This is a genomic window from Rhizobium sp. 862_C5_N1_2 (assembly GCF_051811205.1).
Lineage (GTDB): Bacteria > Pseudomonadota > Alphaproteobacteria > Rhizobiales > Rhizobiaceae > Rhizobium > Rhizobium leguminosarum.
This window is the reverse complement of sequence record NZ_JBPWPT010000001.1, coordinates 1,347,047-1,462,389: the sequence shown is the minus strand read 5'-3', so window position 1 is coordinate 1,462,389 and position 115,343 is coordinate 1,347,047. Positions and strand designations below refer to the sequence as shown.

The following is a 115,343-nucleotide window of genomic DNA, read 5'->3' as shown; positions in this document are numbered from 1 at the left end:
CGGTGAATTGCACAAACTCGGCTTCTCCACCATCGGCCTCGATTCGGAAGGACCGGCGCCGCTCGAAGGCACCTTCTCCGGCGAGAAAGTGGCGCTGGTGCTTGGCTCGGAGGGCAAGGGGCTTCGGCAGAAGACGCGGGAAACCGTCAACGCACTTGCCCGTCTCGACATGCCGGGCGCGATCAAATCTCTCAACGTCTCCAATGCGGCGGCGATCGCACTTTACGCGGCGCGGCTCCACCTGAAGGCATAGGCCGGCCCAAGCAAGGGCAGCCGGTCGGGTCCATCCATCGGCCCGCGCCGTGTCGCCTGCATAGGCCACTTCGACGGGATAGGCGATCATCCGTGACATGCCGGCGTCGCGCGTCTTTTCTGACGCGCTATCGATTCGGATTTAAGGAGTTATGCAGGAGCTCGATCCGGCGCGACAAACGGAACCGGACACGCACAACGCTCGTGCAACGCCCGACCGATGCCAGAAAAATCCACTTTTGCCTTGGAATGACGCCCCGGGGCACTATGATCGGGCAATGATCGGTCGTAGCGACCGGCTCAGAAGCAAGAAGGAACGATCCCTATCATGGCCATTCGACCGCTGATTTTCGGTATCCTCTTCATCGCGGTCTTCGTCGTGATTATCATCAGCATCATCTGGGTGGACACGTCGCACCCCATCCACCAGCCCGATCCTCTGTCGCCGACGGCGCCCGGCCCGGCAACGCCGGGACAGGTGCAATAATACTGGCAGGAACGCCGGCGGCGATCATGCGTTAATCCCGGAATCGAACGAGGATTGAACGCTTATGCGCATAATGATCGCCGTCGTCGCCTTCATGGTCGCCTCTGTGCTTAGCATCGCAATGATGTCGCCCTCCGGCGCCGGACAGACCGGCAATGGCGATCGGATCGAGGCGAGCGTCAACGAACCCGTCACTCATTAAAATAACGGCCCGGGTGATCCGGGCCGTTATTGTCAGCTGCGGTAGAGCCAGAACGGCATACCGCGATCGCGATCACGCCACTCGCGGCGCTCCTGCCAACGCTCGGCACGCCACCGCCGCCAGTGACGGCGATCATCGCGCCAGTCGGACCGGCGCCAATCGCGCTCATCGCGCCAGCCACGGTCGTCGCGGTCGCGATCACCTCGCCAGCCATCACGAATTTGAACGATATCGCCCTGCGCCGTCACCGCCGGCCGCTCGGCCGGCATGGCGGCAGCCGGTGCGACGGACGCGAAAGCCGCACCGACGGAAATGGTTGCGGCGAGAAAGAGATGTGCGAGCTTCATGGCTGTTTCCTCATTGCTGATGAGGCGAAGATAAGCGGTCGCGGCTGAATTGGCGGTGAAGCAGCCCTTCAGACGCGGTTCATCAAGCGATACGTGCCATCTGAAAAGCCGGTGCGATTGAGCGAGGCAGCCGTGAACCCAGGCTCTGTTTAGAAAGACGGTATCGTGGGGAAAGATGGAGCAGCTAACCGGAGCATTCTCGAACCAGTCCGCCTTCGCTTAGTTGCTCTCTTCGGCTCGCCGAGCCGAAGCTCACAGAGCGTAGGCTGGTGCCCCCGCCAGGGTTCGAACCCGGGACCCCCTGATTACAAATCAGGTGCTCTACCAACTGAGCTACAAGGGCAATAGTTGCCCAACTAGCAGATTCTGTGATTCTGTAAAGGGAAAATCCGTGCCTGCGCGGACAGTTCGGCTGCAGCTCAAAACGCTTCGCGATAGAAAACGTCCTTGTCGCGCAAGGCCTTTATCCTTTAGCTAGGGCAGCATCATAAAGGGCATTGCATGGGCCGTTCATTTCAGACGCTTTCCTTTCTCGCCTCACCAACGACGGAGGCGCTTGCCGCGCGCGAGGAGTTGATTCGCATCTATGGCGACGTCCCGGCCGACGAAGCCGACGTCATTGTCGCACTCGGCGGCGACGGTTTCATGCTGCAGACGCTGCACAACACCATGAACTCCGGCAAGCTGGTTTACGGTATGAATCGCGGCTCGGTCGGCTTCCTGATGAACGACTATCGCACCGACAAGCTTCAGGAGCGCATCTGCGTCGCCGTCGAAAACGTCTTCCGGCCATTGCAGATGACGACGGCCAACGCCGACGGCACCAACTCGACGGCGCTCGCCATCAACGAGGTCTATCTTTTTCGCCAGTCCTATCAGGCCGCCAATCTAAGGGTTATGGTGGATGGGCGCGTCCGTCTGGAAGAACTGATCTGCGACGGGCTGATGGTGGCGACACCTGCCGGATCGACGGCGTATAATCTTTCCGCCCATGGCCCGATCCTGCCGCTCGAGGCGCCGCTGCTCGCCATGACGCCGGTCAGCGCTTTCAGGCCTCGGCGCTGGAGGGGCGCTCTGCTTCCGAACAAGGTGACCGTCGATATCGACATTCTCGAGCCGGAGAAGCGACCGGTGAACGCAGTGGCCGACAATACCGAGGTCAAGTCGGTGCTGCATATTCGCATTGCCCAGTCGGAGCATGTGACGGCGCGCATCCTTTCTGATCCCGACCGCTCTTGGTCCGACCGGATTCTAGCCGAGCAGTTCAAGGATTGAGACGATGGCAATGCGACGGATATTGATGACCAGCCTCCTGCTTGCGGGATGGAGCATTGCAGCGGAGGCCGGCCCGGCGCAGGATGCCCTCCTGCCGGCATCGGTGATTTTCGCGACCAGTACCGGCTACTGGGAGGACGATGGCAACGCACCGGCGGTCGAGCGAGTGCCGACGAGCGCCGAGAGCGTCGCCAATCCCGAGGGAAAGGCCGCGCAGCGCCACGGCTACTACAAGCTCTTTGCCGTCCGCCAGCCGGACAGGACCTCGAAGATCTATCTGCAGCAGATTGCCCAGACCGAGACCGGCCCGGCGATCGCCTCGACCATCGAGCTGCAGGAGTTCAGCGACCTGAAGCCTTACGTTACCGATATACGCCCCGAGAATTCGAACGGCATCATCAAGGAACCGGGGCTCTTCGCCACGGTCTATCTGAAGACCGACCCCGCCGCGGAGCCGGATGGCTGGACCGTGCTGATCGACGAATTCGGCGACATCACCGTGGAGAAGGCGACGAATTGAACGGCGAGGAAGCGTTCAGAGAGGCATCCGAGAGATGAAACTGGGCTTTCGCGACGGCGTCCTCAACGACGAGAAAAGGTCGAACTGGGACGCAGCCGGCCCTAGACCCATCCGTTGGTCCCTCTGGTATCCCGCTGCCGATGACGCGCGGGAAAGCGATGTACCGGAAAGAAGCTGGTTCCAGAGGGCGGCCGTCGCCCGCGATGCGCCCATCCGGCCGGAGGCCGGGCCCTATCCCCTCGTGCTGTTGTCGCATGGTACCGGCGGATCCGCGGCAGGGCTGGAGTGGCTGGCGCGACGCCTGGTCGATCGCGGGTTTGCAGCACTCGGCGTCAGTCATCACGGCAATACCGGCATCGAGCCCTATCGCGCTGAAGGCTTTGCCTGCCTTTGGGAGCGGGCGCCTGACCTAAGCTACATGCTCGACCACCGCGATGCATGGCTCAGCGATCTCTCAGACCATATTGATGCGAACAGTGTCTTCGCAGCGGGATTTTCGGCCGGGGCCTATAGCGTGATGCTGCTTCTTGGGGCTGTTGCCCAGTTCTCGCAGTTCGAACCATCGAGGATGAAGCCTGGTGGCGCGCGCGGACCAAGGGAATTTCCCGACCTTGCAGACCATATCCCGGCATTGCTGCGCACCAGCGATGTGTTTCGCGATTCATGGTCCCGGATGTCGAAGTCCTATCGAGACGACAGAATTAAGGCCGCGCTCGTTTGCGCGCCGGGTCGGTCCGTTCTCGGTTTCAGCGAGGAAAGCCTGAAAGCTGTCGATGCGCCTGCCCTCATCCTGGTCGGTAATGCCGACAGGGCGGCCCCGGCCGAAGAATGTTCATCATGGCTACATGCGCGGCTCCGGCGCAGCGCCCTTAAAATCTTCGGCGGCGGCCTTGGACATTATGTCTTCGTGCCAGAGGGCACGGCGCTCGGCCTTGCCTTTGCGGCAGAACTCTTTACCGATCCCCCGGGCATCGAGCGCGCGGCTATTCATGAAGAGATTGCCGATCTGTCGGCAGCGCTGTTTCAAGACAGCGACATCAGCGCGATGGCCTGAGCAAAACAAAAGCCCCGTCTCCGGGGCTTTTGTTATCTCAATCCATCGATAATCCGATCAGTCGACATCCTCGACGACCGCGTCGGCGGCGCCGCTGATGCGGTGGGCAAGCGCTGCTTCCATGAACTCGTTCAGGTCGCCGTCGAGAACGTCTTCCGGCGCGCTGCTGGCGACACCAGTGCGCAGGTCCTTGACCAGCTGGTAGGGCTGCAGCACGTAGGAGCGGATCTGATGACCCCAGCCGATCTCCGTCTTAGAAGCGGCTTCGGCGCTGGCAGCGTCCTCGCGCTTCTTCAGTTCCGCTTCGTACATGCGGGCGCGCAGCATGTCCCAGGCCTTGGCACGGTTCTTGTGCTGCGAACGCTCCTGCTGGCACTGCACGACGATACCGGTCGGAATATGCGTAATACGCACGGCCGAGTCGGTGGTGTTGACGTGCTGGCCGCCGGCGCCCGACGAACGGTAGGTATCGATGCGGCAGTCGCTTTCGTTGATCTCGATCTGGATCGAGTCGTCGACAACCGGATAGACCCAGATCGACGAAAAGGAGGTGTGGCGACGCGCATTGCTGTCGTAGGGCGAGATGCGCACCAGGCGGTGCACGCCCGACTCCGTTTTCAGCCAGCCATAGGCATTGTGGCCCTTGACGAGCAGGGTCGCGGACTTGATGCCAGCCTCTTCGCCGTCATGAACTTCGAGAAGCTCGACCTTGAAACGCTGGCGTTCAGCCCAGCGGGTGTACATGCGCAGAAGCATGTTCGCCCAGTCCTGGCTTTCGGTGCCGCCGGCGCCGGAATGGACTTCGAGATAAGTGTCGTTGCCATCGGCTTCGCCGGAGAGCATGGCTTCCACCTGGCGGCGTGCAGCCTCGGCCTTCAAGGCCTTCAGCGTGTCCTCGGCTTCCTTGACGACGCTCTGGTCGCCCTCTTCCTCGCCAAGCTCGATCAGCTCGATATTGTCGTTCAGCTGCTGTTCGAGCTGCTTGACACCGTTAATGCCGTCATCCAGCTGCTGGCGCTCGCGCATCAGCTTCTGCGCTTCGGAAGCGTCGTTCCAGAGGTTCGGATCCTCTGCCTTGTTGTTCAACCAGTCCAGCCGTCTTATCGCCTGGTCCCAGTCAAAGATGCCTCCTCAGCAGGGTGATAGCCTGCTTGGTTTCATCGACCACGTTTTCGATTTCCGCTCGCATTTTCCTGCTTCTCTGTCGGTCTTATTCAGGTGCTGGTGACATAGAGACGCCCGCCGCGGATGTAAAGGGCCGCGGCGGGCGTGCAAAATTCAGGCCTCGGTCAGAACAGGCCGGGCGTGCCGGTCTGGACGGCCTGGTTCGCCTGCGGCGAGGTCTTCAGGATCTCTTCCGGCGCCATGGTGCTGTCCATGCCGATCACGGAGAAGCTGTCGGCCGGGCCGGTGCCGGGCTTGAAGGCCTCGACGATGGTGTTCGGATCGCCGTCGCCAGCCGCCATGCCGGTTTTGCGGTCGATCGAAATCAGGTTCATGCCTGATGGAATGACGAACTTCGATTCCGGCGTGTCCTTGACGGCAGCCTGCATGAATTCGTTGAAGATCGGGGCGGACAAGACGCCACCGGTGCCGCCGCGGCCGAGCGGGGCCGGCGTATCGAAGCCCATATAGAGGCCTGCAACCAGATCCGGCGTGAAGCCGACGAACCAGGCATCCTTCTCGTCGTTGGTGGTGCCGGTCTTTCCGGCGACGTCGCGACCGCCGAGATCAATCTTGCCGGCAGCGGTGCCGCGCTGGATGACGCCCTGCATCATCGAGGTGATCTGGTAGGCGGTCATCGGGTCGAGAACGGTTTCCCGATTGTCGACGACATTCGGCTCTTCCTGGTTCTGCCAGTCGCCGGCATTGCAGCCCTCGCACACACGCTCCTCATGTTTGAAGATCGTCTTGCCGTAGCGGTCCTGGATGCGGTCGATCAATGTCGGCTTGATCTGCTTGCCGCCATTGGCGATGACCGAATAGGCCGAGACCATGCGCAGCACAGTCGTGTCGCCGGCGCCGAGCGACATGGAAAGAACCGGCAGCATGTGATCGTAGATGCCGAAGCGCTCGGCATATTCGGCGACGATGTTCATGCCGAGATCGTTGGCGAGGCGCACCGTCATCAGATTGCGCGAATGCTCGATGCCCGAACGCAGCGTCGACGGGCCGCCGGATTCGCCGCCGTAGTTTTCCGGCCTCCAGACCTGGCCACCCGAGACGATTTCGATCGGCGCATCCATGATGACGGAGGCCGGCGTATAACCATTGTCCATTGCCGCGGCGTAGACGAAGGGCTTGAACGAGGAGCCTGGCTGGCGCATCGCCTGGGTGGCGCGGTTGAATTCGGACTGGGCGTAGGAGAAACCGCCGACCATGGCGAGCACGCGGCCGGTCTTCGGGTCCATCGCGACCAGTCCACCCTGGACTTTCGGCGGCTGCTGCAGGCGGTAGGAAGTCGACGCGTCGTCGCCGAGCTTTGCGACATAAACGACGTCACCGGGCGCTACGGCTCCGACCGGCGATTTCGTGGTCTTGCGGGCGCCGTCGGCCGAACGGAAGGCCCATTGCATGTTCTTGGCGTCGATGGTGCCGCGTTGACGGTCGGCCGCAACCTTGCCGCTTCCATCCTTGGCCGGCTGCAGGCCGATGTCGACGGTCGAGTCGGACACGGCGAGCACGACCGCGAGCCGCCATTCCGGAACGTCGGACAGGGTGGGAATATCGGCAAGAGCCTTGCCCCAGTCACCGCTTGCATCGATCTGCTTGATCGGGCCATGGAAACCGCGGCGCTCATCATAGGTGACCAGACCGTCCTGCAGGGCCTTGCGGGCAGCAAGCTGCATCTGGGGGTCGAGCGACGTGCGCACCGAAAGGCCGCCCTCATAGAGGACCTTTTCGCCGTATTGGTCGATCAGCTGACGACGTACTGCTTCGGCGAAATAATCCGAAGCGAAGAGCGAGGGGCCGGTGGTGCGGGCGGTGACGCCGAGCGGCTGCTTCTTGGCTTCCTCGCCGTCGCTCTGGCTGACATAGCCGTTCTCAACCATACGGTCGATCACCCAGTTGCGGCGCTCGAGTGCAGCCTCGGGATGGCGGAACGGATGATAATTGGCAGGCCCCTTCGGCAGCGATGCCAGATAGGCGGCTTCGGCGACGGTCAGTTCGGTGACAGATTTGTTGAAATAGGTGAGTGCTGCGCCGGCGATGCCATAGGAATTCAGACCGAAGAAGATCTCGTTCAGGTAGAGTTCGAGGATCTTGTCCTTGCTGTAGGCCTGCTCGATACGGAAGGAAAGGATCGCTTCCTTGATCTTGCGGTCGATGGTCTGGTCCGAGCTCAGAAGGAAATTCTTGGCCACCTGCTGGGTGATTGTGGAGGCACCGACCGGGCGGCGGCCGGAACCGAAATTCTGCAGGTTAACGAGAATTGCGCGGCCGAGGCCGGTGAGATCAACGCCCGGATGATTGTAGAAATTCTTGTCTTCGGCCGACAGGAAAGCGGCCTTCACGCGGTCGGGAATGGCCTGGATCGGCAGGAAGAGACGCTTTTCCTTGGCGTATTCGGCCATTAGAGCGCCGTTTCCGGCATGGACGCGGGTCGTCACCGGCGGCGCATAGCTGTTCAGAACGGCATAGTCCGGAAGATCCTTCGCGACATTGGCGAGATAGATGGCAATACCCGCCGCCGCGACCAGAAACAGGACGCAGGCCATTCCGAAGAAATATCCAAAAAGTCTAACCATATTTCAGCTACCGGTCTTTTCGATCTTCAATCGGCGCAGCCGCAACGATTGTACAGATCAAGGCAATTTGCACGTTGCGCGGCTTACTCCATGAGCGTTACCGCCACAAGCCGATTCCGCGCTCAAGGCTTACGAAACATAAGCCGGAGTAACGGCGCGAATGTGAGCAAAATAGGGCTGTCTGCGCCGCATTCACCGCTGCCGCCGCGTTTCATTAGAACTGTCACATCCAAGCAACGCCTGTCGCCGCCGCCAATCTGAGGTATCTTCCTCAGAATTTGATTCATGCAGCGCACTTAAATCTTTGTTTTTATGAATCTTTGTTTTTATGCGGGCGGCCGCGCCGCAACCGCTGCAGATTTTTAGGCGGTGACCGTCAGCCGCCATTCGCCATGACGGCGGCGCGGTATCGCTTGACTGCGTCGGTCAAGAGACCGGCAATCCTCCCGCGCCAGGCCTCGTCGAGCAGCAGTTTCTCGTCCTCGGCATTCGAAAGGAACCCAATCTCGAGAAGGATCGATGGCACGTCAGGAGCCTGCAGTACGCGGAAGCCGGCATGACGGTGCGGATTGTTGATAGTGCCGACCTGATCCTTGAAAGAATTCAGCACGCTCTCGGCCAGGGAGATCGAGAAGGCCTGCGTTTCGCGCCGTGTCAGATCGAGCAGGATGTCGGCAACCTCCGGCGGCTCGGCAACCGTCTCCTTCCCGGCGATCTGGTCGGAGAGGTTTTCCCGTTCGGCAAGGTCGGCGGCGAGCTTGTCGGATGCCTTGTCGGAGATCGTGTAGACGGTGGCGCCGCGGATATCCTTCTGCTTCAGCGTGTCAGCATGCAGCGAAATGAAAAGGCCGGCGTGGTTCTGGCGGGCGATCAGCACACGCTGCGAAAGCGACAGGAACTCGTCATCCTCACGCGTCAGGAAAGCCTTGATGCCCGGCTCCTTGTTCAGCCGGTCGGTCAAAGCCTTGGCGAAGGCAAGCGTCACCTGCTTTTCCTCGGTCTTGGTGTCGACGCCGATCGCGCCGGTGTCGATGCCGCCATGGCCTGCATCGACGGCGATGACGAAATCGCCGGGAGCAGCTTTTTCCGGTGCCGGAATGGCGCTGGTCGTCTGAGCCGCCTCACCTCGATCGCTCCAGGATTGCGTCTTCACTAGTTCGGCAAAGGCCCGCTTGTCGATCATCTCGGCATCGAGCACGAGGCGATGACCCTTGCCGGCCTCGTCGGCCTGCACTTTGGCAAGCGCCAGCTTCACCGGCCCTGCCGTCGTCAGCACGATACGGGCGCTCTCCTCGTCCATCTTGCCGTAGCGGATATCCTTGAACAGGCCGCGGGCGGCAAGATCCTTCGCCGGAAAACCGAAGGCGGTCGCCGGAAGGTCGACGACGATGCGTTCCGGATTGGCGATATAGTGGACCGAGAAGCGCGGCTCGCGATCGAAATCGATGACGATGCGCGTCCTTGCATCGTCGCCGACGATGCGCGCGCCATAGGCAAGCAGCGGATCCCCGGCCTCGACGGAGCTGGCAGCGACCGGCAGGAGACTAGCAGCCAAAAGCGCCGCCAGAACCCGCCTTGCGATTGTCGATCGCCGCGCTGCGGATTTCGCCGCGATCCGAGCCCTCTTAAACAATAAACCGCCACACCCTATTTGTATTGCGATGGACCCGACGCAGCTGCGGCCAGCGTCCCTGTGACGAAACACCCGCTGTGGCCTGCCGAATCGCGATCACTTTATCCCCAGTTTCTATGCGTTGCGAAATCCATCAATATTATGGCACATTTGGCTTTTCCCTTGCTATTGTGACACAGAAAACATACAACGAATTTCAGGGTAAAGTGTTGACGGGATAGAGTCGCCGCAAAGGCTGCCAGCCAGATCAGGACCTGGCGCCACACCGGTCATCGTCCGCCGTCTCATGCGCTTAATCCCTAGAACTGGATCCTGATTTTCCGGCTCATTGTCGGAATTCATTGGTGGATCAGCCACCACGCTCTCAGGGAGCAAACTCATCGGACCCGAACGGGTCTTCGTATTTGTCGATCACGCTTGGTTGTTGATGGTTTCGCAGCAGGTTTTATCTGAAGTGTACAGGCCCCGGACCGAAATGGTTCCGGTTGCGGTCTGGCTGCTGCCCTCCCCCTCGCATCAGGCGCGACTTTCATTATCCGGCGCGGCCACTGCGGACCGCATTCTTTCTGTCTCAACAGCAGTCGGGAATGCGCTCTCGCGGCCACGCCGAGGAGCACAGCTTACATGGCAGACAAAATGCTTATCGATGCGTCTCACGAGGAAGAGACGCGCGTCGTTGTCGTTCGCGGGAACCGCATAGAAGAATTTGACTTCGAGTCCCAGCACAAGAAGCAGATCCGCGGCAACATCTATCTTGCAAAGGTAACGAGGGTCGAGCCCTCGCTGCAAGCCGCCTTCGTCGACTACGGCGGCAACCGGCACGGCTTCCTGGCCTTCGCCGAAATCCATCCCGACTATTATCAGATACCGCTTGCCGACCGTCAGGCATTGCTTCGGGCCGAAGCCGAGGAGCATCGCCGCGACGAGGACGTCGAGCATGTCGAAACCGCACCGATGGTCGATCTTTCCAAGCAGGATCAGCCAGATGTCGGCATCGTGCCGGCAGAGGCGCCGGAAACGGCTGCCGTAACGGAAGCGACGGCAGCGGTAGAAGCCGCAGCATCTCCCGCGGCCGCCGAGGAAGCGCCGGCGAAGAAGGCAAGGCCGCGTCGCAGCCGCAAGAAGGCCGTAGAAACGACCGCGACCGAAGACGCTGTTCCCACAGACGTTGAAGCCGAAGGCGCGTCGAGCGTCGACAACGAGGATGACGGCTCGACCGGCGGCGCGATGGCCGCGATGGTGGAAACCGACTCGATCTCCGAGGACGTCGATACCAGCAAGCGTCGCCACGATGATGACGACGATGATGACGATCACGGCGAAGAGGAAGTCATCGAATCCGTCGGCGCCGAAGACGCCATGGAAGAAGTGCCGGACCGCGTGCAGCGCAAGCCGCGTAAGCAGTACCGCATCCAGGAAGTCATCAAGCGCCGCCAGATCCTGCTCGTGCAGGTCGCCAAGGAAGAGCGCGGCAACAAGGGTGCAGCCCTTACCACCTATCTCTCGCTCGCCGGCCGCTATTCCGTCCTGATGCCGAACACGGCGCGCGGCGGCGGCATTTCCCGGAAGATCACCAATCCTGCCGACCGCAAGCGCCTGAAGGAAATCGCGCGCCTGCTCGAGGTGCCGCAGGGCATGGGCGTCATCCTTCGCACCGCCGGTGCCAACCGCACCAAGGTCGAGGTCAAGCGTGACTTCGAATATCTGATGCGCCTGTGGGAAAATGTGCGCACGCTGACGCTGGCGTCCACCGCTCCCTGCCTCGTCTATGAGGAAGGCTCGCTGATCAAGCGCTCGATCCGCGACCTCTACAATAAGGATATCAGCGAAGTCATCGTTTCCGGTGAAGAAGGCTATCGTGAAGCGAAAGACTTCATGAAGATGCTGATGCCGAGCCATGCCAAGGTGGTTCAGCCTTACCGCGACATCCACCCGATCTTCTCGCGCTCCGGCATCGAAGCTCAGCTCGATCGCATGTTGCAGCCGCAGGTGACGCTGAAGTCCGGCGGCTACCTGATCATGAACCAGACCGAAGCGCTGGTCTCGATCGACGTCAACTCCGGCCGCTCGACCCGCGAACATTCGATCGAAGACACCGCGCTGCAGACGAATCTCGAGGCTGCAGACGAAGTCGCCCGCCAGCTTCGCCTTCGCGACCTTGCCGGCCTGATCGTCATCGACTTCATCGACATGGAAGAGAAGCGCAACAACCGCGCTGTCGAGAAGAAGCTGAAGGAATGCCTGAAGAACGACCGCGCCCGCATCCAGGTCGGCCGGATCTCGCATTTCGGCCTGCTCGAAATGTCGCGACAGCGCATCCGCGCGTCGGTTCTCGAATCGACCACGCAGGTCTGCTCGCATTGCGGCGGCACCGGGCATGTGCGCTCGCAGTCCTCCGTCGCCCTGCATGTCCTGCGCGGTATCGAAGAATATCTGCTGAAGAACACCACGCACAACATCACCGTGCGCACCACGCCTGACATTGCGCTCTATCTGCTCAACCACAAGCGCCAGACGATCATCGATTACGAAAGCCGTTTCGGCGTCGCTATCGTCATCGATGCGGACGGTTCGGTCGGAGCACAGCATTTCGCGATCGATCGCGGCGAGCCGGTGGAAAACCCGGTCAAGATCGAAACGCTCTTCAACTTCGCAGCCATTCCCGAGGATGACGACGACGACATCGTCATCGAAGTGGATGAGGAGGAAGACGAGGAACTCGAGGAAAAGCCGGCCGTTGCCGAACGGCCCGTCGCAGCACGCTCGGAAGGCGAAGCTGACGGCAACCGCAAGCGCAAGCGCCGCAGGCGCCGCCGTGGCCGCAACGGCAATGCCGAGCAGCCGGCATCGGCAGCAGGCGAAGCCGGCGACGAGGATGAGGACGGTGACGACGAGGGCAGCGAAGGTGATGAAACCACCGAAGCTACGCCCGAGACACGCGCTGAAAGCGAAGAATCGCAGCGCCGCAAGCGGCGCCGTCGCGGCAAGCGTGGCGGCCGTCGCAATCGCGCCGAAGATGGCTCCGAACTGACAGCCGGCGAAGCCGGTGAAGACAATGGCGGCGACGAGGACGAAGGCGACGGCGCTCCGAGCGAAGCCGTAGCGGTCGAGGCGATTGCCGAGCCGGCCGACGAAGGCCAGGCCGCGATGGCAGCCGTCGAGAGCGCAACCGTCATAACCGAAGATGTGAAGCCCGCCCGCAGCCGCGGCCGCCGCAAACCGGCCGCAGCGCCGGTCGAGGAACCGGTTGCCGAGACTTCACCTGTGGCCGAGGCCGAACCGGAATTGGTTGAAGCCTCCGCCGATCTCGAAACATCCGTTCAGGAAGAGGCAAAGCCGGTTCGCGCCAACCGCGAATCCAACATTTCCTCCTCCGAGCCGACGGTGAAATCCACCCGCGTCGAGAATGGCGAAGGCGATGACGGCAAGCCGAAGAAAGCCGGCTGGTGGCAGCGCCGTGGCTTCTTTTGAACGCTGATTTTCGGACGTAAACACTGAAATCCGGCCGCGGCGACGCGGCCGGATTTTCGTTTATGGCGATGACATCGTCGCCGAGCTTGGACCGCCGTGACATGGATGTGTATCTCTTATGATGATTGCACTTGGGGCGCGATCATGCGGACGAATATCGATATCGATGATGCCTTGCTCGACGCGGCAATGACCGCCACGGGGATTGGCGACAAAAAAGGCCACCGCCGACCGGGCCTTGCGAAGTCTCGTTGAGAGGCACCGCCGGAAAATGCGATCGCAGATCTCGCAGGGATAGATTGGGAACGCGACCTCGGCGCGATACGTCGCGACCGGCCGGAGACGATCTGTGATCGTCGTCGACAGGGCCCGATGGTCGAGCGTCGCGGCCTCGGGACCGCCTCAGCGCACTTGCGATCAGGCCGCCGGCGGATAGAGCAGGTCGACGATGTAGCTGGCGTCGAAGCGGGAATCGAGCATGCCGTAGGTGGAGCGCCAGCCGCCGGCAAGACGCGTCTCGATGAAGGCATCGGCAATGCGCCCAGCGCCCAGCCGATAGAGTTCGGCGGCACCGGCGGCGAGCGCCAGCTGCTCGACGAGCAGGCGGGCGGCGCCCTCATCCTGTTCACAGAGCGCGATTGCGGCGCGCAGCACGTCGATCGTCTTCTTGCCGGCAGGGCCGAGATCGCGGGCTAGGCCGGCGAAGACCGTTTCGAACAGATCCTTGCCGCGGTTGAGCACGCGCAGCACGTCGAGCGCCATGACGTTGCCGGAGCCTTCCCAGATGGCGTTGACGGGAGCCTCGCGGTAATGGCGGGCGATCGGGCGTTCTTCGATGTAGCCGTTGCCGCCAATACACTCCATCGCCTCGTAGATCAGCGCAGGCGCGATCTTGCAGCACCAGTATTTGGCGACCGGCGTCATGACACGGGCATAGGCCGCTTCCTCGGCATTGCCGCGCGCCTTGTCGAAGGCGTCGGCTAGACGGAAGGACAGTGCCGTCGCGGCGGCGACGTCGAGCGCCATGTCGGCGAGCACCCTCGTCATGATCGGCTGGTTGACGAGCATCTTGCCGAAGACGCTGCGGCCGCGGGTGTGGTGCACGGCTTCGGCGAGCGAGGCGCGCATGATGCCTGACGAGGCCAGCGCGCAGTCGAGCCGGGTGAGCGTCACCATATCGAGGATCGTGCGGATGCCGGCATCCGGACCACCGAGCAGGAAACCGAACGTGTCAGTAAACTCGACCTCGGAAGAGGCGTTGGAGCGGTTGCCGACCTTGTCCTTCAGCCGCTGGAACTGCAGCCCATTGGCGGAACCATCCTCCAGAAGACGCGGCACGAGAAAGCAGCCCATGCCCTCCTTCGTCTGCGCCAGCATGATGAAGGCATCGCTCATCGGCGCCGACATGAACCATTTGTGCCCGGACAGCCGGTAGATGCCCTCGCTGACCTTTTCGGCAGCACTCCTGTTGGCGCGCACATCCGTGCCGCCCTGCTTTTCCGTCATGCCCATGCCGATGGTCACGGCGGATTTCTGCATGGCGGGCTTGTTCGACGAATCATATTTGCGCGAGAGAATTTTGGGCGCCCAGTCCTTCTGGACCGCGGGCGAGGCCGAGAGTGCCGCAACGGAGGCGCTCGTCATCGTCAGCGGGCAGAGATGGCCGGATTCCAGCTGCGACGTCAGATAAAACCGCGCGGCGCGAACCTTATGGGCCTCGTCCTTGGCATCGGTATCGGCCTGGGGATCCCAGACGGAGGAATGCAGGCCGACCGACATGGAGCGGCGCATCAGCGCATGCCAGGCGGGGTGAAACTCGACGACGTCGACGCGCTCACCGCGCGGACCGTGGGTGCGCAGCTGCGGCGCGCCCTGGTTCGCCATGCGCGCCATCTCCTGCGCCTCCGGCGAGGTGACGTAGCGGCCCATGTTTTCCAGGTCTTCGCGGATGCCGCGTGGCAGGGCCGCCGTCAGGTCGACGATCAGCGGATCGGACCGATAGGCGTTGATGCCGGACCACAGGCTCGGCTGGTTCAGTTCTGCGAGTTTGTCGTCAGTCCGGTTGGCGGAGGTCATAATTCGCTTCTAGTGTAAGAACCCGGCAAAGGGAAACCGGAAGTTATGATTCGGTTCATTCTGCTCTATCGGAATTCGGGCGAAAATGCATGGGGACATAAGCCTTTGCCCACAGCACATGCTTGCCCCGGCGGGCGGCACTCTTTATAGACCCGCCAGAGACAGCAAGAGGCAGGGTCATGGTCTTTTTCCCCCACCGCCACCTCATCGGCATCAAGGGCCTCACCGAGCAGGATATCACCTATCTTCTCGACAAGGCGGACGAGGCCGTCAAGATCAGCCGCCAGAGAGAAAAGAAAACGTCGACGCTGCGCGGGCTGACGCAGATCAACCTCTTCTTCGAGGCATCGACCCGCACGCAGGCCTCCTTCGAGCTTGCCGGCAAACGGCTCGGCGCCGACGTCATGAACATGTCGGTCGGCAATTCCTCGGTGAAGAAAGGCGAAACGCTGATCGACACGGCGATGACGTTGAATGCGATGCGCCCCGATGTGCTGGTGATCCGCCATTCAAGCGCCGGTGCGGCCGCCCTTCTCGCCCAGAAGGTCTCCTGCTCGGTCGTCAATGCCGGTGATGGGCAGCATGAACATCCGACCCAGGCGCTGCTCGACGCGCTGACGATCCGCCGCGCCAAGGGCAAGCTGTCGCGCATCATCGTGGCGATCTGCGGCGACGTGCTGCATTCGCGGGTGGCGCGCTCCAATATCCTTCTGCTCAACGCGATGGGCGCCCGCGTGCGTGTCGTCGCGCCTGCGACCCTCCTGCCCGCCGGCATCGCCGAGATGGGCGTCGAGGTCTTTCATTCGATGCAGGAAGGGCTGAAGGACGCCGACGTCGTAATGATGCTGCGGCTGCAGCGCGAGCGCATGTCCGGTGCCTTCGTGCCTTCGGTGCGCGAATACTATCACTTCTACGGGCTCGACGCCGAAACGCTGAAAGCGGCGAAGGACGACGCGCTGGTCATGCATCCCGGCCCGATGAACCGCGGCGTCGAAATCGCTTCGGAAGTGGCGGACGGGCCGCAGAGCGTGATCGCCGAACAGGTGGAGATGGGGGTCGCGGTGCGCATGGCCGTCATGGAGACGCTGCTCGTCTCGCAGAACCAGGGTCCCCGAAGCGATGGAATGATGGCATGAGCAACCCGATCGTCCTCAAGAACGTCCGCATCATCGATCCGTCGCGCAATCTCGACGAAGTCGGGACGATCATTGCCGAAAACGGCGTGATCATTGCCGCCGGCGGCAAGGCGCAGAACCAGGGTGCGCCTGATGGAGCCGTCATCCGCGACTGCACGGGCCTTGTCGCCACGCCCGGGCTCGTCGACGCGCGCGTCCATGTCGGCGAACCCGGCGGCGAGCACCGCGAAACGATCGCCTCGGCGAGCCGGGCGGCGGCGGCCGGCGGCGTCACCTCGATCATCATGATGCCGGACACCGATCCTGTTATCGACGACATTGCGCTCGTCGAATTCGTCAAGAAGACGGCGCGGGATACGGCCGCCGTCAACGTCTATCCGGCGGCCGCCATTACCAAGGGCCTTGCTGGCGAGGAGATGACGGAGATCGGCCTCTTGATGCAGGCAGGCGCCGTCGCCTTTACCGATGCCCATTCCAGCGTCCACGACACGCAGGTGCTGCGCCGGATCATGACCTATGCGCGCGAATTCGGCGCCGTCATCTCCTGCGAAACGCGCGACAAATATCTCGGCGCCAACGGCGTCATGCATGAGGGGCTTTTCGCCAGTTGGCTCGGGCTCTCCGGCATTCCAAGGGAAGCCGAGCTCATCCCGCTCGAACGCGATCTCAGGATCGCGCAGCTGACGCGCGGCCGTTATCACGCCGCAATGATCTCGGTGCCAGAATCGGTCGAGGCGATCGAACGCGCCCGCAGTCGTGGCGCCAAGGTGACCTGCGGCATCTCGATCAACAATCTGGCGCTCAACGAAAACGACATCGGCGAATACCGCACCTTCTTCAAGCTCTATCCGCCGCTGCGCCCGGAAGATGACCGGGTGGCCATGGCCGACGCCCTTGCGAGCGGCGCGATCGATATCATCGTCTCCTCGCACGACCCGCAGGATGTCGATACGAAGCGCCTGCCCTTTGGCGAGGCGGAGGACGGCGCGATCGGCCTCGAAACCATGTTGGCGGCAGCCCTCAGGCTTCACCATGGCGGCCAGGTGAGCCTGATGCGCCTGATCGACGCCATGTCCACCCGCCCCGCGCAAATCTTCGGCCTGGCGGCCGGCACGTTGAAGCCGGGCGCTGCGGCCGATATCGCGCTGATCGATCTCGATGAGCCTTGGCTTGTCGCCAAAGACATGCTTCTCTCCCGCTCAAAGAATACGCCGTTCGAGGATGCGCGTTTCAGCGGGCGGGCGGTCGCGACGTACGTCTCGGGAAAGCTTGTCCACGCACTCTAGAGCAATTCCTGATTTCTCTGAGTGACGGAAATGCTCTATCTTTTTGTTTTTACGCAATTCGGCACGCAAAACCGCTGCGCAGTTTTGCTGGAATTGCTCTAGAATTGGATGATTTTGGGCCTGGTCGGCCTAAAATCTGAATCCTGTTCTAAATTAAATAGTTAGAGCATGATGTCGTCCGAATACCGCTCACAGTTTTCGGCATCATGCTCTAGGATCGACACCATCGCCGTCCATCCCCCAGCGGGAGAAGGTTGACTCGAGGATAGGCCACGGAGGGGCTGAGGGGGCATATGTTATCCAATCTCATGTCATGGCAGATCACGCTGCCGATCGCGCTTGCCGCCGCCGTTATCGGCTATCTCTTCGGGTCGATACCCTTCGGCCTGATCCTCACGCGTGCCGCCGGCCTCGGCGACGTGCGCAGCATCGGCTCCGGCAATATCGGCGCAACCAATGTGCTCAGAACAGGAAACCGGACGCTCGCCGCGGCGACGCTGCTGCTCGACGCGCTGAAGGCATCGGCCGCAGCCTGGATCGTCGGCTATTTCCTCGGTGAGGAGGCAGCGATCATCGCCGGCTTCTTCGCCTTCATCGGCCATCTCTTCCCGGTCTGGATCGGCTTCAAGGGCGGCAAGGGTGTCGCCACCTATATCGGTACCCTGCTCGGCGTCGCGCCGATCATGGTCGTGCTCTTCGCCGCCGTCTGGCTAGCGGTCGCTTTCACCACCCGCTACTCCTCACTGTCAGCGTTGGTTGCCATGCTTGTCATTCCGGTTGCACTGTGGATACTGGGCAACGAAAAGGTTGCGGCAGTGATGGCGATCATGACCCTCATCTCCTACTGGAAGCACAAGGCGAATATTTCGCGCCTGATGAGCGGGACGGAAAGCAAGATCGGGGCAAAGGGATAATGGATGCGCTGAGCGCCGGACCAAAAGGCGTTGTTCTGACCGAACGGCAAAGAATTGCCTGGTTGCGCCTCATCCGTTCCGACAATATCGGCCCTGCCACCTTTCGCGACCTCATCAATCATTTCGGTTCGGCCGAGGCAGCACTTGCCGCACTGCCGGAGCTATCGGCGCGTGGCGGCGCCACGCGGGCAATCCGCATCGCCAGCGAGGCCGAGGCACATCGGGAACTCGAGGCGGCGCGTCGCTTCGGCGCCCGCTTCGTCGGCATCGGCGAGCCGGACTACCCGCAAGCTCTGAAGCAGATCGACGGCGCGCCGCCGCTTCTGGCCGTCAAGGGCGCGCTTGCCGCCGCCAAGCGACCGGCCGTCGGCATCGTCGGCTCGCGCAACGCCTCGATCGCCGGTGCGAAATTCGCGGCGATGGTGGCACGCGACTGCGGCCGGGCTGGATATACCGTGGTCTCCGGCCTGGCGCGCGGCATCGATACATCAGCCCACCGGGCGAGCCTCGACACAGGCACGATCGCGGCGCTCGCCGGTGGCCTCGACCAGCCCTACCCGCCGGAGAATGTCGGCCTACTCGAAGAGATAACCGACGGCAACGGCCTGGCGGTGAGCGAGATGCCCTTCGGCTGGGAGCCCCGCGCCCGCGACTTTCCGCGCCGCAACCGGCTCATCGCCGGCATCGGGCTCGGCCTCGTCGTCATCGAAGCGGCATCGCGTTCGGGCTCGCTGATCACGGCACGGCTTGCCGGCGAGTTCGGCCGTCTGGTGTTTGCCGTGCCCGGCTCACCGCTCGATCCGCGTTGCCATGGCACCAACGGCCTGCTGAAGGACGGTGCTTCGATCGTCACCGCACCCGCCGATGTCATTGAGGCCCTGGCGCCGCTTGCGCAATTCGACCTGTTCCCGTCATCGATGGCGGAAGAGCCTGCGCGTGACGGCAAGTCGATATCGGTGCCACCCGGCGATTCCGATCGAAACCGCATCATCGATGCGCTCGGGCCGACGCCGGTCGAGATCGACGACGTCATCCGCCATACGGGCCTGTCGGCATCCGCGGTCTATCTGATCCTTCTGGAGCTTGATATTGCCGGCAGGCTGCACCGGCAGCAGGGCGGCCTCGTCTCGCTTTCCGATTGAACCTTGCGCGACATCAGGCGGCGGCTACGCGAATTGCCGAACCCTGTATCGAAAAACCTTTGATAACCTATCTAAAATTGTATTTTCCCGATAATCTCCCCTCGGCTGCAACAGATGCAAGAGGTAAAATTGTAGCAAACCCCTTGACCGCGGCGATTTCCCTGTCCATGTCGGAGGGCCGATATCCAAGTTGCGGTATGTGTTGCGCTGGTTTCAACGCTGGCGTCGCTTCCTTTTTAGAGAATCATCATGAATGTTGTAGTGGTGGAATCGCCTGCCAAGGCCAAGACGATCAATAAGTATCTGGGTCCGGGATACAAAGTGCTCGCCTCCTTCGGTCATGTGCGCGATCTGCCTGCCAAGGATGGCTCAGTCCTCCCCGATCAGGATTTCGAAATGCTTTGGGAGGTCGACAGCGCCTCCGCCAAGCGGATGAAGGACATTGCCGACGCGGTGAAATCCGCCGATGGCCTGTTTCTCGCAACCGACCCGGATCGCGAAGGCGAAGCGATTTCCTGGCACGTTCTCGACATGCTGAACAAGAAGCGCGTGCTGAACGGCAAGCCGGTCAAGCGCGTCGTCTTCAATGCGATCACCAAGAAGGCGGTGCTCGACGCGATGGCCGATCCGCGCGACATCGACGTGCCGCTGGTCGACGCCTATCTCGCGCGCCGCGCGCTCGATTATCTCGTCGGCTTCAATCTTTCGCCAGTGCTCTGGCGCAAGCTGCCCGGTGCGCGGTCGGCCGGCCGCGTTCAGTCTGTGGCGCTTCGCCTGGTCTGCGACCGCGAATCCGAGATCGAGCGCTTCATTTCCGAGGAGTACTGGAACATCTCGGCGCTTCTGAAGACGCCGCGCGGCGACGAGTTCGAGGCAAGGCTGGTTTCGGCGAACGGTAAACGGCTGCAGCCGCGCGCAATCGGCAACGGCGAAGATGCCGGCCGGCTGAAGGCCTTGCTCGAAGGTGCGAGCTATGTCGTCGACACGGTCGAGGCGAAGCCGGTCAAGCGCAACCCCGGACCGCCGTTTACGACCTCGACGCTGCAGCAGGCCGCCTCCTCCAATCTCGGCTTCTCCGCCTCGCGCACCATGCAGATTGCCCAGAGGCTCTATGAGGGCGTCGATATCGGCGGCGAGACGGTCGGTCTCATCACCTACATGCGAACCGACGGCGTTCAGATGGCACCCGAGGCGATCGATGCGGCGCGCAGCGCCATCGTTGACCAGTTCGGCGAACGCTATATGCCGGAAAAGCCGCGCTTCTACTCGACCAAGGCGAAAAACGCCCAGGAGGCGCACGAGGCGATCCGTCCGACCGATTTCTATCGTTCGCCCGACCGTGTGCGCAAATTCCTCGATGCCGACCAGATCCGGCTCTACGAGCTGATCTGGAAGCGCGGTATCGCCAGCCAGATGGCGTCTGCCGAGATCGAGCGCACGACGGCTGAAATCACCGCCGACAACAAGGGTGAGAAGGCCGGGCTTCGCGCCGTCGGCTCCGTGATCCGCTTCGATGGCTTCATCGCCGCCTATACCGACCAGAAGGAGGATGGCGAGCAGAGCGACGACGGCGACGAGGATGGCCGCCTGCCGGAGATCATTGCGCGCGAAACGCTCGCCAAGCAGAAGATCAATTCGACCCAGCATTTCACCGAGCCGCCGCCGCGTTATTCGGAAGCCTCGCTCATCAAGAAGATGGAAGAGCTCGGCATCGGCCGCCCCTCCACCTATGCTGCGACCCTCGCGACGCTGCGCGACCGCGACTATGTGACCATCGACAAACGCAAGCTGATCCCGCAGGCCAAGGGCCGGCTGGTGACGGCTTTCCTCGAAAGCTTCTTCACCAAATATGTCGAATACGACTTCACCGCCGACCTCGAGGAAAAGCTCGACCGGATTTCGGCCGGCGAGCTGAACTGGAAGCAGGTGCTGCGCGATTTCTGGAAGGATTTCTTCGCCCAGATCGAGGACACCAAGGAACTGCGCGTCACCAACGTGCTCGATTCTCTGAACGAGGCGCTGGCACCACTCGTCTTCCCGAAACGGGAGGACGGCAGCGATCCCAGAATCTGTCAGGTCTGCGGCACCGGCAACCTGTCGCTGAAACTCGGCAAATACGGCGCCTTCGTCGGCTGCTCGAACTATCCGGAATGCAACTACACCCGTCAGCTCTCCTCCGAAAACGGCGGAGAAGCGGACGGCGCAGCACTTAACGAGCCGAAGAACCTCGGCACCGATCCGACCACCGGCGAGGAGCTGACGCTGCGTTCCGGCCGCTTCGGCCCCTATATCCAGCGCGGCGACGGCAAGGAAGCCAAACGCGCTTCGCTGCCGAAGGGTTGGAAGCCCGAAGACATCGATTATGAAAAGGCGATGGCGCTGATCTCGCTGCCGCGCGATATCGGCAAACATCCAGAATCCGGCAAGATGATCTCGTCCGGCATCGGCCGCTATGGGCCGTTCCTCCTCCATGACGGTTCCTACGCCAATCTCGAAACCGTCGAGGACGTGTTCTCGGTCGGCCTCAACCGCGCCGTGACTGTTATCGCCGAAAAGGCGAAACAGGCCCCGGGCCGGGGCGCGCGCGGCACGCCGGCGGCACTGAAGACGCTCGGCGATCATCCTGATGGCGGCGCCATCACCGTTCGCGACGGCAAGTACGGCCCCTATGTCAACTGGGGCAAGGTCAACGCCACACTGCCGAAGGGCAAGGACCCCCAGGCGATCACCGTCGAGGAGGCGCTTGCGCTGATCGCCGAAAAGGCCGGCAAGGCACCTGTGGGCAAGGCGGCCAAGGCGAAAGCCAAGTCGAAGGCGGCAGCCGCCGACGCCAAGGCCACCAAGACGGCCGCCAAGCCGAAGGCAACGAAGGCGAAAGCGCCCGCGAAATCGAAAAAGAGCTGACGTGAGCAGGATACCGCGCGATAGAACGAACCCTGCGGGCAAGCGTCCGGGCAAGATCGGCCGCGCCGGCAAGGATGCCCCCGCCGTCGAGCCGCTGAACATCGTCCATGGCGCGCTGCCTTCGCGCGAGGTGATCCTGCGCTTCATCGCCGATCACCCGCAGAAAGCGTCCAAACGCGAACTCGCCAAGGCTTTCGGCCTGAAGGGCGACAACCGTGTCGAACTCAAGCACATGCTGCAGGAGCTCGAGCAGGAAGGCATGCTGCAGAAGAACCGCAAGTCGCTGATCCGTCCCGGTGCGCTGCCGCCCGTCACGGTTCTCGATATCACCACGCGCGACAAGGATGGCGATCTGATCGGCCGGCCGGCGGAATGGCCGGAAGACCAAGGCGTAGCACCCGCCGTCAGCATCCGCCAGCAATCGCCCGCAGGCCGCCAGGGCAAGGGCAAGGCGCCCGTCGCCGGGCTCGGCGACCGCATCCTGGCGAAGATCTTCCCGGCCGTCGATCGCGGCGGGCCAGCCTATACGGCGCGGATCATCAAGGTGATCGACAGGCGCCACGGCGCCTCGATGGGCGTTTTCCGCACGGCACCGGGCGGCGGCGGCCGTCTGCTGCCGATCGAACGGCGCGGCGAGGAGATGGTGATCGATCCCGACTTCACCGGCGGCGCCACGGACGGCGATCTGGTCGAAGTCGAAATCGCCCGTCTCGGCCGTTTCGGCCTTCCGCGCGCCAAGGTTCTCTCCGTCGTCGGTTCCGTCGGTTCGGAAAAGGCGATCTCGATGATCGCGATTCATGCGCACGGCATCCCGCATGTCTTCCCGCCGGCCGTCATCGCTGAGGCGGACGCCGCAAAACCGGCCAGCATGTCGCATCGCGAGGATTGGCGCGACGTGCCGCTGATCACCATCGACCCGGCCGATGCCAAGGACCATGACGACGCCGTCTATGCCGAGCTCGACCCCTCGCCCGACAATCCCGGCGGCGTCATCGTCACTGTCGCGATTGCCGACGTCTCCTGGTATGTCCGCCCCAATTCACCGCTCGACCGCGAGGCGCTGAAGCGCGGCAACTCGGTCTATTTCCCGGATCGCGTCGTGCCGATGCTGCCGGAGCGCATCTCCAACGATCTCTGCTCGCTGAAGGAAGGCGTCGACCGTCCGGCGCTCGCCGTGCGCATGAGCTTTTCCGGCGAAGGCCGCAAGATCGGCCACACTTTCCATCGCATCATGATGAAGAGCGCGGCCAAGCTGTCCTACCAGCAGGCCCAGGCAGCGATCGACGGCAAACCGGACGATCAGACCGGACCGATGCTCGAGCCAATCCTGAAGCCGCTCTGGCACGCCTATGAGGTGATGAAGCGCGGACGCGACCGGCGCCAGCCGCTCGAACTCGACATGCCGGAGCGCAAGATCCTGCTGAAGCCCGACGGTACGGTCGACCGGGTCGTCGTGCCGCCACGGCTCGACGCGCACAAGCTGATCGAAGAGATGATGATCCAGGCGAATGTCTGCGCCGCCGAGACGCTGGAAAAGAAGCGGCAGCCGCTGATCTATCGCATTCATGACGGCCCGACGCTTGCCAAGCAGGAGATCCTGCGTGAGTTCCTGGCCACGCTCGGCATCTCGCTTGCCAAGGGCGGCAACATGCGCGCCAACAACTTCAACGGCATCCTGGCGAAGGCGGACGGCACGCCGCACCAGACCATGGTCAACGAGATGGTGCTGCGTTCGCAGAGCCAGGCGATCTACGGCCCTGAGAATATCGGCCATTTCGGCCTCAATTTGATGAAATACGCCCACTTCACCTCGCCGATACGCCGCTATGCCGATCTCATCGTGCACCGCGCGCTTGTCGGCTCGCTCGGTTTCGGCGAAGGCGGCATCACACCCGACGAAGAGGCGGCGCTCGACGATATCGCCGCCGAAATCTCGACCTTCGAGCGTCGGGCGATGGCAGCCGAGCGCGAGACCGTAGACCGGCTGATCGCGCATCACCTCAGCGGCCGCGTCGGCGAGGAGTTTGCCGGACGGGTCTCGGGCGTGACGAAATCGGGGCTTTTTGTCGCCCTGCCAGACTATGGCGCCGATGGTTTCGTCCCTATATCTACGCTCGGCACCGATTATTTCATCTATGACGAGGCGCATCAGGCACTCTCGGGTGAACGAACAGGGCTCGGTTATCGCCTGGGCGATAGCGTTACCGTGAAGCTTGCCGAAGCGATCCCGCTTGCCGGCGCGCTGCGTTTCGAGATGATCAGCGAGGGCCGCGAGATGCCTGCAGCGGTGCGCTCCTTCCACAAGGCGGGCCGCCGCGACAGAGGCCAGGTCCGCAAGAAACCTGGAACAAGGCCGCCACGCGGACGCCACTAAGCATCGCGCCGAAAGCGGACGCTGGTTTTCGGCAAAACGCTGCAACAACGAAGATCGCCGGCGTTGGACGTGGTTCACAAGACGAATCCGATGCTTTCGGCTGAAAGAGGAACATGCGATGAGCACACCGACCGATCCGGTTGCCCGCTACGGGGATGCGCCCGAGGTCGAGCGTCCGCTTGGGCGCTCCATCATGCGCGGGCTGATGAACCGGTGCCCGGCCTGCGGCAACGGCAAGCTCTTTCGTGCCTTCCTGAAACCGATCGATCATTGCGCGGCCTGCGGCGAGGCGATGCATCACCAACGCGCGGACGACCTGCCGCCTTATATCGTCATCCTCGTCCTCGGCCACGTCGTGGTCGGCGGCTATATGCTGACCGACATGACTTTCGTGCTGCCGGTCTGGGTGCATATCGCCATCTGGGCGCCGATCACCGTCATCACCGCGCTTACCTCGATTCAGCCGATCAAGGGCGGGGTCATCGGTCTGCAATGGGCGCTGCGCATGCACGGCTTCGGTGGCGAGAGTGACGGTCCGGACGATTATGACATCCCCGGCCGGCCGAATTAGCGCCTTCACCTTCCAGACATATTTAACGTGTAGTGCCAGCCCTCCACCGACCACCACCCGAATGCGAGAGCCGAAGATCCTCAAGACCTGACATGGTAAGCATTTCTTGCCCCAACGGGCTTTACATTCCGCAGATGGTCACTCACATCGGAAATACTGCGAAGCGGCATCCGTCACCTGGATTTGGCACGTCTGTGTCTATCTATCTGACGGGAATCGGCCGTTTCGTTCGCGCAGCTTTCTAAGGATGGATAAATGTCTCAGCCGAGAACCGGCACACCGGGCGATGTCGAAGAAATCCATTGGCCTTCTCTGGTGGCAGCCATCTCGTCCATATCTGCCGTTGGCATAGCAATCGGCCTCGGTCTCCCGCTTCTCAGCATCATCCTCGAAAAACGCGGCATCTCGTCCACCCTGATCGGGCTCAACACGGCGATGGCCGGGGTCGCGGCGATGGCCGCCGCACCGATCACCACCAAACTCGCCCATAAATACGGCGTTGCGCCGACAATGCTCTGGGCCGTGCTGATTTCGGCGCTGAGCGCGCTCGGTTTCTATTACGCCCAGGATTTCTGGATGTGGTTTCCGCTGCGCTTCGCCTTCCATGGCGCGACGACGACGCTGTTCATCCTCTCCGAATTCTGGATCAACGCCGCTTCGCCGCCTTCCAAGCGCGGTTTCGTGCTCGGCATCTATGCGACGGTGCTTTCCCTTGGCTTTGCGGCCGGACCTCTGCTCTTTTCGGTCCTCGGCAGCGACGGCATCTTCCCATTCCTGATCGGCGCCGCCGCCATCCTGCTTGCGGCCATCCCGATCTTCATCGCCCGCGACGAGAGCCCGGTGCTCGAGGAAAAACCGGAGCTGCATTTCATGCGCTACGTTTTCCTGGTGCCGACGGCGACGGCGGCGGTCTTCATCTTCGGCGCGGTGGAGGCCGGCGGGCTGTCGCTTTTCCCGATCTTTGCCGTGCGCGCCCATTTCACCGAATCGCAGGCCGCGCTGCTGCTCACCATGATGGGCGTCGGCAACGTCATCTTTCAGATCCCGCTCGGCCTGCTTTCCGACCGCATCGCCGACAAGCGGCCGCTTCTGGCCGGCATGGCGCTGATGGGCTTCATCGGCTCGATGATGTTGCCGCTACTGCTCGACAACTGGCTTCTGATGGCCGGGCTCCTGCTTTTCTGGGGCGGCTGCGTCTCAGGCCTCTATACGGTCGGCCTCAGCCATCTCGGCTCGCGGCTGACGGGCTCCGATCTTGCGGCTGCCAATGCTGCCTTTGTCTTCTGTTATGCGATGGGAACCGTGGCCGGGCCGCAGGCGATCGGTGCGGCGATCGATGTCGCTGGAAATAACGGGTTTGCCTGGGCGATTGCCGCTTTCTTCGGTCTTTACGCCCTACTTTCCGGCATCAGACTGATGTTCATTCGAAAACGGGCTTGACTTTTCGGGCGGGATTCGTAGTTTCGCGCCAGGATTTGCCGTGGAGCCCATCCGGCTTCCACGGCTTTCATTTTCTTAAAGGCAGGACGACCATGGCCAAGGCTACAACAATCAAGATCAAGCTGCTGTCGACAGCCGACACTGGTTTCTTCTACGTCACCACGAAGAACAGCCGCACGATGACGGACAAGATGACGAAGACGAAGTACGACCCGGTTGCAAAGAAGCATGTCGAGTTCAAGGAAACCAAGATCAAGTAATCACTTGGCCTGACGGATTTCACAAAAGCGCGCGCCTCCGGGTTGCGCGTTTTTTATTGTCCGGCTTTGTGGTTTTCAAGATGATAGCGCAAACAGACAAAACGCCGCCCTTCCATCGTCGGGAAGTGGCGGCGTTTTCTTGAAAGGGGGTCGGCCAGCATGCAAAACGGCACGAGGAACCGCTATAACTTGCCTACTAGCCGACCGACCCCACGACCCAGGAGATGCGGCGGACCTGAGCATCATGGGGTATCGACAACTCCTCAACGGGAGCGCTTCTCTTATGAGCCGATAATTTGCGCAAAAATGAAAGAAAATCAACAAATTCTTAATGATGAATTTTCTCATCTTGATTCTATGGTTAAAAGTCCAGATTTGGGACATACAAAGATTTGCCGTCTCTGCTTTGGATCAAAGCGTAGCGCCTGCTCTTTCCAAGAAATTCGACAATATAACTTAATAACTTACGCCACCCCTCCCCTTACGTGAGGTGACGCCGCCGCAATCTATTTGACCCTGTCGGCGGCAGGCATTTTTTATAGTCTTCATTTCATTTTGAGCTACGGCCTGACGCTCTCAAGACTATCGCGCGGCACCACATCCGCGGCAACGCGGCGAGTCCATTTTTGGGCTATTGAGCTGCAATTTTTTCGCCCCGCAGTGCACAGGCGAAGATTAAAAATCGGTAACAATTCGCTTACCGCAGTGGAAAACCCGCAAATGGCGCATATGGCGGCAAGTGATTCGTCAGGCGGCTGCGGCGACCACACGGTTGCGGCCGGTATTTTTGGCCTCGTAAAGGGCCAGATCCGCCTGTTTCATCAGCTGGTCCGGTGTCAGCACCGACGTAATGCGCGAGGCGATGCCGAAGGAAGCAGTGACATTCAGCGCTTTTCCGGCGTGTTTCAGCATGAAGGGAGCGTTTTCGATCGCCGCACGCAGGCGCTCGGCGACGGCGGCGGCAATTTCCGGCGAGGTGTCGGGCATCACGACAACGAATTCCTCTCCACCGTAGCGGCAGGCGAGATCGGCACCGCGGATGGTCGAACGGACGCGATTTGCGAATTCCCGCAGCACCTCATCGCCGCCGTCATGGCCGTAGGTGTCGTTCACATGCTTGAAGCGGTCGATATCGGTGATCAGCACCGAAAGCGGCCGGCCCCGCGCCATAGAACGGTTGAAAAGCACGTTCAGGTGATTGTCGAGATAGCGCCGGTTATAAAGGCCGGTCAGCGGATCGGTCACGGCAAGCTCGATCGTCTGCTTGACGCTGGCGCGCAGCCGGTCGTTGTAGCGCTTGCGGCGGATCTGCGTCAGGCTGCGGGCGACCAGTTCGTTGGGATCGACCGGGCGGATGATGTAGTCGTTGACGCCGAGATCGAGCGCGCGCACGACCATGTCGTCAGCGCCCTGCTCGGTGATGATCAGGACCGGCAGAAAGCGCGTGCGCTCCAGCGAACGCAGCTGCGAGCAGAGGCGAAGCGGATCGTAATCGTCGAAGTTGGCATTGACGATGACGAGATCGAAGGCGCTTTCGGCCGCCTCGAAGAGGGCGGCCTGCGGATCGGAGAGGGCAAGCACGTCGGCGACGGGCTTTAGCGCCTTGATGATGCGCTCCTGCGAATTGGCGCGGCCGTCGACGAGCAAGACCTGAGCGGTCTCGTCGGCGCGGCCCTCGCCTGCCCGCGTGAGGTCGTCGATGCCCATCGTATGGGCGGTGTCGGCGCGGATGCGCAGCTCATCGCTCAACGTCTTCAGCCGCAGCAGGCTCTTCACCCGGGAGATCAGCTGCAGATCGTTGACCGGCTTGGTGAGAAAATCGTCAGCGCCGGCCTTCAGGCCGCGTACGCGATCGGTCGGCTGGTCGAGCGCGGTGACCATGACGACTGGAATATGGGCGGTCTTCTGGCTGGCCTTCAGCCGCTCGCAGACCTCGAAACCGTCTATGCCGGGCATCATGATGTCGAGCAGAATGAGATCGACCTGATTGCGCTCGCAGATCGCCAGTGCCGTGTAGCCGTCCGCTGCGGTCATCACGTCGAAATACTCCGCAAGCAGCCGCGCTTCGAGCAGCTTCACGTTGGCCGGAATATCGTCAACCACCAGTATTCGCGCAGTCATAAGCGTCTTTCCGATGCGTCAGGCATCGCCCAGATAGGTCTTGATCGTCTCAATGAATTTCGGAACCGAGATCGGCTTTGAAACATAGGCCTCGCAGCCGCCTTGGCGGATCCGCTCTTCGTCCCCCTTCATCGCGAAAGCCGTAACGGCGATGACGGGAATCACGTGCAGCTCGTCGTCTTCCTTCAGCCATTTCGTAACTTCGAGGCCGGAGACCTCGGGAAGCTGAATATCCATCAGGATGAGGTCGGGACGATGCTTGCGCGCCAGATCGAGCGCCTCCATGCCGTTTCTGGTCTGGATCGTCGTATAGCCGGACGCCTCGATGAGGTCGCGAAAGAGCTTCATGTTGAGCTCGTTATCTTCTACAATCATCACCTGTTTGGGCATGACAAGCTGTCCCTACGTCCGTTCGCGCAGCGGTTCGTCCCATGACAAAGGCACATGCGGACAAATAGCTCCGTGAAACCGATAGCGCACGCTACCGGTATTTGGTTGAAGAAAAGGTAACTTACCCAGCGAAATGCAAAGCAACTTCAAGACTTCGAAACAACAGGCTGCCGACCCGCACGAGACGGCGATCGCCGTGCTCGGCTGGCTTGCCGATGATCCCGAAATGTTCGGCCGCTTTCTCGCCCTGACCGGTGTGGCGCCCGGCCAGGTGCGCAACGCCGTCAACGATCCCGGATTCCTCGCCGGCCTGATGGATTTTCTGATGAACCACGAACCGACAGCCATGGCCTTCTGCGCGGCGAGCGGCATAAGCCCGGAGACGGTGACCGGCGCCTGGCAGCATTTCTCTTCGCCGGGCCTCGATTCCGGAGAATACTGATCGTGGCCTCCGAAGAATTCGATATCTCGCACATCCGCCTCGGCAAGCGGCCGTTGATCGTCTGTGACGTCGACGACGTCGTGTTGCAGTTCATCGGTCCCTTCCAGCTTTTCCTTCAGAGCCGGGGCCACACGTTTCTGCCGCGATCGTTCCGGCTTCATGGCAACATCGTCTCGCAAGCCGACGGCGTGGAGATCGAAGATCATGAGGTCAGCCGGCTGATCGAGGAATTCTTCGAGGCCCAAGAGCTGTGGCAGACGCCGCTCGACCGCGTGGTCGAAACGCTCGACCGACTTTCGGAAGAGGCCGACATCCTTTTCCTGACAGCCATGCAGCCGCGGTTCCAGGACCAGCGCCGTCGGCTGCTGGACAGGATGGGCCTGCTCTTTCCGCTGCTTGCCACCGAACAGCCCAAAGGGCCGATCGTTCACGCATTGCATGCCAGCCGCTCCCTTCCCGTCGTCTTCATTGATGATATGGCGCGCAATCTGCATTCCGTTAGGGAACACGTCGCCGATTGCCTGCTGATTCATCTGATGCCGAACTCGCCCGTCCATCGTTTCGCGCCAGCGGCGGCCGACGACATTACCCGCGCCACCAACTGGACGCACGCGGCCGAGCTCATCGAGGCGCATTTTGTTTCCGGCACGTTCACGCGCGCAGTTCCAGCCGCATGAGCGGACGACCGTCCTTGCGCCGCGCTACCGTCTCGAAACCGGCCGCATCGAAGATCGCCGTCGAGCCGATGCAGAGCGTCACTGATTTCGACTGCTTCACATGATCGATCGGACAGGCTTCGAGCAGCCGTGCTCCCTGGCGCCGCGCATGGTCGATCGCGCAGCAGAGCAGGCGGTGGCTCATTCCCTTGCCGCGCAGTTTGGGCAGCAGGAAGAAGCAACTGACGGCCCAGATAGATGGATCCTGCGCATCTCCCTCTTCCAGCGGCCGCGAGACGGTGCGCGGCGAATTGAACTGCGGCACGTCGTGGCGCGGCCCGACCTGCACCCAGGCGACCGGCGCGCCCTCGGCATAACAGAGGATGCCAGGCGGCGGACCCGCCTTGATCCGTCCCCGCATATGCGCCTTGCGTTCGTCGGCCGCCATCTCAGTCCTTATCGCATGCGGCAGGCGCAGCGCCACGCACCAGCAATTATAGAAGGCACCCTGCGGCCCGAACACGATTTCGAAATCGTCCCAGCGTTCTGGCGTTACCGGCTCGAAACGAAGATCGTTATCCAAAGGCAAAGCTCCCGCCCTCTCTTGAGACTCGGAAGCTTAAGGCGTAATGTCCCGGCGTTCAATCTTTGTTCTCATCATGACGCCCGCGCCTGACAAGACACCCGGCTTCTGTCGCGACTGCCTTGCCGAGCAGAAGGGCGAGGCGCGCCGCTGCGTTTCCTGTGGCAGCCCCCGTCTCGTGCGCCATCGCGAACTCTACGCATTGACGCTCGCACATATCGATTGCGACGCCTTCTACGCAGCAGTGGAGAAACGCGACAATCCGGAGCTTGCCGACAAGCCTGTCATCATCGGCGGCGGCAAACGTGGTGTGGTTTCCACTGCCTGCTATATCGCCCGTATCCACGGCGTGCGTTCGGCCATGCCGATGTTCAAGGCGCTGGAGGCATGCCCTGAGGCGATCGTCATCCGCCCCGACATGGAGAAATATGTCCGTGTCGGGCGCCAGGTGCGCGCAATGATGCAGGATCTGACGCCGCTGGTGCAGCCGCTATCGATCGACGAGGCCTTCCTGGAGCTCGGCGGTACCGAGAGGCTGCATCACGATCCCCCGGCGCGTACGCTGGCCAAATTCGCTCGTCGCATCGAAAGGGAGATCGGCATCACCGTTTCGGTCGGGCTTTCCTACTGCAAATTCCTCGCCAAGGTCGCCTCCGACCTGCAGAAGCCGCGCGGCTTTTCGGTCATCGGCCGCGAGGAAGCGGTCGAGTTCCTGGCACCGCGTCCCGTCACCACGATCTGGGGCGTCGGCAAGGCCTTTGCGGCGACGCTGGAGGCGGACGGCATCCGTACCATCAGCCAATTGCAGCAGATGGAGGAGAACGACCTGATGCGCCGCTACGGCAGCATCGGTCAGCGGCTCGCCCGGCTGTCGCGCGGCATAGACGACCGCGAAGTGCATCTCAACGATGCGGCCAAGAGCGTCTCGTCCGAGACGACTTTCTTCGACGATATCTCACGTTATGACGATCTGGTGCCGATCCTGCGCAACCTCTCCGAAAAGGTCTCCTGGCGGCTGAAAAAAAACGGCATTGCCGGCCAGACCGTGGTTCTGAAGATGAAGAGCGCCGATTTCAAATCGCGCACCCGCAACCGCAGGCTCGAAGACCCGACCCAGCTTGCCGACAAGATCTTCCGCACCGGGCTCGAGCTTCTCGAAAAAGAGACTGACGGTACGAAGTTCCGCCTGATCGGCATCGGCGTCACCGATCTCGGCGATGCCGCCCGCGCCGATCCGCCCGATCTGATCGACCAGCAATCGGGCCGGCGAGCGGCGGCCGAAGCGGCGATGGACAAGCTGCGCGACAAGTTCGGCAAGCGGACGGTCGAGACCGGCTATACGTTCGGCAACAGCAAGCGCGATCACTAGCGCATAATCCCGAAAATCTGCATCGATTTTCGGGGTTATGCGCAGATTCAAAGTGATAGAGCGTCCTTAGCGCGTCGGAAAAGACGCGCGGCGCTCTAACGCGTGAGGCCTGCCAGCCAGGCGGCCTATAAAATCTTCCTTAAACTTCGTCCCATAATGTGCCGGGCAAGTATTGCGTATGGTTGGGTATCATGTTCTCGCGTCTCGTCTTCGGCCTCGGCTTGCTGTCGGCCACCGCACTCGTGCACCCTGCTCTTGCCGCGGATGCTGCGCGCACGCTGCAGATCTTCGTCTCGAAGGACAAGCAGTCGCTTGCGGTCTATGACGGCACCGAGGTCGTCGCGACCTCGAAGGTCTCGACCGGCAAGGACGGCCACACGACGCCGAGCGGCATCTTCTCGGTGCTGGAAAAGCAGAAATACCACGAATCCAATCTCTATTCGGCGGCCCCGATGCCGTTCATGCAAAGGCTGACCTGGTCCGGCATCGCCCTGCACGAATCCAATTCCGTGCCGCGTTATCCGGCCTCGCATGGCTGCGTGCGCATGCCCGGCGCCTTCGCAAAAATGCTCTATGGGATGACCGATCCCGGTGTCCCCGTCATTATCAGCGACGGTGAACTGGTGCCGCAGCCGATCGACCATCCGACCCTTTTCCATCCGGATGCCCCGGCGGCGATGCCACTGCTTTCGGACGTCGAACTGCGGCCCTCCATGCCCGACAGCCCCGAGAAGCCGGTGCAGGTGGCGATGAACGATACCGCTGCAATGCCGATGCCGGCAGCGCAGCCGATTGCGGCGCCCGAACCCGAGCCGCCGTCCGAGCCGATCAGCATGCTGATTACGCGCCGAACGCTGCGCGAGACGGTGATCGACATCCAGACCCTGCTCAACCAGCTCGGTTTTTCCGCCGGCAATCCGGACGGCTTGCTCGGTCCGTCGACCGTGCAGGCGATCAAGGCTTTCAAGACGCTGCGGCCGGCGGAATTTGCCGCCGACAAAAGCCTGGTCTCCGACACGCTCCTCAGAGAAGTCTATGCCGCGGCTGGCAAGGGCGAGCCGCCGAACGGCGTCATCATGGTGCGGCAGGCCTTCAAGCCGATCTTCGAAGCGCCGGTGACGATCACCGATCCGGGACTGGCGCTCGGCACACATTTCTTCACGCTGCATGCAGTCGATGAAAGGGCCGGCACGGCCGACTGGCTCGGCATCACGCTCGAGAACAATCTGTCTCGCGAGACGATGAAGCGGCTCGGCATTACCAATCAGGAAAGCTCGATCATTACAGGCAAGCCGATCGCCCGTTCGCTCAGCCGGATTACCATCCCCGATGAGACCCGCCGCAAGATCGACGCCCTCATCGCGCCCGGCTCGACGCTGACAATCTCCGATACCGGCCTCGGCCGGGAGACCGGCGAAGGCACGGATTTCATCACAATAACCCGCGGGTGATGGCCATCACGCTAGAACAGGATGATTTTAAGCCGGGTCGGCCTAAAATCTGAATCCTGTTCAACACTAAATAGTTAGAGCATGATGTCGCCCGAAAACCGCTCACACTTTTCGGCATCATGCTCTGATGCGTGTCGCCCAAAAGTGAGCAGCGGTTTCGGGATAAAAACATGCACAAATCAAAGACTTAAAGCGCGTCGCATGAATCCGGATTGTCGCGGCGCGCTTTAGGCTGATCAGACAAGCTCGACGTCGACGACGCCGGGGGCCGCACGAAGGGCGGCGGCGATCTCCGGCGTGATGCGGTATTTCTCCGGCAGCGCCACTTCCACCTCGCGTTTGCCCTCCTCCTTGATGACAATGAAGGAAACGAGGCCGTCGCCCTTGGCGTTCAAATGGCCGGCAACCATTCTCAGCGGTCCGGAATCGCGGACATAGACGCGCAGCGCCTTCTGCATCTGCAGCGACTTTTCCTCCAGCGACTGGATCGTCTGGATGCGCAGGCCGATGCCCTCCGGCCGCTCCTCGCCCGTCGCGGTCAGCACGAAGGATTTTCCTGACTCCAACACGTCGCGATACTGGTTCAGCATTTCCGAAAACAGCACCGCTTCGAACTGTCCCGAAGAATCGGAGAAGACGATGATGCCCATCTTGTTGCCGGTGCGGGTCTTGCGCTCCTGCTTCGAGATGACGGTGCCGGCCAGGCGCGCATTGGCCGCGCCCTGTTTGATGGCGGCGGAAAATTCGGCAAAGGTCTGCACCCGCATCTTTTGCAGGATATTGTTGTAGGAATCGAGCGGGTGGGCTGTGAGATAGAAGCCCAGCACCTGGAATTCCTTGAGCAGCCGCTCGGAGGGGAGCCAGGGCGAGAACGGCGGCAGGGAGATCTTCTCAGGCCCCGACGTCAGCGTACTGCCGAATATGTCCGACTGACCGCTCAGCTTGTTCTCCTGGGCGCGCTGGGCATAACCGAGAATGCGGTCGAGGCCGGCTGCTAGCTGGGCGCGGTCCATGTCGAAACAATCGAAGGCGCCGGCATAGATCAGGCTTTCGAGCACGCGGCGATTGACCTGACGCGGATCGATGCGCAGGCAGAAATCCTCGATGCTGGCAAAGGGCTTGTCGCCACGCACCTCGACGATATGGTCGACGGCGGATTCGCCGACGCCCTTGAGGGCGGCGAGCGCGTAATAGATGCGGTTGTTGCCGGTCTCGAAATGGCGGAAGGAAGTCTGCACCGAGGGCGCGATCACCTCGATGCCGAGGCGCTTGGCATCCTGGCGGAAATCATTGACCTTTTCCGTGTTGGACATGTCGAGCGTCATCGAGGCGGCGAGGAATTCGACCGGATAATGCGCCTTCATGTAGGCCGTCTGGTAGGAGACGATGGCATAGGCGGCGGCATGCGACTTGTTGAAGCCGTAATTGGCGAACTTCGCCAGCAGTTCGAAGATATTGTCGGCCTGCGGCTTCGATACGCCATTCTTGACGGCGCCAACGACAAAGCGTTCGCGCTGCTGGTCCATCTCGGCCTTGATCTTCTTACCCATGGCGCGACGCAGAAGGTCGGCTTCGCCCAGCGAATAGCCGGACAGCACCTGGGCGATCTGCATCACCTGTTCCTGATAGACGATGACGCCCTGGGTTTCCTTGAGCAGGTGGTCGATCATCGGATGGATCGATTCCAGCTCTTCGTCGCCGTGCTTGCGGGCATTGTAGGTCGGGATGTTCTCCATCGGGCCGGGACGGTAAAGCGCCACGAGCGCGATGATGTCCTCAATGCAGTCCGGCTTCATGCCGATCAGCGCCTTGCGCATGCCGGCACTTTCCACCTGGAACACGCCGACCGTCTCGCCGCGCGACAGCATCTCGTAGGTCTTCTTGTCGTCGAGAGGAATGGCTGCGAGATCGACCTTGACGCCGAGCTTGGCGACGAAATCGACCGCAACCTTCAGCACCGTCAGCGTCTTCAGGCCGAGGAAGTCGAACTTGACGAGGCCAGCCTGCTCCACCCATTTCATATTGAATTGGGTGACCGGCATGTCCGAGCGCGGATCGCGATACATCGGCACCAGCTTGGAAAGCGGCCGGTCGCCGATGACGATGCCGGCGGCATGGGTCGAGGCATGGCGGTAAAGCCCCTCGATCTTCTGGGCGATGTCGAGCAGCCGCGCGACAACAGGTTCTTTCGCCGCCTCCTCCTGCAGCTTCGGCTCTTCCTCGATCGCCTTGGACAACGGCGTCGGATTGGCGGGATTGTTCGGCACGAGTTTGCAGATCTTGTCGACCTGGCCATAGGGCATTTCCAGCACGCGGCCGACGTCGCGAAGGGCGGCGCGCGCCTGCAGCGAACCGAAGGTGATGATCTGCGCCACCTGCTCGCGGCCATACTTGGCCTGGACGTAGCGGATCACCTCTTCGCGGCGATCCTGGCAGAAGTCGATGTCGAAGTCGGGCATCGAGACGCGTTCCGGATTGAGGAAGCGCTCGAACAGCAGCGAAAAACGCAGTGGATCGACGTCGGTGATCGTCAATGCATAGGCGACCAGCGAACCGGCGCCCGACCCGCGGCCGGGACCGACCGGAATGTCATGCTGCTTGGCCCATTTGATGAAGTCGGCAACGATCAGGAAGTAACCGGGGAAACGCATGCGCTCGATGACGCTGAGCTCGAATTCCAGCCGCTCGCGATAATCCTTCTCCTCGTAACCCGGCGACATGCCGAGCGTCGAAAGCCGCATGTCCAGCCCTTCGACCGCCTGGCGGCGCAGCTCGCTCGCCTCGGCGCGCTCGGCCTCCTCGGCATCGTCGGTCGCACCGGTGAAGCGCGGCAGGATCGGCTTTCGCGTCTTCAGCACGAAGGAGCAGCGCTTCGCGATCTCGATCGTATTTTCCAGCGCTTCCGGCAGGTCGGCGAAGAGCTTGGCCATCTCGGCCCGGCTCTTCAGATAATGATCCGGCGTCAACCGGAAGCGGCTGTCGTCGGAGACGATGGCGTTGTGCGCGACCGCCATCAGCGCATCATGGGCGTCGTAATCGTCGCGTGTCGGAAAGAACGCCTCGTTGGTCGCGACCAGCGGCAGGTCGTGGGCATAGGCGAGCCCGACAATCTTCTGTTCGTGCCGCTTGTCGTAAGTGCCGTGCCGCTGCAGCTCGACATAGAGCCTGTCGCCGAAGAGACGCTTCAGCGTCAGCAGCCGGGCTTCCGCCTGAGCGGGATGGCCTTCCTTGATCGCCACGTCGACCGGCCCGGTCAGGGCGCCGGTCAATGCGATCAGCCCTTCCGTGCCTGCCTCCTCCAGCCAGGAGGCGCTGATATGAACGGCCTGATTGCTCTCGCCGCCGAGATAGGCGCGGCTGACGAGATCGACCAGCCTTTCGTAACCGGCATCCGTCGCAGCGAGAAGAACGATCGCCGGCAGCTTGACCAGGGCCTGCTGGCCACCGCGCTTTTCCGTTTCCAACCCGTCTTCCATGTCGATCGAGACCTGACAGCCGATGATCGGCTGCAGGCCGTCCTCCATCGCCTTCTGGGAGAATTCGAGGGCGACGAACAGATTGTTGGTGTCGGTAATCGCAATTGCCGGCTGGCTGTCGCCGGTCGCCTTGTAGAGAATCTTCTTCAGCGGCAGTGCGCCCTCGAGGAGCGAATAGGCGGAATGGACCCTCAGGTGGATGAAGCCCGGCGTGCCGCCGGTCGCCTCACCCGTTGAACCCTTTGCCGTATCCGCCATGACATGCCTTCCCAATCACCCGAATGAATCGGACGCATTGTCGGCATAGAGGGCGATGATGTCCAGAAGAAGTCCCGCATCCGGACCGCATGATGACCATGCGGTCCCCTGAAAACTTTAGAGCGCCATGACGATGAGCGAGAAGCTGGCAACGAACATTGCGATGGAGGTGAATGCTGCGATATCACGGATCATGTCAGTCATCGGGCTCTCCTTTACTCGTTATGTTGTCAATTTGTTCCATGTATGTTCTATTGTCAACAGGAATCTTTTCCTTCTTTCTTGTGTTTGAAAAATGCCGGGATGCGCACATTCGAATCGCTGGGAGCCAGTACCCGATGATATGGGCGGAAGCTGTCCCTTCTGGCCTGCCACAGATCGGTCATGGCGCCTAGACGGCCAGCCTCCTCGATGCGACCCGTTTATTTCAAATCTTTGTTCCTCTTTTGTTCTTTACACCTCGCAGCATATTTGCCAGCATCCAGCCGAGAAGAGGAGAACGAGATGTTCGATATTCCGTTGCTGAACGAATTCGTCGTGGAGGCGAAGGCTGCGACCTATGTCGGCGGCGGCGTAGCGAGCGTACCCTGCCGGCCGAGCTCCCACGATATCGGTTACGAACGCGGCGACTGGCGCTATCTCGACAGCTATTTCGGCGGCACCGATTTCGCTGGACAGGAGGTGGTGTGGCTTGCCGACGAGCCCATCTGGGCGATGAATTATTTCGGCTGCGTCATCGCGCCGAAGCTCATCGACGGCACAGTAGCCGGGACGGTGATCAAGGCTGCACTTTCGGCGATGTATCGAGAGGGCCGATTTCTTGGCGGAATGGAATTCGACCATCCGTTCGGCCGCTATCTCGATCGCAACGAAGGCGGCTGCGAGCGGTTCAGCGGCCACGAATGCATCATGGTCGGCGGCCAGAAGGCCTATGCGCTTGATTATCGCGGCGGGCTGATCGTGCCCTGATCACAGCCTTAAAGCGCATCGCGGCAATCTGGATTCATGCGATGCACATTAAGTCTCTGATTTATGCATGTCGTTATCCCAAAACCACTGCAGGCTTTTGGGCGACATGCATCAGAAATCGACGATCTTGCCGTCAGAGATCGTCACGCGGCGATCCATGCGGCGGGCGAGCTCGTGATTATGGGTGGCGATGAGGGCAGCAAGGCCGGACTGGCGCACCAACGCTTCCAGCGCATCGAAGACGTAGCTTGCCGTTTCGGGATCGAGATTGCCGGTCGGCTCGTCGGCAAGAAGAAGAGTCGGCGCATTGGCGACGGCACGGGCAATCGCAACGCGCTGCTGCTCGCCGCCGGAAAGCTCGCCCGGGCGATGCGAGCCACGATGGCCGATGCGCATATAATCGAGAAGCTGGCCGGCCCGCTCTCCGGCTTCCTTCCAGGACAGCCCGGCGATCAGTTGCGGCATCATGATATTTTCAAGCGCCGAGAATTCCGGCAGCAGGTGATGGAACTGGTAGACGAAGCCGATTTCACTGCGGCGGATCGCAGTGCGTTTCTCGTCGCTCAGGCCGTCACAGGCATGGCCGTTGATGTTAACTTCACCGCCGTCCGGATGCTCCAGCAGGCCGGCGATATGCAGCAGCGTCGATTTGCCGGTGCCGGAGGGCGCGACAAGAGCGACGATCTCGCCCTTCGACATCGAAAAATCCGCGCCCTTCAGGATCGGGAGCAGCGTATGGCCCTGCCCGTATTGGCGCTCGACGCCGGTAAGCTTGAGAACGACGTTGCGATTCATGAAGGCGGCATTCCTTATTCGTAGCGCAGGGCCTGCACCGGATCGAGCCTGGAGGCACGCCAGGCCGGGAAAATGGTCGCGATGAAGGAGAGCGTCAGCGCCATGACGACGATCGAGATCGTTTCGCTGAGATCCATCTCGGCCGGCAGCTGGCTGAGGAAATAGACCTGCGGATTGAAGAGCACGGTGCCTGAGATCCAGGAGAAGAACTGTCGGATGGATTCGATGTTGACGCAGACGAGGACGCCGAGCAGAACGCCGGCAATGGTACCGACAATGCCGATCGCCGCCCCGGTCATGAAGAAGATGCGCATGATCGCACCGGCGCTGGCGCCCATGGTGCGCAGGATGGCGATATCGCTGCCCTTGTCCTTCACCAGCATGATGAGGCCGGAGATGATGTTCAGAGCCGCCACGAGCACGATCAGCGTCAGGATCATGAACATGACGTTGCGCTCGACCTGCAGCGCCGAGAAGAAGGTCTGGTTGCGCTGGCGCCAGTCGGTGATGGCGATCTGGCGGCCGGCTGCCTCCTCCACCTTGGGCCTTAGATTGTCGATATCGTCGGGGTTATCGACGAAGAGCTCGATCGACTGCACCAGTCCCTCTGCATTGAAAAAGAGCTGCGCTTCCTCGAGCGGCATGAAGATGATCGAGGAGTCATATTCCGACATGCCGATCTCGAAGAGCCCGGAGATCTTGTAGGACTTGATGCGCGGATTGACGCCCATCGGCGTGATGTCGCCTTCCGGCGAGGTCAGCGTGATGAGGTCGCCGACGCGCAGACCGAGCTGGTCGGCCATGCGGGTGCCGATCAGCACGCCTTCGCCGGAGGCATAACCCACCATGTCGCCTGATTTGATGTTGTCGGAGATCGTCTTGAGCTTGGTCAGGTCCTCGGCGCGGGCGCCGCGCACCAGCGCACCGGTGCTACCACCGGCCTGGGCGGAGGCGAGCACCTGGCCTTCCACCAGGGGTAGCGCCATCTTGATGCCGGGTACGGCGGCGAGCTTGCCGCTGAGGACAGGATAATCGGTGAAGGGGCCGTCGACCGGCTGGACGATCATGTGGCCGTTGATGCCGAGAATACGCGAGACGAGTTCGGTGCGGAAGCCGTTCATCACGGCCATGACGATGATCAGCGTCGCAACACCCAGCATGATGCCGACGAAGGAGAAGCCGGCGATGACTGAAATGAAGGCCTCCTTGCGGCGGGCGCGCAGATAACGCCACGCCACGAGGCGTTCAAAGGTGGAAAATGGCTTGCCAGCCGGACCCAAGCCGGATTTTGAACTCCGGTCCACTGCTGCCTCTGCCATTTCGCCTCCGTTTCCTAAGCCACAAACCGTTTGATCGCCGCTTCGATGGTCATCGTTTCGCGGGCGCCGGTCTTGCGGTCTTTCACCTCAACTTCGCCGTTTGCGACCGCGCGCGGGCCGGCGATGATCTGGACAGGCACACCGATCAAGTCGGCGGTCGCGAATTTGGTGCCGGCCCGGTCGTCGGTATCGTCGTAGAGCACATCCTTGCCGGCCTTGGTCAGCGCGGCATAGATCAACTCGCAGGTATCGTCACAGGCCTGATCGCCCGCCTTCATGTTGATCACAACGATATCGAAGGGCGCGACCGATGCCGGCCAGATGATTCCGTTATCATCATGCGATGCTTCGATGATGGCGGGAACAAGGCGTGTCGGGCCGATACCGTAGGAACCCATGTGAACGAAGTGTTCCTTGCCATCAGGTCCCTGCACTTTCGCGCCCATCGGCTCGGAATATTTCGTGCCGAAATAGAAGATATGGCCGACCTCGATGCCGCGTGCCGACAGGCGGTCGCCTTCGGGAACGGCGTTGAAGGCCGCCTCGTCGTGCATTTCCGAGGTCGCCGCATAGAGCGAGGTCCACTTGTCGAAGATCGCCTGCAAACCCTCGACACTGTCGAAATCGGTATGTTCACCAGGAATATCGAAATCGACGAAATCCTTATGGCAGAAGACCTCGGATTCGCCCGTGTCGGCGAGGATGATGAATTCATGGCTGAGCTTGCCGCCGATCGGGCCGGTGTCGGCGCGCATCGGTATGGCGCGCAGGCCGAGCCGGTCGAAGGTTCTGAGATAGGCGGCGAACATCTTGTTATAGGAATGCTCCGCCCCTTCGCGCGTCAGATCGAAGGAATAGGCATCCTTCATCATGAATTCGCGCGAGCGCATGGTGCCGAAGCGCGGACGGATCTCGTCACGGAACTTCAGCTGGATATGATAGAGATTAAGCGGCAGGTCCTTGTAGGACTTGATGGAGGAGCGGAAAATATCCGTCACCATCTCTTCGTTGGTGGGGCCGTAGAGCATCGGCCGATCCTGACGGTCCTTGATGCGCAGCATCTCCTTGCCGTAGGCGTCATAGCGGCCGCTTTCCTGCCAGAGCTCGGCCGATTGCAGGGTCGGCATCGAAAGCTCGATGGCGCCGGCACGGTTCTGCTCCTCGCGGATAATGGCGTTGACCTTGTCCAACACGCGTTTGCCCAGCGGCAACCAGGAATAGATGCCCTGTGACTGCTGGCGGATCATGCCGGCGCGCAGCATCAGCCGGTGCGAGACGATTTCCGCCTCCTTGGGATTTTCCTTGAGGATGGGCATGAAATAACGGGACAGACGCATGGCGGATTCCGGAGCAGTTGAGATCCCGCGGCAGGCGGAATCGAAGGCAAGTGTTGATGTGAGAGCGTTCATAGCCGCTTCGCGGCAGGAAGGAAACCCGCAACGGATGTCGGCAACCTCCCGGAAGCGCATGTTCGCACCCGCAAAATGGAAGGTCGTGAAAAAGCGCGTGTTTATAAGGACTTGAACGAAAATCTTGTCAACAGAAAAATTTTGCTAGAGTGTAGCAAAAATGCAAAAAAAGCTGATGACAAAGCCCAATGTTTGAGCTAGTTTTAGCTCACAAAACAGGCAGGGAGTTAAATTCTTGCCGAATTCGCGGTCAAGTCTTGGGAGGATCAGATCTTAGGCGCGCTCGTCGCAGCCCCGGCAACGGTTACAGATCACGCGATACTTAAAACAAGGCTTTTAGCCTTGTTTTTTTTTGGCATTTCGGCCTCGCCCCATCCAAAAGTCCCGCCGACTTCCGTAACGGGATGATCCTCATTCCGTTACGCGAGCTCTTTGCCGCAACAGCATGACGCTGGTATGACGAAGTTCGCTTTCATTAAGCTTGCATCTGCTCAAAGTTTGAGCAAAAGCCACAGTTCAATAGAAGCTGGGGCCGAGTTGCGGCAGTGCGTCGAAGCCCCAGCCGAAATAGGTGTCGCAGACATACCATAGGCCGTAGATCAGAGCCGAAATCAGCGTCGTCAGTGAAAACACGAAAGCAGCGCGAAACCGGGTGGGCGCGCTCGGAACGGTGCCGAGCACCACGTCGTTGTCGTCCGCCTGGGTGCGCAGGCCGATCGGCAGGACGGCAAAAAGCGTCATCCACCAGATGATGAAGTAGACGGCAAATCCCTGAAGAAAGATCTGGAGCATTATTGTTCCCGTTGATGCCGCGCTGATATCGCGTCCTTATACGGCGGAATGGCGACCAACTCAAAGCAGGCGAAGCGTTTAACCGCCTTCTGGTCACTCTGCCGCAGCAGGGCTATCACTCTGCCGCAGGCTCAGGCCTGTTCGAGTTCGATCAGCGTGCCGAAGAAATCCTTGGGATGCAGAAAGAGCACCGGCTTGCCATGCGCGCCGGTTTTCGGCTGGCCGTCGCCGAGCACCCTGGCACCCGCCTCTACCAGTCGGTCACGGGCGAGAAGAATATCGTCCACCTCGTAGCAGATGTGGTGCATGCCGCCGGATGGGTTCTTTTCGAGGAAGGCTGCGATCGGCGAAGTATCGCCGAGCGGCTGCAGCAATTCGACCTTGGTGTTCGGCAATTCGACGAAAACGACGGTGACGCCATGCTCCGGCAGAGCCTGCGGCTGCGATACGGCAGCACCCAGCGTATCGCGATACGCCGCCGTCGCCGCGGCCAGGTCGGGCACGGCGATGGCGATATGGTTGACCCGGCCGAGCATGGTCAGACCCTGGTGACGAAGGCGGTGACGACGGGCTTCTTGCCCCAGGCCTGGTTCGCAGCAGAGCGAATGGCGCGGCGCACGGCCTCCTGCAGCATATCGATATCCTTGCGACGGGCGCGCGGAATGCTCTCGATGGCGCTGATCGCGGCGTCGAAGAGGGTGTCCTCCATCTCCTCGCCCTCGTCGTCATATACCGGCAGGCCGATCGAAACGAGATCGGGATCGCCGACGATGTCATAGCGGGCGTCGAGCACGACGTTAACAGCGACATGGCCGACATAGGAGAGCTTCTTGCGCTCGCCGATACCCATCTCGTCGAAATCGCCGATCAGCGTGCCGTCCTTATAGATGCGGCCATGCGGCGCCTCGCCGATCACCTCGACGGGACCGGGCGCCAGCCGCAGGATATCGCCGTTGCGCACGCGCGGCACCACGGCGATGCCGGATTGCTCGGCAAGTTCCTTGTGCGCCGTCAGATGCGTCGCCTCGCCGTGCACCGGCACGACGATCTTCGGCCGCGTCCACTCGTACATCCTCTGCAACTCGTTGCGGCGCGGATGGCCTGAAACGTGGACCAGCGCCTCGGTATCGGTGATGATGTGCACACCTTGCTCGACGAGGCCGTTCTTGATGTCCTGGATCGCCTTCTCGTTGCCGGGAATGGCGCGCGAGGAAAAGACGACGATATCGCCTGCCGCAAACGCCACATTGCGCATCTCGTCGCGGGAGAGCTTGGCAAGTGCTGCCCGCGCCTCGCCCTGGCTGCCGGTCAGGATGACGACCACCTTGTCGCGCGGGATATAGCCGTATTCGTCCTCGGAGATGAAGGGCTTCACGCCTTCCATCAGGCCGATGTCCTGGGCGACGTTGACGACGCGCTTCAGCGAACTGCCGAGCAGCAGCACTTCACGGCCTGCCGCCTCGGCAGCCTCGGCAACGGTACGGATGCGCCCGACATTCGACGAGAAGGTGGTGATCGCCACCCGGCCCTCGGCATTCTCGATGATCTTACGCAGGCTTTCGGACACATCCTTCTCGGAGGGCGAAACACCGTCGCGCAACGCATTGGTGGAATCGCACATCAGCGCCAGCACGCCCTCGTCGCCGAGCTGGCGGAAACGTGTCTCATCGGTCAGGGGGCCGAGCGAAGGCTCATGGTCGATCTTCCAGTCGCCGGTATGGATGATATTGCCGACCGGCGTGCGGATCATCAGCGACATCGGCTCAGGGATCGAATGGTTGACGGCCACACCTTCGATGCTGAAGGGGCCGACATTGATCGTATCGCCTGCCTTGAACGGCGTCACCGGCACTTCGCCGATCGTCGCCTTCTCGAAATTGCGCTTGGCTTCGAGCAGGCCTGATGTAAAGCCAGAGGCATAGACCGGCACGTTGAGGCCGGGCCAGAGGTCGGCGAGCGCACCATAATGGTCTTCATGCGCATGGGTGATGATGATCGCCTTGAGGTTCTTTCGTTCGCTGGCGAGGAAGCGGATATCGGGCAATACGAGGTCGACACCCGGCAGGTCAGGCCCCGGAAAAGTGACGCCACAATCGACCATGATCCACTGGCGATGCTCGGGCGGGCCGTAGCCATAGAGAGCGAGATTCATGCCTATCTCGCCAACGCCGCCCAGAGGCAGGAATACCAGTTCGTCCTGTTTCGCCATAATTTTCGTTTGTTCCGCTATCCAAAAAACACATCACCGGCAGCAATGGGCATTATCCTGCCAGCGCCGGTATCGAGCATCAACAAGCCATTATCATCAATTCCCGCGAATTGTCCGGAAATCGATCTGTCCGGCAAATTCACCGTAATCTTTTCGCCGATGCCGCAGGCGATCGCGCGCCAGAGCGCCGTGATCTCGCCGATGCCGCGGCCCTGGTCCCATATTTCAAGCACTTCCGCCGTGACGGCGAAGAGATGTGCGAAGAGTTCCTCCGGCGAAGCCGCGCTTCCCTGCTGGCGCAGGCAGGTGACCGGGTAAAGCGGATTGTCCGGCATCACAGAGATATTGATGCCAATGCCGACGATCAGCGCGTAACGTCCGTCCGGCAGCCCCTCACCTTCGACGAGAATGCCGCAGGTCTTCTTTCGACCGATGAGGATATCGTTCGGCCATTTGACCTCGAGCGGTTCGGCAACTGGCGGCAGCACCCGGCGGATCGCCTGATGCACCGCAACGGCGATCGCCAGCGGCAGGGAGCCCAGGCGTTCCATCGGGGCCGGGTCGATCAGAAGAAGAGAAGCGTAGAGATTGCCGCGCTCGGAAACCCAGAGCCTGCCGCGGCGGCCGCGGCCGCCCGTCTGCCTTTCGGCGGTCACCCAGAGATTACCGCCATCGCCCGCCCGAGCCCGGGCGAGGCATTCGCTGTTGGTAGACGATGTTTCCGACAGAGCCTCGTGCCTGAAATCGCCGAGCGATATCCGGCGCCGTCTGTCGGAAGCCATCAAAAGAGCGTCGCAGCGGCAAGCTCTGCCGCGCCACCAATCGGGCCGCCGATGAGGACATAGGCGGTGACGAAGAGACCGGAGAGACCGAAGACCAGACGCAGCGTTCCGGAGACACGGGCGAATTCGCCGGTCGCCTCATCGAACCACATCAGCTTGATGACACGCAGATAGTAGTAAGCCCCGACGACCGAGGCGAGAACGCCGATGATGGCGAGCGCATAGAGCTTGGCCTCGATGGCGGCAACGAAGACGAAGTACTTCGCGAAGAAGCCGGCGAGCGGCGGGATGCCGGCGAGCGAGAACATCAGCGCCGTCAGCACCACGGCCATGAACGGGTTCGTTGTGGAGAGGCCGGCGAGATCGTTGACCTCCTCGACGACGGTGCCGTCCTTGCGGCGCATCGACATGATGATCGCAAAGCTGCCGAGCGTCATGACCATGTAGATGACCATATAAAGCATAACGCCGGTGACGCCGGTCTGGTTGCCGGCGGCAAGGCCGACCAGCGCATAACCCATATGACCGATCGAGGAATAGGCCATCAGTCGCTTGATATTCTTCTGGCCGATCGCCGCAAACGAGCCGAGCAGCATCGAGGCGATCGAGATGAAGACGACGACCTGCTGCCAGTCCGCCAGAACCGGGTGGAAGGCGGTGATGACGATGCGGGTCATCATCGCCATGGCGGCGACCTTGGGTGCTGCAGCAAGGAAGGCGGTGACCGGCGTCGGCGCGCCTTCATAAACGTCCGGCGTCCACATGTGGAAGGGAACGGCCGAGATCTTGAAGGCGATGCCGGCGAGGATGAAGACCAGGCCGAAGATGAGGCCGAGCGAGCGCGCACCCTCGACGGACAGCGCCTGGGCGATCTCGGAGAAGTGGGTGTGGCCGGTGAAGCCATAGACCAGCGACATGCCGTAGAGCAGCATGCCGGAGGAAAGCGCGCCGAGGACGAAATATTTCAGGCCGGCTTCGGTCGACTTCAGGCTGTCACGGTTGATCGCGGCGACGACATAAAGCGCCAGCGACTGCAGTTCCAGCGCGAGATAGAGCGAGATCAGGTCGTTGGCCGAGATCATCAGCAGGATGCCGAGGGTCGCAAGCACCAGGAGAACCGGGAACTCGAACTTGTCGAGCTGATTTTCGCGGGCGTGGCCGATCGACATGAACATGGCAACCAGCGAACCGATGAGCGCCACCAGCTTCATGAAGCGCGAGAAGCCGTCGGCCATGTAGACGCCGCCATAGGCAAGGCCTTCTGCCGGCACGAAGAGCAGCCACAGGCCGGAGGCCAGGAGCAGGACGATGGCGAGGCCGGTGACGACAAGGCCCGACCGCTCGCCTGAGAAGACGCCGACCATCAACAGGACAAGGGCGCCGACCGCGAGGATGAGCTCCGGCGCGGAAAGATGCAGACTGAGAAGAATTGTTTCAGCGGTCATGTCCAATAAGTCCCGTCATCATTTCATAGACAGCGCAACATTCTGCGCTGCGTGCACGGCGGCCGTGTAGTTGTTGACCAGCAGATCCACCGAGGCGGCCGTCGCATCGAAGACCGGAGCCGGATAAACGCCGAAGAAGATGGTCAGCGCGACCAGCGGGTAGAGGATCAACTGTTCGCGTCTGGAAAGATCGAGCAGCGCCTTCAGCTTCTCCTTCTCCAGCGCGCCGAAGATCACCCGGCGATAAAGCCAGAGCGCGTAGGCGGCCGAGAGGATGACGCCGGTTGCGGCAAAGAGCGCCACCCAGGTATTGACACGGAAGACGCCGATCAGCGTCAGGAATTCGCCGATGAAGCCCGACGTGCCGGGAAGCCCGACATTTGCCATGGTGAAGACCATCATCGCCACGGCATATTTCGGCATATTGTTGACGAGGCCGCCATAGGCGTTGATCTCGCGGGTGTGGGTACGGTCGTAGACGACGCCGACGCAGAGGAAGAGCGCGCCGGAGACGATGCCGTGCGAGAGCATCTGGAAGATCGAGCCCTGGACGCCCTGCATGTTGGCGGCAAAGATGCCCATGGTCACGTAGCCCATGTGCGCCACGGAGGAATAGGCGATGAGCTTCTTGATATCATCCTGCATCATCGCCACCAGAGAGGTATAGATGATGGCGATAACGGACATGGCGAAGACAAGCGGCGCGAAATAATCGGACGCCACCGGGAACATGCCGAGCGAGAAGCGGATGAGACCGTAGCCGCCGAGCTTCAGCAGAACGCCGGCCAGGATCACCGAACCTGCCGTCGGCGCCTGAACGTGGGCATCCGGAAGCCAGGTATGGACCGGCCACATCGGCATCTTCACCGCGAAGGAGGCGAAGAAGGCAAGCCATAACCAGGTCTGCAGCGCCGGCGGGAACTTGTAGGCGAGCAGCGCGGTGATATCGGTCGTGCCGGCCTGCCAGTACATCGCCATGATGGCGAGCAGCATCAGCACCGAGCCGAGCAGCGTATAGAGGAAGAACTTGTAGCTCGCATAGACGCGGTCCTTGCCGCCCCAGACGCCGATGATCAGGAACATCGGAATGAGGCCCGCCTCGAAGAAGACGTAGAAGAGCACGATATCAAGCGAGACGAAGACGCCGATCATCATCGTTTCGAGGATGAGGAAGGCGATCATATATTCCTTCAGGCGCTTCTCGATCGAGAGCCAGCTCGCCAGCACGCAGAAGGGCATGAGGAAGGTCGACAGGATGACAAACAGCATCGAGATGCCGTCGACGCCGACGTGGTAGCCGATGCCGGTGCCGAGCCAGTCATGCTTTTCGAGCATCTGGAAGCCCGGATTGGCATTGTCGAAGCCGGTCCAGATGAAAAGCGAGACGACGAAAGTGAAGACGGTGGTGATCAGCGAGATCCACAGCACGTTCTTCCGGCCGGTTTCGCTCTCGCCGTTCATCAATAGCAGGAGCACCACGCCGACGAGCGGCAGGAAGGTGACCGTTGAAAGAATAGGCCAATCGGTCATCAGAAGGAACTCCCGAGCATCATCCAGGTAACGAGCGCCGCAATGCCGATCAGCATGGCGAAGGCGTAGTGATAGAGGTAACCGGTCTGCAGGCGAACCACGCGATCGGTGACGGCGACGACGCGGGCGGCGACGCCGTTCGGGCCGTAGGTGTCGATGACGCCGACATCACCTTTCTTCCACAGGAAGCGGCCGAGTGCCTTGGCGGAGCGGACGAAGAGGAAGTCATAGAGCTCGTCGAAATACCACTTGTTCAACAGGAACTGGTAGAGCACGCGGTGCTGCTGCGCCAGGATGCGCGGCGTCTGCGGCGAGCGGATATACATGTACCAGGCGGTGACAAAGCCGAGGATCATAGCGATGAACGGGCTCAAGCCCACGAGCGCCGGAACATGGTGGAACTCTTCGACAAGTTCGTTCTCGGCGCCGGTGAAGAGCGCGCCCTTCCAGAACTCGGCATATTCCTCGCCGTAGAAGCGACCTTCGAAGATCACGCCAGCAAGCACAGCGCCGATCGCGAGGAGATAGAGCGGCACCAGCATGACCTGCGGCGACTCGTGGACGTGGTGCATCACCTCGTGCGAGGCGCGTGGCTTGCCGAAGAAGGTCATGAAGATCAGGCGCCAGGAATAGAAGCTGGTGAACAGAGCCGCAATGACCAGCAGCGAGAAGGCAAAGCCCGAGACCGGCGAATGCGATGCATAGGTCGCCTCGATGATCACGTCCTTGGAGAAGAAGCCGGCAAAACCGATCGGCGTGAAGGGAATGCCAAAACCGGTGATCGCCAGCGTGCCGATGATCATCAGCACGGCAGTAACTTTAATATGCGGCCACAGGCCGCCCATGTAGCGCATGTCCTGCTCGCCATCGACGGCATGGATGACCGAGCCGGCGCAGAGGAAGAGCAGCGCCTTGAAAAAAGCGTGCGTGAAGAGATGGAAGATCGCTGCGCCATAAGCCCCGGCTCCGAGTGCCACGAACATGTAGCCGAGCTGCGAGCAGGTGGAATAGGCGATGACACGCTTGATGTCGTTCTGCACGAGAGCGACTGTTGCCGCGAAGAAGGCGGTGATGGCGCCGATCACGGTGACGACAACCAGCGCATCCGGCGACAGTTCGAAGAGCGGCGACATGCGGGCGACGAGGAAGACGCCGGCGGTGACCATGGTGGCGGCATGGATCAGAGCCGAGACCGGGGTCGGGCCTTCCATGGCGTCCGGCAGCCAGGTGTGCAGCAGGAACTGCGCCGACTTGCCCATCGCGCCCATGAAGAGCAGCAGGCAGATGCCGGTCAGCGCATGCGCCTTATCGAGCTGCATGCCGAAGAGATTGAGGAACACCTCGCCCGCTTCGCCGCCTTCATGCGGGGCGAAGTTCGAGGCATTGGCGAAGATCGTGTCGAGGTTGATCGAGCCGAACAGCACGAAGACGCCGGCAATGCCGAGCACGAAGCCGAAGTCGCCGACGCGGTTGACGATGAAGGCCTTCATTGCCGCAGCCGTCGCCGACGGCTTCTTGAACCAGAAGCCGATCAGCAGATAGGAGGCGAGACCGACGCCTTCCCAGCCGAAGAACATCTGGGCAAGGTTGTCAGCGGTCACCAGCATCAGCATGGCGAAGGTGAAGAGCGAGAGATAGGCGAAGAAGCGCGGGCGATGCGGATCGGTATGCATGTAGCCGATCGAATAGACATGCACCAGCGTCGAGACCGTGTTGACGACGATCAGCATGACGGAGGTCAGCGTATCCACGCGCAGCGACCAGGAGACGTCGATGCCGCCGGACTGGATCCAGCGCAGCACCTCGACCTTGATCGGGCCACCTTCGGCATGGCCCATGCCGACGGTGAAGAAGACGACCCAGGACAGGATGGCGGCGATGATCATCAGGCCGCTGGTGACATATTCCGAAGCCTTGGCGCCGATCGAGCGGCCAAAAAGGCCGGCGACGATTGCACCGATCAAGGGAAGAAAGACGATAGCCTTATAGAGGAACATGAGCCACTCAGCCCTTCATCATATTGACGTCTTCGACCGCGATCGAGCCGCGGTTGCGGTAGAAGACAACGAGAATTGCAAGACCGATCGCCGCTTCGGCAGCCGCGACCGTCAGGATGAACAGCGCGAAGACCTGCCCGACGATGTCGTTCAGGAAGGAGGAGAAGGCGACCATGTTGATGTTGACGGCGAGCAGGATCAGTTCGATCGACATCAGGATGACGATGACGTTCTTCCGGTTCAGGAAGATGCCGAAGACGCCAAGCGTGAAGAGGATGGCGCTGACCGTCAGGTAGTGGGAAAGTCCGATGACCATGTTCTTTGTTCCTTGACCTGCCTTTAGACGCCCTGCCCGGGCTTGACCGAAACCACCTCGACGGCGGTGGCCGGCGTGCGGGCAACCTGCCTGGGAATATTCTGCCGCTTGATGTTGGTGCGATGTCTCAACGTCAGCACGATCGCGCCGATCATGGCGACCAGCAGCACCAGACCGGCGATCTGGAAGAAATAGACGTAGTTGGTGTAGAGCACGTCGCCGAGAGCGGCGGTATTGGTGCGCTCGCTCAGCGCCGGGATCGGCATGGCGACTGATTTGGCGATCTCAGGCGAGATGACACTGCCACCGATGACGACGATCAGTTCGGCTGCGAGGATCACCCCGATCAGCCCGCCGATCGGCGCATATTCGAGAACGCCGGCCCTCAGTTCGGTGAAGTCGATATCGAGCATCATCACCACGAAGAGGAAGAGCACGGCGACGGCGCCGACATAGACGACAAGCAGGATCATCGCCAGGAATTCGGCACCGAGCAGCAGGAAGAGGCCGGCCGCATTGAAGAACACCAGGATCAGGAACAGAACCGAGTGAACCGGGTTCTTCGCCCAGATGACCATGAACGCCGACGCCACCGCGACAAAGGCGAAAAGATAGAAAAATAGAGCCTGCAGACCCATGTTGGTGCCTTTTTCATCTTCCCCCGGGCAGCCGGGAGTTTTTCTGCCCGATAGAACTTTGCGCGGCTGACCGGCAAAACTCCTGTGCATATTGACCGCGACCGAAGCGCTCAAGCTCCATTACGGCATTTCAAAAACTCGATCAGCGGTACGGCGAGTCGATCGCGATGTTGCGGGCGATTTCGCGCTCCCACCGGTCTCCGTTGTCCAGAAGCCGCGCCTTGTCGAAATAGAGCTCTTCGCGGGTTTCCGTCGCAAATTCGAAATTCGGGCCTTCGACGATCGCGTCGACCGGGCAGGCTTCCTGGCAGAAGCCGCAATAGATGCACTTCACCATGTCGATGTCGTAGCGCACCGTACGGCGCGTGCCGTCATTGCGGCGGGGACCCGCCTCGATGGTGATCGCCTGGGCAGGACAGATCGCCTCGCAGAGCTTGCAGGCGATGCAGCGTTCCTCGCCGTTCGGATAACGGCGCAGCGCATGCTCGCCGCGGAAACGCGGGGAGACCGGGCCTTTTTCGAAGGGATAGTTGATCGTCGCCTTCTGGCGGAAGAAATAGCGCATCGACAGAAAGAACGCGCCGACGAATTCCTTGAGAAACAGCGAGCTGATGGAGCCGGACAAGCTAGCCATCTTCAACCTCCAATTTTGCCGGAAACAAGAGCGGGCATGATCATGCCCAACCCGTCAGTTTCAGCACGAATGCAACGATGACGACCATGGCGAGCGACAGCGGCAGGAAGACCTTCCAGCCGAGGCGCATGAGCTGGTCGTAGCGGTAGCGCGGAACGAAGGCCTTGACCATCGCGAACATGAAGAACACCAGGCAGGCCTTCAGCGTGAACCAGATGATTCCTGGGACCCAGTTGAGGATCCAGATATCGACCGGGGGCAGCCAGCCGCCGAGGAAGAGGATCGTCGTCAGCGCGCACATCAGGCAGACGGCCGCATATTCGCCGAGCATGAACATCATGTAGGGCGAGGAGCCGTATTCGACCATGAAGCCGGCAACGAGTTCCGATTCAGCTTCCGGAAGGTCGAAGGGCGGACGGTTCGTCTCGGCGAGTGCCGAAATGAAGAAGATGATGAACATCGGGAACAGCGACAGCCAGTGCCAGTCGAGGAACGACGCCGGCAGGCCGAGCATGGTGCCGAGGCCGGTATGCTGCGCATTGACGATATCGGTCAGATTCAGCGAGCCGACGCAGAGAAGCACGGTGACGATGACAAAGCCGATCGAGACTTCATAGGACACCATCTGGGCCGCCGAGCGCAGCGCACCGAGGAACGGATACTTCGAGTTCGAAGCCCAGCCGCCCATGATGATGCCGTAAACCTCGAGCGAGGAGATCGCGAAAATATAGAGGATGCCGACATTGATGTTGGCGATCACCCATCCGTCGGCCAGCGGCACCACCGCCCAGGTGGATAGCGCCAGAAGCACCGTCACCAGCGGGGCAAGCAGGAACACCGCCTTGTTGGCGCCGGCCGGAATGATCGGCTCCTTGAAGACGAACTTCAAAAGGTCGGCGAAGGACTGAAACAGGCCGAAGGGACCGACGACGTTCGGCCCGCGGCGCAGCTGCACGGCCGCCCAGATCTTGCGGTCGGCGAGCAGCACGTAGGCGATGAAGACGAGCAGGCAGACGAGAAGCAGCAGCGACTGACCAATCATGATGATCGCCGGCCAGACATAGGTCGAAAAGAAAGAATCCATAGTCCCCTGCCCTTACTCTGCCGCGACTTTGAAGTTGTTGCGGGCCAATGCCGAGCACTCCGCCATGACAGCCGAGGCACGCGCTATCGGGTTCGTCAAATAGAAGTCTTTCACCGGCGACGCAAACCCGGATTTGTTCATCTTGCCGGCTTTTTTCGCAACTGCGGCAATTTGGGCGCTATCGGTTTCGGCGATCTCGTCGATGGCGGCGAAATGCGGGAAAGCGGCATAGAGGCGGACACGCAATTCGCTGAGCGAATCGAAGGGAAGCTTCTTGCCGAGCACGTCGGAAAGGGCACGGATGATCGCCCAGTCCTCGCGGGCGTCACCCGGCGCAAAACCTGCGCGATTGCCCATCTGGACGCGGCCTTCGGTGTTGACCCAGGTGCCGGACTTTTCGGTATAGGCTGCCGCCGGCAGGATGACGTCGGCATGGTGTGCGCCGTTGTCGCCATGCGAGCCGATATAGACGGTGAGCTTGGCCTTCTTGGCGGTGAAGTCGAGTTCGTCGGCACCGAGCAGGAAGAGCACGTCCATCGCCGTCAGCATCTCGGCAGCGTTGACGCCCTTGGTGCCCGGCACGAAGCCGAGATCGAGGCCGCCGACACGCGAGGCAGCGGTATGGAGGACGGCAAAGCCGTTCCAGCCTTCGACGACCGCGCCGACCGAACCGGCGAGCTTGGCAGCACTGGCGAGAACGCCGGCGCCATCGGTGCGCGACAGCGCGCCCTGGCCGATGATGATCATCGGCTTGGCGGCGTTCTTCAGCACGTCGGCGAAGGCGTGGGTGCCGTCGACCAGATCCTTCAGCGTGTCGGGACCGCCGCCGAGGTAATCATAGCTGTAGCGCAGTTCGCCCGGCTCGCCGATCACGCCGATCGGGAACTTGCCGCGGCGCCAGCGCTTGCGGATGCGGGCGTTGAGGATGGCGGCCTCGAAGCGCGGATTGGCGCCGATGATCAGCAGCGCATCGGCCTGGTCGATGCCCGATATGGTCGGGTTGAACAGGTAGCTTGCACGGCCGAGCGACGGATCGAGTGCCGCCCCATCCTGGCGACAGTCGAGATTGGCTGACCCCAGCGACTTCACCAGTTCGGAGAGCGCATACATCTCCTCGACGGAAGCGAGATCGCCGGCGATAGCGCCGATCTTGTCGCCCGAGGTCGCGCCGACCGCGGCCTTGATGGCGCCGAAGGCTTCGGCCCAGGTAGCGGGCTGCAGGCGGCCGTCGCGGCGAACATAAGGCCGATCGAGGCGCTGGGTCTTCAGGCCGTCCCAGATGAAGCGGCTCTTGTCGGAGATCCACTCTTCGTTGATCGTCTCATTGACGCGCGGCAGGATGCGCATGACTTCGCGGCCGCGGGTATCGACGCGGATCGCCGAACCGACGGCATCCATGACGTCGATCGATTCGGTCTTGTTCAATTCCCACGGGCGCGCGGTAAACGCGAAGGGCTTCGAGGTAAGCGCGCCGACCGGGCAAAGGTCGACGACGTTGCCCTGCAGCTCGGAGGTCATCGCCTGTTCGAGATAGGTGGTGATCTCGGCATCCTCGCCGCGGCCGATCAGGCCGAGTTCCGAAATGCCGGCGACCTCGGTCGTGAAGCGGACGCAGCGCGTGCAGTGGATGCAGCGGTTCATCACCGTCTTGACGAGCGGGCCGATATACTTGTCTTCGACGGCGCGCTTGTCTTCCTGATAGCGCGAGGTGTCGATACCAAAGGCCATCGCCTGGTCCTGCAGGTCGCATTCGCCGCCCTGGTCGCAGATCGGGCAATCCAGCGGATGGTTGATCAGCAGGAATTCCATCACGCCTTCGCGGGCCTTCTTGACCATCGGCGTGTTGGTGAAGACCTCAGGCAGTTCGCCGTTAGGGCCGCCGCGGATATCGCGCACGCTCATGGCGCAGGAAGCCTGCGGCTTCGGCGGTCCGCCCTTTACCTCGACGAGGCACATGCGGCAATTGCCGGCAACCGACAGGCGCTCGTGGAAGCAGAAGCGCGGAACCTCGGCACCGGCATCCTCACACGCCTGCAATAGCGTGAAATGATCCGGAACTTCGATCTCGTTGCCGTCAATCTTCAGTTTTGCCATCGTCGCTCAGTCCTGTTTCCCGTTTGCCTGATGACGGCAAACAAACCTATTTTTGCAACACTCTCATTGCCAAGCCGGATCTTTCGTCCTGCCGACATCTGATGTCGCCCAAATTCTCTGTCGCGCATTCCAGACCCGGAACCCGCACCGGCATCTACAGCTTGAGGTCCCCGCCCGTCCGCCGATCTGCCCATCCTTCCGGCCGATTGCACGGCCGGACAGTTCATTTCTTCCTGCGGCCCCGTCCCGCCAGAATTTTCGCCTGACCGGTCCAGTCGTCACGGCCGATGCGGCCATTGAAGCCGAGTTCGGCGTCGAGCCGGGCGATTTCCTCGTCGGTCCAGGCGGCGATCTCAGCGAAGTTGCGAATGCCCTTGGCATTCAGCACCTGCTCCAGCTTCGGGCCGATGCCGGCGATCAGCTTCAGATCGTCGGCCTTCCTACGCGCAACCGGTTTTGCCTTCACAGCCGGCTTTGGTTGGCTGGTCTTCACTTGGCTTGCTGGCTTCGTGTGGCTGGCTGGGGTCGGCTCGCTGACCGGCTTGACAACAGTCAGGGTCGGCCTTGCCTTCTTCTCAGCCGGCGGCTTGGTGAAAGCCCTGACATCCGGGCGAATATTCTCCGGCCGGATATCGACATCGGGCTTCAGTTCGTCCGGCGGCGTGTCATCGAGGGCGGCCGCGACCTTGCCGGTCGTTTCCAGGGCGCTCTGGAAGGCGCCGAAGAAGGCGCCCGCCATCTGGGTCGAGAAACCGAAGCCGATCGCCGTTGCGGCAGCAAAGGCTGCAGCGGGATGCGCCATCAGCGGATGCACCGGCATCGCCCGTGCATTTTCCAGCATCTCGGCGGCAAGACGGCCGAAACCGGCCGCGAAATCGGTGACTTCTTCCTTCTTCCCAACCTTGGATGCGTTGTCCGCCATGATTATTCAGCCGCCTCCAGAACCGCACCGTGATCGAGGGCGCTTGCCGTATACTGGTCGATGCGCTTTTCGATCTCGGGACGGAAGTTACGGATCAGACCCTGCACCGGCCATGCGGCTGCATCGCCCAGCGCACAGATGGTATGGCCCTCGATCTGCTTCGTCACCTGGAACAGCATGTCGATTTCGCGCTTCTGGGCATTGCCCTTGGCCATGCGTTCCATCACGCGCCACATCCAGCCGGTGCCTTCGCGGCAGGGCGTGCACTGGCCGCAGCTCTCATGCTTGAAGAAGGCGGAGATACGGGCGATCGCCTTGATGACGTCGGTGGACTTGTCCATGACGATCGCGGCGGCAGTACCGAAGGAAGAGCCGACGCCGCGCAGGCCGTCGAAATCCATCGGGCAATCGATGATGTCCTTGGCAGGAACGATCGGGCAGGACGCCCCGCCCGGAATGACGGCAAGCAGGTTGTCCCAGCCGCCGCGGATGCCGCCGGCATGGCGGTCGACCAGTTCGCGGAAGGTGATACCCATTTCCTCTTCGACCGTGCACGGCTTGTTGACGTGGCCGGAGAGCATGAACAGCTTGGTGCCGACATTGTTCGGGCGGCCGATGGCCGAGAACCAACCGGCGCCGCGGCGCAGGATCGTCGGCGCAACAGCGATCGATTCGACATTGTTGACCGTCGTCGGGCAGCCGTAGAGGCCCATATTGGCCGGGAACGGCGGCTTCAGGCGCGGCTGGCCCTTCTTGCCTTCGAGGCTTTCGAGCAGCGCGGTTTCCTCGCCGCAGATATAGGCGCCGGCGCCGTGATGGACGAAGATGTCCATGTCCCAGCCGAGCTTGTTGTTCTTGCCGAGCAGGCCATAATCATAGCATTCGTCGATCGCCGCCTGCAGCGCTTCGCGCTCTCTTATATATTCGCCGCGCACATAGATGTAGGCCGCATTGGCGCCCATGGCGAAGCTCGCGATGACACAGCCTTCGATCAGCGTATGCGGATCGTGGCGCATGATATCGCGGTCCTTGCAGGTGCCGGGCTCCGATTCGTCAGCGTTGACGACGAGGTAATGTGGGCGGCCGTCGCTTTCCTTCGGCATGAAGGACCATTTGAGACCTGTGGGGAAACCGGCGCCGCCACGACCGCGAAGACCAGACGCCTTCATCTCGTTGATGATCCAGTCGCGGCCCTTTTCGAGGATCTGCTTGGTGCCGTCCCAGTGGCCGCGGCTCATCGCGCCCTTCAGGGATTTGTCCTTGAGGCCGTAGATATTGGTAAAGATGCGGTCTTTATCTTGTAACATGCTTCACCTCTTACCCGGCTTCTTGCCGAAGACCTTGATATATTCCGCTTCCCCGCCCTTGGCGAGCGCCTTGGCCTGCTTGACCCAGTCATCGCGCTCGATGCGGCCGCGGAAGTTCAGGTAGCCGTCGACCCATTCGCGTTCGGCCTTCTTCCAGCCTGCGACCTGCGCAAAGGTGAAGATGCCGATTTCGTTCAACGTCGCCTCGATTTTCGGGCCGACACCCGAGATCATCTTCAGATCATCCGGTGCGGCAGGCTTTTCGACGCCAGCCGGACGGTTCTTGTCGGTCAGAGCAGGCTTTGCCGCAGGGGCAGCTTCAGCCTTGACGGCAGCTTTCGGCGCCGGTTCGGCGGCCGCAGTGCCTGATATCGGCTGCTGCTCGGCAGCCTTTGCGTTTTTCGCAGCCGCCTTCGGCGCCGTTGCCGGCGTCTTCAGGGCAGCATTGGTCTCGGCGTCGGTGCTCTTCGGGCGCGCGGCCTCGGAGGGCGGAACCGGCGCGGCGTCGACTGGAGCCGACACGGTTTCGGCATTGGCCTTCTTGGCGCGCGTCCTTGCCTTCGGCTCTTCCGTCGTCAGCGAGGTCAGGCCGCCTTCAGGCGCCGAAAACACGCGGTCGATCTGGGTGCCGGGCTTGATGCTGGCGCCATTGCCGGCGGCAAAGACGTCGATGATCTCTTCGAGACGCTCGGGCGTCAGGTCCTCATAGGTGTCCTTGCCGATCATCACCATCGGGGCGTTGACACAGGCCCCGAGACATTCGACCTCTTCCCAGGACAACGTTCCTTCGGCGTTACGCTCGAAGGCATGGGCATGGATCTTGCTCTTGCAGACCGACATCAGCGCTTCCGAGCCGCGCAGCATGCAGGGCGTCGTGCCGCAGACCTGGACATGGGCGCGCGTTCCCACAGGGTGCAGCTGGAACTGCGTATAGAAGGTCGCGACCTCGAGCACTCTTATATAGGCCATGTCGAGCATGTCGGCGATCTTTTCGATCGCCGCGCGCGTGACCCAGCCGTCCTGCTCCTGCGCCCGCATCAACAGCGGAATGACCGCCGATTGCTGGCGGCCGGCGGGGTATTTCTGGATCGTCTTGTCCGCCCAGACCGCATTCTCATCGCTGAAGGCGAATGCGGCAGGCTGGAATTGATCTTCGGCTAATCGACGAACGGACATTCTTCCTCACGCCTTGTCAGTTTAGGGTTCCACACCGCGAAGCGGTCAAAGACTGCATTTCGCAGGCATAGGCCGACTGGTCTTTTTGCATAAACACTACGAATTTGCTGCCGTTCGGAATGGCAGCCTTGATCTGATAGCCCTTGGACAAAAGCTCGCCCATGGACGATTGCTGCGCCGGCGGCGTCTCTTCCTTACGGCCCAGCGGCGTGCCGAGGCTATCGGACTCCTGAGCCGAAACCCCGGATGCCGAAAGAAGGATTACGACGGCCAGCGGCAGAAGCTGCATCAGCGGTCCACCTCACCGAAGACGATGTCGAGCGAGCCGAGGACGGCCGCGACGTCGGCAAGCTGGTGGCCGCGGCACATGAAATCCATGGCCTGCAGATGGGCGTAGCCCGGGGCGCGGATCTTGCAGCGATAGGGCTTGTTGGTGCCGTCGGAGACCAGATAGACGCCGAACTCGCCCTTCGGCGCCTCGACGGCGGCGTAAACCTCGCCGGCCGGCACGTGGTAGCCTTCGGTATAGAGTTTGAAGTGGTGGATCAGCGCTTCCATCGAACGCTTCATCTCGCCGCGCTTCGGCGGCACGACCTTGCCGTCAATCGACGAGAAAGGACCGGTCTTCGCATCCGAGAGCAGCCGGTTGACGCATTGCTTCATGATGCGAACCGACTCGCGCATCTCGATCATGCGGATCAGATAGCGGTCGTAGTTGTCGCCATTCTTGCCGATCGGAATGTCGAATTCGAGATCGGAATAACATTCATACGGCTGGGCGCGACGCAGATCCCAAGCCGCACCCGAACCGCGCACCATGACGCCGGAGAAGCCCCAGGCCCAGCATTCCTCCAGCGAGACGACGCCGATATCGACGTTGCGCTGCTTGAAGATACGGTTGCCGGTCAACAGGTTGTCGATGTCGTCGAGCGCCTTCAGGAACGGGTCGCACCAGTTGCCGATATCCTGCACGAGCTGTTCGGGCAGATCCTGGTGGACGCCACCCGGACGGAAATAGGCGGCGTGCATGCGTGAGCCGCTGGCGCGCTCGTAGAACACCATCAGCTTTTCGCGCTCTTCGAAGCCCCAGAGCGGCGGCGTCAGCGCGCCGACGTCCATGGCCTGCGTCGTGACGTTCAGAAGGTGCGAGAGGATACGACCGATTTCCGAATAGAGAACGCGGATCAGCTGGCCGCGAATCGGGATCTCAATGCCGAGCAGCTTTTCGACGGCCATCGCATAGGCATGCTCCTGGTTCATCGGCGCGACGTAGTCGAGACGATCGAAATAGGGCACGGCCTGAAGATAGGTCTTTGTCTCGATCAGCTTCTCGGTGCCGCGATGCAAAAGGCCGATATGCGGATCGACACGCTCCACAATTTCGCCGTCAAGCTCCAGGACAAGACGAAGAACGCCATGCGCCGCCGGATGCTGCGGTCCGAAGTTGATGTTGAAGTTGCGGACGTTATGTTCTGTCATGGCGATGGGCTCGCGTTCTCAGATAACCAGTGAATGGCGGGCTAAGCCCACCAGCCGCCTTGAATTTATTGCTTCGCCTTTTCGTCGCCGGGCAGCACATACTCCGTGCCTTCCCAAGGCGACATAAAGTCGAAGTTGCGGAATTCCTGCTTCAGCTCGACCGGCTCGTAGACGACGCGCTTTGCGGCGTCGTCGTAACGCACTTCGACGAAGCCGGTGGTCGGGAAGTCCTTGCGCAGCGGATGGCCTTCGAAGCCATAGTCGGTCAGGATGCGGCGCAGGTCCGGATGGCCGGTGAAGAGCACGCCATACATGTCCCAGGTCTCGCGCTCGAACCAGTCGGCACCTGGATAGACGGGGCAGGCCGACGGAACCGGCGTATCCTCGTCGGTCGGGACCTTGACGCGGATGCGCAGGTTCTTCTTCGGCGACAACAGGTGGTAGACGACGTCGAAACGCAACTCGCGCTGCGGCCAGTCGACCCCGCAAATATCGATCAGGTTGACGAAACCGCATTTGGCGTCGTCGCGCAGGAAGGTCAGAAGAGCGACCAGGTTTTCACCCGTCGTCGTCAGCGTCAGCTCGCCATACTTCATCTGCGATGCGGCGATCAGGTTGGCGCGCGCTTCGCCAAGGTAGGACGCAAGCTCAGTCAGGGCTTCACTCATATGCCTTGTCCTTAACCCTTAGCGTTCGATCGTGCCGGTACGCCGGATCTTCTTCTGCAGCAGAAGCACGCCATAAAGCAGCGCCTCTGCCGTGGGGGGACAGCCCGGCACGTAGATGTCGATCGGCACGATGCGGTCGCAACCGCGCACCACCGAATAGGAATAGTGATAATAGCCGCCGCCATTGGCGCAGGAGCCCATCGAGATGACATAACGCGGCTCGGGCATCTGGTCATAGACCTTACGCAGCGCCGGCGCCATCTTGTTGGTCAGCGTGCCGGCGACGATCATCACGTCGGACTGGCGCGGCGAGGCGCGCGGCGCAAAACCAAAGCGCTCGACGTCGTAACGCGGCATCGACAGCTGCATCATTTCGACGGCGCAGCAGGCAAGGCCGAAGGTCATCCACATCAGCGAGCCGGTGCGGGCCCAGTTGATCAGCTCGTCGGTGGAGGTGACGAGAAAACCCTTGTCGGCGAGCTCGTTGTTGATCTCACCGAAAAATGGGTCGTTGCTGCCGATCGGCTTGCCGGTCGAAGGATCGATGATCCCTTTTGGCTGCTGTGCGACGAGCGGCTGATTGCTCACAGGGGCTACTCCCATTCCAGGGCTCCCTTCTTCCATTCATAGATAAAGCCGATGGTCAGCACGAGAAGGAAGACCATCATGGACCAGAAGCCGAACCAGCCGATGGCGCCGAAGGAAACGGCCCAGGGGAAGAGGAAGGCGACTTCGAGGTCGAAGATGATGAAGAGGATCGACACGAGGTAGAAGCGGATGTCGAACTTCATGCGGGCGTCGTCGAAAGCGTTGAAGCCGCATTCGTAAGCCGAGAGCTTTTCCGAATCTGGCGCTTTGAAAGCCACGGCGAACGGCGCGATGAGCAGCGCCAGACCGATCACGAGCGCAATAGCAATGAAGATAGCGATTGGAATATAAGAACTGAGTAGTTCAGTCATCATGTTCATCCCTGCTTGCCGGAGACGCCAGGTGGCGCATTTGGGCAAATGCCCGGCAAGCGAACGTGCGTTGCAACAAGCCGTGGTTAGCGCAGCCGAAGCCCCGGCGCAAGACTTTTACAGAAGCAATTCGACGAGTAGCCGAGGGACACTATCAAGCACATGCAATGATGTCGCGACAAATCCGCGCAAGCCGCTTCAGCGCGCATGCCGGACCACTGGAAACTGCATAGCTTTCAAGAGAAATGGCGCGAGTGACGGGGCTCGAACCCGCGACCTCCGGCGTGACAGGCCGGCACTCTAACCGACTGAGCTACACCCGCGCATTGATCGGCCATTTTGCGGCCGCGAGGAAGAAGAGAACCGGACAAACGACAAATCGCATTTGCGTTTTACAAGACTTGAAATGGCGCGAGTGACGGGGCTCGAACCCGCGACCTCCGGCGTGACAGGCCGGCACTCTAACCAACTGAGCTACACCCGCAATTCATTTCAAGCAGTCCGGATGCCTTCGCACCCTCTCCAAAACGGCTGCCCGTTTCGATGAGCGGCTAACTACGGGGTTCGCCTTTTAGTGTCAAGCAGGTTTGGAGACAAAACCATGACAGTCCGTGAAATGTTTCTGCGGGTTGGGTGCCAGACGAACAAAAGCCGGCACTTCCGTCTTCCGCAGCGATGCTCAGGCGCAGACGCAGCGCCTTCGAAACGGAGATGCTCGCCGCCCTCCCCTCACTTTTCCACAGCCGAGCCAAACCTAAGCGGCATTGAAGACACGGGGCCACCGCCAAAAAAATCAAAAAATCTTCACAAACACTCTTGCGGTTTTGCCGCGATCCGCATAGATCACGGCCACCAACGCGGCAGGCCGATCCGGCTTCGTTTGCGATGGGCGATTAGCTCAGTTGGTAGAGCGCCTCGTTTACACCGAGGATGTCGGGAGTTCGAGTCTCTCATCGCCCACCATTTTCAATCTTTCCTGCTGCTTGTTCATCGGAATTAGACTCCCGAATTAGCTCGCTAATCCGATCAGGATCTGCGCAAGGTGTTTTGTCAGGAGACACCTCATGAAAACCGTTGCCATCATCTCTACGCTGCTTCTCGCCAGCGTGGCTGCGCCGCCGTGCATTGCCAGAGAGCCAGCGCAAGAGGTGTTCCTGTCTGCCGGAGATCAGGCGATTACAACCTCGGGAGAAACCCCGGCGCGTGAAGCCAGAACATATCTGCTGAGAATGCAGTCAGATCTGCCGATTAATTTTTCGGTCGATGCCGACAATTCAGCCTGCAGCTTGGAAATCAGCAAAGCCAGCCAGCGCGGCGTCTTAAGCACCATCAGCCGATTCCCTGCGTCTTTCAGAGACAGCGGTCAAAGTGGCGATAAATATACGTTTTCGTTTTTCCAAAACCGCGTTTCATTTATGAGCGGCGCCCGGTGCGCCTTCTCATTTTCTCTCACGCAGAAGTGACTGTGGGGTGATGGGCATCCCTCGCCGTTTGGAGGACGCCCATCGTCTGCCATTTCATGCGATTACATCCACGCCGAAAACCCACCCGCTGCCTATCGCTTCGTCACGACTCTCCGTATCCGGTGAACTGGCTGCCGATGCCCCCGTTCGGCGGCACACCACGGTCCGAGTTGTGGGCAGGACTGCGTTCTCGAGGCAGCATGCGGCAAGACGTTCCGGCGCAGCAAGACGTACATCCCGGCAGCTTCAGATGCGCGCCGTCCCGCCAGCGCTCCGCAAAACGGACTACTCCCAACCACCGCGCCACCTCCTATTGGGCGAATGGATAGGGGCCGGCAAAAGTGGGAGAATTCGCCGCCCGGAAAGTCTCCGCGCTTGAAGGTTCATCACGCCTGGAGGTGTGCCATGAGGACCCTGCGCTCCGCATTGATGCTGTGCATCGCGATTGCCCTTGGCACGCCAAGTGCCACATACGTCGCCCTGCCCGGATATGCATTCAAGACGAATCCGACATGCCAGCGCCACGAACCAAAGACGAAATTCGACAAGAGGTGCGACTGGCCGAGGGTGGGCTTCAAGAACTTTACGCCCCCGCTTGTGACCGTGCTTGGGATCTGAGGATCTTGGAACGGCGCCGGATGCGCTTTCTCATTTTCTCCGACTGAGATGTGAGAGCGTGATCGGGGTAGTGAGCATCCCGCTGTCCGGTGGGTGCTCATGGCCCACCATTCATCCCTTCGCCAGTTCTTTATCCACAGCGGAAACCAGCCGCGAATCGTCCGCCGTCACGTCAGGCGCGAAACGGGCGGCGACTTTGCCGTCGCGGCCGATCAGGAATTTCTCGAAGTTCCAGAGGATCTCGTCCTCATCTCCGCCTGTCATGCCATGGGATTTCAGGCGTTCGCGCATCGGGCCGTCACCCGTCGTCGCGACACCCGACTTGGTCAGCTGCCGGTAAAGCGGGTGCTGGGCCTCGCCCTTGACCGAGATCTTCGAGAAGATCGGGAAGGTGACGTCATAGGTGCTGGTGCAGAAATCGAGGATCTCGGCGTCGGTGCCGGGCTCCTGACCCTTGAAGTCGTTGGCGGGGAAAGCTGCGATGACGAAGCCGCGCTCGCGCTTTTCCCCATAGAGCTTTTCCAGCCCCTCATATTGGACGGTCAGCCCGCATTTCGAGGCGACATTGACGACCAAGAGCACCCTGCCCCTGTATTCGTTGAGCGTGGTCTCACGACCATCCACAGTCTTGACCGGGATATCCAGCACGTTGCCCGTCACGGGAACCTCCAATTTCGTAAGGATATGTTTCGCCCAAGCTTACCGATATCGCCGCCGTTGTCATCAGCGTCGGGATCAACTTGGCTTCCACAGGACGCCGGTACGGCTTCCGGCCGCACCGGGCCTTAGCCTCAGGCGGGAGACGTTTCCTTCACGTCGTCGAGCAGGAAGTGCACGACGAGATAATCCGTCTTGTAATGGCGGCCGCTGTCCGACACGGAATCGACGCTGCCGCCGTCCTTCGGGTGCCAGGCGTGGTAGTGGGGATTGGTGGTGATCAGCGTGATGGCCTTGCCATCTCTTTCACCAAGCCGGAAGCGCATCTCGGCGAGCGGCCAGATCCGCTCGTAATCCTGCATGGTGATTCGCGCCTTCAGCGCCTTGCGCTGCAGCGGCGCTTCGCCGGCCTCGGCTGGTGTTTCCAACATCACCTCCTCAGCTCCGCTGATGATGGCGTTGAATTCTTCAGGCCACATGCGTCTCATGAAATCGCTCCTCCCGAGGCTTTTTCGTCAGTTCACAGATGGAACTTAGCGGTTTGTTCGAAAGAAGCAAATTCCCGTCATGCGGTTGTCATCGGTGCCGGCTGCTCCTACCTTGCCGTCAAACCGCATCAGGGCCGTCAGTCGCCCGCAATCCCGAGATCAGAAATGAAGACACGTGAAGAAAGGCAGGCGCTCCGGGCGAGCATGCCGCGCACCCCGCTCAGCGCCCATCATATGGAAAACGCCCGGCTGCTGCCGGATCGCGGCGAATTGCTTTATCGGATCCCGAACGGCGGCATCGGCGTCGAGGTCGGGGCAGCCTTTGGCGAATATACGGCGGAGATCCTGGAAAAGAATCGCCCGGCGCAGCTCTACCTCATCGATCCCTGGTCAATGGATCGCTACAGCTCCGGGCTCGATGCGATCCACACGAATTTCGCGGCCGAGATCGCGGCCGGCCGGCTGCATCTGATGCAAGGCACATCGCTCGACAAGCTTGCCGAATTCGAGGACGATTTCCTCGATTGGGCCTATATCGATACCGACCATTCCTTCGAGCTCACCTGGCAGGAACTCCAGCTCTGCGAAAAGAAGGTGAAGCGGACGGGGCGTATTGCCGGGCATGATTTCTGCACCGGCAATACGGTCAAGCCGATCGTCTATGGCGTCGTCGAGGCGGTCACCAAATTCTGCAAGGATTACGGCTGGCAATTCGAGTTCCTGACGGTCGAATCGCACGCGCATTTTTCCTATTGCCTGAAACGGCTCTGATCAGCTCACATTTTACCGGAATATTGCTCGTCGCTGACCTTTTCCATCCAGTCGACGTGGCTGCCGTCCAGCGCTTCATGGATGGCGATATGCGTCATCGCCGTGTCCGGGGCAGCGCCGTGCCAATGTTTTTCGCCTGGCGCGAACCAGACGGTATCGCCGGGGCGGATCTCGCGGATGTCCTCGCCCCAGCTCTGGGCGAGGCCCTTACCTGATGTCACGATCAGTGTCTGGCCGAGCGGATGCGTATGCCAGGCCGTGCGGGCGCCGGGTTCAAAGGTGACGGAGACCGCCCTCGCCCGTGCCGGCGCCGGCGTTTCCATCAGCGGATCCTGGCGAACGGCGCCAGTGAAATAGTCGGCCGGTGGCTTCGTCGAGGGGCGAGAGCCGGCGGGTTTGATCTCCATGATCTTTCCTTTTCCATTCATTGCGGTTGAAGCCTTATATCGCGACGATATTTCATCGAGGCGACCAATCAAAGCCGGATCGGTAATTGCCGCGGAGTCACCCGCCTGATAGTTCCAGTGGCTTTCATCACCAAAGCGCGTCGCATCGTGCTTGATTCATGCGATGCGCTTTGGCTCTTTGTTTTTATGCATGTCGTTGTCCCCGCACACTTCCGGGCGACATGCAGTAGGGAGGATTTTTCATGAAACACCATGCTTTTGGCCGCATGCCCTTCACCGTCACCAATGTCGGCTTCGGCGCCTGGCAGATCGGCGGCTCCTGGGGCGATATCAGCGAGGCCGACGGACGCGCGGCGCTCAATGCCGCGCTCGATGCCGGCATGACATTCATCGATACGGCTGACGTCTATGGCGACGGGCGCTCGGAAAAGATCATTGCCGACGTGCTGAAGACGCGCGGCGATGTGCGTCCGATGGTCGCTACCAAGGCGGGCCGCCGCCTCAACCCGCATGTCGCGGAAGGCTACACCAAGGCTAATCTCGAAGGCTTCATCGACCGCAGCCTGACGAATCTTGCCGTCGACAGTCTCGACCTCGTGCAGCTCCACTGCCCGCCGCGTGAGGTGCTTTACCAGCCGGAGGTCTTCGAGGACCTGAACGAGCTGCAGAAGGCCGGCAAGATCAAGGGTTACGGCGTCAGCGTCGAAAAGGTGGAGGACGGCCTGAAGGCGATCGAATATCCCGGCGTCGTCAGCATCCAGATCATCTACAACATCTTCCGCCAGCGCCCCGATCACCTGTTCTTCCAGGAAGCACGCCGCAGGAACGTGGCGATCATCGTCCGCGTACCGCTCGCCAGCGGTCTTCTCTCCGGAAAGATCACCCGGGACACACATTTCGCCAGCGACGACCACCGCAATTTCAACCGCAACGGCGAAGCCTTCGATGTCGGCGAGACCTTTGCCGGGGTGCCCTTCGAGGTCGGCCTGCAGGCGGTGGAAGAGGTGCGCAAGCTGGTGCCCGAGGGCGCCACCATGGCCGCCTTCGCGCTCCGCTGGATCCTGATGAGCGACGCCGTCACCGTCGTCATCCCCGGCGCGCGTAACGCCGAGCAGGCCAAGGGCAATGCGGCTGCTGCCAATCTGGCGCCGCTTTCGGCCGATGTCATGGCAGCAACGCGCGAGATTTACGAGCGGCTGATCGCGCCGCATGTGCATCAGCGCTGGTAGGCCGTCCGACATTTCGAAACGAAAATGGCCGGGCGAAAACCCGGCCATTTTCGTGTCATCGATCCGTCAAGGTCAGTTGGTGGGCTCAGTTCGTGCCGACGAGATCGACCGGAAAGAACAGGGTCTCGCCGGAGGAGTCGCTGACGCCGTCATTGTCGGTGACCGCATAGGGCTTGCCCGATGCGTCGAAGGCGAAGCCTTCAAGCTTGTCCAGCACGTAGCCGTTGGTCGCGGTCTTCAGCTCACCGAGGAAGTCGTGGGCTTCGGTCTTCTTGACGACCGGCAGCTCACCGCCGAGCTTGGCGGGCTTCAGGTCCGATATCGCGACCTTGTAGAGCTTCTTCAGCCTGGCGGCATCACCGACGAGGTTGTCGCGCTCGATGATGTAGACGCTGTCGCCCTGAGCCGAGATTTCCGACAGGCCGACCCAGCCGCTTTCCGTCTTGTCGAGTGGATAGCGCACAGCACCCCATTCCTTCTTCTTCGGATTGTAGGAGACGAGCTTGACGAAGCCCTTCTCGTCATCGCTCCACTCACGCTGGACCGCCATCCACAGCGTCGCATCGTCGCCGGTGCCGACAACGGTCACGCCTTCGAAGCCGTAGCGGATTTCGTTGGCGACGAGCTCCTTCGGCAGGGCGATCTCGACCTTGATGTCGCCCTTGGCATTGACGTTGTAGAGGGCATGCGGAACCAGACGCTCGCTGTAACCTTCCGAGGCGAGCCAGAAGGAGCCATCGGCAGCAGCCGCGATGCCTTCGATGTCGAGCTTCTGGGCCGGGGCGCCGTCACGCTTGACGACGAGGGCATCGGTGATGACGGCCGGCTTCTTGCTGGCATCGATCGTGTAGATCGTCGGATGCGAACCCAGAACGCTGTCGCTGACGGCGTAGAGCATGCCCGGCTTGCCCGGAACGGCTGCGAGACCCGAAAGGGCTGCAAAGCCGATCGGATTGCCGTCCTTCTCGGCGGAGACGATCTGCGGATAGGCCTTTTCGCCTTCCGAGCGCTCGTAGATCATCACATGCGAGCCCGCGCCGCCATCCTTGCCGAGGTCGAGTTCGTTGGCAGTCGCGAGGAGATTGCGCCTAGGGATGGCGATCGCGCCTTCCGGCGACATGCCGGACGGCAGCAGCTGGACGAGTTCGGGATCGGCACCGGTATCCTTATAGACGCCGACGACCGAAGCACGCTCGGCGAGCAGGAAGAAATACTGATCGTCCCCGAACTTGGCGGCTTCGAGGCCTTCCGGCTCGACGCCCTTCGATGCTGACCGGCTTTCCGGATAGTGGCCGATATGGGCGACGGCGCGTTCGAAGGATGCGCCCGATTCGTAGAGAAGCTTGCCCGTCTTGTCGAAGATGGTGAAGCCGCGCGAGCCGCCCTGGTGGTCGCCTTCATTGGCGACGACGAGGCGGTTGTCGTCCAACCACTTCACGGCATCGGGCTCGCGCAGCACGCCTTTGGCTTCGCCCGAGAATTTCAGGGCGCCGTCACGCTTGGTGTCGATACCGGTGAGATCGACGCTGCCGGCGGTGAAATGCGTCTTCACTTCAGCCGTGTTGGCGTCGATGATGACGATTTCGTTGTTTTCCTGCAGCGTCAGAGCAATCTCGTTCAGGCTGTTGAAGGCGACGAATTCCGGCTCCGGATCCTCCGGGGCGACGCCGGCAAGCCCGGTCAGCGCCACGTGCTTGATCGTGCCGCAATCGACGGTGCCGTTCTTGACCTGGAAGACGACGAGGTCGCCAGCCGGCATTTGCGGGATCTTGCCGTCATTGACCTTTTCGTCGCGCTCGTTTTCGATCGCGATGGTGCCGAGCGTCTTATCCTTGTTGAGGGCGATCGAATCCGGCTGGCCGCCGAAATCACAGCTGTTCTCGATCTTCTTGGTCGCCACGTCGACGATGGCGAGACGGCCCGAGGGCTTCGCCTTGCTTTCGGAAGTGTTGACGGCAACGAGCGCCTTGCCGGCGCTCGAGGTGACCGATGTCGGCTCGCCGTCCATCATCACCGCGCCGCCGGCCTTCGGAGCCTTGGCATCGGTAATGTCGATGAAGCCGATCGCGCCGAGCGGGCTGTCGCTATAGACCAGCGTGTTGCCATCGTCGGTCGCGGTGATGATTTCGGCGGAGCTTACCGAAAGCGTGTCCTTGTCAGCCGGCAGGTTCTGCGCAACCGGAAAGGAAGCGATGCGGTTGAAAACCGGTTCGGCCGTGGCAGGAAAGGCAACGGATGCGAGAAGCACGGCAGCAAGCGCTGCCTTGCGCGATGAAATTGTCATGAAATCCCCCATGTGTCGAACATTCGAAACAGGAGTTTTCTGCGCGAGCGACATGACAGAGGCATGACAGAATCGACTTTTTGTACCTGAGCGCGTCAGGCTGGTTTGCGCTCCCGGCGCATCTCGTTTCGCATGATGAAGAGCGAGGCAGACAGGATGAGAGCCGCTCCCAGCCAAAGGTAACCCGCCGGCGCATAGCCAAAGAACAGCCAACCGGCCAGCACGTTCAACGGCAGCTTCAGATCGTCGAACGGCTGGACGTAGGCGGCATCGGCTGCGGCATAGGCAAGCGTCAGGAAATACTGCGCTGCGGCGGTCAGCAGCCCCGCCAGCAGGAACAGGGCAAGGGTTGCGCCCGTCGGCACTGCAAAACCTGCCGCAAGCGCCAGCCCGCCGTTTATCGGGGTCAGCAGAACGAGCAGCCAGACGGTGATCGTCTCCGGTCGTTCAATGCCCGTCAGGCTTTTGGTGATCAGCGACGAGGCGCCCCACAGCAGCGCCGAGAGCACAGGCAGGAGTGCCGCCCAGCCAAAGCCGTCCGACCATGGCTGCAGGATGATCATCGCTCCGGTGAAACCCGCCGCCGTCGCGGCCCAGCGGGCCGGGCCGACGCGCTCACCGAGGAAAAGCCGGGCACCCAGAATGATGAAGAAGGGCGAGGTCATCACCAGTGCGATCGCCTGCCAGATCGGCACGGCGGCAAGGCCGGCGACCCAGGCCTCGACGCCGAGCGCGGCAAGCGCGACGCGCGCTAGGTGACGCCAGGGATAGTGCGTGCGCATCGCCGCAAGGCCGAGCCTCTTAAGGAACGGCACCGAAAACAGGAAGGCGAAGCCATATTGCCAGAAGGCAGCCGACGCCGAGGGAAAGGCAAGCTTCATCGTCAGCCATTGGGTGACGACGTTGAGAAGCGAAAAAGCAATGCCGGCAAGCACCATCCAGAGTGCACCGACAACGGCGCGGGACGGCGAGACTGCAAGGGAAGTCTGATTCATGTCTTTCATCCAAAACAGGGACCAACATAAATCAGGACGCATGAGGTACGGACACGAGCGACATCGCGGATCCCCGCTCTTCGCACGTCCGACACTCATTCTCTTCCATCCGGACTTTAACCGTCGGCTCCGGAATCGCACCGGATCTGCTGACCCTTCCCCCGCTTGGACATGAGGGAAGGCGCTCGCGGGCTCGAGCCGAAACTCTTACCGCCGGTGGGGAGTTTCACCCCGCCCTGAGAACAGAAATGTCGTAGATCAAAGCCCGCGCGGCGGCAAGAGTGCTCCTAAAAGCAAAAGGGGTCCGGCAAAGCCGAACCCCTCTCAAATCCTTCACAACCGGTCTCGTTTCCGGCTGACGGATAATATCAGATCAGCCGTTGACGGCGTCCTTCAGGCCCTTGCCAGGCGTGAATTTGGGCACGTTGCGAGCCGGAATGTCGACTTCAGCGCCCGTCGACGGATTACGGCCCTTCGTTGCGGCACGATGAGAAACGGTGAAGCTGCCGAAACCCGCGAGGCGGATGTCGCCCTTGTTCTTGAGTTCAGCCTGGACAACGTCGAAAACCGCGTCAACAGCGGAAGCCGCGTCAGACTTCGTCAGTCCTGCCTTTTCGGCTACTGCGGACACGAGTTCATTCTTGTTCATGTTTCCACCCCTTTCTAAATGGTATGAAACGACTCAAAAGTAAGCTAGGCGCAGAATAGGTTTCATCAGGCCCGCCGAAAACCCAAAAGCCCTGCAAATCAAGGAAAAGCAAGCGTCTACATGACGTTTTCACAAAAAAGGCTGGCGTTTCCGCCAGCCTTTTTGCGTGTTTTGCCCCAATTGGGCGTAAATGTGGCAAAGGCCACTCAATGCGCTATGGTTGCGCCCGTCTCATCGAGGCCTTCGACCGTTGCGATGACGGGCGTTTCTACCGTGCCGTCCCATTCGATCGGCTCCGGTCGCCGGATCAGCGCATGCTTGATCACCTCGCCCATGCGGGATACCGGGATGATCTCCATGTTGTTCTTCACGTTATCGGGAATCTCCGCCAGGTCCTTGGCGTTTTCCTCCGGAATCAGCACCTTCTTGATGCCGCCGCGAAGCGCTGCGAGCAGCTTTTCCTTGAGACCACCGATCGGCAGCACACGACCGCGAAGGGTGATTTCACCGGTCATGGCCACATGCCTGTCCACCGGGATGCCGGTCATGATCGAGACGATCGCGGTTGCCATGGCGACGCCGGCCGAGGGGCCATCCTTCGGCGTCGCGCCTTCCGGCACGTGCACGTGGATGTCGCTCTTGTCGAAGCGCGGCGGCTCGATGCCGAAATCGACAGCGCGCGAGCGAACATAGGAGGCCGCTGCCGAGATCGATTCCTTCATGACTTCCTTCAGATTGCCGGTGACCGTCATGCGGCCCTTGCCCGGCATCATCACGCCTTCGATGGTCAGCAGCTCACCACCGACTTCCGTCCAGGCAAGACCGGTCACGACGCCGACCTGATCCTCGCCCTCGGCTTCGCCATGGCGGAAGCGCGGGACGCCCAGGTAGTCGGAGATGTTGGCAGCCGTCACATGAACGGCCTTCGTCTTGCCCTTGATGATCTCGGTGACCGCCTTGCGGGCGAGTTTCATCAGTTCGCGTTCGAAGTTGCGGACGCCGGCTTCGCGGGTGTACTGCTGGCTGATCGCCATCAGGGCGTCGTCGCTGACCGAGAATTCTTCCGGCTGCAACGCATGCTCCTTGATGGCCTTCGGAAGCAGGTGCCGCTTGGCGATTTCGCGCTTTTCATCCTCGGTGTAGCCGGCGATACGGATGATCTCCATGCGGTCCATCAGGGGCGCCGGAATATTCAGCGTATTTGCCGTCGTGATGAACATCACATCCGACAGGTCATATTCGACTTCCAGATAGTGGTCCATGAAGGTCATGTTCTGCGCCGGATCGAGCACTTCCAGCAGGGCCGAGGACGGATCGCCGCGATAATCCTGGCCGAGCTTGTCGATCTCGTCGAGCAGGAAGAGCGGGTTGGACTTCTTCGCCTTCTTCATCGACTGGATGACCTTGCCGGGCATCGAGCCGATATAGGTGCGGCGGTGACCGCGGATTTCGGCTTCGTCACGAACGCCGCCAAGCGCCATGCGGACATACTCACGGCCGGTCGCCTTGGCGATCGACTGGGCGAGCGAAGTCTTGCCGACACCCGGAGGGCCGACAAGGCAGAGGATCGGGCCCTTGATCTTGGTGGCGCGAGCCTGCACGGCCAGATATTCGACGATGCGCTCCTTGACCTTGTCGAGACCGAAGTGATCGGCTTCGAGGATCTTCTCGGCATTGTTGAGATCGGCCTTGATCTTCGATTTCTTGCCCCAGGGGATGCCGAGCAGCCAGTCCAGATAGTTGCGCACGACGGTGGCTTCCGCCGACATCGGGCTCATCTGGCGCAGCTTCTTCAGTTCCGCATCGGCCTTTTCACGGGCTTCCTTGGACAGCTTGGTCTTGGAGATGCGCTCTTCCAGTTCGCTCATCTCGTCGCGGCCTTCCTCGCCGTCGCCGAGTTCCTTCTGGATCGCCTTCATCTGTTCATTGAGGTAGTATTCGCGCTGGGTCTTCTCCATCTGGCGCTTGACGCGCGAGCGGATGCGCTTTTCGACCTGCAGGACCGAGATCTCGCCTTCCATGAAGCCGAGGGCCTTTTCGAGGCGCTGCTTGACGCTGGTGGTCTCCAGCATCTCCTGCTTCTCGGTGATCTTGATCGACAGATGCGAAGCAACCGTATCGGCGAGCTTGGAATAGTCGTCGATCTGGCTGGCGGCGCCGACCACTTCGGGCGAAATCTTCTTGTTGAGCTTCACATAGCTCTCGAATTCGGAGACGACCGAACGCGACAGGGCTTCCAGTTCGACCGGATCGTCATGCGGCTCCTCGAGCACATGGCCGAGCGCCTCATAGAAATCCTCGCGGCTGGTATAGGTGTCGATCTCGGCGCGGGCGCGGCCTTCGACCAGAACCTTCACGGTGCCGTCGGGCAGCTTCAAGAGCTGCAACACGTTCGCCACGGTGCCGACATTGTGGATCGCGGAAGGATCCGGATCGTCGTCGCTGGCGTTGATCTGCGTCACCAGCATGATCTGCTTGTCGGAACCCATGACCTCTTCGAGCGCACGGATCGACTTTTCCCGTCCTACGAACAGCGGCACGATCATATGCGGGAAAACCACGATGTCGCGCAGGGGCAGAACAGGGTAGGCAGTGCTGCTCGCTACAGACGTTTTCTTCGTCATTTTATGTCCTTTCCATCGTCCCGTTGCCGGGCTCTTTGCACGGCCGCTTGGGACCGGCCGGCACTCTCACTTGTTGCTACAAGTGGAGGTTCTGACTACGCTTTTCAAGCCACGCAAACGCCCGCGTCCCTCGGATGTGACAGCTTTATTACAACGGAACGCCAACACTATGAAGCGCGTGGCTGGACCGGCGCTTACCACTTCCGACCCGGCTAAAATACAAACGCCAGCAAGAGACTTACGGAATCATTGCATGATTGCCAAGCACTACCCCTTGCGCAACATCGGCAAAGGCAATGTCGGTTCCCACCGGCAAATACTAGCAGCGCTTCGCATGGTTTTTCAAATAGAAAGGGGCCTGCCTATGGCAAGCCCCCAAAATAATCACACGAAAGCCCAAGCTCACGCCGAAGCGTTGGCTTTTTCTTCCTGGCGATCGGCATAGATGTAAAGCGGACGGGCCGAACCGCGCACCACTTCCTCGGAGATGACGACCTCGCGCACGCCTTCCAGCGTCGGCAATTCGAACATCGTGTCGAGCAGGATCTTCTCCATGATCGAGCGAAGGCCGCGGGCGCCGGTCTTGCGCACGATCGCCTTGCGGGCGATTTCGCGCAGAGCGTCCTCGTGGAAGTTCAGTTCCACGTCTTCCATCTCGAACAGGCGCTGATACTGCTTGATCAGCGCGTTCTTCGGCTCTGACAGGATCTGGATCAGCGCGTCCTCATCGAGGTCTTCAAGCGTCGCCAGAACCGGCAGACGGCCGATGAACTCAGGGATGAGGCCGAACTTGACCAGATCTTCAGGCTCCAGCTCGCGCAGGACCTCACCGACGCGGCGGTCATCCTGCGACTTGACGGTCGCACCGAAGCCGATCGAGGTCTTCTCGCCGCGGGCAGAGATGATCTTGTCGAGGCCGGCAAAGGCGCCGCCGCAGATGAACAGGATGTTCGTCGTGTCGACCTGCAGGAATTCCTGCTGGGGATGCTTGCGGCCGCCCTGCGGTGGAACGGAAGCGACCGTGCCTTCCATGATCTTCAGCAGTGCCTGCTGCACGCCCTCGCCCGAGACGTCGCGGGTGATCGACGGGTTGTCGGACTTGCGCGAAATCTTGTCGACTTCGTCGATGTAGACGATGCCGCGCTGCGCACGCTCGACGTTGTAGTCGGCCGACTGCAGGAGCTTCAGGATGATGTTTTCGACATCCTCGCCGACATAACCGGCCTCTGTCAGCGTCGTCGCATCGGCCATGGTGAAGGGAACGTCGATGATGCGGGCGAGCGTCTGGGCAAGATAGGTCTTGCCGCAGCCGGTCGGGCCGACGAGCATAATGTTCGACTTCGCCAGTTCGACTTCGCCGTTCTTGGAGGCATGCGCCAGGCGCTTGTAATGGTTGTGAACGGCGACCGACAGGATCTTCTTCGCCTGCCGCTGGCCGATGACGTATTCGTCGAGGACCTTGATGATGTCCTGGGGCGTCGGAACGCCGTCACGGGACTTGACCATCGAAGACTTGTTCTCCTCGCGGATGATGTCCATGCACAATTCGACGCATTCATCGCAGATGAAGACGGTCGGTCCGGCAATCAGTTTCCGGACTTCATGCTGGCTCTTTCCGCAGAACGAACAATAAAGCGTGTTCTTGGAGTCGCCGCCGTTGCTGCCGCTGACCTTGCTCATATCACTTTCCTTCCAGCACGCCGCATTTCAAGGCGAAATCGCGGTCCACTCTATCAGCTCCTGGCGGCACTCCGTTTCCGGAGCCTTTGCCGAGAAGGGCTTCAGGGGGTACGAACCGGGCCCAACCAATCATGTCCGGGTTCCGGCGGCAACGAATTCCCCTTCGAATGCCGAATGCTATGTCATAAAAATTCAACATAGCATTAATAGTTACTATTAGCGTCTTCGTCGCCGTATGAAAGCCCCTGTTCAATCACAAATGGGATAGAACTGTGGCGACAAAAACACCATCCCTATTAATTACTAGGCCTGTTCGCCTTCCATTTCGAGGCGCGACGTCAGAACCTTGTCGATCACGCCCCAGCTCTGGGCTTCGTCCGCATCCATGAAATGGTCACGATCGAGCGTCTTTTCAACTTCTTCGTAGGTGCGGCCGGTGTGCTTGACGTAGACCTCGTTCAGGCGGCGCTTCATTTTGAGGATGTCGCGGGCGTGCCGCTCGATGTCCGAGGCCTGCCCCTGGAAGCCGCCCGAGGGCTGGTGCACCATGATGCGGGAATTCGGCGTGGCAAAGCGCATGTCCTTGTGGCCGGCAGCCAGCAGCAGCGAGCCCATGGATGCGGCCTGGCCGATGCAGAGCGTCGAAACCGCGGGCTTGATGAACTGCATCGTATCGTAGATCGCCATGCCGGCCGTGACGACGCCACCGGGCGAATTGATGTAGAGGGCGATTTCCTTCTTCGGGTTTTCGGCCTCGAGGAAGAGCAGCTGGGCGCAGACGAGCGTCGCCATATGGTCTTCGACGGCACCCGTCAGGAAGATGATGCGTTCCTTCAACAGGCGGGAATAGATGTCGTAGGAGCGTTCACCGCGGTTGGTCTGTTCCACGACCATCGGCACGAGGGCCATTGCGGTATCGACTGGGTTTCTCATGTGCGTCCTTTGTCAACGTCTCGCCGGCCGGCGCCGGGAATCAAAGAAAAATATCTTACCCCTACATAGAGTGTCCCGGCCCTCCTCTTCAAGACACGCATGAGGATAACGTTAAGAAGGCGGGGCAAGGCGGCTCCAGGCAGCCTCTTTCCCCCAAACGCCTGTTAACGGCGAGCCCTTGCTACGATCTCCCCCGGCTTTTCTCCATGACAGTGTGAAGGAAGGCTTACTCTATTCGACTGTGCTCATACACGTTTACCCAACGGAAAGCCTACCGGCAGATATCGGCCTGAAACAATGCCGCAGCGCAGCGACATTAAGGAACTGGCGAGCTTCCTCGGCAAGGATGAGAACCGACAGACAAGGGGTTGCTGCCGTGTTCAATATTGCTACAGGTCTCGCTATCTGGTGTTCCGAGGCCATGACGCTCGCTTTGGTGCTGTTCGTCGCCTGGCGCCATAACGTCAGGAACGAGGCCTATCTCTATTGGGGCTTGGGCTTCCTCCTGACCGGTATTGGCTTTGCGATGGTCGCGCTGCGCGGCGAAATCCCCAGCGTGCTTTCCATAGAGGCGGGCAATGCCATCGCCCTGCTCGGCCAGAGCGCCTGGGTGGCGGGTTTTCTGGCGCTCGACCGCAAGCGGATCGAATGGTGGGCGCTGCTGCCGCCGGTCATCTGGCTCGCCGGGGTCTTCCTGCCCTGGGTCAACAGCGATTATTCAAACCGGGTGGTGCTCTATAACCTTGCTTCAGCGACGGGTGCGACGGCACTTGCCATGGCGGTCGCCGCCGGCGACATGCGCCGCGAGCGTACCCGCGTCAAGCTGATGGGCGTGTTCGTCATCCAGGGCTGCCTGTGCTTCGGCTCAGCGCTGATGATGGCGCTGACGCTGCCGAGCGATATCGAAGCGACCAATCTCGGCGGCGCCTCCGCCATGGCCAGCGCCTTCCTGCTCACAATCGCCTTCGCGTTCACCTGCCGGCTGATCATGGAGCGCTCCGAACGGCACCTGCGTGCGCTCACCCTGACTGATTCGCTGACCGGCGTGCTCAACCGCCGCGGCCTGCTCGGCTATTTCGACGGCATCCAGGAAAGGGCCCATGACGACCAGCGCCAGGTCGCGGTGATGCTCTTCGATCTCGACCATTTCAAGCGTGTCAACGACCGTTTCGGCCACCAATCCGGCGATGCAGTGCTGACCGCATTCGCGCGGATGGCCCGCCAGTATATTCCAAACAACATCTTCGGCCGCATGGGCGGCGAAGAATTCGCCGCCTTCGCCGCGATCACGGACCAGACGGAAGCCGAGGCGATCGCCGAAGCGATCCGCACCGAATTCTGCCGTCTTCCCGTCAGCACCGGCGAAGCGATCGTCCCGGTCACGGTCAGCATCGGCATCGCGCTTGCCTCCTCGATCGAAGCCAATATCGACAAACTGATCTCGGCCGCCGACCGGGCGCTCTATGCGGCGAAGGCGGCCGGCCGCAACTGCACGGTCACCTTCGGCGAAGCGGAGGCCGCTGCCCCGGCACCGGCCACGCCGAGCGGCACCGCCGGCGAACTCGTGCCGACGGTCGACGACCAGGTCGAGGCGCTGCGACGCATGGGTACGCTGTCACGGGCCGGGTAGTCCTGGGTCCCTCACCCCGCATCTTTCCGAGGCTCGGCAAATCCGATAAGCCTCGTGGCATGATGATCCCATCCTTTCTCTCGATCGACCGCGCCAACCGCCATGTCTCGCTGGACGGCCGCAATCCGGCCTTCTACGGCAACCCGAATGCCGTCTATGCCGCACTTCACGCCCATTGCCCGACCTTCTACTGGAGAGAGCAGAAGCAGTGGTTCTTCACGGGTTACGACCATGTAAACGGCCTGCTGCGCGACCGCCGCTTTGGCCGGCAGATTCTGCATATCGCCAGCCGCGAGGAGCTCGGCCTTGCCGAGCCGATGCCGCATCTTGCCAGTTTCGATCTCTCGGAACGTTATTCCCTGCTCGAACTCGAACCGCCGGAGCACACGCGGCTGCGCACGCTCGTCAACCGCGCCTTCGTCTCCCGCCATGTCGAGAAGATGAAACCGGAGCTTGCCGAACTCGCCAACCGGCTGATCGACGGTTTCGCGGAGAAGCGTGAGGTCGAGCTACTCTCGGCCTTTGCCGACATCATCCCGGTGACCATGATCGCCCGCATGATCGGCATTCCAGAAGTGATGGGACCGCAACTGCTTACCTGGTCGCACGCCTATGTTCGCATGTACATGTTCGGCCGCACGCGCGAGCAGGAGGAGGAGGCCGAGCGGGCGGCGAAGGAATTTTCCGACTACGTCAAAACGGTCATCACAGAACGCCGCGCCGAACCGCGTGACGACCTGCTGACCCACATGATCCATACCGAGCACAAGGGCCAGTATCTGACCGATGAGGAGCTCGTGTCGACGACGATCGTGCTGCTCAATGCCGGGCACGAGGCGACCGTGCACCAGATCGGCAATTCCGTGCGTACCATCCTCGACAGCGGCTGCGATCCGGCAGAACTCTTCCGGGACGAAGCGACGACAGAGCGCACCGTCGAGGAAACCTTGCGCATCTGCGCGCCGGTCCACATCTTCCAGCGCTGGGCGCTGGAGCCTGCGGAAATCGATGGGGTCTCCTTCAAGCGCGGCGACAAGGTGAGCCTCATCCTCGCCGCCGCCAATCTCGACCCGACAAAATTCACCGATCCGCTGACCTTCCGGCCCGATCGTAACGAGGCGGCGAACCTCTCCTTCGGCGCCGGCATCCATTTCTGCATCGGCGCGCCGCTGGCGCGGCTGGAGCTCAACGTCGTGCTGCCGATCCTGTTCGAGCAGCTTGCCGGCCTGAGGCTAGCGAAGACGCCGGTGGTCAAGGATGTCTACCATTTCCACGGGCTGGACCGGCTGGATTTGCAGTGGTGATCCATCCCTCGCAGAGGTGATCCACCGCGCGAGGATCAACCGTAACGTCCGGTAATGTAGTCTTCCGTACGCTTGACCTTCGGCGACTGGAAAATCTCAGCGGTCGGGCCGTATTCGACCAGCTCGCCCAGATACATGAAGGCGGTGTTATCGGAGATGCGGCTTGCCTGCTGCATGTTGTGGGTGACGATGACGATGGTGAACTCCGTCTTCAGCTGGGCGACCAGCTCTTCCACCTTGGCGGTCGAGATCGAGTCGAGGGCGGAGGTCGGCTCGTCGAGGAGAAGCACCTCGGGGCGAAGCGCCACGGCACGCGCGGCTTTTGAAATGCTGCAGAGGGCAACCGGTCCAGGTTAACGGTCAGGACATCGGGCAGCGAATGAAAGGGAGCCGTGTTCAGCGGTCACCGCTCTGCTGGAACGCCGGCGACAAGCCATCAATACCGAGCATATTGCCACGATCTTGGCGGCATCATGCGGCTGACTCTTCTTCCAGTTTACTGGATATGTCATATGCCGACATAGGTTTTCCAATCAGATATCCTTGAAGCTGGTCGCAGCCGGCATCGCGCAAGATCGCCGCCTGGCGGGTAGTCTCGATACCTTCCGCGGTAACCGGAATCCGCAGCGCGGTCGCGAGCGAGATGGTTGCCCGAAGAACATCGGCGCCATTTGCACCTTCGTCGAGAGCCCACACGAGCGAGCGGTCGATCTTCATGCGATCAAACCCGAACTGCCGCAAGGCGCCAATGCTTGCGTAGCCGCAGCCAAAGTCGTCGAGCGCGAACTTAATGCCGACGCGTTTGAGCTGGTCTATCGACCGCCGGGCCTGATCCGGATTGGTCATCAGAACACCTTCGGTGATTTCCAATGTCAGGCGGTTTGGATTGAAATCAAGCTCCTGCAGGACCGAGATCACTTCTGCGGCAAATTCCGGATTGCAGAGCTGGATTGGCGAAACGTTCACCGACAATGCCAGATCGGGCCAGCTCTTGGCATGCTCGATCGATGTTCTCAGCATGTGAACGCCGAGGGCATCGATGAGGCCGCACCTCTCGGCAAGAGGAATGAAAATCTCCGGGCTGATGTTTCCGGTTGCAGTTCGCCAGCGCGCCAGTGCTTCAAGACCAGTCACAGCGCCGGTCGAAGCCGAGACGAGAGGTTGGAAAACGGCTTCGATTGCGCCGCTGTTGATGGCGCTCTTCAACAGGCCCTCCAGTTCGGCGACCTGTTGGCGTTCCCGGTCCAGCTCGGGATCGTATTCGATTGCCTGGCCTCTGCCATTTGCCTTGGCCCGATAGAGGGCCATGTCTGCTCTGCGGAGAAGCTCCAGGGGCGGGACGTCGCCGTTGCGAGCAGCGGCTCCGATGCTTGCGCCAATTTCGATCGTTCGCCCGTCGATTTTGAAGGGCTCGGCAAACAGTGCCAAAATCGTCTTTTCGATCTCTCCGCACGGGGCAGAACCGATGTGTACCAGCGCAAATTCGTCGCCCCCGAGCCGCGCCACGGCAATGATTTCGGGGTGGCAGCCTGTCAGCGCCTTCGAAACCAACCGGATCAAATCGTCCCCCACCGCATGCCCCCAGGCATCGTTGACGGCCTTGAAGCCATCAAGGTCGACTAAATAGAGCCGGGGTGGCGGAGAGCCAGAATTATCCAGCTCTGCCAGCAGGTTGAGAAGCCCATGTCTGTTCAACAGGCCACTCAAGCTGTCATGGCCCGCTTCGAAAAGCGCTGTTTGCGCCAGTTGGCGCAGGCGCCGCGCCTCGGAGGCCCCAACCAACAGAACGCCGATCAAGAATAGCGAAAGGATGACGGTAGAAGCTGCAAGATAAGGATAGACCTGATGAAACACGGCGCTTCCGGGCGCTTTGCTGGGCCAAACGAGATAGCCGATGACGGCTCCCTTCATGTCGGTGATCGGCGTATTCAGGGATCCCGGCTTGGGCGTCGTCTCGAGGCTCAGCCCCTCGAGTTCATGTTCGTTGGAGAGAGTGTCGAGAACCTCCGACGTAAACTCCTTGTAGAAAGTCAGCACGCTGAACTTCGGAACCTCGACGGCGGCGTCGAACGGCTGGATCGCCTGCGAGGCGATCAGCGCTATACCGCTTTCGGTCTTGATGAAATTGACCACCGGCGCCTTCGCCGGATCTGCAGCCGCATTGATCTGCTGATAAAAGGCTTCCCCGAAAAACGTGCCCGGCTGGAAGGGCTTGCCCTTGGCATAGGCCGAGACGACCGAAGACCGCTCAGGGCCGGTCACTATCGCACCGTCATAAAGCGCGTAATCCTCGCTGGTCTTTCCCCAATTCTCATAGGCCCAATCCGCGGCGGTGGGAGACGAGATCGCGCTATAGGCATCGTCCCATACGGCGTTATCAGTCGTTGTCGCGCCGAGGCGAGCCACAAACGCACCGATTGCCGCGCGGGCGGCGCGACTGGCCCTGGCATCATCGATCTCGTTGGCCGACCGGGTCATCGTGACGACGACGTGTGCCACAAGGCCAGTCAGGACGAGGGCGACGACAAGGAAGCAGACCGTTGTCGCGATGATGGAAGACGTCTGGGTCCGAACGTGCCGACCTGCAAGATTCGACGACATGCAAATTCCGAAAAGATTAATTGCAAGGCCATGTCTGTGGGACGGCAGGAGACATCATGTCCGCAATGCGCTGCAGATAAGGTTTAGCATTTGACGATGTAGGCACGATTAATGGGAATGGTTAAAAGCGTTCTATCCCGGAAACAGGCGCGGCCATTCGCTGAAAGACGGGCCATCATCGCCGCAAATCGGGACAAGCGCGGAATCGTCAACGTCGATTTTCTGGCCCGCTCAAACCTTGATCACATAATCCTTGCGAGTCGTTTCAACGACTTCCCACGTTCCCTTGAAGCCGGGTCTGAGGATCATCCGGTCGCCCGCCTTCAGATGAACCGGCTCACCGCCGTCCTCCGTCACGATCGAATGGCCGGACAGCAGGCTGAAATATTCCCACTCCTCGTAGACGATCCGCCACTTGCCCGGTGTCGCCTCCCAAATGCCGGAATAGAGGCCGCCTTCGGCCTCCTCCAGATTCCAGGTACGGAAATGCGGATCGCCCGAGATGATCCGGCCGGGCTCCGGGGCGCCGAACTCGGGTTCGACGCCGTCGATGCTGAGGGTGATGTAATTTGCCGTGGTCACCATGGGTCCCTCTGATCTCAGATGTGGTTCGTCACATACCTTTGCTCAAGTATGTGCCTTTCGTCAAATACCCTTGAGCAACTCTGCAACCGCAAGTTAAACCATTGTTTTCTTGACGATTTATCGCAGGCTTGCCTTGCGCCGAACTGGCTGTCGTACAGCCGCGAGGGGAGGACGATGAGAGTTGTTGTTTCCGAAACCGTAGTCGTTGAGTTCCAGAGCTCATGACCCGCACCTACGAACAGCTTATCCCGCGCGCCTAAAGGGAGAAGCTCGAGCTAGCCCTTGAAATGGGCCAAGGTTACGTCCTCGATCTTTCGGACCGGACCTTCAACGATTTCTTCTATGAGAGACTGGGCATCGACCCAGAGACTGAAGGCCGCCTCTTCAACGGGCGCGGCACGTCGAAAGCGAAGCGCCTTAGGTCCTTCATTGAGCGCGCCCCGGCGTCCTTAATTGCGAAGCTGCTCCGCGAACTCTGGAACTATCGCAGCTCCATCGCCACCCGTGCGACGACGCCCGCTGATCAGGTGCTCGAGGCCAGCTATTTCATCACCGTTGGCAGGTTCGAAGGGGTAAGCCAGGACATCGACAGCTCGGTGATCGAGTCTTTCGAACCCAGTGAAACACTCGACGAACTCGTGGCATCAATCCGCCGCGACCTCGACGCCAAGAAGCCGCACGCCGCGCTTGATCGACTTCACACATACTGCATGAAGCGCTTCGCATCACTGGTCAGAAAGAATGGCGGCGGAGAGTGGGCGGGTAGCGTTGCCGACGGCGAGAACGTGCAGGCGTATCGCGAAGACCGAGCCTGCTCACAACTCCGTCTTGCCCTCCTCCACTCGCTCCCGCCTCGCCTGCAGTCGGTCGAACTTGCCAAAATCGGTCATGATGCTAACGAGAACGCTTCCAGTCCAACCGAAGGTGAACAGGCCCGACATACCGATGATAGGACCGAGCAGACGCCATCGGTCTGGAAGAGTGACGTTGCCCTCGCCGAGAGTGGTATAGCTTTCGAGGACGTAGTAGTAGCTATCGCGCATCGAAGGGATAATGTCCCTGACATACAGGGGAACTGCCCAAATAAGAGTCTCCGCGAAGTGCAGAACCGCTAGCGCGGCGATTGTTACGGCAAGCATCAAATTCAGCCGCCAATGCGGCGTGGCTGGGGTGACGTGTGCCCATGACTTGCTGAACTGAAGCCCGATGCTTCGGATTCCGACGCCATGCACAAAGATCACAACGATCAAAAACACGGTGCCGACAAGAATCTCCAGAACTGGATTCGGGTGGGTGAGATGGTCCAATCGTTTGCGTCCTCAGTGTTCAGCCTGCGGTGGGACGCGTCGTGCAGCGTCCCACGACCGAACCCAGCGCGAGCATGGACTTTGCCCTGAGTGCTAGTAGCAGGGCGGATACGGATAATAGCCACATGCCGGAGGCGGGTAATAACGTCGCTCCGCAGCGGCCGCACCAATCGCCGCCCCCGCCACGACGCCCGCCCCATAGTACGCGCCTGGATGGACGTACCATCCGCCACGCCAAACCGGCGCGCGGAACCCAGCGCCTCCCACGGCGACGCCCCCATAGGGACCACGTGCCGCGAACCAGTCGATAAACAGCGATGCGGGCCCATCGGCTCCGGCGAGGTCCCCTTCGAGCACTGCTACGTCGAACGTCAGGTCTCCGCCCTCAAGCTTCGGCATTTTCAGGACGACCACCACGTCGGCAACGGAATCACCCTTGGCGCTGAGTACCGATATCGTCGCGTTGGGTGGGTCCTTCGCGAAGCTGTCGGGCCCCTCACCCCATTGCTTGATGAACTCGGAGGTCAGCACGTGGCCCGCCGATCGGACCGGGCGGTCGGCAAACACGATCGACACCGCCGAGATGCCACTCATCGTTAGCTTGCCACCCTCGAGCTTCGCCCCACCGGAATTCAGCACGGCAAGCGACGGCACCATTTTTGACTTGGTCGCTCCTATCGTCTTTTCCGCTGGAGCCGAAATGGCGTCCTGCGCGAAGACAGGCGATGCCGCTAGAAGGCTCGCCGCGACGGCGATCATGCTTATTGCTGAGAGTCTTAGCATCATGCATCCTCCAGTTTGATTATGACCACTCCCTATTTCAGGAGCCCTAGATTGATCAGTTGAACGCGCCTGTTGTCGGCAGACTCCGGGTGACCGGGCTCGATCGGCCATTCCTCACCGGCCCCAACCGAGAACAGGCGATCAGGCGAAACTGCGAAAGTCGTTGACAGCGCCTCATTGATCGCGTCGCCTCGATCAGTTCCTTATACTCGGCGATACGCTCGTCGCGCTCTGGAGCGGTTGATTGCCTCCATCGCTCTTCTTCATTGTTGGCAATTTCGAAGTCGTCGCAGAGGTCGCGAAACCCCTCATTGCGCGCGGCGAGTTCATCAATGACTTTGTCGCGCTTCTCGAAGGCGCGCTTTACGAATCCAACACCGTTCCCCATCCGTTTTTATCCATTCGTATATGTCGCCTGACATCAGGCGCTCATGACGTATTCGGCTCCCGATTTAGAACGCAGCCACCCGCTCGACGAACCAGAATGCCGACATCGCACCGATTGCGTATGTCGCCGTCGTGAAGGCATTCCGTCCCAGCCACTCCGGATATCTCGTCTGCCTCACCAACGCGATTAACCCGATCACAGTGGCGATGAACATCAACTGCCCGATCTCGACGCCTACATTGAAGAACAGCAAGGCAAGCGGAATGTCCCCTGAAGGAAGGGCCAGTTCAGACAGTGCCCCCGCGAACCCCAGCCCGTGCAGCAGCCCGAACGCAAAGGCGACCAGCCAAGGGCGTTTCGCAGTGAGGCTGGCCTGCCCATTCTGAATACGAGTGATCTCGCAGGCGAGCAGCAGGATACTGAACGCGATCGCGGCTTCCACGGGCGGCCCGGGGACGTGCACAAAGCCAAGGGTTGCCAGCGTCAGTGTGATGGAATGCGCCGCGGTAAACGCCGTCACCGTCCACAAAAGCGCCCGCCAGCTTCGTACGATGAACATCAGCGCCAGGACGAAGAGAAGATGGTCGTAGCCAAAAAGGATGTGCTCGATACCGTGCACGATGAATATCCTCGCCACATCGAGCCGTCCAGGTCGAGCCGCGACGTCGACCCACGGCTGGGACGGATGGATCATGGCCGTCATCACGGCCCCGTCCAGCAGGCGGGTACGCACCAGCACGTCGGTAATCGTTGCCTGCAGACCTACGAATTCGACGCGCTTGCCCGCAAGGCTCCCGTCCACCGTTTCGACGACGCGGCTCTCCACAAGAGAATCCGGAAGTTCGCGCTCGGCAGGTGGCGTCACGTTGCGAACACTGTCGGGGAACCGCAAGGCCACGGGAAGACGCATGCCCGAAAGCAGGGGTGTGCGCCAGACGACCTTGAAGCGGTTGGCCGTCATCTCGTCGATCTGAAGATAGGCTGGTCGTATCTCATGTGCTGTAGCCAGCCCAGCTTGCGCCAGGAAGGCCGCAGTGACAGCCAGGAATATCGTTGCCACTATTCGCCGGACGTTCATTGTGCCGACACCTCAAGTCCCAGATTGTACCCAGGGGGAACCTGCAAGTCTTGGAAGTCTGCTGCTTCGATTGGGGGAACAATGACAGAATAGCGGGACCGCGTCTCCTCCAGGGAGGTGCGCTTTATTTCTTGATACTGGTCCCGAACCCAGCCGGCCTTCACGTTGGGCATTACCTCAGCGTAGGTCGGGATGCGCCCCGGCTCGATGGAATCGATCCAGACGAGATGCCACCCGTAACCTGATTTAACGGGACCAACCCACTTGCCCGCTGGAAGCTGGAACAGCGCCTTGGAGAACTCAGGCCCGAATTCCTTCGCCATCTGGTCGGGGGTGGCGTCGCCATAGTGGTTCTGGAACATGAAGGAGTCGCCGACCGCTGCAACTTCACTGGAGTCGGGTGATTTGCCTCCCAACAGAGCTAGAGCTGCCGCCGCGACCTCCTCGGTACCCCTCCCGTGTTTGTCCGTGGAAAAGTAGAGATGGCGGAAGGTAGCATGGGCGGGTAGCGCGAAGGTCTCCGCGTTCTTGTCAAACCATGCCTTCAGATCGGCATCCGTCGGTTCCTGCATGGAGGCAACATCCGAGGCGAGGAAGTCCATCTTCTGCGCCAGTCTGCGCTTGACCACCTCGTCGTCGCGGTCAAGACCGAGGGCTACGGCTTCCCGGAAGAGGATTTCCTGCGTCACCTTCTGGTCGACAAGACCGCGAATCTGCTCGGGTGTCGGGGACGACCGTCCCTGCGCCAGCCAACTGATCGCCAGTTGCCGCAGGTCGTCCTTCGTCAGAACGATCTGGTTCGTATTCGCCGCCTCTTCCTGTGACGGCGTCAGCAGGTGGTATGCGCCGAACAGGACCGCACCAACGACGAGGAAATGGAGCAGCGGTTCGCGGAGGACTCGCCGCCACCCGCTCATTGGCGACTCCCTTATCCATACATGACTGGCTTCAGGTGCGATGGGAAACAGTTCCACAGCGACTGCCTCCGTTTACTGAATGACGGCCTGGACTTCATAGTTGGCGTAGCCGAATTCATTGCTTCTGGCGGCCACGAATTTATCTCCCGATGTGTAGACGGTCAGCTCGAACGGGCTCCCGTCGATCGTGGTGATGATGTGGCCATTCTTGATCTCGTAGTCGGCCGTCGATCCAGAGGTGCTCGGATGCATGATCTGCAAGACGTCGTCCGCGCTCGGCGCGCCACCGTTCAACTCGGTGATGACGCGTTGTCCGTGCTCGCCAAACAGAACATCGAAAGTCTTGTCGGTCACCCTATTGCGAACTTTGGCCGTCTTGCCGACGACGAGTTTCTTCAATTCATCGTCAGTGAGCGCCACAGCTCCTGCCTTGGTCAGGTCTTCGACGGTCAGGCCGCGCTCCGCCTTGGCGACGGCAGCAGGCGTCGGCGTGTACCAGATCGGCGACGTCCACGCGCGCTCCTGAACCGTCGCGGCCACGCTGCTGGGCGGAAGTATGCCGAGCTTGGCGGCGTCATATGTGCTCCAGCGCGGTGTCGGAATTTGGAGAACACGCGAGTAGTAGAAGGCGTGCAGGCTGGGGTCGAACTCCGGGTCTGTCCATACGGCCTTCAGTTCCACCGCGCCGATGTCGTTGGTGTAGGTCGCCTTTGTGATATCGACCGTGCTTCCAATCGGTGGCAGTTTCCCGGTGACCGGATCGGGCTGGCGGTTTCCAGCCCAGGCGACGTCGAATATCTTTTCGAATATCTGTCCCTGTTTCGTCCAGCCCTTGACGATCTGGATGCGATCGAGATTGCCGTCGTCGGGGTCTTTCACCGCCGACACGATGAAGGAAGGAACCTTGTCGTCGGCGGCAGGAAGATCGCCGCCCATCGGCACACCGCTGGCATAGGCGGTCTTCGCCCAATCCGCATTGGCGAGAACACCCTTGTCATAATCCCAGCCGCCGAACATCCGTGCCTGGATGCGCACGCCGCTGGTGGCGTAGACCTCCTTGCGTTGCATGGCATTGAAGATGGAGTCGCGGGTGTTCTGTTCCGCCCAGACGACGGTCAGACCAGAGGTTCCTGTTTCGAGGACATTCATTCCCGACGCGACCGTACCCGCCAGTCGGGCGGCAGGGGTCGCGTCGATGAGGCCATGATCGCCGAAAAAGTTCGACTGCGAATAGGCCGTGACCGTGTTGTGCGAGTCCCCAGCACCGACCACCCCGAACTTGTAGGGGTTGTAGCCGCGGGTCGCTTGCAGGGCCAAACCGTTCTCGTAGGCTTCACGGGCATAGCTGCCGTGAATTTTAGCCGTACTGTTATCGATCCCGATCAGGTAGTTCATGATCTCGAAGTTGGCGAACTCGTCATTCGGTGAGAGATCGGGATGAGTTTCAGACGCACCCTTTACCTGCTTGAGTTCCGTCAACGGCTCGTTGGTCATTCGTTGTTGCGCCCAGGCGGCGTCGAGCGGATTGCCCTTGCTGTCGACATCGGTGGGAAACATGATGCCGTTCGACAGGTTCGCATTGTGGGAGATGGCCAGCACCTCGTTTCCGGCCTTTCGCTGACCGTCCATCCAGGTCCAGAGGTCTTCCGGATGGTCTGACTCGAGAGCCGAGAACGGCGCGGGCGGCACCTTCGCACAGTCCTTGAAGAAAACGTTGCGATGCATGTTCTGGTTATTGGGCATTGATGTCCACTCGTACGAGCAGAATGCAGTGAACTGGCCCGGTTTGTTGTACTTGTCAGCGATGGCGACGTTCTGCTTCCAAATAGAACCAGTAAGTTCCGGGTTCACCAGCTCGGAGAGCGGCTTGCCGCTGGCTATGCTGTCCGCCAGAAACGAGAAAATCTTCGTGGCAGGATTATCTTTGGTCACCTTCAACTTCGCCGCGATCGGCAGTTTGCTGACCGGAGACGTGGGATCGTTAGCAAGCCTGATGACGCCGACATATTCCGAGTGATCGGTCACACCCTGAAAATCGAGGGGCGTCTTGATCTTAACGTCGAACCCGGCCGGATGCTTGATGGTCTGGCCCATCGAGTACTGGTAGGCCTCTTCCGGTCCGGTAACCGTGTTGCCGATGATGTAAGCGTCCAATGACCAGCTCGTGTGCTGGTGGGTCTGCCCGAAGTATGCATGCCGCTCCTGCGCCGAAGCCGCTCCGACGCCCACCGTTAAAACCGTGGAAGATAACAAGAGAATTAGGAGATTCGACTTGCGCATTGCTTCGACCCTTCATGAGTTGAGGTTTGCAGTCGTCATTGGAAGTTCAGCGGACAAGCTCGATTTCGGTTGGACGCCATTCCTTCGTGAAGAAGGGTTCGAGCGGGCTGTAGAGCCGCAGGATCGTGAACCAGCCCTTGCCGGGAACCGTCTGCACCCAGTTGCCTCGCTTGACGTATTTCGGCTGATCGGGGCCGAAATAGATCGTGATAGAGCCATCCGCGGCTGCGAGTAACGAGACCGTTCTTCTAAGCGCCGTCATGATGTTCCCTCGGTTGCAGACCTATCATCCAGCGGCTCTGTCATGCTGACTCAGGACACGGAGCTACTCATCGTGACCGTGCATCGCGAATGCGCAAGTATGTAACGGTAACATACGGGGTAGTTGGTGGTACGGGACGCTATGTTCGAAGCCATTTCTTGGATGGCGGAACTTCGGGTAGGTAAGAACTTGAGTGGTGTAGGTACGTGGACGGCGGTCGACATCTGCAGTAAGTTACATCTGACGAAGGTAATGAAATCTGTGGTAGAAAGTCCCTCAAGAGCGCGTGAGGTGCAAGGCCGTGCAGAACGAATTGCCGCCAGGAGCCGCCGCTGCCTCGCCGCGTCCTGCTTCCAGTCCCGAAGAAATACGCGCTCAGCTCGACCGCATCGTCAGAAGTCCTGAATTCCCTCCATCGGGTCGAAGCGTCGCATTTTTCATCTATGTGATGGAGGAGGTCGCGCAGACCGTATCAACGGCTATTCCAGTGTTCAAACGCGGCGCGGGGTTCGCGCCCGGTTGTGCGCATCGAGGCCGGACGGCTGCGTCGGATACTGGAGCGATACTACCTCGTTGCAGGGTCAAAACGACCCGATCCTGATAGACATCCCGAAAGGCGGATATGCGCCGTCTATCCGCTGGCGTGATCTGGCTCCAGATGCTGTCGTGGTCATGTCTGAGGAAGACGCTGCGATGGCGACGGCAGGCCCTGGCCTCCGCCTGCCTGCCGTGCGACGGAGATGGCTGGCTCTCGCACCGGGAGCGGTCGTCATCGGAAGCAGCTACGCGCTGGCCCAGCAATCTATCTCGACGAGGGGCGTTTCAGGTTCAATACCAAGGCCGGCGCTGCAACGCCGATCGAACGCAGCCTTACAGCGGCGCGCCGAGCATAGGGTTCCTCATTTCAAACTGCTACTCGCCTGTCAGCGTAGCGTTGCCCGTGCGAGATCACGTCGTGGGCCTGCAAAGCATAGGCTACGATTGCTAAAGCTCGTCTGCCTGCGACACCGGAGACAATGGTCGACCATAGGGCTCGCGTGATGTCACCATAATCTGGTCGTTCACCAGTGGCCGGGCGAGCGTCTTCGCTTCCTTCCAGTGCGTACGAATCCAGACATCCGTTTCCTCCTTCGTTAGGAGCAGGACCGGCATTGCCTTCTGATGGATCGGCTTGACCACATCGGGCCGACAAGACACACCCTTGGCGCTGTTCGTGTCTACGAAAGACTGTTTTCTGGCGATTCGGACGACTGTGGCCATTTGACATTATATCTTGGTGGACGCTGCTACAGAGGACGAACCGTCGATAAAACTAAACTCGCTCCACAAACGGTAAGATTACTTCAGACACTCGAGCCCGTTCGTCTGTTTTGAAAACCAACAAGTGTAACCCTTGGCTGCCGTTTATAAGCGAATTGTCGGTCCGAGATCGACGTCTTCCATTCAGCAGGACCGCGAGGTCTTGAAAAAGCGATGACAGCCCTCGTGATGTCGGCACGGTAGCGCTCCCGTGCGTTTCGCACGAGACACACCGAGTTCTTTATTTTTCACGGCTCCTTTCGAGCGCTTTTGGAGACGACCCCGATAAGTGGCCCCTTTGTCGGCGCTTCTCCAGCGCAGATTTGCCACCTCGATCTCGGTGCAGGCGTTAACAAAACCGCCGTTGAGCACAACCAAAAAAAATTTCGCAAGGTCGATTTTTTGAAGATTCGGCCGCCGAAAACGCCCTGTTTTCAGGGGTTTCTCGGCGGCCGAATCATTGCAACCAGTTTAAAAAAGTTGTCAAAGGAACTGACGTACGTGTCAGAGGTATGTGACGAACCGCATCAGATCTTCGAGAGCGCCTGTTCAAGATCGGCGATGATGTCCTTGACGTCTTCGATGCCGACGGAAAGGCGTACCACGTCGGGGCCGGCGCCGGCAGCGATCCGCTGCTCGTCGGTCAACTGCCGGTGCGTCGTCGAGGCCGGATGGATGACGAGCGAACGGGTGTCGCCGATATTGGCAAGATGGGAAAAGAGCTCCAGCCCCTCGACCAGCGTCTTGCCCGCCTCATAGCCGCCCTTGACGCCAAAGGTGAAGACGGAGCCTGCGCCCTTCGGCGAGTAGCGCTGCTGCAAGGCATGGTTCGGGTCGTCGTCGAGACCGGCATAATTGACCCAGGCGATCTTGCTGTGCGCCTTCAGCCACTTCGCGACGGCGATCGCATTGTCGCTGTGGCGCTGCATCCTGAGCGGCAGCGTCTCGATGCCGGTCAGGATCAGGAAGGCGTTGAAGGGCGAGATCGCCGGCCCGAGATCGCGCAGGCCGAGCACGCGGGCAGCGATCGCAAAGGCGAAATTGCCGAAGGTCGCGTGCAGGACCATGCCGTTATATTCCGGCCGCGGGCTCGACAGCATCGGGTAATTGCCGGATTTCGACCAGTCGAAGGTGCCGCCGTCGACGATGAGGCCACCCATCGAGTTGCCGTGGCCGCCAAGAAACTTCGTCAGTGAATGCACGACGATGTCGGCGCCATGCTCGATCGGACGGATGAAATAGGGTGTCGCCATCGTATTGTCGACGATCAGCGGCAGGCCGTGGCGATGCGCGACGTCGGCGATGGCAGCGATATCGACGAAGGTGCCGCCGGGATTGGCCAGGCTCTCGATGAAGATGCCGCGCGTCTTGTCGTCGATCTGGCTTTCGAAGCTTGCCGGATCGGCGGCATCGGCCCAGCGCACCTGCCAGCCGAAATTCTCGAAGGCGTGGCCGAACTGGTTGATCGAGCCGCCGTAGAGCTGGCGGGCAGCGATGAAATTCTCGCCAGGACGCATGATATTGTGGAAGACGATCACCTGCGCCGCATGGCCGGAGGCGACGGCAAGGGCGGCCGTGCCGCCCTCGAGCGCTGCGACGCGCTCCTCGAGCACGGCCTGCGTCGGGTTCATGATGCGGGTGTAGATGTTGCCGAAAGCCTGCAGACCGAAGAGGGCGGCGGCATGATCGGAATCATTGAAGACGAAAGCGGTCGTCTGGTAGATCGGCGTTACCCGCGCGCCGGTCGCCGGGTCGGGCTGCGCGCCGGCGTGGATCGCCAACGTGTTGAATCCCGGATCATTCTTGGCCATGTCGTCCTCCCGTTATTGCTGACGGGAGGGATCATAGCCTCTCGCGAACGAAAGTTAATCGCGATCCGTTTCAACCCATGGGCGTTCCGTGGAAAATCCGTCTCCGCGAACCGCAACTCAGGCAATGAGACGAGGATATTCGATCGCGGGGCAGCGGTTCATCACCACCTTGATGCCGGCGGCCTCCGCCTTTGCCGCTGCCGCATCGTCGCGGACACCAAGTTGAGACCAGATGATCTTCGGCAGCGGCCTCAGCGCCAGCGCCTCCTCGACGACTCCGTCCAGATATTCGGAAGCGCGAAATACGTCGACCATGTCGATCGGCATGGGAACGTCGGCGAGCCGGGCATACACGGTACGGCCCTGGATCTGTTTGCCCGCCTGCCCCGGATTGACAGGAATGACCTCGTAGCCGCGCGACAACAGATAGCCCATGACGCCGTTGCTCGGCCGGGCCGGATTGGGTGAGGCGCCGGTCAGCGCGATGGTCTTTACCGAATGCAGAATTCCGGCCAGGTAATCATCCGTGTAGACGTCGTGATTCATATCCGTTTCTCCACTCCCGAAAGCCCTTCGCCACGGCGCGCAGTTTTTTTGCGTTTCCGTGAAACCGGCTGGGCATCTTTTCCGTATATATGAATGGATACTCCCTGAGGATGATTCGATGAAAAAAATCGCTCTTGCCCTCATGCTCGTGCTCGCCGCATCGCCGGCGCTGGCGATCTCGCGCTACAATCCGCTCACCATGAGCTGTGCCAGCGTGCGCGCCGCCATCCACAATCAGGGCGCCGTCATCTTCCGCTACCAATCTCCCCGTGGCTTGCCGCTCTACGATCGCTATGTCCGCAACAGCAATTATTGCGACGCGACCGACTATGCGGAATGGACGCATATCCCCTCAAAGGACAATCCGCGCTGCCAGGTCCTGAACTGCCAGAGCATCGACAACCTTGACGGGATGCTCTTCGTTCCGCATCATCAGCTTTGATGTTTTCAACGTCGTGACAGCCGCCGAAACTGTACGTCTTTCGCGTTTGCGAAAGGTTTTGGCTCAATTGTGCGCTGCGATTTCTTGAAGATTCACAATCGGAAGCTTCAATTTCCCCCTATGTCAAAGCTATAGAATAATATCTATATTTCAGCAGCATAGAATAATCGGCTCCCTCGCTCCTGTAGATATTTTCTCTTTTTGTTCGTGGTAATTCCGCTCTTTGTTCTTCCATCCATTAGAAACATCTCATAGTTGAAAGGATCGTGCGGATTGAACGCATGTCGCGCGCACGTAAAAATTGCTCCAATGCGCCGCCATTGTTCACATAGTGGAAGGATGCTATTCGACATATGAACGCATAAGCGACCGCAGCCGTACATTTTCGTGCAAATCCCAGTTGTCTTTTCAGGAATTTGAAACGCCGAAGGCGAGACGTATTCCGCTTCCTGTCATCCTTTCCGGATTTACTCCCTTGCCTCTCGACGTCATCCTGCTCGTTCTCTTCGGCGCACTGCTGCACGCGACATGGAACGCCATCGTCAAGGCGGGGAGTGATAAATCCCTGGATGCGGCGCTGATCTCTGCCGGCGGCGCTGTTTCGGCGTTGCCTTTCCTGGCGTTCCTGCCGTTGCCGCACGCCTCGGCCTGGCCGTTCATCGGCGCCTCTGCCATCCTGCAGTTCGCTTATTTCCAGTTGGTCGCCGCCGCCTACCGGGCCGGCGATATCGGTCTCGTCTATCCGCTGATGCGCGGCTGCGCACCGCTACTGATCGCCGCGACAAGCGGTTTCATCCTGAAGGAAAATCTTTCCAGCGGCGCCCTTGCCGGCACGATGACGATTTGCGCCGGCGTCCTCACGCTCGCTCTGGAGGCACGGCGCGGCAGCAGCCGCGCCGTCATGCTGTCGCTTGCCAATGCCTGTGTCATCGCCAGCTACACCTATGTCGACGGCATCGGCGCGCGTATCTCCGGCAATGCGGTTTCCTACACTTTGTGGATGTCGCTGCTGCCACCCGTCCTACTGTTTTCCTGGGCGGTTTCGCAACGCGGCACTGTCGCCGTCGTGCGTCACGTTCGTCGCAACTGGTGGCGCGGCCTCATCGGCGGCGCCGGCTCGATCGCCTCCTATGGGCTGGCACTCTGGGCGATGACGAAAGCCCCGGTCGCGACCGTCGCAGCGCTGCGGGAAACCGCGATCCTCTTTGCGCTGGTGATCTCGATCACCGTCTTCAAGGAAAAAGCCAGCATCTGGCGCTACGTCGCCGGCGTCGTCATCGCCATCGGCGGGCTGATTTTGAAACTGGCGTAGTCACTCGCCCTTCCAGTCCGGCTTGCGCTTGCCGAGGAAGGCACCGATCCCTTCCTGAGCATCCTGCGTCAGCATGTTCTCGACCATCACCCTGGCGGTATAATCATATGCCGCCTCCACTGGCAGTTCGAGCTGCCGGTTGAAGGCTTCCTTGCCAATCTTCAGCGTCAGCGGTGACTTGCTGGCGATCACAGCCGCATATTTGGAAACCACCTGCGCCAGATATTGCTTGGGCACGATACGGTTGACGAGGCCGAAATCCTTGGCAGTTGAGGCGTCGATCGTCTCGCCGGTCAGCAGCATCTCCATCGCCTGCTTGCGGTGCGCGGCACGGGAAACGGCCACCATCGGCGTCGAACAAAACAGGCCGATATTGACGCCCGGCGTGCAGAATGTCGAACTATCCGTGCAGATCGCCAGATCGCAGGAGGCAACGAGCTGGCAGCCCGCAGCCGTTGCAAGCCCGTCGATCTCGGCGATGACAGGCTTCGGCAGATGCGCGATCTTGAGCATCAGATCGGCAGCGAGCCGAAAAGTCTTTTCGAAGAAATCGGCACCCTGATCTTCATCGGCGCGATGGGTCGTCAGTTCCTTGAGATCATGCCCGGCGGAAAAGACGTTACCGGTCGAGGCGATGACGACGACGCGTACATCCGGCTCCGCCTCGGCCGTCTCCAGCTCGCCCATCAGCGCTTCGAGAAGTGCGATCGAAAACACATTCGCCGGTGGGTTGTTGAGCACCAACCGCAGCACACCGTCGCGCAGCGAGCGGATCAACAATCCGCCCTCTTCCGCTCTGGCTGCGTCCGGGAAAGATACGATTTCGGCCATGATGCTGCTCCCTGCGCTCGATTCAGGCAGACGTTTTGCCACAAGGCGCCGGCAATTTCGAGCAGGATCCGCACCCCGCCTTGGCCGCTGAAGTCAGGACCAGAACCACGACTTCGATGTCTCGGCCCTCGCCTGCGCACGGGTCAGACCGACATCGCAAAGCTCGTCGTCGGTGAGTTCCGAAAGCGTGCGACGGCTGCGGCGCTTTTCGAGGTGATGTTCGACCGTCATCAGCAGCCGCCGGCTCCATCGCGCCATCCAGCGAAGTCTCGACCGAACGATATCGCGAGGTGTTTCGAAGATCTCGCTCAATTCCAGAGCCATCGCTTCTTCCTTTCTTGAACGGGTGAAAGATGCGCTGGAAAATGCCGCGAGAGAAGCTTATTGATATTATCATATGCATAAGGATTTCTTTGGTATGCCTCTCAATCTTGATCAGCTTGCCACCTTCGTCAATGTCGCCGATCTCGGAAGCTTTACGGCTGCGGCCGACAAGGAAGGCCTGACGCAACCGGCCGTCAGCCTGCAGGTCAAGGGGCTCGAACAGCGGCTCGGCGTCCGGCTGATCGAGCGCGTCGGACGGCGAGCACAGCCGACCGCTGCAGGCCTCGACCTGCTCGCGCATGCAAGGCGGCTACTTCAGGAATCGGCCGCCGCGGAAGAAGCGATGGTGCCGTACAGAGATGGTGCGAGCGGCCGCGTGCGCATCGGCAGCGGCGGCACGGCGTCGATCCATCTGCTTCCTCGCGCCATTGCTGCCGCCAGAAAACGCATGCCCGGGCTCGAAATCACCGTGCGCATCGGCGATGCCGACGGCATTCTGCACGAACTGGAAGCCAACAGCCTCGACATCGCTGTCGTTGCCCTGCCGGCATCGGGACGGAACTTCGAGATCGAACCGTTCTACGAAGAGGAATTGCTGGCCGTCGCCCCCGCCGGCAGCCTCATGCCCGAAGACGGGCCGGACGCCGCTTTCATGCGCGACAGGACGCTGCTGCTCTATGAGGGCGGCAATACCAGGCGCGCAATCGACGCGTGGTTAGCCGCCCCGGATACCAGGATCCGACCTGCGATGGAGTTTGGCAGTATCGAGGCGATCAAGGAGCTGGTGGCTGTAGGACTTGGCTGGTCGATCCTGCCGGGGCTGGCGCTGAAGCGCGATCGCGCCGGCCTCGTAACGACATCATCGCTGAACCCGCGGCTGACGCGCCGCCTCGGCATGGTTCTACGCCGGGACAAACATCTGACACGCGGCCTTCGCGAAATGATGAAATGCCTGCGCGCGTTCAAAGGTTGAGAGCTGCTTTCGACCGTCGGACGTTACGTCAAACCGGCAGAGGCGACGCGAAAAACGTCCGGCGCAGCAGCCTGGGACCCCGACAAACATGAGGTATTATAATACCATATATGTAACTAATTGTTTTTACTTTATTTTTTTTCCAAACCTCGGGAAAGTCGATATTGACCCCATGTCGTATTCCCTTTATACACCGCGCCAGAACGCAGCCTATCCGGGCTGCTTTCTTTTTGGCATGCCTCGAGCGTGCCAATCCAAGCAACAAGAAACGCCCTTCAAGCCTTCGGGCCAAGGGTCCCAAAAGAGAGTATTCACTATGGCAACCTTCTCCCAGAAGCCTGCAGAGGTGGAGAAGAAGTGGGTGATCATCGACGCCGAAGGGCTGGTCGTTGGCCGTCTCGCTTCCATCATCGCTATGCGCCTGCGCGGCAAGCACAAGGCAACCTTCACGCCTCACGTTGACGACGGCGACAACGTCATCGTCATCAATGCCGAAAAGGTCGTTTTCACCGGCAAGAAGTATTCCGACAAGGTCTACTACTGGCACACCGGTTATGCCGGCGGCATCAAGGAACGCAGCGCACGCCAGATCATCGAAGGCCGCTTCCCGGAGCGCGTCCTCGAAAAGGCCGTCGAACGCATGGTTCCGCGTGGCCCGCTCGGCCGTCGCCAGATGAAGAATCTGCGCGTTTACGCCGGTTCCAACCATCCCCATGAAGCCCAGCAGCCGGTCGCCCTCGACGTTGCCGCGCTCAACAAAAAGAACGTAAGGAGCGCCTGATATGGCTGACCTCTCCTCCCTGAAGGATCTCGGCACGGCTTCCGAAGCTGCTGCTCCGGCCCACGTCCGCAAGGTCGATTCGCTCGGCCGCTCCTACGCGACCGGCAAGCGCAAGAACGCCGTCGCCCGCGTCTGGGTCAAGCCGGGCTCCGGCAAGATCATCGTCAACGGCAAGGAATTCGCGGAATATTTCGCACGTCCGGTGCTGCAGATGATCCTACGCCAGCCGATCGTCGCGGCTGCCCGTGACGGCCAGTTCGACATCGTCGCAACCGTTGCCGGCGGCGGCCTCTCCGGCCAGGCCGGTGCCGTTCGCCACGGCGTGTCCAAGGCGCTCACCTACTTCGAACCGGGCCTGCGCGCGGTGCTGAAGAAGGGCGGCTTCCTGACCCGCGACAGCCGCGTCGTCGAACGCAAGAAGTACGGCAAGGCAAAGGCCCGCCGCTCGTTCCAGTTCTCCAAGCGTTAATCGCTTCGGACAGACAGAATTTACGAAGGCCGGGGCAACCCGGCCTTTTTGTTTTGCTCTGTTAAGCCAATTGGAAGCGTGCCGGCATGCCATTGTCGCATTCCGGTTCTGCTGGTAGAAATTTGGCAAAACGCTTCGGGAATAATCGAGGCCACATTCAAGGGTCGAATCATGGGAATAACCAAGTCCGCAGACAAATAGGCCGCAACAACTTTGCCCTGTTGTTGCGGCGTCTGTCCGGCCAATCCCGATACTGATGAAGAGACAGATCGCCGCCGAATGAAATCATTTGAGCGGGTTCTTTCCCATGTCCTATCCCAAAATCCAGCCCTGGACCTATTCCCTGCCGGCAGCTTTGCTGCTGATGGCACCGTTCGACATCCTGGCCTCGCTTGCCATGGATATCTATCTGCCGATCGTGCCGGTCATGCCGGAGGCGCTCGGTACCTCGCCGGCCGTCATCCAACTGACCCTCAGCCTCTACATGCTCGTGCTCGGCGCCGGGCAGATCGTCTTCGGGCCGATTTCCGATATTGTCGGACGACGGCCTGTCCTGCTCGGAGGCGCGGCACTCTTTGCCGCTTCATCCTTCCTGCTTGCCGCCTCCTCGTCAGCACCAATCTTCGTAGTGTTGAGATTGGTGCAGGCCATCGGCGCGTCGGCGACACTGGTTGCAACTTTCGCAACAGTGCGCGACGTCTATGCCGGGCGTCCCGAAAGCAGCACGATTTATGGCCTTCTCGGCTCCATCCTCTCCTTCGTGCCTGCATTAGCTCCGATCGCCGGAGCCCTGATCGCCGATCGCTTCGGTTGGCGCGCCATCTTCCTCGTCATCGGCCTCCTTTCGGTTGCCGCCCTTTTCAATGCCGGCATGCGGTGGCATGAAACCCGCCCCGCCGCCACTGCAAAGATCGCTCTCCGCCCGATCCTTACAAGCTTACCCTTCTGGGTTTATGCAGTGGGCTTCAGTACAGCGATGGGCGCCTTCTTCGTCTTCTTCTCGACAGCACCCCGCATCTTGATCGATAAAGCCGGATTCTCCGGCATCGCCTTCAGCTTCGTCTTTGCCACGGTGGCGCTGGTAATGATCGTGACGACGCGTTTTGCCAAACACTTCGTCATGCGCTGGGGCATTGCAGGCAGCCTTGCCAGAGGCATGGCCGTGCTGCTTTCCGGCGCTATGCTGCTTGTCTTCGGAGAGTTGTTTCTGCAGCCTTCCCTGGTCAGCTTCGTCGTGCCGATGTGGATCATCGCGATCGGCATCGTCCTTGCGACCGCGGTCACCGCCAACGGCGCGCTCGACGCCTTTGGCGACACGGCAGGAACGGCGGTCGCGCTTTATTGCTGCGTCGAGAGCATCATCGTCGGAGTTGCCGGAACTTTCTTCGTGCTTCTGCTCGGCGGCGACAGCGCCTGGCCGCTCGCGGCCTATGTCTGTGCGAGCGCGCTGACGACGCTGGCTGGATTGTGGTGCCTGCCGGAGCCGGCCCGATAGGCAGACGAGCAAATGACGGTCGCTCGACGATAACGAGCGGCCGTCGTCCGAACGATCGCTTGAAATCTGTACGCACCTCGCCTACCCCTTTCTGCGCGCAGGGGATCGGCCAGTTCCTTCGCGAGAGAACCGCCGCCTGGCACCCTCACGTCAACGGCGATCATGCAATGCAGCGTCCGCATCGAACGCGACTACGGTTTTGCGACCGAAAAAGGAGCATGACTTGGCGAACAGATCGATTGACCACGCCTTCACGGCGACCAGCCTCACCTCCGCTGCCAGCGACCCGACATTTGCCGGCGCCCTGTCCTTCATGCGCCGCCGCTTCACCAAGGAGCTCGCCGGCGTCGACGTTGCCGTCTGGGGTATTCCCTTCGATGCCGCGACATCGAACAGGCCGGGCACACGTTTCGGGCCGCAAGCGATCCGGCGCGCCTCGGCGATCTTCGACAATGATGCGCAATATCCCTTCCACCGTGATCTCTTCGCCGAAATGGCCGTGATCGACTACGGCGATTGCCTGCTCGATTATGGCAATCATCAGGACACGCCAGCCGCCATCGAACGACAGGCGAATGTCATCCTCGACAGCGGTGCCTTCCTGCTGACGCTCGGCGGCGATCATTACGTCACCTGGCCGCTGCTGAAAGCCCATGTGGCAAAACATGGGCCGCTGGCGCTCGTGCAGTTCGACGCGCACCAAGACACCTGGTTCGACGAGGAACGCCGCATCGACCATGGTTCATTCGTGGCGCGGGCCGCCCGCGAGGGCATCATCGATCCCGACCGCTCGATCCAGATCGGCATCCGCACCCATGCGCCGGAGGATTGCGGCGTCAACATTCTCTACGGTCATCAGGTCGAGGAGATGAGCGCCAGCGATATCGCCTCGGCGATCATCTCCCACACACGCGGGGCGCCGGCCTATCTCACTTTCGATATCGATTGCCTCGATCCGGCCTTTGCGCCGGGCACCGGCACGCCGGTTGCCGGCGGACCGTCGAGCGCCAAGATCCTCTCGGTGCTGCAGCGCCTGCACCAGCTCGATATCCGCGGCGCCGATGTCGTTGAGGTGTCGCCGCCCTACGATCATGCTGATATCACCGCCATTGCGGGGGCAACGGTGGCGATGTATATGCTGGGTCTTCATGCCGAGCGACGCGCCATCGCCGTGTCACAAGGCTGACCTATCATCCTCAAACTGAATCCGGAAACCTTCAGAAACCATTGAAAGCGCAGGTTTAACATGGCACCGAAAATCTTCATCGACGGCGAACACGGCACGACGGGTCTGCAGATCCGCACGCGCATGGCCGGCCGCCGCGATGTCGAGCTTCTGTCCATACCCGAAGCCGAGCGGCGCAACGCCGCCATGCGCGAGGACATGCTGAACAGTGCCGACATCGCCATTCTCTGCCTGCCCGACGATGCGTCGAAGGAAGCGGTGCAGATGGTTTCGGCCAACAACAATGTGCGCGTCATCGACACCTCGACCGCCTTCCGCGTCAATCCCGGCTGGGCCTATGGCTTTGCCGAGATGGACGGCGCGCAGGCCGACAGGATCAAGGCCGCCCGTTTCGTCGCCAACCCCGGCTGCTATCCCACCGGAGCGATCGGCCTCATCCGGCCGCTGCGCGCCGCCGGCATTCTGCCCGACGGCTATCCGGTCACGGTAAACGCGGTCTCCGGCTATACCGGCGGCGGCAAGCAGATGATCGCGCAGATGGAAAACCCGGATCACCCGGATGCGATCACCGCGCCGCATTTCCTCTATGGCCTGCCGCTCACCCACAAACACGTGCCCGAGATGACCGTGCACGGCCTGCTCGACCGCGCGCCGATCTTCTCGCCGTCGGTCGGCAAGTTCGCGCAGGGCATGATCGTGCAGGTACCACTGCATCTCGACGATCTCGCCGAGGGCACGACGATGGAAAGCATCCATGCCGCACTCGTCGCCCATTATGCCGGCCAGGATATCGTCAGTGTCGTGCCGCTGACCGAAAGCAAGGCCCTGCCCCGCGTCAACGCCGTCGAGCTCGAAGGCAAGGACACGATGAAGCTTTTCGTCTTCGGCACCTCAGGCGCTTCGCAGGTGAACCTCGTCGCGCTGCTCGACAATCTCGGCAAGGGCGCCTCGGGCGCCGCCGTCCAGAACATGGACCTGATGCTCGCCTCATAAGGCGCAGACGACGGCATCGAGGTGATGCCATTCGAGCTTTGTGTCGATCTCTTCATCATGATCTTTCCCCCGCGGCCGCCTCCCCTCGGCGGCCGCAGCATCGCTTTCGGCTCGATCATCGGCGACGATTGGGCTATGAGAGCGGACTTTCCTCGCCCGCTATTCCCGAATCACGGAGCCTGATGTCATGACGCTCGATGCGCTGGTCGATGGCGTGCACGCATGGTTTACCGCTGCCCTGCCCGACCATGGCATCTATGCGCTGATGGCCTTTGCCTTCATCGCCGGGCTTGCCCGCGGCTTTTCTGGCTTCGGCGCCGCATTGATCTTCATTCCGCTCGGCGGTGCGATCGTCGGGCCGAAGCTGATCTCGCCGATCCTGCTCGTCATCGACGGCATTGCGGCGCTTGGGATGATCCCTCCCGCCTGGCGCGGCGCCAACCGGCCCGAGGTCTTCGTCATGGCGGCGGGGGCCGCCCTCGGCGTGCCGGCCGGCACGGCGATGCTGGCTCTGCTCGACCCGATGCTGCTGCGCTGGAGCATCACCATCATCGCCATCACCCTGCTCGCGCTTCTCGCATCCGGATGGCGCTACCATGGCGCCCCTTCTGCACCGCTCAGCAGCGGCGTCGGCCTGATCGCCGGGCTTTTCAGCGGCGCCGCACAGCTCGGCGGACCGCCGGTCGTCGCCTACTGGCTCGGCGGCAAGAGCGACTTCACGCGCGTCAGGGCGAATGTCGTGCTCTACTTCTCGATCTCGTCGGTTTTCAGCGCCATCAGCTATTATGTCGGCGGAATGTTCGTGCCTGCCGTCTTCGCGCTGACCGCCGTGATCCTGCCGAGTTATGCGGTCGGGCTCTACGGCGGCTCGAAACTGTTCGGGCTTGCCGAGGAGCGGACCTTCCGCATCGCCTGCTACATCCTGATAGCCGCCGCCGCGATCATCGGCATGCCGCTGCTCGATGGGGTGTTGCGATAGATCCGCCCCCGAGAAGGCAGCTCGCTTCAATCGCGTTCGGCGATCATCGTCCCATGTGGATATTCGCCGTAAAAGCCGCGCCAATTGGCGACGGCGAAACCGAAAACCACCAGCGCACCGGCTTGGTGCAGCAGGCCCCAGTGAAGCGGCACCTGCATCAGCAGCGTGGCGATGCCGATTGCCGCCTGCAGCGTGACCAGCGCGAAGAGCAGGACGGCGCGGCGTGCATGGGTGGTCCAAGGTGCTGCGCGAAGGGCGATCACCATGTTGACCAGCGTCAATGCGAAGAGGGTATAGGCACCGATGCGGTGGATGAACTGCACAGTCTTCGGGTTCTCGAAGGCATTGATCCAGAAGGGCTGCTGGATCAACAGATCGGAGGGGATGACGGCGCCATCCATGAGCGGCCAGGTATTGTAGGAAAAACCGGCGTCGAGCCCAGCCACCAGCGCGCCGAGATAGATCTGGAACAGCGCGAAAATGGCGATCGCGGCGGCAAAACCGCGCGAGCTTCGTGCCGGCGCCGGATCATCGGAATGTCTGGCGAGACCGCGCATGATCCACATGCAGCCGGCAAAGATCAGGCAGGCCATGACGAGATGCGTTGCCAGCCGGTACTGGCTGACGTCGGTGCGGACGGAAAGGCCCGAGGACACCATCCACCAACCGATAAAACCCTGCAGGCCACCGAGCGCCAGGATGCCGACGAGTGGCCAGCGCAGACGCTTTTCGATCCGCCCGGTCAGCCAGAAATAGATGAGCGGCAGCGCGAAGATCACGCCGATGCCGCGGGCGATCAGCCGGTGCGCCCATTCCCACCAGAAGATGCCTTTGAACTCATCGACGGTCATGGAATTGTTCAGCTGCTGAAATTCGGGAATGCGCTGGTAGAGGCGGAATTCCTCCTCCCATTCGGCAGCCGACAGCGGCGGGATGACGCCGTGGATCGGCTTCCATTCGGTGATCGACAGGCCGGAATTGGTCAGCCGCGTGGCGCCGCCGACGAGGACGAGACAGAAGAGCGCCAAAAGCACGAAACCGAGCCAGAGGCGCAAGGCGCGGCGGTCACGATTTTGCCTGCGCACTTCGCTCAGGATCGCCTGTTCCGTGGTCGGGTTTGCGACGGCCATGATGTCTCCTTCTATCCGGCAGTTGATTTGCCCCACCGGCTCATGCAAAACAAGCCCCGAACCTTTGCGGCATGCCGTCGCGCCGGTTCGACCCATCCATTGCAAGAGATAGCCGATGCCCATCCGCCTCCGCAAATTTATCGGCACGATCCTGATCATCGTGCTCGTGCTCGTCTATGCGCTGGTGGCGAATACGATCGCGGTGGCAACGCTCGGCAACGCGCCCTGGTGGGGACACTTGCTCTACTTCCTGTTCACCGGCCTGCTTTGGGTGTTGCCGGCGATGGTGCTCATCAAATGGATGGCCGGGCCGCCGCAGAAGTAGGGCCATTAACGGCCGAATAACCGTGATCCGCGGAAAACCTCGTCCATCGCGTGCGGTTAAACCAAATATACGTCTGGCGTACCTACCTTCCCGTTCAGCATTCTTGACCGGAGAAAACCGTGCAGACGCAAAAGCTCGATGTCCATGAACAGCCGTCCGACAAGGCGCTGGCCGAAGCGGCCATTTCGCGCTTGCGCCAGCTGAGCATGAAACTCGCCATGGCCGAAATCGACATCGAAGTCTTCGATACGATGCAGCCGCTGGAGGATGAGTGGCGGGCGCTGGAGCGCGACAATCTCCAGTCCCTGCATCAGAGCTACGACTGGTGCACTGCCTGGGTGAGCGCCTTCCAGCGGCCGCTTGCAATCCTCAAAGGCACCCATGCCGACCAGACGGCTTTCATTCTGCCGGTCGAAATCGTCAAGTCCCGGGGGCTCGCGGTCGCGAAGTTCATCGCAGCCGATCACAGCAACATCAATACCGGCCTGTTCTCCGAGAGTTTTGCAGAAAGCGGCGGAACCATCGACGCCGGCAAATTCGCCGGCCAGCTTCAGCAGGCACTCAAGGGCCGGGCCGATCTGCTGCTGCTGCAGAACATTCCGCTGGAATGGCGCGGGCGACAGACCCCGCTCACGGGGCTGCCGATGGTGCAGAACCAGAATCATGCCTACCAACTGCCGTTCTTTCCCACGTTCGAGGAAACGCTGAAGCAGCTCAACGCCAAGAACCGGCGCAAGAAATTCCGCGTTCAATCGAAACGCCTCGAGGCGGCCGGCGGCTTCGAATACCTCATTCCCGGGACATCGGAAGAACAGCACCGCCTGCTCGATATCTTCTTCTGCCTGAAGAGCGCCCGCTTCGCCAACCTCGGCCTGCCCGACGTCTTCGCCGACAGGGAAACGCAGGCCTTCCTGCACGGCCTGCTCGACAAGCTGGATGACAGCAAGCAGTATTTCGGGCTGCAGATGCATGTACTCCGGCTCAAGGACGGGCATGAGGGTAAGATCGCAGCGATTTCAGGTATTTCGCGCAAGGGCGACCACATCATCTGCCAGTTCGGCGCGATCGATGAAGAACTCGTGCCGGATACGAGCCCCGGCGAATTCCTCTATTGGCAGACCATTTCGGGACTGCATGGCAAGGGTGTCGCGCTGTTTGATTTCGGCCTCGGCGACCAGACCTACAAGCGCTCCTGGGCGCCGGTCGAGACCCCACACTACGACGTGGTGCTGCCGGTCTCGCCGTTCGGTGTGATCGCCGGCGCCGCGCACCGGATCGTCACCCGCGGCAAGGCGCATATCAAGGCGCGCCCGAAGCTCTACAAATTCGCCCAGGGCATCCGGGCACGGATCGGTTGATCTCGTTCAGGCCGCCCGGCCGAGCGTCTGCTCGGCCCCCTCGCCGCCTGACATCAGCACGACGCGCTCATAGCCTGCGGCCTGGAATTCCGTCATCAGTGCGACGAAAATGGTCTCCTCGACCTCAGGTAGCGAGAGGATGATCTCGACGTCCCGGCTGCGCGTCAGCCGCGAGACGCCAGCGACATCGGCCGAACCGCATTCGACCACCACGAGATCGTAGGCGGCGGCGAGCGCATCGAGCAGCAACGACAGCCGGTCGACACCGCGCATGGCGCGGCGCACGTCGCTCTGGCCCTGAGGGATGAGATGGGCATCGGAAAGGCGGTCGCCGTGGATCGTATCGCCGAAGGCGGCCTCACCGCAAAGCAGATCGGTGACGCCGAGGGCGGCCTGGTCCTCGGCCATCAGTTCTGTGGGGTAGCCGGAACCGGTCATGTCGATCAGGATGACGCGGCGGCCGGCGTCGGCGAGCATGCGAGTCAGCGAAACCGTCGCCGCCGAGCCATTGTCACCAGTCGGAGATATGGCGATTGCCAGCGGCGCGCGGCTACCGGTGAGATAGTCTGCAACTGAGGCGACGGAGAATTCATTCTCATCCTCTGGCGCCTCCTCGGCAGCCTCCGCGTCCTCGGTCGTATCCTCTTCGTCCGCGACAACGGCGAGCATGCTCGGCTGAACGGGTTTTCTGGCGGGAGTGGCAATCGGAGCAGCCTGCGGCACATGCTTCTCCTCGACGACCGCTTCTGCCTCGATTGCCTCCGGGGTCGCATCTGCTGGGCGGAGCGCCCGGCCGCTGAAGAGTTCGGTCAGCATAATGACGATGGCGCTCATGATCAGCGTCGCGACAGCAGCGACGACAACGATCGGCACCACCTTGGGGAAATAGGGATCGACCGGCTCAACAGCCCTGGAAACGATCCGCGCATCCGCAGGGCTCGAATTGCTGTCGGCACGGGAGGCGGCCTCGCGGTAGCGCACCAGATAGGTTTCGAGCAACTGACGCTGGGCGTTTGCCTCACGCTCCAGCGCATTGAGACCGACCTCGTCCTCACCGGCGCGCGCGCTAGTGGCCTGCACCGTCTCCGACTGTCGCTCGAGTTCGCTCGCCCTCAAATCCGCGACCTTGGACTCGTTCTCGATGCTTGCCAGGATCTTCTGCGTCTCCTGGCGGATCTGGGTGCGGATATCCGAGAGCTGAGCACGCAGGCTTTTCAGCCGTGGATGATTGTTGAGAAGGCTGGTCTGCAGATCGGAGATCTGCGATTGCAGGCCGGATTCCGTCCCCTTCAGCCGCTGGATCGCCTGTGAGGACATGATGTCGGGCAGCGTATCGAAGGCCTCGCCCGAAGACAGTGCGTTTCGCACCGCCTGCGCCCTCGCCTCAGCATTGGCCTTGTCGCCCCGCACGCGGGTCAGCTCGGCGGAGATATCATTCAATTGCTGGGCCGGAAAAGTGGTCGTGCCGTTCGTCTGCAACAGCCCGTGCGACGTGCGGTATTCGGCGACCTTCTTCTCGGCTTCGCTGACCTTCCGGCGCAGGCCTTCGATCTCCGGCTCCAGCCAGCGGGTCGCCTCGGAATTGGAATCGAGCTTGGCGCCGCTCTGGGTCGAAAGGTAGACATTCGCCATGGCGTTCGGAATGGCGGCGGCGAGCTTCGGGTCCTTGGAGGTGAAATTGATGCCGATGACGCGTGAACCCGGCACCTGATAGACCTGCAGGCGCTCGACGAAGGCGTCGATGACGCGCTCTTCAGGCGGATTTTCCAGCGGGTTCTTCTTCAGGTGCAGCTTCACCAGGATACTGCTCATGGCCGAGCCGCTGGCGGCATCGTCGAATTCCGGCAGGTTATAGAGCTTCAGGTCGTTGATGACCCTCTTGAGGAGATCGGCCGATTGCAGAAGCTGCACCTGGCTGGCGATGTTCAGTTCATCCATCAGCGGACCGGCGCTGGCGTCATTGATCTGCTGCGTGCTGGCGAAGGCCGGCGCTCGGGGTTCGATGAGGATGCGTGTTTCGCTGCGATATTGCGGCGACATGATTTTGGCGCCGGCAAAGGCGACGCCCGCCCCCAGGAGGGTGATTGTCAAAATCCGCAGACGGCGCGCCCAGACCGCACGGACCAACTGGCCGAGGTCGATGTCCACATCCTGATCACGAGCTACGCCGGACATGCTCTTACTCCACAACAAAGGTGCCGTAAGCGTAAACGACCATGGTAACTCAACGGTTAATGGCGATCTCGCCGAGAAATGAGTGATGATCGATCGAGGAAACCAGGAAATTGCAAGCGCCCTTTACCGGGCATTAACCCTAACGGATCGATAACGACTGCACCGAGTTCATTTTTGTGAGCACAAGCGGATGTCTGTCGTCCAGCCCAAGATCCTTTTGGCCCTGAGCCTTGCAGCCATGATGGCAGCATTGGGCGGCTGCACGACGTACAAGCCGGCGCCGAAGGCCTTCAACGAGGCGACTATTCAGCCTTATACGCTGGACAGCGGCGATCGACTGCGCATCACCGTCTTCGACCAGCAGAGCCTTACCAACACCTATACGGTGGATCAGGCCGGCTATGTCGCCTTCCCGCTCATCGGCCAGGTCCCTGCCCGCGGCCGAACCCTGCAGCAACTCTCGGGACAGATAGCCCAGAAACTGCAGCAGGGCTATCTTCGCGATCCCGACGTCACCATCGATGTCGATCGCTATCGTTCGGTCTTCATCATGGGTGAAGTCGGCCAGCCCGGCCAGTATGCCTATGTTCCCGGCATGACAGTGCAGAATGCCATCGCGGTTGCCGGCGGCTTCACCAGCCGCGCCAACCAGCGCATGGTCGATGTCACGCGCAAGATCAATGGACAGGTGCTAACCGGCCGGATCAATATATCAGGGCCGATCATCGCAGGTGACACGATCTACGTTCGCGAACGGCTTTTCTGAGCGATGGAAAAACAGCAGCCGCTCCGCATCCTTCATTGCTTCAGGTCACCGGTCGGCGGAATTTTCCGCCATGTCCGCGATCTCGTCGAGGAGCACAGCAAGGCCGGCCATGAAATCGGCATCCTCTGCGACAGCTCGACCGGCGGCGAGTACGAGGACAGCCTGTTCGATGATATCCGTCCCTATCTCTCGCTCGGCCTGACACGCGTGCCAATCCGGCGTTCGATCAGCCCGTCCGACATTGCGACGATGTGGGACACATACAAGAAAATCAAAAGTTTGCGGCCGGATGTGCTGCACGGACACGGCGCCAAGGGCGGCGTGCTCGCGCGACTTGCCGGCTCAGCGTTGCGGGTGAACAGGTATCGCGTAGCCCGCCTCTATACCGCGCATGGCGGAAGCCTGCATTATTCGCGCTCCTCCCTCGGAGGACAGTTCGTCCTCAAGATGGAGCGCCTGCAGGAATATTTCACCGATGCGCTGGTCTTCATCTGCGAATATGAACGCGATACCTACGCGCGCAAGGTCGGGCGGCCGCGGACGAAGGCGAGACTGATCTACAACGGCATCGGCGAGCGCGATTTCGAGCCGATCCCGACCCGCTCGGATGCCGTGCATTTCATCTATGTGGGAATGCTGCGGGACCTCAAGGGTCCCGATCTGTTTGTCGATGCCTTCGCCAAAACGGAACGGCTGCTCGGCAGGCCACTGTCGGCGCTGATGATCGGCGACGGGCCGGATCGCGACCGCTACCGCGAAATGATGGTCGAACGCGGCCTTGGCAAACGCATCGGCATGCTGCCGGCAATGCGGGTCCACGAAGCCTTCTCCATGGCGCAGAACCTCGTCGTTCCCTCGCGCGCCGAAGCCATGCCCTACATCGTGCTCGAGGGGCTCGGCGCCGGCAAGACGATCATCGCAAGCCGTGTCGGCGGCATTCCCGAGGTGCTTGGCGCCGACAGCGCAGCCCTGGTGGAGCCCGGTAATTCCGACGATCTCGCCCGCGTCATGGCGGAAACGCTGAGCACGCCCGATTGGCACGCCAGGACGATGCCGAAGCCCGAGGCGGTGAAGGCGGTGTTTTCATCCGCCGTCATGGCACGCGATGTCCTGAAATTGTATCATGAGCTCGTCAACCCGGCTGCCAGCCAAGCAATGCCCGTCGCCTCGTAAATATTTCTTAGGGGCTTTCTGGTACTTCGCTTGCTGACAACGAGCGACGATGCCCCATGAACAAGCTGGCCCCATGAACAAGCTGGAAAAAGGCGATCAATTCGACGTCGAAGCGCTGCGCAAGCAGGTCTCCGACATCGAGGTGCGCTGCGACACGGGTGGGGAGAAGCCTTCCGACCCGACCGAAATTAACCCCTATGCCCGGCAGATTGCCGAACAGTTCCGCGACGGAACCAATTCGCCTGCCATCATCATCGGGCAATTGCGGCTGCTGGAATTCCTGGCGCTCTTCGCGATCGCCCTGATCGTCCACTATCTCTGGCCCGGCGACGGCAGCGATTCCCTGCTGATGCGGACCGGCATGGCGGCGATTGCTTCGGCCTTGACCGTCATCGGCCTGCAGCTTGCCGACACCTACACGATTCCCGCGCTTCGGGCGAAGCTGCGGCTGATGCCGCGCATCGTCGCCTCGTGGACATTCGCGCTTTTCCTCACCGTCGGGCTGTTCGCGCTCATTCACGGCAGCACATGGGCGATGGTCGAAGCCTATATTCCATGGTTCGCCGCAGGCGCGCTCTTCCTTGCGGCCGAGCGTTTCCTCGTCGCCTACGGCATCCGCAACTGGGCGCGCAACGGCCTCATGGAACGCCGCGCCGTCATCGTCGGCGGCGGCGAGCCGGCCAAGGACCTGATCCGCGTCCTCGAACAACAGGCCGACAACGACATCCGCATCTGCGGCATCTTCGATGACCGCGGCGAGAAGCGCTCGCCGATCATGGTCGCCGGTTATCCGAAACTCGGCACCGTGGCCGAACTCGTCGAATTCGTACGGCTGACGCGCATCGACATGCTGATCATCGCCCTGCCCCTGTCGGCCGAGGCCCGTATTTACGACCTTTTGAAGAAGCTCTGGGTTCTGCCGGTCGATATCCGCCTTGCCGCGCATGCCAACCGGCTGCGCTTCCGGCCGCGCGCCTATTCGCATGTCGGCTCGGTGCCGATGCTCGATATTTTCAAGAAGCCGATCCGCGACTGGGATTCCGTCGCCAAGCGCGGTTTCGACATCTTCTTCGCGCTCGTCGCGCTTGCGCTTCTCTGGCCGATCATGGTCGCGACCGCGATCGCCATCAAGGCGACATCGGAAGGCCCGGTCTTCTTCATGCAGAAGCGCCACGGCTTCAACAATGAAATCATCAACGTCTTCAAGTTCCGCTCGATGTACACCAACATGGCCGATCCCACGGGCAAGGCCGCGGTGACCAAGGGCGATCCGCGCGTCACCCGCGTCGGCCGCTTCATCCGCAAGACCTCGATCGATGAACTGCCGCAGCTCTTCAACGTGCTGAGAGGCGATCTCTCGCTGATCGGCCCACGCCCGCATGCCGTTCTCGCCCAGGCGCGCGACCGCGCCTTCGGCGACGTCGTCGAGGGTTATTTCGCCCGCCACCGCGTCAAGCCCGGCGTCACCGGCTGGGCACAGATCAACGGCTGGCGCGGAGAAGTGGACAATGACGAGAAGATCAAGTTCCGCACCGCTTACGACCTCTATTACATCGAGAACTGGTCGCTCTGGTTCGATCTCAAGATCCTGTTCCTGACGCCGATCCGGCTGCTCAACACGGAAAACGCCTATTGAGCGCGATCGAGGCGACATATTCCCGTGTCGCCCAGCCGCAGCGGATGACGCTGCGCCTGATCGGCTCGGCCTTTGTCGCCTTCGGCGTCTTCCTTTCCGGCTTCGTGATCGACGAGCCGGCGCCCTATGAACTCTGGATGGCGGGGCTGATCGGCCTCTGGTTCATCCTGGGCTTAAGGATTTCGCGCGGCGTGGCGCCGCTGCTCGCCCTTTTGCTTACTTTCAATATCGGCGGGATGCTGTCGCTGACGCAGATGAAGGACCTGGCGACCGGGCCGATGTATATCGCGGTGTCGACCTTCCTGGCGCTGACGGCAGTCTTCTACGCGGCGATCATCGAGGACAGCTACAAGCGGCTGCCGCTGATCTTCAACGCCTGGACCTTCGCCGCCGTCGCCACCTCCGCGCTCGGCATACTCGGCTATTTCCATGCCTTTCCGGGCGCGGAAGTCTTCACGCTCTACGACCGCGCCAAGGGCGCCTTCCAGGACCCCAACGTCTTCGGCCCCTTCCTGGTGCCGCCATCCCTTTATCTCATCCACGGCATCCTGGCCGGCGACCTGAAGAAATCGCCGCTGAAGGCCGCGGCCCTGCTCGTGCTTGCGCTCGGCATCTTCCTCTCCTTTTCCCGTGCCGCCTGGGGGCTCTTCGCGCTTGGCGTGGCGCTGCTGATCCTCATCATGCTGCTGAAGGAGCGCAGCGGCGCCTTTCGCTTGCGAGTCCTGGTCCTGTCGCTGGCGGCGATCATTATGTTGGTCGCCTCGCTCTTGGTGGCACTCCAGATCCCGAAGGTCGCCGAACTGTTTTCGGCGCGCGCCCAGCTGGTGCAGCAATATGACGGCGAACATCTCGGCCGTTTCGAGCGCCACCGGATCGGTTTCACCATGATGATGGAGCGCCCGTTCGGTATCGGCCCGCTGGTGTTCGGCACGATGTTTCCCGAAGACGAGCACAATATCTGGCTGAAATCGCTGACCACCTATGGCTGGCTCGGCTTCGTCAGCTATGTCAGCATGCTTCTCTGGACGCTGGCTCTCGGCTTCCGAAACCTGCTGCTCGACCGGCCGTGGCAACCCTTCCTGATGATCGCCTGGATCTCGGTTCTCGGCCATGCGACAATCGGCAACGTCATCGACATCGACCACTGGCGCCATGTCTATCTGCTGCTTGGCACGGTCTGGGGCTGCGCGGCACTGGAAGTGCGCCACAAGCGAAGAGTGAGGGGCGCGGTGTGAGGTCTTGCCGCCGACAGCATCGGCTGTCTATTTCGTCGCTCCCGCCGTCAGGCCGGCAATGAACCGTCGCTGGAAAACCAGATAAGTCACGATGAGCGGGAAAATCACGATCACCGCGCCGGCGGTCAGAACCGGCGTGTTGACGGTATAACGCCCTTGGAAAAACAGCATGCCGAGCGGCAGCGTCCGATAAGCGTCGTCATTGACCAGAATGAACGGAATGAGAAACTCGTTCCAGGTCCATATGAACAGAAACAGCGCCAGCGTCGACATTGCCGGCACCATGAGGGGGATAACGATCTTGCGCAGGATATAGAAGCGTCCGGCGCCATCGAGAACTGCCGCTTCGAGAACTTCTTCCGGCAGCTGCTGCATCGCGCTGGCGAGGAAGATCGTTGAGAATGGTATCGACATCGCGATCTGCGGCACAATCAGAGCCGCATAGGTATTGATCAGTCCGAGATACCGCATTTCATAATAAAGCGGGATGATGAAGGCTTCCGCCGGCACCATCATGCCGAGCGTCAGGATAGCGAACAGCGTACGCCGCAGCGGAAATGACAGGTATGCGAATGCAAAGCCGGTCAGCAGGCCCAAAAAGACACTTGCAGCGACGACGGGTATGACAACGATGATCGAATTCCAAAAGTAAATGTTGAAATGTCCGGCATTCCAGGCATCGACGTAATTTTCGAAATGTGGATACGCCGGTAACGCGAATGCACCCTGCAGAACGTCAGCCTTGCTCTTTATTGAGGTTAGAAGCAGAAGCAGGAAGGGGATGATCGTGACGAAAGCAAGAAGCCAGAGGACAATGCGGAGGAATAGCGGACCGGCCGAAATGTTAAATGAACGGCCCATCAAGCCACTCCTTTATGCTGCGATCCTACAAATCGGTGAATTGCATAGTTGATTACGAATGTGAGTATCGCGCCCACAATGGCGATGGCCGCTGCGGCGCCGAATCGATTAAGCTCGAAGCCGAGCTGATACATGTAGATATTCGGCACAAGCGTAGCGTTGGCTGGTCCACCCCGGGTCATTGTAAAAATCAGGTCGAAGCTTTTGATCGAGGCTATGACCGTCAGAAGCAAAACCACCCTTATTTCAGGCAATAGAAGCGGCAGCGTTATCCAGAAAAAGGTTTTTCGCGCCGAAGCGCCATCGACCTTGGCAGCGTCGAAAAGAGACGGGTCGATGCGCTGAATTCCGGTCAGGAAGATGACCATGCAAAAACCGAAGAAATACCATGTGGCAACGATCCCGACCGCGGGGAGCACAAAATTGAAATCGCCCAGCCACGGCAGCGCGAATGCGCCCAACCCCACCGCTCTCAGAAACTGATTGAACGGGCCAAAGGCAGGATTGTAGAGCCATGCCCAGATGATGCCCAACACGGCAGTCGGCATGATATAAGGCAGGAACAAGAAGGTCCGCAGGGCGAGTTGTTCGCGTTGCTTCAGATTCCAGACGCAAGCAGCAAGAGCTATACCGAGCACCAGCGGCAGGACACAGTAGAAGATCATAAGCTCGGCATTGTTACGCAAGGCAATATAAAAACGACTGTCAGAAAAGAGATCGGCGTAATTGCCCAAACCAACCCACTTGGGCATGCTCAAGCCGTCCCAGCTGGTCAGGCTCAAACCCAAAGCCGCGAGGATCGGTCCAAAGACAAAAGCCGCGTAGAACAGCAATCCAGGCAATAAATAGATAAAATTGGTATGTTGCGAGCCATCAAGTGCGGAGCGTTTCATCCAGTACTCCATAAAGCCAAAACTGTGATCATCACGCAGCAAGCCGATCACAGT

Annotated in this window: 100 protein-coding genes, 4 tRNA genes, 4 pseudogenes and 1 riboswitch (1 of these 109 cut by a window edge); of the genes and pseudogenes, 45 read left to right on the top strand and 63 right to left on the bottom strand. The window is 60.8% G+C overall.

Annotated features, from left to right (window positions below; genetic code table 11):
• The 3 genes from rlmB to ACD590_RS07350 all read left to right on the top strand — a co-directional run.
• A protein-coding gene (gene rlmB / locus ACD590_RS07360) for a 23S rRNA (guanosine(2251)-2'-O)-methyltransferase RlmB (RefSeq protein WP_047622609.1) crosses the window boundary here: on the top strand, positions 1-253 show its final stretch. It extends 638 nt beyond the left edge of the window; 253 of the gene's 891 nt are visible here — the last part of the coding sequence; its start codon lies beyond the left edge, outside the window; it ends in the stop codon at positions 251-253.
• A gap of 327 nt (positions 254-580) precedes the next feature.
• Positions 581-739: a hypothetical protein gene (locus tag ACD590_RS07355; RefSeq protein WP_003558513.1), complete on the top strand. Its 159-nt coding sequence runs from the start codon at positions 581-583 to the stop codon at positions 737-739.
• A 64-nt stretch (positions 740-803) separates the two neighbouring features.
• The gene (locus tag ACD590_RS07350; protein ID WP_003547501.1) at positions 804-941 is read left to right on the top strand and encodes a hypothetical protein; all 138 of its coding nucleotides are present in this window, start codon (positions 804-806) and stop codon (positions 939-941) included.
• Between the two features lie 32 nt (positions 942-973).
• Here ACD590_RS07350 and ACD590_RS07345 read toward each other — a convergent pair whose 3' ends face one another.
• Positions 974-1,360: a hypothetical protein gene (locus ACD590_RS07345; RefSeq protein WP_439003519.1), complete on the bottom strand. Its 387-nt coding sequence runs from the start codon at positions 1,358-1,360 to the stop codon at positions 974-976.
• Between the two features lie 195 nt (positions 1,361-1,555).
• Positions 1,556-1,631, bottom strand: a tRNA-Thr gene (locus ACD590_RS07340).
• A gap of 158 nt (positions 1,632-1,789) precedes the next feature.
• Here ACD590_RS07340 and ACD590_RS07335 point away from each other — a divergent pair.
• Genes ACD590_RS07335 through ACD590_RS07325 form a run of 3 tightly spaced genes read left to right on the top strand, consistent with a single transcriptional unit; the run spans position 1,790 to position 4,137 of the window.
• Positions 1,790-2,563 carry an NAD kinase gene (locus tag ACD590_RS07335; RefSeq protein WP_018241630.1) on the top strand — a complete coding sequence of 258 codons (774 nt, stop codon included), beginning with the start codon at positions 1,790-1,792 and terminating at the stop codon, positions 2,561-2,563.
• Positions 2,564-2,567: 4 nt separating this feature from the next.
• Positions 2,568-3,083, top strand: coding sequence for a hypothetical protein (locus tag ACD590_RS07330; RefSeq protein ID WP_047622607.1), 516 nt, complete (start codon positions 2,568-2,570; stop codon positions 3,081-3,083).
• Positions 3,084-3,117: 34 nt separating this feature from the next.
• Positions 3,118-4,137, top strand: a complete 1,020-nt coding sequence (locus ACD590_RS07325) for an alpha/beta hydrolase family protein (RefSeq protein WP_439002368.1) — start codon at positions 3,118-3,120, stop codon at positions 4,135-4,137.
• A gap of 57 nt (positions 4,138-4,194) precedes the next feature.
• On the opposite strand, the gene prfB is transcribed toward ACD590_RS07325, so the two are convergent.
• The 3 genes from prfB to ACD590_RS07310 all read right to left on the bottom strand — a co-directional run bounded on the left by prfB (position 4,195) and on the right by ACD590_RS07310 (position 9,519).
• Positions 4,195-5,326 (bottom strand): peptide chain release factor 2 gene (gene prfB / locus ACD590_RS07320; protein ID WP_439002367.1). Its coding sequence is split into 2 segments (ribosomal slippage): positions 4,195-5,256 and positions 5,258-5,326, totalling 1,131 coding nucleotides; the frame shifts between segments, so codons are not numbered across the junction.
• Between the two features lie 100 nt (positions 5,327-5,426).
• On the bottom strand, positions 5,427-7,886 hold the full coding sequence (locus tag ACD590_RS07315) for a penicillin-binding protein 1A (protein ID WP_018241626.1): 2,460 nt from the start codon (positions 7,884-7,886) through the stop codon (positions 5,427-5,429).
• 376 nt (positions 7,887-8,262) lie between these two features.
• Positions 8,263-9,519: an N-acetylmuramoyl-L-alanine amidase gene (locus ACD590_RS07310; RefSeq protein ID WP_439002366.1), complete on the bottom strand. Its 1,257-nt coding sequence runs from the start codon at positions 9,517-9,519 to the stop codon at positions 8,263-8,265.
• 624 nt (positions 9,520-10,143) lie between these two features.
• Here ACD590_RS07310 and ACD590_RS07305 point away from each other — a divergent pair.
• Together ACD590_RS07305 and ACD590_RS07300 are read left to right on the top strand one after the other, a co-directional pair.
• The gene (locus ACD590_RS07305) at positions 10,144-12,990 is read left to right on the top strand and encodes an Rne/Rng family ribonuclease (RefSeq protein ID WP_439002365.1); all 2,847 of its coding nucleotides are present in this window, start codon (positions 10,144-10,146) and stop codon (positions 12,988-12,990) included.
• A 144-nt stretch (positions 12,991-13,134) separates the two neighbouring features.
• Positions 13,135-13,245 (top strand): type II toxin-antitoxin system VapB family antitoxin, encoded by a 111-nt coding sequence (locus ACD590_RS07300; RefSeq protein WP_018447561.1) that lies wholly within the window; start codon positions 13,135-13,137, stop codon positions 13,243-13,245.
• Between the two features lie 162 nt (positions 13,246-13,407).
• Here ACD590_RS07300 and ACD590_RS07295 read toward each other — a convergent pair whose 3' ends face one another.
• On the bottom strand, positions 13,408-15,066 hold the full coding sequence (locus ACD590_RS07295; protein WP_018241623.1) for an acyl-CoA dehydrogenase family protein: 1,659 nt from the start codon (positions 15,064-15,066) through the stop codon (positions 13,408-13,410).
• Between the two features lie 179 nt (positions 15,067-15,245).
• Here ACD590_RS07295 and ACD590_RS07290 point away from each other — a divergent pair, with 179 nt between their 5' ends.
• From ACD590_RS07290 to rpmG, 9 genes are all read left to right on the top strand, one after another.
• Complete coding sequence (locus tag ACD590_RS07290) at positions 15,246-16,202, top strand: aspartate carbamoyltransferase catalytic subunit (RefSeq protein WP_018241622.1); 957 nt, start codon at positions 15,246-15,248, stop codon at positions 16,200-16,202.
• The gene (locus ACD590_RS07285; protein ID WP_439002364.1) at positions 16,199-17,488 is read left to right on the top strand and encodes a dihydroorotase; all 1,290 of its coding nucleotides are present in this window, start codon (positions 16,199-16,201) and stop codon (positions 17,486-17,488) included. The genes ACD590_RS07290 and ACD590_RS07285 overlap by 4 nt, the downstream gene beginning before the upstream one ends.
• A gap of 293 nt (positions 17,489-17,781) precedes the next feature.
• Entirely contained in the window at positions 17,782-18,402 is a 621-nt protein-coding gene (plsY, locus tag ACD590_RS07280) for a glycerol-3-phosphate 1-O-acyltransferase PlsY (RefSeq protein WP_018241620.1), read from the top strand.
• Positions 18,402-19,544, top strand: a complete 1,143-nt coding sequence (gene dprA, locus ACD590_RS07275; RefSeq protein WP_018447560.1) for a DNA-processing protein DprA — start codon at positions 18,402-18,404, stop codon at positions 19,542-19,544. The genes plsY and dprA overlap by 1 nt, the downstream gene beginning before the upstream one ends.
• Positions 19,545-19,793: 249 nt before the next feature.
• The gene (topA, locus tag ACD590_RS07270; RefSeq protein WP_439002363.1) at positions 19,794-22,448 is read left to right on the top strand and encodes a type I DNA topoisomerase; all 2,655 of its coding nucleotides are present in this window, start codon (positions 19,794-19,796) and stop codon (positions 22,446-22,448) included.
• A 1-nt stretch (position 22,449) separates the two neighbouring features.
• A complete protein-coding gene (rnr, locus tag ACD590_RS07265) occupies positions 22,450-24,822 on the top strand; it encodes a ribonuclease R (protein WP_439002362.1) in 2,373 nt (790 codons plus the stop codon).
• Positions 24,823-24,940: 118 nt separating this feature from the next.
• The gene (locus tag ACD590_RS07260; protein ID WP_439002361.1) at positions 24,941-25,393 is read left to right on the top strand and encodes a DUF983 domain-containing protein; all 453 of its coding nucleotides are present in this window, start codon (positions 24,941-24,943) and stop codon (positions 25,391-25,393) included.
• Positions 25,394-25,648: 255 nt separating this feature from the next.
• The gene (locus ACD590_RS07255) at positions 25,649-26,833 is read left to right on the top strand and encodes an MFS transporter (protein ID WP_018241615.1); all 1,185 of its coding nucleotides are present in this window, start codon (positions 25,649-25,651) and stop codon (positions 26,831-26,833) included.
• Between the two features lie 92 nt (positions 26,834-26,925).
• Positions 26,926-27,093, top strand: a complete 168-nt coding sequence (gene rpmG / locus ACD590_RS07250) for a 50S ribosomal protein L33 (RefSeq protein ID WP_003547442.1) — start codon at positions 26,926-26,928, stop codon at positions 27,091-27,093.
• 747 nt (positions 27,094-27,840) lie between these two features.
• Here rpmG and ACD590_RS07245 read toward each other — a convergent pair.
• Entirely contained in the window at positions 27,841-29,214 is a 1,374-nt protein-coding gene (locus tag ACD590_RS07245) for a PleD family two-component system response regulator (protein WP_439002360.1), read from the bottom strand.
• An 18-nt stretch (positions 29,215-29,232) separates the two neighbouring features.
• On the bottom strand, positions 29,233-29,604 hold the full coding sequence (locus tag ACD590_RS07240) for a response regulator (RefSeq protein ID WP_003547430.1): 372 nt from the start codon (positions 29,602-29,604) through the stop codon (positions 29,233-29,235).
• 133 nt (positions 29,605-29,737) lie between these two features.
• Here ACD590_RS07240 and ACD590_RS07235 point away from each other — a divergent pair, with 133 nt between their 5' ends.
• Together ACD590_RS07235 and ACD590_RS07230 are read left to right on the top strand one after the other, a co-directional pair.
• Positions 29,738-30,046, top strand: coding sequence for a DUF3572 domain-containing protein (locus ACD590_RS07235; protein ID WP_018241613.1), 309 nt, complete (start codon positions 29,738-29,740; stop codon positions 30,044-30,046).
• A gap of 2 nt (positions 30,047-30,048) precedes the next feature.
• Complete coding sequence (locus ACD590_RS07230) at positions 30,049-30,723, top strand: hypothetical protein (RefSeq protein WP_439002359.1); 675 nt, start codon at positions 30,049-30,051, stop codon at positions 30,721-30,723.
• Here ACD590_RS07230 and ACD590_RS07225 read toward each other — a convergent pair.
• Complete coding sequence (locus ACD590_RS07225; RefSeq protein ID WP_439002358.1) at positions 30,698-31,285, bottom strand: GNAT family N-acetyltransferase; 588 nt, start codon at positions 31,283-31,285, stop codon at positions 30,698-30,700. The two genes, ACD590_RS07230 and ACD590_RS07225, sit on opposite strands and share 26 nt — an antisense overlap.
• Positions 31,286-31,361: 76 nt before the next feature.
• On the opposite strand from ACD590_RS07225, the gene ACD590_RS07220 reads away from it, so the two are divergent.
• Complete coding sequence (locus ACD590_RS07220; RefSeq protein WP_028733671.1) at positions 31,362-32,654, top strand: DNA polymerase IV; 1,293 nt, start codon at positions 31,362-31,364, stop codon at positions 32,652-32,654.
• Between the two features lie 191 nt (positions 32,655-32,845).
• The gene (locus tag ACD590_RS07215; protein ID WP_018241610.1) at positions 32,846-34,105 is read left to right on the top strand and encodes a L,D-transpeptidase family protein; all 1,260 of its coding nucleotides are present in this window, start codon (positions 32,846-32,848) and stop codon (positions 34,103-34,105) included.
• Positions 34,106-34,341: 236 nt separating this feature from the next.
• Here the strand turns inward: ACD590_RS07215 and dnaE are convergent, their stop codons facing one another.
• The gene (dnaE, locus tag ACD590_RS07210) at positions 34,342-37,839 is read right to left on the bottom strand and encodes a DNA polymerase III subunit alpha (protein WP_283186420.1); all 3,498 of its coding nucleotides are present in this window, start codon (positions 37,837-37,839) and stop codon (positions 34,342-34,344) included.
• A 504-nt stretch (positions 37,840-38,343) separates the two neighbouring features.
• Between dnaE and ACD590_RS07205 the strand changes: the two genes are divergently transcribed.
• Positions 38,344-38,808 (top strand): DUF5680 domain-containing protein, encoded by a 465-nt coding sequence (locus ACD590_RS07205; protein ID WP_439002357.1) that lies wholly within the window; start codon positions 38,344-38,346, stop codon positions 38,806-38,808.
• A gap of 111 nt (positions 38,809-38,919) precedes the next feature.
• Here the strand turns inward: ACD590_RS07205 and ACD590_RS07200 are convergent, their stop codons facing one another.
• From ACD590_RS07200 to ACD590_RS07080, 25 genes are all read right to left on the bottom strand, one after another.
• Positions 38,920-39,603, bottom strand: coding sequence for an ABC transporter ATP-binding protein (locus tag ACD590_RS07200; protein ID WP_018241607.1), 684 nt, complete (start codon positions 39,601-39,603; stop codon positions 38,920-38,922).
• Positions 39,604-39,617: 14 nt separating this feature from the next.
• Positions 39,618-40,922, bottom strand: a complete 1,305-nt coding sequence (locus tag ACD590_RS07195; RefSeq protein WP_018241606.1) for a lipoprotein-releasing ABC transporter permease subunit — start codon at positions 40,920-40,922, stop codon at positions 39,618-39,620.
• Between the two features lie 14 nt (positions 40,923-40,936).
• Positions 40,937-42,259, bottom strand: coding sequence for a proline--tRNA ligase (proS, locus tag ACD590_RS07190; protein ID WP_439002356.1), 1,323 nt, complete (start codon positions 42,257-42,259; stop codon positions 40,937-40,939).
• A gap of 588 nt (positions 42,260-42,847) precedes the next feature.
• Positions 42,848-43,123 carry a DUF1467 family protein gene (locus ACD590_RS07185; RefSeq protein WP_018241603.1) on the bottom strand — a complete coding sequence of 92 codons (276 nt, stop codon included), beginning with the start codon at positions 43,121-43,123 and terminating at the stop codon, positions 42,848-42,850.
• Between the two features lie 131 nt (positions 43,124-43,254).
• Positions 43,255-43,659: a methylmalonyl-CoA epimerase gene (mce, locus tag ACD590_RS07180; protein ID WP_105005684.1), complete on the bottom strand. Its 405-nt coding sequence runs from the start codon at positions 43,657-43,659 to the stop codon at positions 43,255-43,257.
• Between the two features lie 2 nt (positions 43,660-43,661).
• The gene (locus ACD590_RS07175) at positions 43,662-45,332 is read right to left on the bottom strand and encodes a ribonuclease J (protein ID WP_439002355.1); all 1,671 of its coding nucleotides are present in this window, start codon (positions 45,330-45,332) and stop codon (positions 43,662-43,664) included.
• 17 nt (positions 45,333-45,349) lie between these two features.
• Positions 45,350-46,114 (bottom strand): biotin--[acetyl-CoA-carboxylase] ligase, encoded by a 765-nt coding sequence (locus ACD590_RS07170; protein ID WP_439002354.1) that lies wholly within the window; start codon positions 46,112-46,114, stop codon positions 45,350-45,352.
• Positions 46,114-47,559 (bottom strand): NADH-quinone oxidoreductase subunit NuoN, encoded by a 1,446-nt coding sequence (gene nuoN, locus ACD590_RS07165; protein ID WP_439002353.1) that lies wholly within the window; start codon positions 47,557-47,559, stop codon positions 46,114-46,116. The genes ACD590_RS07170 and nuoN overlap by 1 nt, the downstream gene beginning before the upstream one ends.
• 18 nt (positions 47,560-47,577) lie before the next feature.
• A complete protein-coding gene (locus tag ACD590_RS07160) occupies positions 47,578-49,089 on the bottom strand; it encodes an NADH-quinone oxidoreductase subunit M (protein ID WP_018447545.1) in 1,512 nt (503 codons plus the stop codon).
• Complete coding sequence (gene nuoL / locus ACD590_RS07155) at positions 49,089-51,086, bottom strand: NADH-quinone oxidoreductase subunit L (RefSeq protein ID WP_247265049.1); 1,998 nt, start codon at positions 51,084-51,086, stop codon at positions 49,089-49,091. The genes ACD590_RS07160 and nuoL overlap by 1 nt, the downstream gene beginning before the upstream one ends.
• Positions 51,087-51,093: 7 nt before the next feature.
• Entirely contained in the window at positions 51,094-51,402 is a 309-nt protein-coding gene (gene nuoK / locus ACD590_RS07150) for an NADH-quinone oxidoreductase subunit NuoK (RefSeq protein WP_003547388.1), read from the bottom strand.
• Between the two features lie 23 nt (positions 51,403-51,425).
• Positions 51,426-52,040, bottom strand: coding sequence for an NADH-quinone oxidoreductase subunit J (locus tag ACD590_RS07145; protein ID WP_003547387.1), 615 nt, complete (start codon positions 52,038-52,040; stop codon positions 51,426-51,428).
• A 142-nt stretch (positions 52,041-52,182) separates the two neighbouring features.
• A complete protein-coding gene (gene nuoI, locus ACD590_RS07140) occupies positions 52,183-52,674 on the bottom strand; it encodes an NADH-quinone oxidoreductase subunit NuoI (protein WP_003547385.1) in 492 nt (163 codons plus the stop codon).
• A gap of 40 nt (positions 52,675-52,714) precedes the next feature.
• Positions 52,715-53,758, bottom strand: coding sequence for an NADH-quinone oxidoreductase subunit NuoH (nuoH, locus tag ACD590_RS07135; protein WP_018241596.1), 1,044 nt, complete (start codon positions 53,756-53,758; stop codon positions 52,715-52,717).
• A gap of 12 nt (positions 53,759-53,770) precedes the next feature.
• A complete protein-coding gene (gene nuoG / locus ACD590_RS07130) occupies positions 53,771-55,852 on the bottom strand; it encodes an NADH-quinone oxidoreductase subunit NuoG (RefSeq protein WP_047622589.1) in 2,082 nt (693 codons plus the stop codon).
• A gap of 223 nt (positions 55,853-56,075) precedes the next feature.
• Positions 56,076-56,774 carry a 5' DNA nuclease gene (locus tag ACD590_RS07125; RefSeq protein ID WP_193444405.1) on the bottom strand — a complete coding sequence of 233 codons (699 nt, stop codon included), beginning with the start codon at positions 56,772-56,774 and terminating at the stop codon, positions 56,076-56,078.
• Positions 56,775-56,776: 2 nt separating this feature from the next.
• Entirely contained in the window at positions 56,777-58,081 is a 1,305-nt protein-coding gene (gene nuoF, locus ACD590_RS07120) for an NADH-quinone oxidoreductase subunit NuoF (RefSeq protein WP_003547378.1), read from the bottom strand.
• 3 nt (positions 58,082-58,084) lie between these two features.
• Entirely contained in the window at positions 58,085-59,257 is a 1,173-nt protein-coding gene (locus tag ACD590_RS07115; RefSeq protein ID WP_439002352.1) for an NADH-quinone oxidoreductase subunit E, read from the bottom strand.
• A gap of 16 nt (positions 59,258-59,273) precedes the next feature.
• The gene (locus ACD590_RS07110) at positions 59,274-59,546 is read right to left on the bottom strand and encodes a hypothetical protein (protein WP_018241592.1); all 273 of its coding nucleotides are present in this window, start codon (positions 59,544-59,546) and stop codon (positions 59,274-59,276) included.
• Positions 59,546-60,736, bottom strand: a complete 1,191-nt coding sequence (locus tag ACD590_RS07105; RefSeq protein WP_018241591.1) for an NADH-quinone oxidoreductase subunit D — start codon at positions 60,734-60,736, stop codon at positions 59,546-59,548. The genes ACD590_RS07110 and ACD590_RS07105 overlap by 1 nt, the downstream gene beginning before the upstream one ends.
• A gap of 65 nt (positions 60,737-60,801) precedes the next feature.
• Entirely contained in the window at positions 60,802-61,404 is a 603-nt protein-coding gene (locus tag ACD590_RS07100; protein ID WP_247265051.1) for an NADH-quinone oxidoreductase subunit C, read from the bottom strand.
• Positions 61,405-61,422: 18 nt separating this feature from the next.
• Positions 61,423-62,007, bottom strand: coding sequence for a NuoB/complex I 20 kDa subunit family protein (locus tag ACD590_RS07095; RefSeq protein WP_003547368.1), 585 nt, complete (start codon positions 62,005-62,007; stop codon positions 61,423-61,425).
• Positions 61,998-62,363: an NADH-quinone oxidoreductase subunit A gene (locus ACD590_RS07090; RefSeq protein ID WP_010055493.1), complete on the bottom strand. Its 366-nt coding sequence runs from the start codon at positions 62,361-62,363 to the stop codon at positions 61,998-62,000. Before ACD590_RS07090 ends, ACD590_RS07095 begins: the two co-directional genes overlap by 10 nt.
• A 246-nt stretch (positions 62,364-62,609) precedes the next feature.
• Positions 62,610-62,686: transfer RNA gene (locus ACD590_RS07085), tRNA-Asp, on the bottom strand.
• An 84-nt stretch (positions 62,687-62,770) separates the two neighbouring features.
• Positions 62,771-62,847: transfer RNA gene (locus ACD590_RS07080), tRNA-Asp, on the bottom strand.
• Positions 62,848-63,250: 403 nt separating this feature from the next.
• Between ACD590_RS07080 and ACD590_RS07075 the strand changes: the two genes are divergently transcribed.
• The 3 genes from ACD590_RS07075 to ACD590_RS07065 all read left to right on the top strand — a co-directional run bounded on the left by ACD590_RS07075 (position 63,251) and on the right by ACD590_RS07065 (position 64,444).
• Positions 63,251-63,326, top strand: a tRNA-Val gene (locus tag ACD590_RS07075).
• Between the two features lie 101 nt (positions 63,327-63,427).
• Positions 63,428-63,826, top strand: a complete 399-nt coding sequence (locus ACD590_RS07070; protein WP_028733659.1) for a hypothetical protein — start codon at positions 63,428-63,430, stop codon at positions 63,824-63,826.
• Positions 63,827-64,231: 405 nt separating this feature from the next.
• Positions 64,232-64,444, top strand: a complete 213-nt coding sequence (locus ACD590_RS07065) for a hypothetical protein (protein WP_018447536.1) — start codon at positions 64,232-64,234, stop codon at positions 64,442-64,444.
• 111 nt (positions 64,445-64,555) lie between these two features.
• Here ACD590_RS07065 and ACD590_RS07060 read toward each other — a convergent pair whose 3' ends face one another.
• Both ACD590_RS07060 and ACD590_RS07055 read right to left on the bottom strand, forming a co-directional pair.
• Positions 64,556-65,104, bottom strand: coding sequence for a glutathione peroxidase (locus ACD590_RS07060; protein ID WP_439002351.1), 549 nt, complete (start codon positions 65,102-65,104; stop codon positions 64,556-64,558).
• A 131-nt stretch (positions 65,105-65,235) separates the two neighbouring features.
• The gene (locus ACD590_RS07055) at positions 65,236-65,589 is read right to left on the bottom strand and encodes a hypothetical protein (protein ID WP_018241586.1); all 354 of its coding nucleotides are present in this window, start codon (positions 65,587-65,589) and stop codon (positions 65,236-65,238) included.
• Positions 65,590-65,754: 165 nt separating this feature from the next.
• On the opposite strand from ACD590_RS07055, the gene ACD590_RS07050 reads away from it, so the two are divergent.
• Positions 65,755-66,360: a class I SAM-dependent methyltransferase gene (locus ACD590_RS07050; RefSeq protein WP_065276271.1), complete on the top strand. Its 606-nt coding sequence runs from the start codon at positions 65,755-65,757 to the stop codon at positions 66,358-66,360.
• Positions 66,361-66,365: 5 nt separating this feature from the next.
• On the opposite strand, the gene ACD590_RS07045 is transcribed toward ACD590_RS07050, so the two are convergent.
• Positions 66,366-66,767 carry a (R)-mandelonitrile lyase gene (locus tag ACD590_RS07045; protein WP_018516857.1) on the bottom strand — a complete coding sequence of 134 codons (402 nt, stop codon included), beginning with the start codon at positions 66,765-66,767 and terminating at the stop codon, positions 66,366-66,368.
• A 242-nt stretch (positions 66,768-67,009) separates the two neighbouring features.
• Between ACD590_RS07045 and ACD590_RS07040 the strand changes: the two genes are divergently transcribed.
• Positions 67,010-67,996, top strand: a complete 987-nt coding sequence (locus ACD590_RS07040) for an aldo/keto reductase (RefSeq protein WP_130652184.1) — start codon at positions 67,010-67,012, stop codon at positions 67,994-67,996.
• 85 nt (positions 67,997-68,081) lie between these two features.
• On the opposite strand, the gene ACD590_RS07035 is transcribed toward ACD590_RS07040, so the two are convergent.
• The 6 genes from ACD590_RS07035 to clpP form a co-directional block, all read right to left on the bottom strand.
• Positions 68,082-70,292, bottom strand: a complete 2,211-nt coding sequence (locus tag ACD590_RS07035) for an esterase-like activity of phytase family protein (protein WP_439020857.1) — start codon at positions 70,290-70,292, stop codon at positions 68,082-68,084.
• A gap of 83 nt (positions 70,293-70,375) precedes the next feature.
• Positions 70,376-71,284, bottom strand: a complete 909-nt coding sequence (ribN, locus tag ACD590_RS07030; protein ID WP_439002349.1) for a riboflavin transporter RibN — start codon at positions 71,282-71,284, stop codon at positions 70,376-70,378.
• Between the two features lie 84 nt (positions 71,285-71,368).
• Positions 71,369-71,523: riboswitch (FMN riboswitch) on the bottom strand.
• Positions 71,524-71,648: 125 nt separating this feature from the next.
• On the bottom strand, positions 71,649-71,924 hold the full coding sequence (hupB, locus tag ACD590_RS07025) for a DNA-binding protein HupB (protein ID WP_003558438.1): 276 nt from the start codon (positions 71,922-71,924) through the stop codon (positions 71,649-71,651).
• Positions 71,925-72,130: 206 nt separating this feature from the next.
• Complete coding sequence (gene lon / locus ACD590_RS07020; RefSeq protein ID WP_017959927.1) at positions 72,131-74,548, bottom strand: endopeptidase La; 2,418 nt, start codon at positions 74,546-74,548, stop codon at positions 72,131-72,133.
• 402 nt (positions 74,549-74,950) lie between these two features.
• Complete coding sequence (clpX, locus tag ACD590_RS07015; RefSeq protein ID WP_017963839.1) at positions 74,951-76,228, bottom strand: ATP-dependent Clp protease ATP-binding subunit ClpX; 1,278 nt, start codon at positions 76,226-76,228, stop codon at positions 74,951-74,953.
• Positions 76,229-76,531: 303 nt separating this feature from the next.
• On the bottom strand, positions 76,532-77,161 hold the full coding sequence (clpP, locus tag ACD590_RS07010) for an ATP-dependent Clp endopeptidase proteolytic subunit ClpP (protein ID WP_003547334.1): 630 nt from the start codon (positions 77,159-77,161) through the stop codon (positions 76,532-76,534).
• A 214-nt stretch (positions 77,162-77,375) separates the two neighbouring features.
• Here clpP and ACD590_RS07005 point away from each other — a divergent pair, with 214 nt between their 5' ends.
• Complete coding sequence (locus tag ACD590_RS07005; RefSeq protein ID WP_439003518.1) at positions 77,376-78,791, top strand: diguanylate cyclase; 1,416 nt, start codon at positions 77,376-77,378, stop codon at positions 78,789-78,791.
• A 59-nt stretch (positions 78,792-78,850) separates the two neighbouring features.
• Positions 78,851-80,095 (top strand): cytochrome P450, encoded by a 1,245-nt coding sequence (locus tag ACD590_RS07000; protein ID WP_439002348.1) that lies wholly within the window; start codon positions 78,851-78,853, stop codon positions 80,093-80,095.
• Between the two features lie 35 nt (positions 80,096-80,130).
• Here ACD590_RS07000 and ACD590_RS06995 read toward each other — a convergent pair.
• From ACD590_RS06995 to ACD590_RS06950, 10 genes and pseudogenes are all read right to left on the bottom strand, one after another.
• Positions 80,131-80,412: pseudogene (locus ACD590_RS06995) on the bottom strand (phosphate ABC transporter ATP-binding protein); the annotation flags it as partial.
• A gap of 154 nt (positions 80,413-80,566) precedes the next feature.
• The gene (locus ACD590_RS06990; RefSeq protein WP_018241577.1) at positions 80,567-82,696 is read right to left on the bottom strand and encodes a bifunctional diguanylate cyclase/phosphodiesterase; all 2,130 of its coding nucleotides are present in this window, start codon (positions 82,694-82,696) and stop codon (positions 80,567-80,569) included.
• Between the two features lie 231 nt (positions 82,697-82,927).
• Entirely contained in the window at positions 82,928-83,281 is a 354-nt protein-coding gene (locus ACD590_RS06985) for a cupin domain-containing protein (RefSeq protein ID WP_247266467.1), read from the bottom strand.
• An 815-nt stretch (positions 83,282-84,096) separates the two neighbouring features.
• Entirely contained in the window at positions 84,097-84,588 is a 492-nt protein-coding gene (locus ACD590_RS06980) for an ion channel (protein ID WP_047622577.1), read from the bottom strand.
• 93 nt (positions 84,589-84,681) lie between these two features.
• Positions 84,682-85,374, bottom strand: a complete 693-nt coding sequence (locus tag ACD590_RS06975; RefSeq protein WP_439002347.1) for a hypothetical protein — start codon at positions 85,372-85,374, stop codon at positions 84,682-84,684.
• A 29-nt stretch (positions 85,375-85,403) separates the two neighbouring features.
• Positions 85,404-85,565 (bottom strand): annotated as a pseudogene (locus ACD590_RS06970) (OmpA family protein); the annotation flags it as partial.
• Positions 85,566-85,823: 258 nt separating this feature from the next.
• Positions 85,824-86,837 carry a HupE/UreJ family protein gene (locus tag ACD590_RS06965; RefSeq protein ID WP_439002346.1) on the bottom strand — a complete coding sequence of 338 codons (1,014 nt, stop codon included), beginning with the start codon at positions 86,835-86,837 and terminating at the stop codon, positions 85,824-85,826.
• Entirely contained in the window at positions 86,834-87,754 is a 921-nt protein-coding gene (locus tag ACD590_RS06960; RefSeq protein ID WP_439020856.1) for a peptidyl-prolyl cis-trans isomerase, read from the bottom strand. The genes ACD590_RS06965 and ACD590_RS06960 overlap by 4 nt, the downstream gene beginning before the upstream one ends.
• A gap of 72 nt (positions 87,755-87,826) precedes the next feature.
• Positions 87,827-90,034 carry a DUF3604 domain-containing protein gene (locus ACD590_RS06955; protein ID WP_439002344.1) on the bottom strand — a complete coding sequence of 736 codons (2,208 nt, stop codon included), beginning with the start codon at positions 90,032-90,034 and terminating at the stop codon, positions 87,827-87,829.
• Between the two features lie 46 nt (positions 90,035-90,080).
• On the bottom strand, positions 90,081-90,299 hold the full coding sequence (locus ACD590_RS06950; protein ID WP_280806749.1) for a DUF1214 domain-containing protein: 219 nt from the start codon (positions 90,297-90,299) through the stop codon (positions 90,081-90,083).
• A 298-nt stretch (positions 90,300-90,597) separates the two neighbouring features.
• On the opposite strand from ACD590_RS06950, the pseudogene ACD590_RS06945 reads away from it, so the two are divergent.
• Positions 90,598-91,055, top strand: a pseudogene (locus ACD590_RS06945) (adenylate cyclase); the annotation flags it as partial.
• Between the two features lie 225 nt (positions 91,056-91,280).
• On the opposite strand, the pseudogene ACD590_RS06940 reads toward ACD590_RS06945, so the two are convergent.
• From ACD590_RS06940 to ACD590_RS06930, 3 genes and pseudogenes are all read right to left on the bottom strand, one after another.
• Positions 91,281-91,478, bottom strand: a pseudogene (locus ACD590_RS06940) (hypothetical protein); the annotation flags it as partial.
• A 644-nt stretch (positions 91,479-92,122) separates the two neighbouring features.
• Positions 92,123-93,406, bottom strand: coding sequence for an O-acetylhomoserine aminocarboxypropyltransferase (locus tag ACD590_RS06935; protein ID WP_017993606.1), 1,284 nt, complete (start codon positions 93,404-93,406; stop codon positions 92,123-92,125).
• A gap of 117 nt (positions 93,407-93,523) precedes the next feature.
• Positions 93,524-93,952: a CoA-binding protein gene (locus ACD590_RS06930; protein WP_018241567.1), complete on the bottom strand. Its 429-nt coding sequence runs from the start codon at positions 93,950-93,952 to the stop codon at positions 93,524-93,526.
• 118 nt (positions 93,953-94,070) lie between these two features.
• On the opposite strand from ACD590_RS06930, the gene ACD590_RS06925 reads away from it, so the two are divergent.
• Together ACD590_RS06925 and ACD590_RS06920 are read left to right on the top strand one after the other, a co-directional pair.
• The gene (locus ACD590_RS06925; RefSeq protein WP_024321130.1) at positions 94,071-94,394 is read left to right on the top strand and encodes a hypothetical protein; all 324 of its coding nucleotides are present in this window, start codon (positions 94,071-94,073) and stop codon (positions 94,392-94,394) included.
• 475 nt (positions 94,395-94,869) lie between these two features.
• The gene (locus ACD590_RS06920; protein WP_026188358.1) at positions 94,870-95,706 is read left to right on the top strand and encodes an EamA family transporter; all 837 of its coding nucleotides are present in this window, start codon (positions 94,870-94,872) and stop codon (positions 95,704-95,706) included.
• Here ACD590_RS06920 and ACD590_RS06915 read toward each other — a convergent pair whose 3' ends face one another.
• A complete protein-coding gene (locus ACD590_RS06915) occupies positions 95,707-96,537 on the bottom strand; it encodes an enoyl-CoA hydratase (protein ID WP_018447511.1) in 831 nt (276 codons plus the stop codon).
• Positions 96,538-96,630: 93 nt separating this feature from the next.
• Positions 96,631-96,861, bottom strand: a complete 231-nt coding sequence (locus ACD590_RS06910; protein WP_439002343.1) for a DUF1127 domain-containing protein — start codon at positions 96,859-96,861, stop codon at positions 96,631-96,633.
• 94 nt (positions 96,862-96,955) lie between these two features.
• On the opposite strand from ACD590_RS06910, the gene ACD590_RS06905 reads away from it, so the two are divergent.
• The 7 genes from ACD590_RS06905 to ACD590_RS06875 all read left to right on the top strand — a co-directional run bounded on the left by ACD590_RS06905 (position 96,956) and on the right by ACD590_RS06875 (position 103,737).
• Positions 96,956-97,834 (top strand): LysR family transcriptional regulator, encoded by an 879-nt coding sequence (locus ACD590_RS06905; RefSeq protein WP_439002342.1) that lies wholly within the window; start codon positions 96,956-96,958, stop codon positions 97,832-97,834.
• A gap of 316 nt (positions 97,835-98,150) precedes the next feature.
• Complete coding sequence (rplM, locus tag ACD590_RS06900; RefSeq protein ID WP_003558420.1) at positions 98,151-98,615, top strand: 50S ribosomal protein L13; 465 nt, start codon at positions 98,151-98,153, stop codon at positions 98,613-98,615.
• Between the two features lies 1 nt (position 98,616).
• The gene (rpsI, locus tag ACD590_RS06895; RefSeq protein ID WP_003547303.1) at positions 98,617-99,084 is read left to right on the top strand and encodes a 30S ribosomal protein S9; all 468 of its coding nucleotides are present in this window, start codon (positions 98,617-98,619) and stop codon (positions 99,082-99,084) included.
• Positions 99,085-99,391: 307 nt separating this feature from the next.
• Entirely contained in the window at positions 99,392-100,579 is a 1,188-nt protein-coding gene (cml, locus tag ACD590_RS06890; protein ID WP_439002341.1) for a CmlA/FloR family chloramphenicol efflux MFS transporter, read from the top strand.
• 223 nt (positions 100,580-100,802) lie between these two features.
• Positions 100,803-101,765, top strand: coding sequence for an agmatinase (gene speB / locus ACD590_RS06885; RefSeq protein WP_018241559.1), 963 nt, complete (start codon positions 100,803-100,805; stop codon positions 101,763-101,765).
• 60 nt (positions 101,766-101,825) lie between these two features.
• Entirely contained in the window at positions 101,826-102,758 is a 933-nt protein-coding gene (argC, locus tag ACD590_RS06880; protein WP_018447506.1) for an N-acetyl-gamma-glutamyl-phosphate reductase, read from the top strand.
• Positions 102,759-102,945: 187 nt separating this feature from the next.
• Positions 102,946-103,737, top strand: a complete 792-nt coding sequence (locus ACD590_RS06875) for a sulfite exporter TauE/SafE family protein (RefSeq protein WP_439002340.1) — start codon at positions 102,946-102,948, stop codon at positions 103,735-103,737.
• Positions 103,738-103,763: 26 nt separating this feature from the next.
• On the opposite strand, the gene ACD590_RS06870 is transcribed toward ACD590_RS06875, so the two are convergent.
• Positions 103,764-104,867, bottom strand: coding sequence for a COX15/CtaA family protein (locus ACD590_RS06870; protein ID WP_028733651.1), 1,104 nt, complete (start codon positions 104,865-104,867; stop codon positions 103,764-103,766).
• Positions 104,868-104,982: 115 nt separating this feature from the next.
• On the opposite strand from ACD590_RS06870, the gene ACD590_RS06865 reads away from it, so the two are divergent.
• Together ACD590_RS06865 and ACD590_RS06860 are read left to right on the top strand one after the other, a co-directional pair.
• Positions 104,983-105,192, top strand: coding sequence for a DUF2842 domain-containing protein (locus ACD590_RS06865; RefSeq protein ID WP_018241554.1), 210 nt, complete (start codon positions 104,983-104,985; stop codon positions 105,190-105,192).
• Between the two features lie 119 nt (positions 105,193-105,311).
• Positions 105,312-106,550 carry a GNAT family N-acetyltransferase gene (locus ACD590_RS06860; RefSeq protein ID WP_168319381.1) on the top strand — a complete coding sequence of 413 codons (1,239 nt, stop codon included), beginning with the start codon at positions 105,312-105,314 and terminating at the stop codon, positions 106,548-106,550.
• Positions 106,551-106,556: 6 nt separating this feature from the next.
• Here the strand turns inward: ACD590_RS06860 and ACD590_RS06855 are convergent, their stop codons facing one another.
• Complete coding sequence (locus ACD590_RS06855; protein ID WP_439002339.1) at positions 106,557-108,725, bottom strand: GumC family protein; 2,169 nt, start codon at positions 108,723-108,725, stop codon at positions 106,557-106,559.
• Positions 108,726-108,915: 190 nt separating this feature from the next.
• Between ACD590_RS06855 and ACD590_RS06850 the strand changes: the two genes are divergently transcribed.
• The 4 genes from ACD590_RS06850 (at position 108,916) to ACD590_RS06835 (ending at position 113,535) form a co-directional block, all read left to right on the top strand.
• Complete coding sequence (locus ACD590_RS06850) at positions 108,916-109,491, top strand: polysaccharide biosynthesis/export family protein (protein ID WP_018241551.1); 576 nt, start codon at positions 108,916-108,918, stop codon at positions 109,489-109,491.
• Positions 109,492-109,494: 3 nt separating this feature from the next.
• A complete protein-coding gene (locus ACD590_RS06845; RefSeq protein ID WP_439002338.1) occupies positions 109,495-110,664 on the top strand; it encodes a glycosyltransferase family 4 protein in 1,170 nt (389 codons plus the stop codon).
• Between the two features lie 73 nt (positions 110,665-110,737).
• The gene (locus ACD590_RS06840) at positions 110,738-112,300 is read left to right on the top strand and encodes an undecaprenyl-phosphate glucose phosphotransferase (protein WP_439002337.1); all 1,563 of its coding nucleotides are present in this window, start codon (positions 110,738-110,740) and stop codon (positions 112,298-112,300) included.
• Complete coding sequence (locus ACD590_RS06835; protein WP_439002336.1) at positions 112,297-113,535, top strand: O-antigen ligase family protein; 1,239 nt, start codon at positions 112,297-112,299, stop codon at positions 113,533-113,535. The genes ACD590_RS06840 and ACD590_RS06835 overlap by 4 nt, the downstream gene beginning before the upstream one ends.
• 27 nt (positions 113,536-113,562) lie before the next feature.
• Here the strand turns inward: ACD590_RS06835 and ACD590_RS06830 are convergent, their stop codons facing one another.
• Together ACD590_RS06830 and ACD590_RS06825 are read right to left on the bottom strand one after the other, a co-directional pair.
• Entirely contained in the window at positions 113,563-114,396 is an 834-nt protein-coding gene (locus ACD590_RS06830) for a carbohydrate ABC transporter permease (protein ID WP_018447497.1), read from the bottom strand.
• Positions 114,396-115,289 (bottom strand): carbohydrate ABC transporter permease, encoded by an 894-nt coding sequence (locus ACD590_RS06825; protein ID WP_047621652.1) that lies wholly within the window; start codon positions 115,287-115,289, stop codon positions 114,396-114,398. The genes ACD590_RS06830 and ACD590_RS06825 overlap by 1 nt, the downstream gene beginning before the upstream one ends.
• Between the last annotated feature and the right edge of the window lie 54 nt (positions 115,290-115,343).

Excerpts from the sequence above, each read along its gene's own strand:
- ACD590_RS07355 (WP_003558513.1), top strand. The coding sequence starts at position 581 with ATGGCCATTCGACCGCTGATTTTCGGTATCCTCTTCATCGCGGTCTTC.
- ACD590_RS07350 (WP_003547501.1), top strand. The coding sequence starts at position 804 with ATGCGCATAATGATCGCCGTCGTCGCCTTCATGGTCGCCTCTGTGCTT.
- ACD590_RS07335 (WP_018241630.1), top strand. The coding sequence starts at position 1,790 with ATGGGCCGTTCATTTCAGACGCTTTCCTTTCTCGCCTCACCAACGACG.
- ACD590_RS07330 (WP_047622607.1), top strand. The coding sequence starts at position 2,568 with ATGGCAATGCGACGGATATTGATGACCAGCCTCCTGCTTGCGGGATGG.
- ACD590_RS07325 (WP_439002368.1), top strand. The coding sequence starts at position 3,118 with ATGAAACTGGGCTTTCGCGACGGCGTCCTCAACGACGAGAAAAGGTCG.
- ACD590_RS07315 (WP_018241626.1), bottom strand. The coding sequence starts at position 7,886 with ATGGTTAGACTTTTTGGATATTTCTTCGGAATGGCCTGCGTCCTGTTT.
- ACD590_RS07305 (WP_439002365.1), top strand. The coding sequence starts at position 10,144 with ATGGCAGACAAAATGCTTATCGATGCGTCTCACGAGGAAGAGACGCGC.
- ACD590_RS07300 (WP_018447561.1), top strand. The coding sequence starts at position 13,135 with ATGCGGACGAATATCGATATCGATGATGCCTTGCTCGACGCGGCAATG.
- ACD590_RS07295 (WP_018241623.1), bottom strand. The coding sequence starts at position 15,066 with ATGACCTCCGCCAACCGGACTGACGACAAACTCGCAGAACTGAACCAG.
- ACD590_RS07290 (WP_018241622.1), top strand. The coding sequence starts at position 15,246 with ATGGTCTTTTTCCCCCACCGCCACCTCATCGGCATCAAGGGCCTCACC.
- ACD590_RS07285 (WP_439002364.1), top strand. The coding sequence starts at position 16,199 with ATGAGCAACCCGATCGTCCTCAAGAACGTCCGCATCATCGATCCGTCG.
- plsY (WP_018241620.1), top strand. The coding sequence starts at position 17,782 with ATGTTATCCAATCTCATGTCATGGCAGATCACGCTGCCGATCGCGCTT.
- dprA (WP_018447560.1), top strand. The coding sequence starts at position 18,402 with ATGGATGCGCTGAGCGCCGGACCAAAAGGCGTTGTTCTGACCGAACGG.
- topA (WP_439002363.1), top strand. The coding sequence starts at position 19,794 with ATGAATGTTGTAGTGGTGGAATCGCCTGCCAAGGCCAAGACGATCAAT.
- ACD590_RS07260 (WP_439002361.1), top strand. The coding sequence starts at position 24,941 with ATGAGCACACCGACCGATCCGGTTGCCCGCTACGGGGATGCGCCCGAG.
- ACD590_RS07255 (WP_018241615.1), top strand. The coding sequence starts at position 25,649 with ATGTCTCAGCCGAGAACCGGCACACCGGGCGATGTCGAAGAAATCCAT.
- rpmG (WP_003547442.1), top strand. The coding sequence starts at position 26,926 with ATGGCCAAGGCTACAACAATCAAGATCAAGCTGCTGTCGACAGCCGAC.
- ACD590_RS07245 (WP_439002360.1), bottom strand. The coding sequence starts at position 29,214 with ATGACTGCGCGAATACTGGTGGTTGACGATATTCCGGCCAACGTGAAG.
- ACD590_RS07240 (WP_003547430.1), bottom strand. The coding sequence starts at position 29,604 with ATGCCCAAACAGGTGATGATTGTAGAAGATAACGAGCTCAACATGAAG.
- ACD590_RS07235 (WP_018241613.1), top strand. The coding sequence starts at position 29,738 with ATGCAAAGCAACTTCAAGACTTCGAAACAACAGGCTGCCGACCCGCAC.
- ACD590_RS07220 (WP_028733671.1), top strand. The coding sequence starts at position 31,362 with ATGACGCCCGCGCCTGACAAGACACCCGGCTTCTGTCGCGACTGCCTT.
- ACD590_RS07215 (WP_018241610.1), top strand. The coding sequence starts at position 32,846 with ATGTTCTCGCGTCTCGTCTTCGGCCTCGGCTTGCTGTCGGCCACCGCA.
- dnaE (WP_283186420.1), bottom strand. The coding sequence starts at position 37,839 with ATGGCGGATACGGCAAAGGGTTCAACGGGTGAGGCGACCGGCGGCACG.
- ACD590_RS07205 (WP_439002357.1), top strand. The coding sequence starts at position 38,344 with ATGTTCGATATTCCGTTGCTGAACGAATTCGTCGTGGAGGCGAAGGCT.
- ACD590_RS07200 (WP_018241607.1), bottom strand. The coding sequence starts at position 39,603 with ATGAATCGCAACGTCGTTCTCAAGCTTACCGGCGTCGAGCGCCAATAC.
- ACD590_RS07195 (WP_018241606.1), bottom strand. The coding sequence starts at position 40,922 with ATGGCAGAGGCAGCAGTGGACCGGAGTTCAAAATCCGGCTTGGGTCCG.
- proS (WP_439002356.1), bottom strand. The coding sequence starts at position 42,259 with ATGCGTCTGTCCCGTTATTTCATGCCCATCCTCAAGGAAAATCCCAAG.
- ACD590_RS07185 (WP_018241603.1), bottom strand. The coding sequence starts at position 43,123 with ATGCTCCAGATCTTTCTTCAGGGATTTGCCGTCTACTTCATCATCTGG.
- mce (WP_105005684.1), bottom strand. The coding sequence starts at position 43,659 with ATGCTCGGCCGGGTCAACCATATCGCCATCGCCGTGCCCGACCTGGCC.
- ACD590_RS07175 (WP_439002355.1), bottom strand. The coding sequence starts at position 45,332 with ATGGCGAAACAGGACGAACTGGTATTCCTGCCTCTGGGCGGCGTTGGC.
- ACD590_RS07170 (WP_439002354.1), bottom strand. The coding sequence starts at position 46,114 with ATGGCTTCCGACAGACGGCGCCGGATATCGCTCGGCGATTTCAGGCAC.
- nuoN (WP_439002353.1), bottom strand. The coding sequence starts at position 47,559 with ATGACCGCTGAAACAATTCTTCTCAGTCTGCATCTTTCCGCGCCGGAG.
- ACD590_RS07160 (WP_018447545.1), bottom strand. The coding sequence starts at position 49,089 with ATGACCGATTGGCCTATTCTTTCAACGGTCACCTTCCTGCCGCTCGTC.
- nuoL (WP_247265049.1), bottom strand. The coding sequence starts at position 51,086 with ATGTTCCTCTATAAGGCTATCGTCTTTCTTCCCTTGATCGGTGCAATC.
- nuoK (WP_003547388.1), bottom strand. The coding sequence starts at position 51,402 with ATGGTCATCGGACTTTCCCACTACCTGACGGTCAGCGCCATCCTCTTC.
- ACD590_RS07145 (WP_003547387.1), bottom strand. The coding sequence starts at position 52,040 with ATGGGTCTGCAGGCTCTATTTTTCTATCTTTTCGCCTTTGTCGCGGTG.
- nuoI (WP_003547385.1), bottom strand. The coding sequence starts at position 52,674 with ATGGCTAGCTTGTCCGGCTCCATCAGCTCGCTGTTTCTCAAGGAATTC.
- nuoH (WP_018241596.1), bottom strand. The coding sequence starts at position 53,758 with ATGGATTCTTTCTTTTCGACCTATGTCTGGCCGGCGATCATCATGATT.
- nuoG (WP_047622589.1), bottom strand. The coding sequence starts at position 55,852 with ATGGCAAAACTGAAGATTGACGGCAACGAGATCGAAGTTCCGGATCAT.
- ACD590_RS07125 (WP_193444405.1), bottom strand. The coding sequence starts at position 56,774 with ATGGCGGACAACGCATCCAAGGTTGGGAAGAAGGAAGAAGTCACCGAT.
- nuoF (WP_003547378.1), bottom strand. The coding sequence starts at position 58,081 with ATGTTACAAGATAAAGACCGCATCTTTACCAATATCTACGGCCTCAAG.
- ACD590_RS07115 (WP_439002352.1), bottom strand. The coding sequence starts at position 59,257 with ATGTCCGTTCGTCGATTAGCCGAAGATCAATTCCAGCCTGCCGCATTC.
- ACD590_RS07110 (WP_018241592.1), bottom strand. The coding sequence starts at position 59,546 with ATGCAGCTTCTGCCGCTGGCCGTCGTAATCCTTCTTTCGGCATCCGGG.
- ACD590_RS07105 (WP_018241591.1), bottom strand. The coding sequence starts at position 60,736 with ATGACAGAACATAACGTCCGCAACTTCAACATCAACTTCGGACCGCAG.
- ACD590_RS07100 (WP_247265051.1), bottom strand. The coding sequence starts at position 61,404 with ATGAGTGAAGCCCTGACTGAGCTTGCGTCCTACCTTGGCGAAGCGCGC.
- ACD590_RS07095 (WP_003547368.1), bottom strand. The coding sequence starts at position 62,007 with ATGGGAGTAGCCCCTGTGAGCAATCAGCCGCTCGTCGCACAGCAGCCA.
- ACD590_RS07090 (WP_010055493.1), bottom strand. The coding sequence starts at position 62,363 with ATGACTGAACTACTCAGTTCTTATATTCCAATCGCTATCTTCATTGCT.
- ACD590_RS07070 (WP_028733659.1), top strand. The coding sequence starts at position 63,428 with ATGAAAACCGTTGCCATCATCTCTACGCTGCTTCTCGCCAGCGTGGCT.
- ACD590_RS07065 (WP_018447536.1), top strand. The coding sequence starts at position 64,232 with ATGAGGACCCTGCGCTCCGCATTGATGCTGTGCATCGCGATTGCCCTT.
- ACD590_RS07055 (WP_018241586.1), bottom strand. The coding sequence starts at position 65,589 with ATGAGACGCATGTGGCCTGAAGAATTCAACGCCATCATCAGCGGAGCT.
- ACD590_RS07050 (WP_065276271.1), top strand. The coding sequence starts at position 65,755 with ATGAAGACACGTGAAGAAAGGCAGGCGCTCCGGGCGAGCATGCCGCGC.
- ACD590_RS07045 (WP_018516857.1), bottom strand. The coding sequence starts at position 66,767 with ATGGAGATCAAACCCGCCGGCTCTCGCCCCTCGACGAAGCCACCGGCC.
- ACD590_RS07040 (WP_130652184.1), top strand. The coding sequence starts at position 67,010 with ATGAAACACCATGCTTTTGGCCGCATGCCCTTCACCGTCACCAATGTC.
- ACD590_RS07035 (WP_439020857.1), bottom strand. The coding sequence starts at position 70,292 with ATGGGGGATTTCATGACAATTTCATCGCGCAAGGCAGCGCTTGCTGCC.
- ribN (WP_439002349.1), bottom strand. The coding sequence starts at position 71,284 with ATGAAAGACATGAATCAGACTTCCCTTGCAGTCTCGCCGTCCCGCGCC.
- hupB (WP_003558438.1), bottom strand. The coding sequence starts at position 71,924 with ATGAACAAGAATGAACTCGTGTCCGCAGTAGCCGAAAAGGCAGGACTG.
- lon (WP_017959927.1), bottom strand. The coding sequence starts at position 74,548 with ATGACGAAGAAAACGTCTGTAGCGAGCAGCACTGCCTACCCTGTTCTG.
- clpX (WP_017963839.1), bottom strand. The coding sequence starts at position 76,228 with ATGAGCAAGGTCAGCGGCAGCAACGGCGGCGACTCCAAGAACACGCTT.
- clpP (WP_003547334.1), bottom strand. The coding sequence starts at position 77,161 with ATGAGAAACCCAGTCGATACCGCAATGGCCCTCGTGCCGATGGTCGTG.
- ACD590_RS07000 (WP_439002348.1), top strand. The coding sequence starts at position 78,851 with ATGATGATCCCATCCTTTCTCTCGATCGACCGCGCCAACCGCCATGTC.
- ACD590_RS06990 (WP_018241577.1), bottom strand. The coding sequence starts at position 82,696 with ATGTCGTCGAATCTTGCAGGTCGGCACGTTCGGACCCAGACGTCTTCC.
- ACD590_RS06985 (WP_247266467.1), bottom strand. The coding sequence starts at position 83,281 with ATGGTGACCACGGCAAATTACATCACCCTCAGCATCGACGGCGTCGAA.
- ACD590_RS06975 (WP_439002347.1), bottom strand. The coding sequence starts at position 85,374 with ATGATGCTAAGACTCTCAGCAATAAGCATGATCGCCGTCGCGGCGAGC.
- ACD590_RS06965 (WP_439002346.1), bottom strand. The coding sequence starts at position 86,837 with ATGAACGTCCGGCGAATAGTGGCAACGATATTCCTGGCTGTCACTGCG.
- ACD590_RS06960 (WP_439020856.1), bottom strand. The coding sequence starts at position 87,754 with ATGAGCGGGTGGCGGCGAGTCCTCCGCGAACCGCTGCTCCATTTCCTC.
- ACD590_RS06955 (WP_439002344.1), bottom strand. The coding sequence starts at position 90,034 with ATGCGCAAGTCGAATCTCCTAATTCTCTTGTTATCTTCCACGGTTTTA.
- ACD590_RS06935 (WP_017993606.1), bottom strand. The coding sequence starts at position 93,406 with ATGGCCAAGAATGATCCGGGATTCAACACGTTGGCGATCCACGCCGGC.
- ACD590_RS06930 (WP_018241567.1), bottom strand. The coding sequence starts at position 93,952 with ATGAATCACGACGTCTACACGGATGATTACCTGGCCGGAATTCTGCAT.
- ACD590_RS06925 (WP_024321130.1), top strand. The coding sequence starts at position 94,071 with ATGAAAAAAATCGCTCTTGCCCTCATGCTCGTGCTCGCCGCATCGCCG.
- ACD590_RS06915 (WP_018447511.1), bottom strand. The coding sequence starts at position 96,537 with ATGGCCGAAATCGTATCTTTCCCGGACGCAGCCAGAGCGGAAGAGGGC.
- ACD590_RS06910 (WP_439002343.1), bottom strand. The coding sequence starts at position 96,861 with ATGGCTCTGGAATTGAGCGAGATCTTCGAAACACCTCGCGATATCGTT.
- ACD590_RS06905 (WP_439002342.1), top strand. The coding sequence starts at position 96,956 with ATGCCTCTCAATCTTGATCAGCTTGCCACCTTCGTCAATGTCGCCGAT.
- rplM (WP_003558420.1), top strand. The coding sequence starts at position 98,151 with ATGGCAACCTTCTCCCAGAAGCCTGCAGAGGTGGAGAAGAAGTGGGTG.
- rpsI (WP_003547303.1), top strand. The coding sequence starts at position 98,617 with ATGGCTGACCTCTCCTCCCTGAAGGATCTCGGCACGGCTTCCGAAGCT.
- cml (WP_439002341.1), top strand. The coding sequence starts at position 99,392 with ATGTCCTATCCCAAAATCCAGCCCTGGACCTATTCCCTGCCGGCAGCT.
- argC (WP_018447506.1), top strand. The coding sequence starts at position 101,826 with ATGGCACCGAAAATCTTCATCGACGGCGAACACGGCACGACGGGTCTG.
- ACD590_RS06875 (WP_439002340.1), top strand. The coding sequence starts at position 102,946 with ATGACGCTCGATGCGCTGGTCGATGGCGTGCACGCATGGTTTACCGCT.
- ACD590_RS06870 (WP_028733651.1), bottom strand. The coding sequence starts at position 104,867 with ATGGCCGTCGCAAACCCGACCACGGAACAGGCGATCCTGAGCGAAGTG.
- ACD590_RS06865 (WP_018241554.1), top strand. The coding sequence starts at position 104,983 with ATGCCCATCCGCCTCCGCAAATTTATCGGCACGATCCTGATCATCGTG.
- ACD590_RS06855 (WP_439002339.1), bottom strand. The coding sequence starts at position 108,725 with ATGTCCGGCGTAGCTCGTGATCAGGATGTGGACATCGACCTCGGCCAG.
- ACD590_RS06850 (WP_018241551.1), top strand. The coding sequence starts at position 108,916 with ATGTCTGTCGTCCAGCCCAAGATCCTTTTGGCCCTGAGCCTTGCAGCC.
- ACD590_RS06845 (WP_439002338.1), top strand. The coding sequence starts at position 109,495 with ATGGAAAAACAGCAGCCGCTCCGCATCCTTCATTGCTTCAGGTCACCG.
- ACD590_RS06840 (WP_439002337.1), top strand. The coding sequence starts at position 110,738 with ATGAACAAGCTGGAAAAAGGCGATCAATTCGACGTCGAAGCGCTGCGC.
- ACD590_RS06830 (WP_018447497.1), bottom strand. The coding sequence starts at position 114,396 with ATGGGCCGTTCATTTAACATTTCGGCCGGTCCGCTATTCCTCCGCATT.
- ACD590_RS06825 (WP_047621652.1), bottom strand. The coding sequence starts at position 115,289 with ATGAAACGCTCCGCACTTGATGGCTCGCAACATACCAATTTTATCTAT.